At 45.1% G+C, this 115343-nt stretch carries 93 protein-coding genes (1 of these 93 cut by a window edge); 50 read left to right on the top strand and 43 right to left on the bottom strand.

Annotation, left to right across the window (positions count from 1 at the left end; all coding sequences use genetic code 11):
• On the top strand, positions 1 to 988 hold the 3' portion of the coding sequence (locus EHO57_RS17895) for an OmpP1/FadL family transporter (RefSeq protein ID WP_135642392.1). Its footprint begins 488 nt before the window's first position; the window shows 988 of its 1476 coding nt (coding positions 489–1476); its start codon lies beyond the left edge, outside the window; its stop codon occupies positions 986 to 988.
• A gap of 672 nt (positions 989 to 1660) precedes the next feature.
• Here EHO57_RS17895 and EHO57_RS17905 read toward each other — a convergent pair.
• Positions 1661 to 3655: a sensor histidine kinase gene (locus tag EHO57_RS17905; RefSeq protein ID WP_135642396.1), complete on the bottom strand. Its 1995-nt coding sequence runs from the start codon at positions 3653 to 3655 to the stop codon at positions 1661 to 1663.
• Positions 3656 to 3799: 144 nt separating this feature from the next.
• Between EHO57_RS17905 and EHO57_RS17910 the strand changes: the two genes are divergently transcribed.
• The gene (locus EHO57_RS17910; protein ID WP_135642398.1) at positions 3800 to 4606 is read left to right on the top strand and encodes an enoyl-CoA hydratase-related protein; all 807 of its coding nucleotides are present in this window, start codon (positions 3800 to 3802) and stop codon (positions 4604 to 4606) included.
• Positions 4607 to 4655: 49 nt separating this feature from the next.
• Here the strand turns inward: EHO57_RS17910 and EHO57_RS17915 are convergent, their stop codons facing one another.
• A complete protein-coding gene (locus tag EHO57_RS17915) occupies positions 4656 to 4940 on the bottom strand; it encodes a hypothetical protein (RefSeq protein WP_135642400.1) in 285 nt (94 codons plus the stop codon).
• Positions 4941 to 5110: 170 nt separating this feature from the next.
• Between EHO57_RS17915 and EHO57_RS17920 the strand changes: the two genes are divergently transcribed.
• Positions 5111 to 5386: a hypothetical protein gene (locus EHO57_RS17920; protein WP_135642402.1), complete on the top strand. Its 276-nt coding sequence runs from the start codon at positions 5111 to 5113 to the stop codon at positions 5384 to 5386.
• Between the two features lie 79 nt (positions 5387 to 5465).
• Here EHO57_RS17920 and EHO57_RS17925 read toward each other — a convergent pair whose 3' ends face one another.
• The 3 genes from EHO57_RS17925 to leuC all read right to left on the bottom strand — a co-directional run bounded on the left by EHO57_RS17925 (position 5466) and on the right by leuC (position 8542).
• The gene (locus EHO57_RS17925) at positions 5466 to 6389 is read right to left on the bottom strand and encodes a lysophospholipid acyltransferase family protein (protein WP_210409996.1); all 924 of its coding nucleotides are present in this window, start codon (positions 6387 to 6389) and stop codon (positions 5466 to 5468) included.
• Between the two features lie 123 nt (positions 6390 to 6512).
• On the bottom strand, positions 6513 to 7145 hold the full coding sequence (gene leuD, locus EHO57_RS17930; protein ID WP_135642406.1) for a 3-isopropylmalate dehydratase small subunit: 633 nt from the start codon (positions 7143 to 7145) through the stop codon (positions 6513 to 6515).
• On the bottom strand, positions 7142 to 8542 hold the full coding sequence (gene leuC / locus EHO57_RS17935) for a 3-isopropylmalate dehydratase large subunit (protein ID WP_135642408.1): 1401 nt from the start codon (positions 8540 to 8542) through the stop codon (positions 7142 to 7144). The genes leuD and leuC overlap by 4 nt, the downstream gene beginning before the upstream one ends.
• Positions 8543 to 8639: 97 nt before the next feature.
• Here leuC and EHO57_RS17940 point away from each other — a divergent pair, with 97 nt between their 5' ends.
• Positions 8640 to 9515 carry a LysR family transcriptional regulator gene (locus EHO57_RS17940; RefSeq protein WP_135642411.1) on the top strand — a complete coding sequence of 292 codons (876 nt, stop codon included), beginning with the start codon at positions 8640 to 8642 and terminating at the stop codon, positions 9513 to 9515.
• A gap of 96 nt (positions 9516 to 9611) precedes the next feature.
• Here EHO57_RS17940 and EHO57_RS17945 read toward each other — a convergent pair whose 3' ends face one another.
• From EHO57_RS17945 to EHO57_RS17955, 3 genes are all read right to left on the bottom strand, one after another.
• Entirely contained in the window at positions 9612 to 10613 is a 1002-nt protein-coding gene (locus tag EHO57_RS17945; RefSeq protein ID WP_135642413.1) for an alpha/beta hydrolase, read from the bottom strand.
• Between the two features lie 88 nt (positions 10614 to 10701).
• The gene (locus tag EHO57_RS17950) at positions 10702 to 11337 is read right to left on the bottom strand and encodes an NAD(P)-dependent oxidoreductase (protein WP_135642415.1); all 636 of its coding nucleotides are present in this window, start codon (positions 11335 to 11337) and stop codon (positions 10702 to 10704) included.
• A 96-nt stretch (positions 11338 to 11433) separates the two neighbouring features.
• Entirely contained in the window at positions 11434 to 11865 is a 432-nt protein-coding gene (locus tag EHO57_RS17955; RefSeq protein ID WP_135642417.1) for an Rrf2 family transcriptional regulator, read from the bottom strand.
• 187 nt (positions 11866 to 12052) lie between these two features.
• Between EHO57_RS17955 and EHO57_RS17960 the strand changes: the two genes are divergently transcribed.
• The 3 genes from EHO57_RS17960 to EHO57_RS17970 are packed head-to-tail and all read left to right on the top strand — an operon-like array spanning position 12053 to position 14371.
• Positions 12053 to 13537, top strand: a complete 1485-nt coding sequence (locus tag EHO57_RS17960; protein ID WP_135642419.1) for an NADase-type glycan-binding domain-containing protein — start codon at positions 12053 to 12055, stop codon at positions 13535 to 13537.
• Position 13538: 1 nt separating this feature from the next.
• Positions 13539 to 14126 (top strand): LIC11469 family lipoprotein adhesin Lsa20, encoded by a 588-nt coding sequence (lsa20, locus tag EHO57_RS17965; RefSeq protein ID WP_135642421.1) that lies wholly within the window; start codon positions 13539 to 13541, stop codon positions 14124 to 14126.
• 38 nt (positions 14127 to 14164) lie between these two features.
• Positions 14165 to 14371 (top strand): hypothetical protein, encoded by a 207-nt coding sequence (locus tag EHO57_RS17970; protein ID WP_246050788.1) that lies wholly within the window; start codon positions 14165 to 14167, stop codon positions 14369 to 14371.
• A gap of 51 nt (positions 14372 to 14422) precedes the next feature.
• Here EHO57_RS17970 and EHO57_RS17975 read toward each other — a convergent pair whose 3' ends face one another.
• The 5 genes from EHO57_RS17975 to EHO57_RS17995 form a co-directional block, all read right to left on the bottom strand.
• Complete coding sequence (locus EHO57_RS17975; RefSeq protein WP_135642423.1) at positions 14423 to 14986, bottom strand: MORN repeat-containing protein; 564 nt, start codon at positions 14984 to 14986, stop codon at positions 14423 to 14425.
• Between the two features lie 43 nt (positions 14987 to 15029).
• Positions 15030 to 16721, bottom strand: coding sequence for a glycosyl hydrolase family 67 (locus EHO57_RS17980; protein WP_135642425.1), 1692 nt, complete (start codon positions 16719 to 16721; stop codon positions 15030 to 15032).
• Between the two features lie 4 nt (positions 16722 to 16725).
• Positions 16726 to 17625, bottom strand: coding sequence for a DMT family transporter (locus tag EHO57_RS17985; RefSeq protein WP_246050789.1), 900 nt, complete (start codon positions 17623 to 17625; stop codon positions 16726 to 16728).
• A 121-nt stretch (positions 17626 to 17746) separates the two neighbouring features.
• Positions 17747 to 18814 carry a fatty acid desaturase gene (locus tag EHO57_RS17990; protein ID WP_135642427.1) on the bottom strand — a complete coding sequence of 356 codons (1068 nt, stop codon included), beginning with the start codon at positions 18812 to 18814 and terminating at the stop codon, positions 17747 to 17749.
• 145 nt (positions 18815 to 18959) lie between these two features.
• On the bottom strand, positions 18960 to 20111 hold the full coding sequence (locus tag EHO57_RS17995; protein WP_135642429.1) for a helix-turn-helix domain-containing protein: 1152 nt from the start codon (positions 20109 to 20111) through the stop codon (positions 18960 to 18962).
• A 457-nt stretch (positions 20112 to 20568) separates the two neighbouring features.
• Here EHO57_RS17995 and EHO57_RS18000 point away from each other — a divergent pair, with 457 nt between their 5' ends.
• The 7 genes from EHO57_RS18000 to EHO57_RS18030 all read left to right on the top strand — a co-directional run bounded on the left by EHO57_RS18000 (position 20569) and on the right by EHO57_RS18030 (position 34374).
• On the top strand, positions 20569 to 24138 hold the full coding sequence (locus EHO57_RS18000) for a hypothetical protein (protein ID WP_135642431.1): 3570 nt from the start codon (positions 20569 to 20571) through the stop codon (positions 24136 to 24138).
• Positions 24139 to 24143: 5 nt separating this feature from the next.
• Positions 24144 to 27902 carry an Ig-like domain-containing domain gene (locus tag EHO57_RS18005; RefSeq protein WP_135643307.1) on the top strand — a complete coding sequence of 1253 codons (3759 nt, stop codon included), beginning with the start codon at positions 24144 to 24146 and terminating at the stop codon, positions 27900 to 27902.
• A gap of 237 nt (positions 27903 to 28139) precedes the next feature.
• Positions 28140 to 29717 carry a BTAD domain-containing putative transcriptional regulator gene (locus EHO57_RS18010; RefSeq protein ID WP_135642433.1) on the top strand — a complete coding sequence of 526 codons (1578 nt, stop codon included), beginning with the start codon at positions 28140 to 28142 and terminating at the stop codon, positions 29715 to 29717.
• Positions 29718 to 29848: 131 nt separating this feature from the next.
• A complete protein-coding gene (locus tag EHO57_RS18015) occupies positions 29849 to 30850 on the top strand; it encodes a hypothetical protein (protein WP_135642435.1) in 1002 nt (333 codons plus the stop codon).
• 54 nt (positions 30851 to 30904) lie between these two features.
• Positions 30905 to 31924: a putative solute-binding protein gene (locus EHO57_RS18020; RefSeq protein WP_135642437.1), complete on the top strand. Its 1020-nt coding sequence runs from the start codon at positions 30905 to 30907 to the stop codon at positions 31922 to 31924.
• An 81-nt stretch (positions 31925 to 32005) separates the two neighbouring features.
• Positions 32006 to 33994, top strand: coding sequence for a TRAP transporter large permease subunit (locus EHO57_RS18025; protein ID WP_135642439.1), 1989 nt, complete (start codon positions 32006 to 32008; stop codon positions 33992 to 33994).
• A gap of 71 nt (positions 33995 to 34065) precedes the next feature.
• Positions 34066 to 34374: a DUF1272 domain-containing protein gene (locus EHO57_RS18030; protein WP_135642441.1), complete on the top strand. Its 309-nt coding sequence runs from the start codon at positions 34066 to 34068 to the stop codon at positions 34372 to 34374.
• A gap of 260 nt (positions 34375 to 34634) precedes the next feature.
• Here the strand turns inward: EHO57_RS18030 and EHO57_RS18035 are convergent, their stop codons facing one another.
• A complete protein-coding gene (locus tag EHO57_RS18035; protein ID WP_135642443.1) occupies positions 34635 to 36959 on the bottom strand; it encodes an inorganic phosphate transporter in 2325 nt (774 codons plus the stop codon).
• A 222-nt stretch (positions 36960 to 37181) separates the two neighbouring features.
• Here EHO57_RS18035 and EHO57_RS18040 point away from each other — a divergent pair, with 222 nt between their 5' ends.
• The 7 genes from EHO57_RS18040 to pgsW all read left to right on the top strand — a co-directional run bounded on the left by EHO57_RS18040 (position 37182) and on the right by pgsW (position 44162).
• A complete protein-coding gene (locus tag EHO57_RS18040; protein ID WP_135642445.1) occupies positions 37182 to 37541 on the top strand; it encodes an RNA recognition motif domain-containing protein in 360 nt (119 codons plus the stop codon).
• Positions 37542 to 37600: 59 nt separating this feature from the next.
• A complete protein-coding gene (locus EHO57_RS18045) occupies positions 37601 to 37945 on the top strand; it encodes an FKBP-type peptidyl-prolyl cis-trans isomerase (protein WP_246050802.1) in 345 nt (114 codons plus the stop codon).
• 221 nt (positions 37946 to 38166) lie between these two features.
• A complete protein-coding gene (locus EHO57_RS18050) occupies positions 38167 to 39699 on the top strand; it encodes a PAS domain-containing sensor histidine kinase (RefSeq protein ID WP_135642449.1) in 1533 nt (510 codons plus the stop codon).
• Positions 39700 to 39735: 36 nt separating this feature from the next.
• Positions 39736 to 41343, top strand: a complete 1608-nt coding sequence (locus EHO57_RS18055; protein WP_135642451.1) for a SpoIIE family protein phosphatase — start codon at positions 39736 to 39738, stop codon at positions 41341 to 41343.
• A gap of 40 nt (positions 41344 to 41383) precedes the next feature.
• Positions 41384 to 42577: a poly-gamma-glutamate synthase PgsB gene (gene pgsB, locus EHO57_RS18060; protein ID WP_135642453.1), complete on the top strand. Its 1194-nt coding sequence runs from the start codon at positions 41384 to 41386 to the stop codon at positions 42575 to 42577.
• Positions 42577 to 43053 carry a poly-gamma-glutamate biosynthesis protein PgsC gene (gene pgsC / locus EHO57_RS18065; RefSeq protein WP_135642455.1) on the top strand — a complete coding sequence of 159 codons (477 nt, stop codon included), beginning with the start codon at positions 42577 to 42579 and terminating at the stop codon, positions 43051 to 43053. The genes pgsB and pgsC overlap by 1 nt, the downstream gene beginning before the upstream one ends.
• 5 nt (positions 43054 to 43058) lie before the next feature.
• Entirely contained in the window at positions 43059 to 44162 is a 1104-nt protein-coding gene (gene pgsW / locus EHO57_RS18070; RefSeq protein ID WP_246050791.1) for a poly-gamma-glutamate system protein, read from the top strand.
• Here pgsW and EHO57_RS18075 read toward each other — a convergent pair.
• Genes EHO57_RS18075 through EHO57_RS18085 form a run of 3 tightly spaced genes read right to left on the bottom strand, consistent with a single transcriptional unit; the run spans position 44159 to position 46684 of the window.
• Complete coding sequence (locus tag EHO57_RS18075) at positions 44159 to 45142, bottom strand: alpha/beta fold hydrolase (protein ID WP_135642459.1); 984 nt, start codon at positions 45140 to 45142, stop codon at positions 44159 to 44161. The genes pgsW and EHO57_RS18075 overlap by 4 nt on opposite strands.
• A 10-nt stretch (positions 45143 to 45152) precedes the next feature.
• Positions 45153 to 45452 carry a hypothetical protein gene (locus tag EHO57_RS18080; RefSeq protein ID WP_135642461.1) on the bottom strand — a complete coding sequence of 100 codons (300 nt, stop codon included), beginning with the start codon at positions 45450 to 45452 and terminating at the stop codon, positions 45153 to 45155.
• Positions 45453 to 45454: 2 nt separating this feature from the next.
• Complete coding sequence (locus tag EHO57_RS18085; RefSeq protein ID WP_135642463.1) at positions 45455 to 46684, bottom strand: DUF445 domain-containing protein; 1230 nt, start codon at positions 46682 to 46684, stop codon at positions 45455 to 45457.
• A 174-nt stretch (positions 46685 to 46858) separates the two neighbouring features.
• Between EHO57_RS18085 and EHO57_RS18090 the strand changes: the two genes are divergently transcribed.
• The 5 genes from EHO57_RS18090 (at position 46859) to EHO57_RS18110 (ending at position 54195) form a co-directional block, all read left to right on the top strand.
• A complete protein-coding gene (locus tag EHO57_RS18090) occupies positions 46859 to 48523 on the top strand; it encodes a PAS domain S-box protein (protein ID WP_135642466.1) in 1665 nt (554 codons plus the stop codon).
• A 49-nt stretch (positions 48524 to 48572) separates the two neighbouring features.
• Positions 48573 to 49046, top strand: a complete 474-nt coding sequence (locus EHO57_RS18095; RefSeq protein WP_135642468.1) for a Crp/Fnr family transcriptional regulator — start codon at positions 48573 to 48575, stop codon at positions 49044 to 49046.
• A gap of 18 nt (positions 49047 to 49064) precedes the next feature.
• Complete coding sequence (locus tag EHO57_RS18100; RefSeq protein ID WP_135642470.1) at positions 49065 to 49982, top strand: alpha/beta fold hydrolase; 918 nt, start codon at positions 49065 to 49067, stop codon at positions 49980 to 49982.
• Positions 49983 to 50044: 62 nt separating this feature from the next.
• Positions 50045 to 52288, top strand: coding sequence for a PAS domain-containing sensor histidine kinase (locus EHO57_RS18105; RefSeq protein WP_135642472.1), 2244 nt, complete (start codon positions 50045 to 50047; stop codon positions 52286 to 52288).
• Positions 52289 to 52329: 41 nt separating this feature from the next.
• A complete protein-coding gene (locus EHO57_RS18110) occupies positions 52330 to 54195 on the top strand; it encodes an ABC-F family ATP-binding cassette domain-containing protein (RefSeq protein WP_135642474.1) in 1866 nt (621 codons plus the stop codon).
• A 52-nt stretch (positions 54196 to 54247) separates the two neighbouring features.
• On the opposite strand, the gene EHO57_RS18115 is transcribed toward EHO57_RS18110, so the two are convergent.
• From EHO57_RS18115 to EHO57_RS18135, 5 genes are all read right to left on the bottom strand, one after another.
• Complete coding sequence (locus EHO57_RS18115; protein ID WP_135642476.1) at positions 54248 to 56698, bottom strand: hypothetical protein; 2451 nt, start codon at positions 56696 to 56698, stop codon at positions 54248 to 54250.
• A 289-nt stretch (positions 56699 to 56987) separates the two neighbouring features.
• Positions 56988 to 60332, bottom strand: a complete 3345-nt coding sequence (locus EHO57_RS18120) for a choice-of-anchor D domain-containing protein (RefSeq protein ID WP_135642478.1) — start codon at positions 60330 to 60332, stop codon at positions 56988 to 56990.
• A 118-nt stretch (positions 60333 to 60450) separates the two neighbouring features.
• Positions 60451 to 61653: an LIC11435 family protein gene (locus EHO57_RS18125; RefSeq protein WP_135642480.1), complete on the bottom strand. Its 1203-nt coding sequence runs from the start codon at positions 61651 to 61653 to the stop codon at positions 60451 to 60453.
• The gene (locus EHO57_RS18130) at positions 61643 to 63760 is read right to left on the bottom strand and encodes a FecR domain-containing protein (protein ID WP_135642482.1); all 2118 of its coding nucleotides are present in this window, start codon (positions 63758 to 63760) and stop codon (positions 61643 to 61645) included. The genes EHO57_RS18125 and EHO57_RS18130 overlap by 11 nt, the downstream gene beginning before the upstream one ends.
• Positions 63744 to 66434 (bottom strand): adenylate/guanylate cyclase domain-containing protein, encoded by a 2691-nt coding sequence (locus tag EHO57_RS18135; RefSeq protein ID WP_135642484.1) that lies wholly within the window; start codon positions 66432 to 66434, stop codon positions 63744 to 63746. Before EHO57_RS18135 ends, EHO57_RS18130 begins: the two co-directional genes overlap by 17 nt.
• A 225-nt stretch (positions 66435 to 66659) precedes the next feature.
• Between EHO57_RS18135 and EHO57_RS18140 the strand changes: the two genes are divergently transcribed.
• The 4 genes from EHO57_RS18140 to EHO57_RS18155 all read left to right on the top strand — a co-directional run bounded on the left by EHO57_RS18140 (position 66660) and on the right by EHO57_RS18155 (position 70976).
• Positions 66660 to 67115 carry a peptidylprolyl isomerase gene (locus EHO57_RS18140; protein ID WP_135642487.1) on the top strand — a complete coding sequence of 152 codons (456 nt, stop codon included), beginning with the start codon at positions 66660 to 66662 and terminating at the stop codon, positions 67113 to 67115.
• A gap of 133 nt (positions 67116 to 67248) precedes the next feature.
• Positions 67249 to 69105 carry a PAS domain-containing sensor histidine kinase gene (locus EHO57_RS18145; RefSeq protein ID WP_135642489.1) on the top strand — a complete coding sequence of 619 codons (1857 nt, stop codon included), beginning with the start codon at positions 67249 to 67251 and terminating at the stop codon, positions 69103 to 69105.
• 3 nt (positions 69106 to 69108) lie between these two features.
• Entirely contained in the window at positions 69109 to 69552 is a 444-nt protein-coding gene (locus tag EHO57_RS18150) for a response regulator (RefSeq protein WP_135642491.1), read from the top strand.
• On the top strand, positions 69549 to 70976 hold the full coding sequence (locus tag EHO57_RS18155; RefSeq protein ID WP_135642493.1) for a histidine kinase dimerization/phosphoacceptor domain -containing protein: 1428 nt from the start codon (positions 69549 to 69551) through the stop codon (positions 70974 to 70976). Before EHO57_RS18150 ends, EHO57_RS18155 begins: the two co-directional genes overlap by 4 nt.
• Here the strand turns inward: EHO57_RS18155 and EHO57_RS18160 are convergent.
• Positions 70973 to 71443 carry a four-helix bundle copper-binding protein gene (locus EHO57_RS18160; protein ID WP_135642495.1) on the bottom strand — a complete coding sequence of 157 codons (471 nt, stop codon included), beginning with the start codon at positions 71441 to 71443 and terminating at the stop codon, positions 70973 to 70975. The two genes, EHO57_RS18155 and EHO57_RS18160, sit on opposite strands and share 4 nt — an antisense overlap.
• A gap of 229 nt (positions 71444 to 71672) precedes the next feature.
• On the opposite strand from EHO57_RS18160, the gene EHO57_RS18165 reads away from it, so the two are divergent.
• Positions 71673 to 72665 carry a diguanylate cyclase gene (locus EHO57_RS18165; RefSeq protein ID WP_210410007.1) on the top strand — a complete coding sequence of 331 codons (993 nt, stop codon included), beginning with the start codon at positions 71673 to 71675 and terminating at the stop codon, positions 72663 to 72665.
• Positions 72666 to 73132: 467 nt separating this feature from the next.
• Positions 73133 to 73504: a hypothetical protein gene (locus tag EHO57_RS18170; protein ID WP_135642499.1), complete on the top strand. Its 372-nt coding sequence runs from the start codon at positions 73133 to 73135 to the stop codon at positions 73502 to 73504.
• Here the strand turns inward: EHO57_RS18170 and EHO57_RS18175 are convergent, their stop codons facing one another.
• Positions 73505 to 74278, bottom strand: a complete 774-nt coding sequence (locus EHO57_RS18175; RefSeq protein ID WP_135642501.1) for an exodeoxyribonuclease III — start codon at positions 74276 to 74278, stop codon at positions 73505 to 73507.
• A gap of 71 nt (positions 74279 to 74349) precedes the next feature.
• Here EHO57_RS18175 and hisD point away from each other — a divergent pair, with 71 nt between their 5' ends.
• From hisD to hisF, 10 genes are read left to right on the top strand one after another with little or no spacing between them, the layout of a single operon-like run.
• Complete coding sequence (gene hisD / locus EHO57_RS18180; RefSeq protein WP_135642503.1) at positions 74350 to 75639, top strand: histidinol dehydrogenase; 1290 nt, start codon at positions 74350 to 74352, stop codon at positions 75637 to 75639.
• Entirely contained in the window at positions 75636 to 76487 is an 852-nt protein-coding gene (gene panC, locus EHO57_RS18185; RefSeq protein WP_135642505.1) for a pantoate--beta-alanine ligase, read from the top strand. The genes hisD and panC overlap by 4 nt, the downstream gene beginning before the upstream one ends.
• A 3-nt stretch (positions 76488 to 76490) precedes the next feature.
• Positions 76491 to 79928: a transcription-repair coupling factor gene (gene mfd / locus EHO57_RS18190; protein WP_135642506.1), complete on the top strand. Its 3438-nt coding sequence runs from the start codon at positions 76491 to 76493 to the stop codon at positions 79926 to 79928.
• A 48-nt stretch (positions 79929 to 79976) separates the two neighbouring features.
• Entirely contained in the window at positions 79977 to 80708 is a 732-nt protein-coding gene (locus EHO57_RS18195; protein ID WP_135642508.1) for a lipoprotein LipL31, read from the top strand.
• 20 nt (positions 80709 to 80728) lie between these two features.
• Positions 80729 to 81574: an undecaprenyl-diphosphate phosphatase gene (locus EHO57_RS18200; protein WP_135642510.1), complete on the top strand. Its 846-nt coding sequence runs from the start codon at positions 80729 to 80731 to the stop codon at positions 81572 to 81574.
• Between the two features lie 29 nt (positions 81575 to 81603).
• Positions 81604 to 84564 (top strand): LPS-assembly protein LptD, encoded by a 2961-nt coding sequence (locus EHO57_RS18205; RefSeq protein ID WP_135642512.1) that lies wholly within the window; start codon positions 81604 to 81606, stop codon positions 84562 to 84564.
• 1 nt (position 84565) lies between these two features.
• The gene (locus tag EHO57_RS18210) at positions 84566 to 85981 is read left to right on the top strand and encodes an undecaprenyl-phosphate glucose phosphotransferase (protein WP_135642515.1); all 1416 of its coding nucleotides are present in this window, start codon (positions 84566 to 84568) and stop codon (positions 85979 to 85981) included.
• 19 nt (positions 85982 to 86000) lie between these two features.
• A complete protein-coding gene (gene gatC / locus EHO57_RS18215) occupies positions 86001 to 86291 on the top strand; it encodes an Asp-tRNA(Asn)/Glu-tRNA(Gln) amidotransferase subunit GatC (protein ID WP_135642517.1) in 291 nt (96 codons plus the stop codon).
• Entirely contained in the window at positions 86288 to 87748 is a 1461-nt protein-coding gene (gene gatA, locus EHO57_RS18220; protein WP_135642520.1) for an Asp-tRNA(Asn)/Glu-tRNA(Gln) amidotransferase subunit GatA, read from the top strand. The genes gatC and gatA overlap by 4 nt, the downstream gene beginning before the upstream one ends.
• Complete coding sequence (gene hisF, locus EHO57_RS18225; RefSeq protein ID WP_135642522.1) at positions 87745 to 88512, top strand: imidazole glycerol phosphate synthase subunit HisF; 768 nt, start codon at positions 87745 to 87747, stop codon at positions 88510 to 88512. Before gatA ends, hisF begins: the two co-directional genes overlap by 4 nt.
• A gap of 12 nt (positions 88513 to 88524) precedes the next feature.
• On the opposite strand, the gene EHO57_RS18230 is transcribed toward hisF, so the two are convergent.
• From EHO57_RS18230 to folD, 5 genes are all read right to left on the bottom strand, one after another.
• Positions 88525 to 89691, bottom strand: a complete 1167-nt coding sequence (locus EHO57_RS18230) for a PGAP1-like alpha/beta domain-containing protein (RefSeq protein WP_135642524.1) — start codon at positions 89689 to 89691, stop codon at positions 88525 to 88527.
• A gap of 100 nt (positions 89692 to 89791) precedes the next feature.
• On the bottom strand, positions 89792 to 90532 hold the full coding sequence (gene rlmB, locus EHO57_RS18235) for a 23S rRNA (guanosine(2251)-2'-O)-methyltransferase RlmB (RefSeq protein ID WP_135642527.1): 741 nt from the start codon (positions 90530 to 90532) through the stop codon (positions 89792 to 89794).
• A complete protein-coding gene (gene cysS / locus EHO57_RS18240; protein ID WP_135642529.1) occupies positions 90529 to 91935 on the bottom strand; it encodes a cysteine--tRNA ligase in 1407 nt (468 codons plus the stop codon). The genes rlmB and cysS overlap by 4 nt, the downstream gene beginning before the upstream one ends.
• Positions 91932 to 92897 carry an acetylxylan esterase gene (locus tag EHO57_RS18245; RefSeq protein WP_135642531.1) on the bottom strand — a complete coding sequence of 322 codons (966 nt, stop codon included), beginning with the start codon at positions 92895 to 92897 and terminating at the stop codon, positions 91932 to 91934. Before EHO57_RS18245 ends, cysS begins: the two co-directional genes overlap by 4 nt.
• A 16-nt stretch (positions 92898 to 92913) precedes the next feature.
• A complete protein-coding gene (folD, locus tag EHO57_RS18250; protein ID WP_135642533.1) occupies positions 92914 to 93768 on the bottom strand; it encodes a bifunctional methylenetetrahydrofolate dehydrogenase/methenyltetrahydrofolate cyclohydrolase FolD in 855 nt (284 codons plus the stop codon).
• Positions 93769 to 93848: 80 nt separating this feature from the next.
• Between folD and asnS the strand changes: the two genes are divergently transcribed.
• Together asnS and EHO57_RS18260 are read left to right on the top strand one after the other, a co-directional pair.
• On the top strand, positions 93849 to 95156 hold the full coding sequence (gene asnS, locus EHO57_RS18255) for an asparagine--tRNA ligase (RefSeq protein ID WP_135642535.1): 1308 nt from the start codon (positions 93849 to 93851) through the stop codon (positions 95154 to 95156).
• Positions 95157 to 95225: 69 nt separating this feature from the next.
• Entirely contained in the window at positions 95226 to 96020 is a 795-nt protein-coding gene (locus tag EHO57_RS18260; RefSeq protein WP_135642537.1) for a tetratricopeptide repeat protein, read from the top strand.
• On the opposite strand, the gene EHO57_RS18265 is transcribed toward EHO57_RS18260, so the two are convergent.
• From EHO57_RS18265 to EHO57_RS18275, 3 genes are read right to left on the bottom strand one after another with little or no spacing between them, the layout of a single operon-like run.
• Positions 95989 to 96876, bottom strand: coding sequence for a hypothetical protein (locus EHO57_RS18265; RefSeq protein WP_135642539.1), 888 nt, complete (start codon positions 96874 to 96876; stop codon positions 95989 to 95991). The two genes, EHO57_RS18260 and EHO57_RS18265, sit on opposite strands and share 32 nt — an antisense overlap.
• Positions 96873 to 98885: an ATP-dependent DNA helicase gene (locus EHO57_RS18270; RefSeq protein ID WP_167882232.1), complete on the bottom strand. Its 2013-nt coding sequence runs from the start codon at positions 98883 to 98885 to the stop codon at positions 96873 to 96875. The genes EHO57_RS18265 and EHO57_RS18270 overlap by 4 nt, the downstream gene beginning before the upstream one ends.
• Positions 98878 to 100695, bottom strand: coding sequence for a sodium-dependent transporter (locus EHO57_RS18275; protein ID WP_135642541.1), 1818 nt, complete (start codon positions 100693 to 100695; stop codon positions 98878 to 98880). Before EHO57_RS18275 ends, EHO57_RS18270 begins: the two co-directional genes overlap by 8 nt.
• A 230-nt stretch (positions 100696 to 100925) precedes the next feature.
• Between EHO57_RS18275 and clpB the strand changes: the two genes are divergently transcribed.
• Positions 100926 to 103493 carry an ATP-dependent chaperone ClpB gene (gene clpB / locus EHO57_RS18280; protein ID WP_135642543.1) on the top strand — a complete coding sequence of 856 codons (2568 nt, stop codon included), beginning with the start codon at positions 100926 to 100928 and terminating at the stop codon, positions 103491 to 103493.
• Positions 103494 to 103595: 102 nt separating this feature from the next.
• Here clpB and EHO57_RS18285 read toward each other — a convergent pair whose 3' ends face one another.
• The 4 genes from EHO57_RS18285 to EHO57_RS18300 form a co-directional block, all read right to left on the bottom strand.
• The gene (locus tag EHO57_RS18285) at positions 103596 to 104003 is read right to left on the bottom strand and encodes a helix-turn-helix domain-containing protein (RefSeq protein WP_135643312.1); all 408 of its coding nucleotides are present in this window, start codon (positions 104001 to 104003) and stop codon (positions 103596 to 103598) included.
• Positions 104004 to 104316: 313 nt separating this feature from the next.
• Positions 104317 to 105849, bottom strand: a complete 1533-nt coding sequence (locus EHO57_RS18290; protein ID WP_135642546.1) for an LIC12015 family putative lipoprotein — start codon at positions 105847 to 105849, stop codon at positions 104317 to 104319.
• 41 nt (positions 105850 to 105890) lie between these two features.
• Positions 105891 to 106238, bottom strand: a complete 348-nt coding sequence (locus tag EHO57_RS18295) for a hypothetical protein (RefSeq protein ID WP_135642548.1) — start codon at positions 106236 to 106238, stop codon at positions 105891 to 105893.
• 17 nt (positions 106239 to 106255) lie between these two features.
• Positions 106256 to 106951 (bottom strand): hypothetical protein, encoded by a 696-nt coding sequence (locus EHO57_RS18300; protein WP_135642550.1) that lies wholly within the window; start codon positions 106949 to 106951, stop codon positions 106256 to 106258.
• A 45-nt stretch (positions 106952 to 106996) separates the two neighbouring features.
• Here EHO57_RS18300 and EHO57_RS18305 point away from each other — a divergent pair, with 45 nt between their 5' ends.
• Positions 106997 to 107347, top strand: a complete 351-nt coding sequence (locus EHO57_RS18305) for an STAS domain-containing protein (RefSeq protein ID WP_135642552.1) — start codon at positions 106997 to 106999, stop codon at positions 107345 to 107347.
• A gap of 21 nt (positions 107348 to 107368) precedes the next feature.
• Positions 107369 to 108121, top strand: a complete 753-nt coding sequence (locus EHO57_RS18310; RefSeq protein ID WP_135642554.1) for a diacylglycerol/polyprenol kinase family protein — start codon at positions 107369 to 107371, stop codon at positions 108119 to 108121.
• 7 nt (positions 108122 to 108128) lie between these two features.
• On the opposite strand, the gene lcpA is transcribed toward EHO57_RS18310, so the two are convergent.
• Genes lcpA through eno form a run of 7 tightly spaced genes read right to left on the bottom strand, consistent with a single transcriptional unit; the run spans position 108129 to position 112999 of the window.
• Positions 108129 to 108701, bottom strand: coding sequence for a complement regulator-acquiring protein LcpA (gene lcpA, locus EHO57_RS18315; RefSeq protein WP_135642556.1), 573 nt, complete (start codon positions 108699 to 108701; stop codon positions 108129 to 108131).
• Positions 108676 to 109221, bottom strand: coding sequence for a DUF4416 family protein (locus EHO57_RS18320; RefSeq protein WP_135642559.1), 546 nt, complete (start codon positions 109219 to 109221; stop codon positions 108676 to 108678). Before EHO57_RS18320 ends, lcpA begins: the two co-directional genes overlap by 26 nt.
• 26 nt (positions 109222 to 109247) lie before the next feature.
• Positions 109248 to 110249: a YheT family hydrolase gene (locus EHO57_RS18325; RefSeq protein WP_135643314.1), complete on the bottom strand. Its 1002-nt coding sequence runs from the start codon at positions 110247 to 110249 to the stop codon at positions 109248 to 109250.
• 1 nt (position 110250) lies between these two features.
• Complete coding sequence (locus EHO57_RS18330) at positions 110251 to 110610, bottom strand: hypothetical protein (RefSeq protein ID WP_135642561.1); 360 nt, start codon at positions 110608 to 110610, stop codon at positions 110251 to 110253.
• Positions 110611 to 110620: 10 nt separating this feature from the next.
• Complete coding sequence (locus EHO57_RS18335) at positions 110621 to 111226, bottom strand: ClpP family protease (protein WP_135589442.1); 606 nt, start codon at positions 111224 to 111226, stop codon at positions 110621 to 110623.
• A gap of 8 nt (positions 111227 to 111234) precedes the next feature.
• Entirely contained in the window at positions 111235 to 111696 is a 462-nt protein-coding gene (locus EHO57_RS18340) for a septum formation initiator family protein (RefSeq protein ID WP_210409998.1), read from the bottom strand.
• Between the two features lie 4 nt (positions 111697 to 111700).
• The gene (gene eno, locus EHO57_RS18345) at positions 111701 to 112999 is read right to left on the bottom strand and encodes a phosphopyruvate hydratase (RefSeq protein WP_135642563.1); all 1299 of its coding nucleotides are present in this window, start codon (positions 112997 to 112999) and stop codon (positions 111701 to 111703) included.
• 128 nt (positions 113000 to 113127) lie between these two features.
• On the opposite strand from eno, the gene EHO57_RS18350 reads away from it, so the two are divergent.
• From EHO57_RS18350 to EHO57_RS18360, 3 genes are all read left to right on the top strand, one after another.
• On the top strand, positions 113128 to 113808 hold the full coding sequence (locus EHO57_RS18350; RefSeq protein WP_135642566.1) for a DUF6989 domain-containing protein: 681 nt from the start codon (positions 113128 to 113130) through the stop codon (positions 113806 to 113808).
• An 11-nt stretch (positions 113809 to 113819) separates the two neighbouring features.
• Positions 113820 to 114800: a UDP-3-O-acyl-N-acetylglucosamine deacetylase gene (locus EHO57_RS18355; RefSeq protein WP_135642568.1), complete on the top strand. Its 981-nt coding sequence runs from the start codon at positions 113820 to 113822 to the stop codon at positions 114798 to 114800.
• A gap of 143 nt (positions 114801 to 114943) precedes the next feature.
• A complete protein-coding gene (locus EHO57_RS18360; protein ID WP_135642570.1) occupies positions 114944 to 115321 on the top strand; it encodes a TIGR04452 family lipoprotein in 378 nt (125 codons plus the stop codon).
• Positions 115322 to 115343 lie beyond the last annotated feature (22 nt).

Raw genomic sequence — 115343 nt, forward strand, 5'->3', positions numbered from 1 at the left:
CACCCGAAATACTCCCACTGGCCAAACCGTAAATCAATGGGCAGGCACAAATTTACCCGGACCGCTTGGAAATTCCAACCAACTCAAGGAATCCAATTCCAATACGTTTGCAGTGGTAAAGCTCGTGAACGGATTCTCGGTAAAATTAGGGGATCTCGCGTTGGGAGCAAGTGTAGAGGCAGTCTACGGTTCCCAAAAATTAAACCAGAAATATTACGATATTACCGGGAATATAGAGATCCCAGGACAAGGATATTATTACCAAAGCTCTAAGAACGCATTTGCGTTAGGCGGAATATTAGGAGCGAATTATACCTTCAGCGATTGGTTCCGATTGGGGTATGCGTATCAGGCTCATGTGGGGATTCCTTTGAACGGAGGATATAATGTAGGCGTCAATAATTCCAAGTACTATCACGAGACTGGAGTATCCTATACGTTCAATCTGCCTGAGAAACATACCCTTGGATTCGCCTTCGGTCCGGAGAATCTGAAATTCGCTTTGGATCTAGTGTATACGAATTACGGTTCTTATCTTAGGAAAGCAAATCAAACCCTGCAAGATCCATGGCTACCGACTCCTCTCGGAAACACAGGCTCTGCGGATGCACACTTGAATTTCAGGGACCAATGGGCCGCTATCCTCGGCATAGAATACAAGCCTAGTTCTTCTTGGGTACTTCGAACCGGATACGCGTATAATTCTCCGATGGTAAAAAGCAATGCGTTAGGCGGAACTACGGGTGGATTCTTCTCTCTTACCGATCTGGTCTCCGCAGGATTTAGTTACTTGTTCGACAAATGGAGCTTAGATCTTGCTCTTTCTTATAATATTCCGCGCAAAACGATAGAAGGTGGAAAGGGAACGGATTGGGATCTATCTCATTCGGTGGGAGTAGTGGGGAATGCGAATTTGACCGGTTATTCCTATAATTCCCAGGCGAGGATCCCTTCCTTCAATATAGGGGCTACTAGATCCTTCGATTAGGAAACTGGAAGGAAGCGCTAGGAATACTCCTAGCGCAGGACCTTACATAAGATCCTAAGATCGGGAAGTAAGTTTTTCTCCAGGGGAAAAGGTTACTTTCCGGTTTTCGTTTTTTCCAAGAGGCTTAGTAAACTAGGTTTTTCAACTGTTGGAATACTGAGCCTGAATGTGCCCTCAAATACAAGGCATAACCGCTTGTAGCCAAACTAATGGCAAGGGGTAGCATCCTGAAAAATGCGTTTTTCGCAAACGAGAATAGGATGAAAGCCGGAAAGACTCCCACGATCGGTATCGTTGATCCTATTAACAAGAAGGAGTAAAACAACCAGAAGGAAGGCATTTCTTGTTCTTTTGGCTGGCTACCACCTCTGAATTTCAGGGGCTTTTGCGGTTGTGCTCTTGGATGAGTCACGACAGTCATACTTGGCGATTTCATTCGGTACTTTTGGTCCGATTTATGCGTACTATCCATACCATTAGCTTACGCCTTTAGAGAAGAAGGAGCAAGACCCAAATTCCTTTTTAGAAAAAAAGAACACAAACCGATTCGATCCAAAAAATGAAATCGATCGGAATTAAAAGAAATCGAATGAAAAACGTTTTTAAGTCTAATTAAATAGGGAAGAATCTGAATTATGTTCGAGTATCTTTCGATAACGTGAGTTTTCGATTTCAGTCGATCCCGTTACTCGAAAACACTTTCGGTTTATATAATTCGATTATCATTTTTGTTCCCTTATTCAATTCGCTTTCGACGGAGATCCTTCCGTCCAAAGCTTCTATTTGGGACTTGGTCAAGAATAGTCCTACACCCTTTGCATCCGGATGTCTGTGAAACGTTTTATGAAGTCCAAAAAGTTTACTTTGGTATTTCTTCAGATCGATCCCGAGCCCATTGTCCTCTACAATCAAGTAGGCTTGCCCCTCTGAGATCTGTGACTGGATGTAGATCTTTGGAGTACGATCTGGGGATCTATATTTAATCGAATTGGATAGAAGATTTAGAAGGATACTTTCCATATAGACCTTATCATATTGCCATTCCTCCAAAGCGGAAAAATCGAAACGAACTTCCGCATGTGTCTCCAGGATCTGTCCTTCTAAGATCTTAAGGATCTTATCCAAAACGGATCGGAATTTGACAGTTTCGATCTTTCGATTATTGCCCTCTTGGATGCGAAGCACTTCTACGAGGCTATTTAATGTTTCTTGCAAGTAGTTTACGGAAACCTTGAATTTCCCCACCAAGGAAAGGATATCTTCCTGGGATTTGGATTCTTCTATCAATTCTACAAGTGAGATCAGATTGCTCGTCGGAGCTCTTAGGTTGTGAGAAGTGATATGCGCATAGTTTAGGAGCTGAGCATTTTTTCTGCTCAATTGTTCCGTGAGAGCTTCCAGTTGTCTTTTGGTCTCTTCTAATCTTTCCTGGTATTCCACCGATCCAGAAACATCGGTCCCTATTCCTAAGAATCCTGTGATCTCCGAGTTTTGTCCTCTCACTGCAGTCAGTACCAGATGCATCGGAAAGAGGGATCCGTCCTTTCTCTTGTATCTCCAGACTCTTGAGTCGTAAGTGCTTCTTTTAGCGATCTCGCTGTAGGTATCGAAACCCCTGATCTCTGTTCCAAGAGAGTTGGAGAGCTCCTTGCTTCTTTTTAAAGTGTCCTCTAAGTCATGAAGATATTCGGTGGTGTACTGTCCTACAATCTCTTCTGCCTTGTATCCGAATAGATTCTCGGCGCCCCTGCTGAACAGTTGGATCATCCCATTCGGATCCGTACGAATGATGGAAACATGAGTGGCGGAGTCCAAGATCTGTCTCATCTCATAATTGATCGCAAGTAGGGATTCCTCTGCCTTTTTCTTTTCCGTGATATCCTCTATTTGAGAAACGAAGTATAGGAATTTACCGAATTGGTCCCTTACGATAGACACGCTTAGATTGATCCAGATCGTCTCTCCGTTCTTATGGAAATATCTCTTTTCTATCTTATAGGAATCGATATCACCTTCGAGCATAGCCTGCACTCTATTCAGGTCCTTGGAGAGATCATCGGGATGTGTGATGTCCTGAAAGGTTTTGGTGAATAATTCCTCTTCGGTATAACCCAACATCTCACAGAGCTTACGATTTACCTTCAGCCATTTTCCTTTGTCGGAAACTAGTGCCATTCCGATCCCGCTATTCTCAAAGGCACCGATAAATGTTCGTTCGCTCTGTGAGAGGCTGTTCTCTATCTTCTTTCCCATTTCCTGAGCGGAACGAACGCGAGTGATGTCCTGGAATAAAAAGATCAGATTATATTCCTTGCGGGAAGGAATAGGTTTGATTCCCACCTTAAAGTAGAGAGGGGTTTTGCCCGGGACAGTGATCCTAAGTTCTTCCGTTCGGAAGAGGATCCCTTTCTTTGCTTCTTGGATTGCGTTTGCAAATTCAGATGCATGTTCCGGATCTATAACGGAGATGAGATCATGGAAAGAAGAGTTCTTTTCGTTCAATCCGATGCGTTCTATGAGTTCGGAAGGAGGGTGTATCTCCTCTTCTCCCTGTCTCCATTCCCAAGAGTAGATATCGAATAATTCGGAAACGAATTCCAAGGCTTTGGTTTCGTAAGAAAGAGAGGATAATTGTATATCGCCTAAGTTCTCATTTCGATCTTGCATGGTGTAAGAGGGAGAATATCCTTATTGGACGGGGAAAATCACTTGCGAATCGGCTTCCTTGAAGATTCTAACTTAGAAACCTGAGTGTCAAGAGGAAACAAAAAGTTCTTTCTGTATTCTATACTTGGGATTACATTCTTCCTCATGCCTAATTCTCCACTTTTGACGAAGATCCACGATGTTCCTGGTGGTCGCATCTTGCAGATCATTATGAATCGACCCGAAGTCCATAATGCAGTGAATAAGGAAATGGCGGATCTATTTCTGGAAACCTGGAAGAATTTCCGGGAGGATCCTTCCTTGACTGTTGCCGTTCTGCATGGAGCAGGAGATAAATCTTTTTCCGCGGGAGCAGATCTGACTGCTTTGGATCTACTCGCCGGTCTCTACACAAGCGATGTGGAGAAGAAGGATTACGCGAAGAAGGATCCTGGACCAATGGGAGGCACTCGGATCGTTCAAAAGAAGCCGGTGATCACTGTCTCTCATGGCTACACGTACGCGGGAGGTTTGGAATTGTTCTGTCACGGGCATATTCGCATTGCGGAACCCCAAGCGATCTTCTCCGTTGCTTGTAGAAGATGGGGAGTTCCTCTCGTTGATGGAGGAACAGTATATCTTCCCCGCTTGATCGGATGGGGAGGAGCCTTGCCTATGATCATCACCGGACAGAGGATCCGAGCCGAAAGGGCCTACCAATTAGGACTCGTTTGGGAAATGACGAAAAAAGGGAAGGGACTTGAAAGAGCCATGTCGTATGCTACCCAAATTTGCAGACAACCTAAGGATGCTATGCTTGCGGATCTTTCTTCCGTGATAGATGGTTGGGATCTGCCGGTATCGGAGGCTCTCGTTCTGGAGGCGGAGAATACTTATCCTGTGATGGATAGCCAAAGTACCAAGGACGGAGTGAAACGGTTTTTAGAAGGGGATCGTTTCTGGTTTCGTTGATACGAATAGCCTTTTAAAGGGTTATTCGTATCAAAAGTATATTCGATTTTTATAATCTCCAGTGAGAAGGTCTTCCTATATTATGATATCTTCCGGCGGGCACAAAGAACGGATTATGAGTTCTTGTCCCTCCCGAGGATTGATAACCGGGATATCCGCCATACTGTCTGTATCGGTTATTGTAATAACCTCCGTAATTATATCCGCAGTTGTAACATCCGGATCGATTGTATCCTCTATATCCGGAATCCATGCTCGCACAGTTCAGGTTGGCTAAAAACATCAGCCCAAAGAGTAGCGCCGTGTAGAAAACCTTACTAATTAGATCTTTCATGATCGGAACCTTCTTATCTATAAATTATGACCTAACCAAGGTTCCGTCCGGTTTCTGGAATTGTATCGTTTGTTCCTGCAACGGCTTAGCCTAACTTAAAACCATTGCTTATAAAAAAGAAAATGCTAGACCTATAGTTGAATCTTTTACGGCTGTTCGGAGAGGCTTTTATGCAAACCAAGAAAGTAATTCTAATTATCCTCGTAGCTCTATCTTCTTTGTGGACTTACAACTGTAACGCATATGATGATCTATACGGGAACGGAAAGAATAAGAACGATAAGAATAAGAAAGACGAATGTACCGGATCCGCATTGCTGTATGCAAGTTGCGCTCAGGCGAATCCGAGCACTGCAATGACAACTTGTTATCAAGAATATGTACTCGCTGCCGCATATTGTGGAGGTGGGGGCGCCTATGGAGGCGGTGGAGGAGGGGGATATTAGATTTTTCTTAAATTTCCTTTTGATTATTTGCCGACGAAGTCGTTTCGTCGGCTTTTCTTTTTAGAATAAGAAGCTTACCTCAGGAGTTGGAGTCGAGGATCGGCACCTTCCATTCTTTCAGATTCGTTAATACAAAATTCAAAAGAGTTTCCTGAGCTTTCCTCGAATCTTCCTTCGGATCGATCGCCTTGCCGAATTTCATGTGGATCGTATTCTTTCTGGAAAGAGTTCCTAGATCCTTCATCAATTTCCCATTTTGCCAAAAATCGGTTTTGATCGCGAATGGGACTACTTGCACTCCTGCTCTCGCAGCTAGCTTAACTGCAATTGAGTTGAATTCTGCCGGATTGAAGCTGATCGTTCTTGTGCTCTGCGGGAATACTACGATAGATACGCCTTTTTTTAAGAGCGCAACTCCTTCTTCCAATACTTTTACGAGATCTTCTCTAGGATTTTCCCTTCCTACTGCGATCGGATCCCTTGTCCTCATGATCGGACCGAAGAAATTCCCTTTAATTAAACTTTCCTTAACTACATAGGTCACTCTTCTGTGAGGAACGAGAAAATAAGGGAATACGAATGTTTCAAGAACGCTCATATGATTTCCCGCAAAGATTACGGGGCCCTTTGGGGAGATCACGTTCTCAATTCCTTCGATCTGGAATTTTCCTCCGCAACCTTCCATCAGTTCCAAGATACCACCGGATAATTCGATCCATCTTGGATCGAAGAAGGTCCCGGCCAGCGCATCCTTTCTTCCTCTTATGATCTGGCGGAAGTAACCGTATAAGAAAGTGAGATCGCTACCTAAAAGAAGTTTATCTAACAACCATCTTTTGCGATGGGGCGGAGTAAGATAACGTAGGGTTACTCCTTCTCTTAATTCTATCGGAGAACCTAATTCTTCTTTTGTGAGATCGTAGATGCCTGTTTTTAAGGCGGAGTCCGGAATTTTTACGGGAGGAGTTTTGATTTTATCGTGTATGGATTCGGTTAGGCTCACTCTTGCGTTCCTCTCCCCGGTCGGGGGAATCAGACGAACATCATAATTACCCCCGATTTCTTTTCCAGCGAATTAAAGAATTTTCATTCGATTGTAAACTTGAGAATTCACAGCCGCAAGGATTTATGCCTCCCAAGAAACCGATAGATATCGGTGTTCGGTAAAAAATCCGGATTCGAAGCTTCGGATCTTCTCTTCTTCCCTTAAGGTCAGGTCGATATCGTCCCAACCGTTTCGGATCCGATCCACAGATCCTTGCTCCAAGTAGAAGGAAAAGTTTTGCTCATCCGATCTTACTTGGAGAGTGTCCAGATCCACAGTAAGAGTCTTACCGGGATGTTTTTGGACTTCTTCCTGGATTTTTTTGATCTCTTCTTCCTTTAGTCGAACTAAAGCGATCCCGTTCTTTGCAGCGTTGATGGAAAAGATATCTGCAAAGGAAACGGATAGGATCGCACGGATCCCGAAATCGGCTAAGGCCCAAGGAGCGTGCTCTCTACTCGATCCGCATCCGAAGTTTTCTCCTACGATTAGAATGCTCGCGTTCTGAAAAGGCCCCTGGTTCAAAACGAATTCAGGATTTTGAATATTCCCTTCCACATCCTTGTATCTCCAATCGTGGAATAGATGTTTTCCAAAACCATTTCTTTCGATCTTTTTCATGAATTGTTTGGGAAGGATCTGGTCCGTATCGATATCCGCTCTAGGAATGGATGCGATCACTCCTTCGTGTATTGTCCAAGTTTTAGGGTTCATGCTAATTTCCTCACGTCCGTAAATTTGCCGAAGACCGCAGCGGCCACTGCCATCGTAGGACTAACTAAGTGAGTTCGTCCTCCGCGTCCTTGTCTTCCTTCGAAATTCCGATTGGATGTAGAAGCACATCTTTCTCCGGGAAGTAATACATCATCGTTCATTCCCAAGCAAAGAGAGCAGCCGGGTTCTCTCCACTCGAAGCCAGCTTCCAAAAAGATCTTATCCAATCCTTCCGATTCCGCCTGACGTTTTACCGCTCCCGAACCCGGGACTACGAGTGCTAGTACCTTAGGATGCACCTTTCTTCCTTTGGCGACTTCGGCTGCGGCTCTCAAGTCTTCTATTCTGGAATTGGTGCAAGAGCCTATGAATACCTTATCGATATGGATCTCGGAAAGAGGAGTTCCCGGTTTTAGATCCATATATTCTAACGCTCTCCATCCGGTTTCTTTTTTGATACTATCTTCGAATCTGTCCGGATCGGGAACGACCGAATCGATAGACAAACTTTGGGCCGGGTTCGTTCCCCAAGTTACCTGAGGTTCTATTTTAGAAATATCGAATTCGATTTCCTTGTCAAAAACGGCATCCGGATCGGAGAAGAATGTCTCCCAGTATTCTACTGCTTTCTGGAACTCTTCTCCTTTGGGACTTAGCCTTCTTCCTTTCAAATAATCGAATGTGATCCGGTCGGGAGCGATCAGTCCTGCTCTCGCACCGGCTTCAATGCTCATATTGCAAAGGGTCATTCTTCCTTCCATGGAAAGCGAACTGATCCAAGATCCTGAGTATTCCAAAACGTATCCCTGTCCTCCGGCAGTCCCTATCTTCGTAATGAGTGCCAAGACAACATCCTTAGCAGTGATCCCATAGGCAGGCTCTCCTATGAAACGGACTAGCATAGACCTTACTTTAGATTGTTTTAATGTTTGAGTGGCAAGTACATGCTCCACTTCACTTGTTCCTATCCCGAATGCCAATGTCCCGAAGGCGCCTTGGGTGGCTGTATGAGAATCCCCGCATACCAAGACGCCTCCGGGAACCGGAAAGCCAAGCTCCGGTCCAAGAACATGCACAATCCCTTGTTCCGGATCTTCCGGTCCGAATAAACGAAGACCGAATTGTTCACAGTTCTTTTCCATGGTCTCAATCTGCAATTTGGAGATCGGACCCGCGGCTCCCTTATCCTTTCTGTTCCGAGTGGAAACATTATGATCTACCACTCCGAAGGTAAGATCCGGTCTTCGGATCCTTCTTCCTTTCTCCCTTAAGCCGGCAAATGCCTGAGCGGAAGTCACCTCATGCAGGATATGTCTATCCACATAGAGAAGGTCCTCCTTCTCCGAACGGGAAACCTTTCGGCTCTCCCAGATCTTATCGTATAAAGTCTTGCCCATAAAAACCCCTTGTCAAATAGGCTAACAAAGATTTTAATATAATGCAAATAAATAGGATTAATATAATATATAACTAAAAGTTATAAGTAGGAATGCCATGGAATTCAGACAGATCCGTTATTTCTTGGAGATCTCGGAGGCAGGCACCTTCCAGAGGGCCGCTTCTCGATTGGGACTGACCCAGCCTGCCTTATCCAGGCAGATCTCTCTTTTGGAAACGGAACTTGGGGTCAGGGTCTTAGAGAGAGGGGGAAAGGGAGTTCGACTGACGCATGAGGGAGAGATCTTTTATCAATACTCCCAGCAAATGAAGGAACTCTGGGACAGAATGCAGGAAGACCTTTCGGGGGATAAGGAATTGAAGGGTCATTATTCTATTTCCGCAGGGGGAACCGTATCCGCTTGGATCCTTCCACCTATCTTGAAGGAGATCCTACAAAAAAGGCCCAAGCTTTCCCTTTCCGTGAGAGAAGGAGATGCCCAGGAAACCAAGGATGCTGTCCTAAAAGGAGAAGCGGACCTGGGAATCTTGACTGGACCGATCTCCGAGCCCGGATTGACTTCCTTAGAATTCTTGTCGGATAGGATCTTTCCTGTTGCTTCTAAGGATCATCCCATCTTCTCCAAAAAGAAGATCAGGGCCGAAGATCTATTCAAAGAGTCTTTCGTACTATTTCATCCTGCCTCCGCATTGAGAAAGGCAGTGGAAAAGAAGATCAAATCCTTTGCAAAGGAGATCCGGCCTAAGATCGGAATGGAGCTTAGGAGTGTAGAATCTGTGATCCGTTCTTTAGAAGAGGGACTTGGGATCGGCTTCTTGTCTGAATATTCGATCACACCCAAACTCAGGAAAATACAGCTCGAAGATTGGATCACTGAAAGAAAGTTCTATTTATGTTATAAGAAGAAGATCCGAAGCGGAGTATCCCTTCTTGCAGAAGAGATCTATTCGTATGGAAGAAAAGGAATATGACCCGCTAAAAGAGAATCGCTGGCGGTTTTTGTGGAATGAGAGAATTTCCTTCCGGCTTTAGACCGGAGGGAAATTCCTTGGTTGCTACAAGCGACTTTAACGGATCCCTGCCTTCTTTAAGAAGTCTAGAACCGTTGCTTCCACTTTTGGTTTATCTGAATGGACATGCGTAGAGGTAAGAACATGGCTTCCCTCTTCGATCGCGACTTTTGTGTTCAAGGGATTCGGATGTTCCCCGCCGATCTTGGAGAATGCGTCTAACATCGCGGTTACACTAGCAGTCTTGTCCTGGTGGTCCTTGTCCTTATAATAATATACTAATAGAGTAGGGCTGGTGATCTTTGGGAACGGATCTTGGGCGAGAACGAATTTGGTCGCCTCGCTTACGTTTTTAACTGCTGCCAGATACTGATCCTTGTACCAATACTCGTAATAATGCTCTCCTATCCCGTCGTCCGGTTTCTTGGGAGGGGATTTTCGGATCTTCCCTTGGATCGTTTCACCGAGTGCGGTCCCTCCTGGATAGAAGAAAAGCCTGCCAAGAGGAACAGAGAAATCGTAAAACGGGGAATATAGGACGAGAACCCTGACCTTATCCGGATACTTCGAAGCAAGATAGGTAGAGATCAACCCGCCCATACTGGTACCCATTAGAATAGTATGATTTCCTAATTTGTCCATCATCAGGAAGGTCTCTTCGGCCACTCTTAGATATTCTGTGAAAGGAGTGTCTCTATGATCCTCGTTATTTGTGCCATGGCCAGGAAGACGCAGATAATAGGTATTCGCCTTCAATTTGGAGGCGATCTGGTCCACAGTTGCTTCTCCTTCTGCGCGGGAAGCTCCGAAACCGTGAATGTAAAGGATTGCATTTTCCGTTTTACCCGGAGAGAAACGGATCAATTTCTCTTCGGAACCGACCCTTCCTTTCTTGGATTTGGTTTCTTCTAATTTTAACTTATAGAAGGAATTGAAGTCTTGGTTCAGGTCGATGCTGGAATGGAATTCGTATTTGGGAAAGGTAGCGTAATAGATACCTACGTAGAGAACTACGATCAGTCCGAGACCGATCCCAATTCTTTGTAATATTTTCTTCATCCGATATGCTCTCCAGTCGCTTCCGTTCTTAGAAAGAAGCGACCAAAAGACATTCTATTCCTTGCGAATTCTGCGCAAGGATTTTTGTTTAATAGGCGAGTGTGAATCTCTTTCCCAAATGTTTAGGATTCTCTACCTCGTTTAGCATCGCATCCGCGAAATCGTCCACAGAGATCTTGCTATTTCCTTCGGAGTCTTTGACAAGTTCTTCGGTTCCCAAACGGTATTTGCCTGCCTTCTCGCCCGGATAGATATAAGCTGCGGGGCTTAGGTAGGTCCAATGAGTAAACTTGGAATTGCGCATGAATTGGAGTGCGTTCCTATGAACGAGAGCAACTTCTTTGTATTCTTCCGGAAAGCTGGGAGCATCTACTAGATCCAGATTCGGAGCGACTTTCAAACTTCCCGCGCCTCCCACAAAATAGACTTTAGTATCACCGGCTGCATGAGTTCCTTCTAAGAGAGAAGAAATGATGGCAGGGACTTTAGATATCTCTTCTTTTCCTGGACCATGAGCACTGATCACCGCATCGGCTCCCTTGGCTAGCTCAGTTACGAATTTTGTATCCAGGATATCTCCGGATTTCTTCGTTAGATTCTTATCTTCTTGTGCAAGTTTGGAAATATTGCGAGAAACCGCGACCACCTCATGGCCTCTGGAAAGTGCGTCTGCCACGATCCTATGCCCGATCATCCCTGTTGCTCCGAATACTACGATTTTCATTCTATTCTCCCGAATGTTCTTAAGCCAGGCTTACTTGTAACATTTAAAATTACAAGTTAAATTTGAGAGAGGGAAACAAAGAATCCTTCTGAAATTCTAAGCTCTTTTCTTTTTATCCGAATCCAGATTGTACAAAACGTCGGACAGATTGAACTCTGCCAATTTGGCCTCTAGGGCAGATTGTGCCTCTTGGAAGATTCCTGTGAGTGCGGTCTGGATCTTCTTTCCCACGGGACATTTTGGGTTCGGTTTATCATGAATGGAGAAGAGGGGCCCTTCGGATTCCACCGCCTTGTAGATCTGGATGAGTCGGATCTCTTCGGGAGGCTTGGCTAATTTGGCCCCAGGGACACCTTGCTTGGATTGGATGAGGCCTGCTCTTTTTAGTTTCCCCATAAGACTTCTGACTACCACGGGATTCGTGCCTATGCTATCCGCCATGACCTGAGAAGAACTCGCTTCTTCTCCGTCCTTTTCGATCAAGGATAGAATATGGATGGCTATGGGGTATCTACTCGGGATAGACATTGGATCGTCCTATTCGTAAGCGTACTGCAATCTTTGGTTTCCGCCAATCATATTTTAAGACGGTCGGAAACCTAAATCTGGCTCAGGATCCGTAGCAAAAAATAAGTCAGGCCCCTTGTTTTTCGGTTTTCTCCGATCCAATGGAAAGTTATTTCTGCTCTTTGCTAATCGGTAGGGAGAAATACCTATGTTCAAAAATTATTTCCTTTTGGTGCTTTGCGCTTCGCTTCTATTCGAGTGCGGAAAGAAATTGCCTGTTTCCATGATCACCGCTACTTCCATGGAGAGCGGATTGCCTTTCGATATTTTGGACGGAAAGAGCTGGAGACCGGAAAAAGGAGCGAAATTCGTAAAACTGCATTTTTATCCGGACGAGACCTTCCAACTATCCAAGATAGAAGTTGAATCGTGTAACGGGGAATTTTCGGAACCAATCACCGCCTATATTAACTTTGATGAATATAGCCAGGACCTGGAAAAGGGTTCCACCGCTGCAGTCAAGTTCGAGACTCCTCGAAATACTAGATCCGTGACTTTTAATTTCCATAAGAACCAGGACATCTGCATCCAAAAGATCAATTTCTACGATGAGAAGGGTTCCAAGATGAGATGGAAGGGACCCAAGGTGGTGGAAGCAAGTGTGAAGGCTTCCGAAACCGCAAAGCCGAATCTTTCCTATGATGTGATGAATCTCTTCGATTCCAGATATGAGTATGCCTGGGCTTCGGACAAAAGAGGAAAGGGAGTTATATTAGATTTTTCTTTTAAAGAAAAACAGAAGATCACTTCAATCAAGATCTGGAACGGCTACCAAAGGTCCGATAGGCATTGCCAAACGAACGGAAGATTGAAGACAGCCACTCTTACCGGAGACGGAGGATATTCCGAAAAGATCGAAGTACAGGATATCTTAGGTCCTCAGACGATCCATCTTCCGAAGCCTTTCGAAGGAAATAATCTAAGACTGACCGTAGATTCCATTTACGAAGGAAAAGATTATAAGGGACTCGTGATCAGTGAGATCCGTTTCTCCGACGGGGAAGAATGGCTTCTTCCAAATCCTATGGAGCAAGTGCATAAGATCGCTAAACATAATTTCTTCCAGTTTACCGCCGCTGGTGTGACTAATGTTCTCAACTGGAGTTTTGTAGGAAGTGAATTCTACGGAAGTATACCGACTGCTGCGGCAAGCACGGAGCAGCCTCAAACAGGAGAAGCTACTCCTCCCGCTACTGAAGAGAATGCTACAAATCCCGAAGAAGCAAAACCGGAACTTCTTTCTTCGAATTGGACTCTGCGTTTGAGATCCGATGGAAGTCTTTTCTTCGAGGGAAATACTTCTTCAGCGGAAGCGGACGGAGACGGAAAGATCAATAAGACCTTCTTTGCATTAGGAAATTATGAAATTAAGGAAGCCAAGCCTGATGGGCTCAAGCTTAGGATCTTCGGACTCGTGAGAAAGATGAGTGCGAGAGAATATAACGAGGAATACTACGGAGGAGATTGCAATGGCTGCGGAAGGGACTGTAACCGAAGCGATGATCCGGAAAATGGGGAGAAGATCTTCCAAGAGACCATCCGTATCCGTAAATCCGGGGACAAGATCTATGTCCAAAATGAGAATCCTGGTAAAACCTTCGATTTCTCCACTCTAGAACTGATCCAAGAGTAAAATGATAGATCGAAAATCCCAGATCCTCTGTGGCCTGATCCTTTTCCTTCTTTTCAACTGCAAGAAGGAAGGTTCCCAGGAATCCTTCTCCTTGAATCTTGCGGGAAAGAAGGGAGGAGTTCCTGTACGCATCCAATGGCTGTACAAGGGACTTCCCGGTAAAATGGAGATCTATGAGCTGGCCTCTCAAAGGCCGGTCCGTCTTTGGGACACAAGTACTGCGGCAAGAATGGAAGAAGCGCCGGTCTCTTCTTCTATTCCCGATTCCAAACTTGTACTAAGCGCCGGTGAGACTAGAAGATTTGCTTTGGTGTATAAGAACGAAACCAAGGAAAAACTCTATTTCTTTGCTGCTCCTCATGCGGTGGATCCTCCCGAGTTTGGTTTTGGTTTTAAATTCAAATGCCTTTGCGTGAATCATCTATTCCAAGTGGAGCCGGGATCGGTTTGGTATAGGGTAGTGGAGATCCGTACCATGCCGAATTGGGCAAGTGAGGAATTCGATATCACTCATACCTTGGTACGAGTGGATCCGTCTCAGGCAAAGGAATGGGAGAGCCAAAGTGCGCATTCCCATTCGGATGAGTAATTCTATATTATAAAATTAGAATGAAATAGGAGAATAGTATGGCAAGAGATATGTCGAGGGACAGAAACCTTTTCAACTGTCAGGAGGATCATGAGGTCAATTACGTAGCCGGATTGTATCCCGATCATCAGAAGGTTCGTGAATTCTTAAAAGCGAAATGCGCTTCTAAGGAGATCTATCATTCTACTCATGAAAAAGTTTACGAGCTGATCCATAAGGAACTGGGATATCCGGTTCCTCATTGAGCTTAGATCCGATTCGCGGTCTTGTTTCGAGTAGTGGATTTTATTCGGAAATTATTTAGAACAGTAGACCGCTTTGTTTTGTAGAGAGCATTCGTCTTCCGAGCCGTCTGCTCGAGTGTATTTTCCAGGGTTGGAGTTCGAATTGTCCTTGAACTCTGCCTCTAAGGAACTTCCGTCCGAAAAGGTAACAGTTCCTGCGCCTTTCAATACTCCGCCTGAAAAGTTTCCTTGCAGCAAGGTCCCGTTGGAATAGGAGTATGTTCCGGATCCTTCTTTCTGGTCTGCTTGGAAGCTTCCTTCGAACTTATCCCCGTTCTTATATTCGAATTTTCCTCTTCCTTCCCGAAGGCCGTTCTTGAAACCACCAACGTATTTGTCTCCGGTGGAATAGGTATAGGTGCCATTTCCATTCTCACAATCTCCGGCCTCGCATCGGCCATCTTCCGATTCATCTCCCAAGTTCGCGGAGCGGGAAGAAGCGCTTGCTTCTGAGGAAGAGGAATTTCCGGAAGATGCGTCCGAACCGGAGGAATCCTTTGTATCCGAACTAGAGCAATCGAATATTAGAAAAATTGCGAAGAGAAGGATTAGAATGCGAAAGGTAAAACGGAACATGGGAAGGATTTTCCACTGTAAGGAAAGATCCGTCAATCCGATTTCAGCTGAGCAATTCCCGGATCGGCATTCCCTGGCTATTGATAAAATCGGGAAGTCTGTTTCGGATGCCCAAAAATACCAGATAATAGATCTTTCTGAGTATGGGATGGAATAGGATCCTATCTATGAAACGATACTTACTTCTCTTTCTTAAATACAGCCTGAAGAAGAGGCCAGCAATCCAGGATGGCCTCGATTTCGGTCGGGAGATCTGAAAACGAAAGGTCTTTGGATACTTCTTATGGAATTCCTTTGCGAGTCGTTTCGTTTCCAAGAATAAGGGAACGTCTTCTTGGTACAAAAGTTTTCTGCAATTCAAGATCAGTTTGAAAGTCTTGGTCTGGAATCTGGAATCGTAAGGAAGATCTAGCTTCTTAGAGATCCGTTTCATTTCCTCCAAAGAGGAATATGCCTCTTCTCCCAATCGTAAGGATTCGGAAGGAGTTGGATTCAATCTGGAATATACAGCGCGGAAAGGATCAGAGACAGTGATCCTGTCCCAAGTAATATGAAGAAGGGTAGGAATACGAACCCTATGCACATATAGGGTTTGCTTTGCGAAACAAGGATCGTAGAGTAGATCCTCTATTACTTGATCGCTCAATCTTAAAAATCGAATGAACTCGCTCAGATCCTTCTTTCCGTAGAATTTTTGAATACAATCTTCTACAGTCCAGTTCGGTTCCGTGAATAGTTTCAAGGAAACATAGGAATTCAATTCGTTCCAATAAGAAGAACCTTTTAAGAACGTAATATTCTTGAAGGAAGACCAGCCTCCCGTCTGTGTCCAAACGCTGATCCCAGCTAGATTCGCTTTTCCTAATAATTGGTCCCTATAATTCCCGTATTGCCAACCCACGAAACTAGGATATTCTCCGAAGCCTTCATATTCCCTTCTTGCCTGTAATTCCAAGAGTTTCGGTCTTTCATCCGCAAAGAAGAGTGGATTTAAAGCGAGATGACGGAAGAAGTCTCCTTCTCCGTATTTTAACGAAACGATGAGAGACTTGCTTTGGATGCCTTCGAACACTTTTTTATAGGTCTTCGGATTCCAGATCAGGTCCCCAATGCTATACGCGCCCAGGGTCCAGGTCCGAAATATTAAGGTTTTATTATGTTTTTCGAAGACCGGTAGGATCGTTTTTAGGAATTTGTTTGCTTGTTCGGGATCTTTTAGGAGGAGTTTACTTCTAAAATCGCCGGTCACATCCACTCCATCCGATTCACCTATCCTCAGGATGATGCCTGAGATCTCAGGAAAGGAAGTGAAAACATCGTCCAGTCCGCTTTCGAAGAGAGTAGTGATCTTTTCCAGTTCATTCCCGGTCGCCTTGGAGATGGATTCGTTTACGGAAAAGAAATCGCTCGTAAGAAAGATCTTTAGATCTTGGGAGACTGCGATCTTGAATAATTTCTTATATTTCTTCCTGTAAGATCTGATCTTTTCCGCAAGGTTTTGGGGATAGAAAGGATAATTTGCCAGATAACAAAACTCGTCCAAGCTGATCGCATTGAAACCTAATTTAGAAATTCGTTTCGTATATTTGGAAAAGGATTCCCGGACTCGTTTATGTTTCTTCCTGGAAGGAAGGGAGGATTTCTCCAGATGGGACAGAGGAGCCTTGGACCAGTTTTGGGATCTCTTAGAGGACTCTAAGAAGAAGGGAGCCGAACCGTCTACTAAGGTGAGCATGGGATTATTCCGTCTTTTTCTGGTAGCGTAATGTTTCTATACAGGCAGCAAGAAGAATGAACCCTCCTCCCAAGAACTCTTGTTGTCTAGGAACTTCTCCCAGAATAAGCCAAGCAAGGATTGCGGAATATACGGGCTGTACAGTAGAAAGGAGTCCTGCGGTCTTTACCTTCATTCGAAATACCGCTTTGATATAAAAGGTATGTCCGATCGCAGTTAAGAAGACTCCTAAGAGAAGGATCAGACTCCAGTCTCTTATCGTGGAAAACGTAGATTCGAAGAATAAGATCGGACTTAAGGAAAGGCAGGTGACTAACGTCTGATGGAACATGACCTGAGTAGAACCGTGATCTGAAAGATATTTCTTAGTGAGAAGGTTTCGGAATGCCATGCAAAGAGAAGAGACGAGTCCCAATATTACGGCGATCAAATATGAATCGTTTAGATCGAAACTAGGTACAAGGATCCACATCCCGAAGAAAACAAGAAGGGCCATTCCCAAATCCAAGAGCCTGACTCTGGAAGGAAAGAAGAGAGGCTCTAGTAAAACGGTCCATACAGGATGAGTGAACAGTGTCAAAACTGCGATCGCAATATTTCCGGTTTGCGCGGATGCAAAGAAGGTGACCCAATGCGCCGCTAGGACAAGGCCCAATCCGAAAGAGATCGCATTATCTTTCTTAGAAGGAAAGAAGAAGGGACGCTTACGAAGATATAGAAAGCCGCCTAGTAGAATAAATGCAAATAAGGTCCTTCCCCAGTTGATCATGGAAGGGGAGTAAGAAAGAAGTTGCGCGAAGAGAACGTTTCCGCTGATCAGGAGCTGAGAAAGCTGAAATTCGAGATAAGTTCTAAGTCGATTTTCCTGCATCGGCAGGTCCAGTTTAGAATCGGCATACGGCAAGAAAAGGAATTCCTAATATCTGATCTGGAAATTCAAGAGTTTGTAATAATCGAAAAAGAGAAGGATTTAGACGAAAAGATCTCTTTTTCGTCTAAATCCGGCAAAGATAGAGGTGGATCGTTTACGTGAGCAATGCTTCCTGATTTCCCAATCGATTGGCTCTAAAGATACTTCCGAAATCGTTGAATCGGATCCCATATCTCTTCATGGCTGGATGCACGAAGGGTGCAACTGCTTGGCGTAGATAAAAGGGTTGGTTCACGACGAAATGGTGGATGCCATGAGTGCTCCCGAAATTGAAACAGAACAGGTGCAGAGGAAATAAGAACCAACGATTCAATATTTGGGTTTGGTCGTGGAGTCCCTTCACATCTCCGTAATAATGCATATTCGAAGAAACGATCTGAATGCTAGTCTGACGGATCCAATTCGGGATCGTATAAACCACCGCAGCGATATTCAGAAAATGGCGAATAGAATCCAACCAAGCAGGAACTTCTACGGGTTTTCCTAAGAGTTCGTTCCCGATATAGAACAAATTAATAAATAAGAAATTGTACCAAAGATGATAGAAGATCACGAGATAAGGCCAACTGGATCGGGTGATCTCACTTCTCTTGAACTTAGGAGCCTCTCTTCTCAGAATATGAGCCTGGAATAAGAAGGACATATTTCCGTCTAGCATGGTAATGAATCTCTTCCAACCGAATTTCATTCCGTTTCCGATAAGACGCTCTTCGATATCCTCTCTATGACCGGAAACCTTATGATGAAGAGTGTGGATCATTCTTCTATACCAAGGACTGACAGTGTTTCCTCGGAAGATCCAAACGGTCCAGAACATGAGGTTTTGGATCCTGAGATTATCCTTATAGTACAGATTATGGATCAGGTCGTGCTCTATTTCGTGCAAGAGAGAAGCAAGAACTCCGTTTACAACGATGCAGGCCCATGCTGGTATGATGCCTGCGATGTATAGACCGGCGAAGAGGATCATTCCGGAAGCGGAACCCAGAGTGATTCCAAGACCCAAAGCGTCCTGGTGTTTTAAGAATCCGAATTTTTGGCGCAATTTCTTGTCGCGTAAGCGGATCCATTTCATGATCCGTTTACTCTTCTCTTTAGAAGAAAGTCTTTGGTAAAGTTTGGTTGGAACCTGACTCGTCTGTCTTTCTGCAATGGCGATCATCGGTTTCCTCCGTTTGTTTTCAGATACCATATCTTACGGAAGATTTCGGTATCCGTCGTCCCAATTGATCGAATGCCACCCGCTTACTTGTCTCATTCTATAAACATCTACTCTGGGACTCGAGGCGAGGTCGATCGGTTAGATATCAAACTGGTTCGCTGCCTCTGAATTGAGAAGGTGTCTTGCCTGTATGTTTTTGAAATGCCCTATGGAAGGAGGATTTGGTTGCAAATCCGACTGCGAACGCGATATCCAAGACAGAACGATCCGGTTCCTTTTGGAGAAGTTCACAAGCCTCTTTGATCCTATAATCGTTTACGAATGCGGAGAAGTTGATCCCGAGTTCCTGGTTGATCAACTCCGATACTTGGTGGGTAGAAAGTGCCAGCTCGTCGGCAAGATCAGCCAGACTTAGCTCCTCGTCCCGATAGAGTTTGTCTCTCTCCATGAGCTGTTTTAGATTTTCGCGAAGCGCGTTTCGGTCCACTCCGAGAAGAAGAGAACGTGTATATTTCTGTCTCGCAGCCTCGCTCACTTCTTGCAAGGTTTGGAAGAATGCGGGCCGTTTATGCCCGATCAGATAGGCGAGGCAAAGGCTGAGTCCCATCATGGCTGAGCAACCCAATAGGGAAAGAGGGGATTTAGAGGCTAAGAAGAAGGCTCCGAATGCCATGTTCGCGAAGGTGGCAATCACCATGAATAGAAGGATCCTTGCGGTCCATTCTTCTTGTAGGATCTCCCACCGGAATAGATCCCAGCTTCCCCAAATGATAAGCCAGATATAAAACCCGAGGTTAAGAAGAGGAAGCAGAAGAAGGATCTCCCCCTCATTCCAACCGGTCTGGGTCATGAAGAGAGTGATCTTATCCACCATATAAGAAACAGGAAGAATAGAGATCGCAGCTAAATACACGATCCAAACCAATATGGGCAAAACCAGATGCTTATTGGAAAGTCCTAAGAAACCGTTCTTGTCGGAGTCTTGGTCCTGGCTCACTCTGTGGATCCCAAATAAAATCGGTCCTGTAGAAGCGATGAGAGGCAACTCCGCCAGGGAAATCCTGGGAAATTCCCTGTATTCGCCAGAAACTAGGAGCAGAAAGCAAGCCTGCAATAAGCCCATTTGGAAGAAAAGAAGTGCTAGTAATCGGTTCAGGGAAGTCTTCTTCTCCATGACCAATTGCCCAAGGGACATTAGGATCCCCAGAGCCGCTCCGAACTGAGTGATCCCCCAGAAGATCAGGAACCAGGGGTTTGCGTTGTCGTAACTTTGACTCAGGAGTCCGGGATTGGGCATGGCAGGGAGATTTCAGGAGCAAAATCCCTCTGTCAAGAATTCCCTTGGGTGCTTCCTGGAGAAGAGAAAGGGAAATTTTCTGTAGTATCTTCGACAGCCAGTTCCCTCTCCCTTTCTGATAGAACAAAATCTAGAATAAATTATATATATCAAATGTTCCATAAAAAGATCTGGGTGATCTAAAATTCTATTCTAAAAATCAAAAGAGAAGATCTTAAAAAGATCCCTTTCGTCCCAGGTCCCAAAAGATAGATTGAGACTTTTTTGGGACCAGAGGAATCGTTGGATAACAATTGTTATCTTAAGAGTGACTCTCCGAGGGACCGGAACTTTTTTGGAACCTTCCCCGATTTTTTTCGTAATCCCTTAGAAATATAAGCCTGATATAAGAATACTTTATGTAGCGATCGCTATGCTGTGCCTACCTTCTGGAAACAGGGTGGGGCGAGCTAAAAAGATGATCAGAAAACAAATCTATATTCTATTGGCGTTTTGTTTGGCCTTGGGCTGCCAACCTCATGACGATAAAACTTCAGCGGATACGTTTTCGGATAATATCAATTACAATGGAGTTCGTTTATTTAATATCTTTGATGATTATCATTCCATAAAAGCCGGCTTCAATAGCCTGCAACCTATTTACTTCAACGATAGACTCGAGTCCTCTATGACTATTCCATATAGAGAGGATATCGTGGGCTTCTTAAGGGTCTCCGGAGACCTTCTACTAAAACCGCAAGCCCATGTTCGCCAGTCTTTGGTCCGAGTTCATTCTCTCTTGGATCGTGTGGATAACGCTCCCAACTCAGCATTCGATACTCTACAACCTTGGCTAGAAAGATTGAGAGTGTACGACAAACCTGTTTTAAGGAACCTTTCCCCCATCAGTCAGGACGCCTTAAAATATATGTATGCGACCTATTCCAAGGACGCGATGAAGACCAAGTTCGAGGAACTTTCTTCTATATTAAAAGATCCTGAAATTAAAGTACTGTTCACTGAGCTGGAAGACGTTTTAGACAAGGGGATCAACCAGAACTCGAATGCAAGAAATGCGATCAACGGTCTACTGCAGGGAATGGTGGACCCTAGTATGATCGCAGACAGAGTGATGAAGGAGAAGATCATACAACTCATCTCCGCCGTCGGAAAATCCTTCCGCCAAAGAGCAGGTTTCAGCGACGCTAAGTCTTCCGAGACTGTCTTAAAGAACCTGGTTGTTAATTTAGAAAAATATTATACGAATGGCGGAGAGATCTACTCGGATCCTGCCTTTGCGGATTATAGGGACGCTACTTATCCTACCGAGTTCGCTACCGTTCTTACGGAAGCTTTCCGTTATCTTCGACCGATGCTTGGAAGAGGAGGGAATTTCACTTCGGATCCGAATGTGATCCTCTCTCTGGAGATGGCTAAGAATTTTGCTAAGTTCGATTTTGCTTCCGCTGTGTCAGGCGTAGACTTCTCCTTAAGGGAATTGATCCGTTTGGATTCTTTGGGAAGAGACCGTGTAAACGATACAAGTAGTAGTCCGATCACCGCCTTAGAATCCCTTATGTTCATCCTGACCTTGTCGGATACCTACGGATTTCGTTGGGAGAATCCCGCGGACACTTCTATGATGAGACTGGAACCGAACGGCTCCGGGAACGGCGGTCCTATGACTGGTGGAGTTCTGACTGTAGGGGATAGTATTTATTCTCTTGGTTCGGCCATGACCGGAAGTCTTGGGATCAAGTCCTTCATGAGCCAAAGTTCTGCGGATGGGGCCGTTTTTAAGAATGCGGATCCAAGCACTCCTACTGCTCTTTCTATCGGGATCAATACTCCTACTCTTACTCTTTTAGAAGCTCCCGATCCGAGCATTATTCCTGCGGCAAGCGATCCTGTTTATACTAAGACGATTCCGTTTATTATGAAACTGATCCGCACCGTCCTTATCTCCGGAGGCGGCCCTTACTATAATAAGAATCGTACCGATTCGAACGGAAATATCTACACGATCGATGGGAAATTGTATAGGGATTCTAACGGAACAGACCTGATCTATCAGGATAGTTGGAACAGTTCCGAGTTCAGGATCAAGGTCTCTAATACTTCTAACGGAGCCTGCAATAGCACAAGCCTTTGTAAATGGGTAGGCCCTGGAGGAAGAGAGACAAACGCGAATTATGCGAATAACTCATTTACGCAAGTAGCTTCCGGCGCGAACGCTTCCGGTACTAAGGGTTGGAGCATTCCTGTTTGGGAGATCGCTAAGGACAATGCGGCGGAAAGAGCACTCAATTCCGACGAAGAAGTAATCTATAAGAATTTCCAATGGCTATTGCATGAGAAGAGAATGGTGGCCGTGATTCCACTCAGGGCTTCTTTAGGCTCCGGGGTTCCGTATAAGATGGCGGCTTACGTGACTCTGATCGCGAACGGTCTCACTGGTCTTATGAACGCGGTCCCTATTCTTCAGGACGGAAGCAATTGCACGGATAAGATCAATGGGATCTGGAGACTAAAGAATACATACTTAAAGCCCGGATGTGCTTCTTCTACCCAACCGAATTTCAGACAACCAGGGATCCCAGTTTTGCAAGAAAATTACTCCGATATTCCAGGGGACAGTATGTTCTATCTGGAAGCTTGGGATTACGGTACCTCGGGCAGTGGTTCTCTGACCTTCAATAGTTTGGGAGATGCATCCGTTTACAGTATCTTCTATCCTCCCACTTCTTCTTATGGTGTGATCCCTCAATCTATTGCTGCGAATTTTGGAGTCATGGAAAGACTTTCCTTTCTCACCGATAGCAAGGTGCTTCCTTCCGGAGCGAATGTATCTTATGGAGTCTCCGTAGAAGATGCTTGGGGTCAGAGAAACAAACTTCTTCCTTTGATCCTTTCTTTGGCTTGGACTTTGGACGACCAAGCAAGTGCTAGCTTGAACAAGAATCCATTCCAGATATTGACCGGTTTAAGTGCCGCTTTGACCAGACCGCTTCTGGCTCGGATCACGGATACGGAAACCGGTTCCGGAAATCGCCAGATCGACGTCGTGAAGATCATCAACTCGGATTCTGCGGTGAGAAGTAACTCTGCAGGTCCTGACGAGTATTATTTCCGTTATCTAGATCCTATCACTAACAAGCCTGTTCGTTCTCCTCTATCCATTCTCGCAGAGAATGATAGAAGATACCAAGACGGTCTGCTCAATCTAATGTCTCGCACGGATCTTCTTTCTACCTTTGTGCAAATGCTTGCAGAGATGGGAAAACCGGAAAGAGCGAGCGGTGCGCTTCTTACATTCCAATCCATTGCGGATCTACTGGGAGAAGTCAAACTCGCGAACGAAAGTCCAACCGCGATCCAATACAATTTAGAAGCATATCTGGGAGAAGTTCGGGATATGCTAGCTGTATTTCCGGATTCTCGCGTCTCAAATATCTACGATCCGGAATGGGACCGATTGGGAAACTGGGCCGTGCGTATCCGGGATTATTTCGACCCGAGTTCCGTTTATAGTCTGATCCCGACTATCGACTTCTCCATGGACATGATCATAGATAATGTCCCAACGACTGCACAGTTGTCTTCTATCCTGGATCTTTTAGGAAGCATCCTGAGAGATGGGAGCACGAATACTCAAGATTACTTAATTACGACTTTATTAAGTGTGGATACTGCCGATCTTGCCTCCGTTTCCGCTCCGAATGCGAGAAGCGTGGTAGGAGTTCTTATGGGGATCGTTAAGAGCGGGGAATTCTATTCCTATCTGGAAGCGGACATGAAGACTCCTTATTCCATTAAGGCGATCTTCAGCGATACTAAGAGACTCTTAATGTCGAAAATGATCCAGACAACGAAAGAAGATAATACTTCCTTAATATATACCGCAGGTGTGCTTATGGGGATATTTGCCGACCTAACGGAAACAGGTAAGAAGGAGTTTCCGGACGGTTTTGTTTTTTACGACAGGTTTAATAAAGATGAAAATTCGGACACCTACTGGGATAGGTTCGTCACGATTTTTACCCGGTGAGAATGATGAAGAGAAGTTTTTACAAAGAGATAAGTCGAGGATTGGAAATGAGTCAGAAATATAGAAAACCGTTTTCTTCGAATATCGGAGAGGGGAAACGCGAGGGAAATTCGATCAAGAGAGCCGCGGAGTTCTTTCTGCTTCTTCTTTTAACGTTCGGAGTCCTCGATTGTAAGGGGACCAAGGTGGGAGGATTCGATTTTTCAGATATCTTCGACCTTGGGTTTTTCTCCGGAGGAAAGATATTCGGCGTGGATCCCAATATCCAACCTCCTTATAACAGTGTGGACAACGATGTCGCTACCATTCCTACCGACTTCGGCTCTACCACTCCTCAGGCAATTCTCTATATAAACTCCTTGGACAACGTGGATCGATATAAGGAATTAGAAATCCGATTCTCCGAGCCTATGAACAAGTCTCTGACTGAGGCGAATTTCTCGATCACTGGAACATCCGGAAACCTGTCCGGTCCGACTCCGGGAGGAGAATTCTATTGGATGAGTAGCCAAAAGCTTCGGTTCAATCCTTATAGAGAATTGAAACCTGCGGAGACCTATACTCTTACGATCACTTCTGATGCTCCTACTTTGGGAGGAGTTCCTCTGCAGACCTATACGGTTTCTTTTCGCACTACTGCAGATTATAGCTTAACGAATAAGATCACCCAAGGAGGCCAGTATACTCTGAACGGAACGAACGATATCACCTTCGATCAATCGGCTGCTCTCCAACTTTCTTCCAGCTTCACGAATCCTGTGGCAGGCGAGAATTATATCCAGTCCATCGTATTGAAGAAGTTGAGTTCCACAAATTACGAGCAGATCTGCGCCTCTCCTCCTTGTTCTATGAGTGCCGCGATCGCCTTGAATTTAAGTACTTCTTCCATCGCTCCTACTGTCGGTGGGAATACTTATTATTACGAGATCCAGACAGCGAATGGAAAGATCTTCCGTAAATATTTCAGCTTTAATTATGGAAGGTTAGAAAACGCGGATAACGTTCTTCCTTATGTGGCAAACGGTGTGATGGACGAGGCGCAGATGCTTCCTTTCTTAGGAAAGGCCATCCAAAAGTATACGACTGGCGCATTTAAGATCCTGGATAGCACAGGAGTTCCACGTACATTCCAAGAATTCCTATTAGGAATGCCTGATTATCCTAAGAAGAAAATGTATGAGAACGGTGCTTGGACAATCGGAGAAGCTTGTATTAAGCCGGACGGTCTCATGTCTGGAAACAACAACCTAAGCACTTTTCAGAACTACCAATATATTTCCGTATTCGGTTCCAAGCCTGGAGCGGAAGGAAGAGGGTATTGCTACGTAAGACCTTCCCAATGCGGACCTACGGATAACGGAGGACCAAACGATAACGGTGCACCCTATGCACCGAATTCTTCTTGGAACTGGGCAGACTATAACGCGTGTCAGGCGGGAAACCAGGCCAAGTGCCAAGCGATCACTCATTGGGGAGACCCAAATTGGAGTCTTTGTCATTATCCAACTGTTGCAAAACAGTATGACGGATATACTTCCACAGTATTTGCTCCATTCGGTCGTCCGAAAGGAAAGATCAGCAGCATGTGCGACGACACTGTGGACATCAATAATGCAGTGAGTTGGATCGCTTGCTTTAAGACCTTCGGAGATGTTTCCGCGATCTCACCCGGGCCATTCTCCAAATACAGTGCCACTTTAAATATTACAGACCAAGGGATAGCAAACGGAAGTTCAGCAGTGAACATGGACGTGTATGTGACGGACATGAGACTTCCTTCCTTCGTAAAATGCGGGTCTACGAATTCTACTTACGGATGTTCCGCAGGAGTGGGAACTAAGTTAGGGAATGTGCAGGCGGATCTGAAAGTAAATCCGGGTGCGGGCGCGGTTGCGCCAGGACTCGGTCTGGATCTGAAATCACGTTATGTGGAAGTGGATCTTCTTGTGGTTTCCAGATTCGAAGATTGGTTCGGAACATTCATGGGGCCAGGGGCATTGCTCGTTTTTACTACGACGGCAAAGTTGAACTGGGATCCCGCGGTAGAAGGTGCATTGAACGGAAGCGGTTATGATTGGAATAATGTGCAATTGTCCAAGCCTCGCTTAGCAACTGCTCGCGCCAGAAATACTTTGAGCGTGACCTCCGATGGTCTCATCAATATGAATGTGAGGACACCTTTCGGGATCAACGATACGTACTTCCCGGATAATCCGAGCACTGCAGACATTCTTTCGAACACGAATAACTTCTTCGTTCTTCCTTGGTCCAACCCGAACCATTTGCCAATGGCGAATCTGTATCCGGGAGAAAATACTTCCGACTTCATGTGGACTTCTCCTATGACTTACTTGGGAGGAAGCGAGCAGTTCGGAGATGTGGTTTCCGCGATCGTAGGAAGCCAATCCATCCAAGACATGGCCGGCACCACTGTTCCTCTCGTAAAACAGATCATCACCCAGTACATGTTGAAGGATATTGTGACTCGTATCGCTCCGAATGTATTGAACTCCGTGATCTCCGATCTGAGAGATACAGGTGTTACCATTACCTTACCGGATTATCTTCCTGCGCCTTTAGGAAATTTCCCGCTCACAGTGAAGTTTAAACTGAATACGGATGCTACGATCAAGCATGACGGAACGAATAAGGGACTCGTGACTTCTTTGGATTTCGCGTTTACAAGTTCGTATAGCCCGGCAGCAGGACTCCGGACACAGTCCGGAAAGACAGGAATGGTAACGACCCGGGCTTGGACCGCAGCAAATCCTCCTCCTTCTGCATATCAGTTCAGCCAGTCCGCAGCGAATCCTGGATTCTTGATCTCTATGCATACGGATACCATCTCCCAAGCTGCCTTTCATCTTTGGAAGAGAAGGGGACTGGATATCGTTTTGAATAAGGCATTCATAGACGGAATGAATGCGTTTGCCGGAGCGGATCCGTTATTTGCTCTTACAACTTCCTTCTTAAAGGCCTCTCCTTTAGTAACCATCCTCGTGCCCGGAAGAAATAAACTGCAAGGATTGAATTCATCCAATCAGATCGCTCCTCCTGTAAAGTCTTACGATGATATAGACATGGTAATGTCTCCGATCATGGCTCCGAATGTGAAATTCAAGCCAATGACTTCTTCGGGAGTTCCTAAGATGAGACTCTTCTTTACGGAGATGCAATTGCAGATCGTAGCTAAGAAGCCTGCTTCTTGTGCAGGACTCACCGACGACGATCTTACCGATTGCCAAGCAGATACTAGAGCAAACGGATACCAACAAACATTGGGAACAGTCAGGATCAGCTTTGCAGCGGATGCGGACTTTAGGTTCAAGATGTTCTCGAATCCTACCAACAATCCGAATCTTGCCAACTTGAACGCGCTTCAAGTGATCTTGGATCCGAATAATAATTTGGATTACACTGTGGAAGTGTTGGAAGGATCCACGTATAATCCATTCGGATTGGATCCGGAAGGGATTAAATCCGTGATCTCTCCTTTGGTGACCACACTTGTGATCCCAATGGTGAATAGCATTATGAAAGAAATACCTATGCCGCCTACGATCACATTCCCTAAATTGAGAAACGCTGCTGCGACTTCCAGTCCGTTGAATCTCTCCACTGCGTGCGCTATCAGTGCGAAGAGTGATAAGGTCCAATTCTTTACCTTGAATACGCCTCAGGTATCGGATCCTTATCTATTGGGTGGAATGAGATTCGTAGGAGATGCATTGGTGGATCCTTCTTCATTGATCGTCTGCCCTTAAGACTCCTCGCTATTTCGAAAAACCTCGCTATCGAAATGACCGAAAGGGATTTTGCCCTTTCGGTATTTTTTTATTTCCTAACAATCGTTAGAACGTGCTTTACATACTTTTAAAATATGCAATATTACTGCTTCTCCTACTCGCAGATAAAAATAGTGAGCGAGTAGTCATAAATTTTATCTCTTTTTGATAAATAGGTTGCAGGAATCGGGATAAGATAGGAAACGAAAGGCGTATATGACGTACTACCAGCTCTCTTGCTACTTGGTCGTGACGGTTCTAGTCTACCGTACGTTTCATAATCTAGTATTATACTTTAAAAACAGGAAGCAATCGTACCTTCTTTACTTCGCTTTACTGCAGGTAACATACGGAGCGTATCTGTTCTGTTTTACTCAAACCATCAATGTAGAAAATCCTGAAAAGGCACTTGTATGGGAGAGAATGGAGAACGCGTTCGTTCCTATATTTGCCACTTGTATTGCATTATTCGTGAATAATTATAAGAGGATCTTCAGTAAAGACTTCATTCTTCTATTCGTATTCTTAAACCTACTTCTTGCAGTACTTCTTTTTCACGATCCGAATGCGTACACGATCAGTGTGTCGCATCCAAGGATCTTTCCTGCGCTTGGGATCGTGATCTATGAAACGGATCAACCGATCATTATGCAATACACCTACCTTTCCGGGATCTTGATGATCGTCTGGACCCTGATCAAGGTGACCACTCAGTTCTTAAAGAACCGTTTTCGGAATCGCTTCCTTCTCTATGGACTGATCCTTTTTTTTAGTAGCGTGATCGTGGATATCCTCGTTGCGAACGATATCCTTCCGATCCCGTATACGTCCCATTTTAGCTTTCTCGTCCTGATGTTCTCCGTGGATAGCTTCCTAACCGTGAATAAATCGGAGAGGGAGGTTCGTATCGAATTTAAGGAATCCGTCTCTAAATGGCTGAATAAGCCTGGAACTTCTCAATTTGCGAACCGGGAAAAAGAAGAGAGATCGGATCTAAGTGAGAAGGTGAATAAACCTTCTAAGGCCCAAAACTCCAAGAAGCTAAGAGTAAAAGTACTTGGTCCTTTGGAATTGGATCTGGATGGAAAGAAGATCTCGGCTGCGGAATATTCCAGTAAGAAGAAGCTCTTAAAACTGATCAAACTTCTCCTGGTGCGCTATGGCAAGGGGATCCACAAAGAGGAATTACTCGAGAACCTTTGGCCCGGTATGTCCGAGAAGAATGCTCTGAATAGTCTGCATGCTTTGCTTTTCCGGCTTCGCAAAATCTTAGGGAATCCGGAAGCGGTAGTATTTGCAGAAGATAGATTGTATTTTCATCCGGAGCTAGTAGAGGCCGATTTCGTCGAGTTCGAAAGGGAGTATGAGAAGGGAGGAAAACTTCTTCGCAATAAGAAAGAAGAAGAAGCGATCTCCGCTTATAGATCCGCTCAGGAATTGTACAAGGGTGACTTCTTTGAATTCGATCTATACTTCCCTGAATCGGAGCTCAAACGGGAATATTTAAGAAAGAACCTCATAGAGATCTATAAATGTCTCTGCGAGTTTGCGCAAAGATCGGGCGATGCTCCTTCCTTATTGTCGGATTCTGAAAGCTGGATCCGGTTGGACGATCTGGACGAAAGAGCTTGGAGATTTCATTTCGAATCCTTGCAACTATTGGATAGAAAGAACGAGGCATTGCGTAAATTCGAGGATATGAAGAAGATCCTGAAAAAGGAATTAGGCGTAGAGCCCGACCAAGAAACCGTTTCCTTGATCGAGAAAATCCGGGTCATCTCTCCTGTGAATTGAAATGGTTTTGGAAACGCCGCACTATAAAATAAAACGGTCATTAGATAAAAAATATTGGACGAGGGAATCGACTTCGGTAGCTTCTTCCAGAATCCCCCAAAATTCTAAGTAAAAAATAAGTTCCGACCAAAATGAATATACGAATCCTTTTATTTGTAACGATTGTTACAATAAGCCTAACGAACTGTTCTGTGGTGTATTGGGCTACCGGAAGAACCTTAAACTCTTATGCCCAAGATCATTTAGTCCCTCATTACCTTGCTTCCGATGATCTGGATGCGATATGCCAGGGGGGAACTGCACTCGGACCCTTGGTAGCTTCTTTCGAGAGAGCAGGTGCTTCCGTTGAATTGGCTACTATGGTGGCGCAAATGGGTGCCGGAGTATGTGCGGAAAGAAACGCGCAAGAAGCCGAATTGCTATATATAGGTGCGGTCCGAAAAGGAAGAGGGGATGAGGCTCTTGACAATCAGGCAAGACAGATCCGATTTCATGGGATTGCTGCCAAGAGATACGGGGATTCTTATCATCGCTTCTTACAACATTTCGGAGAATGGAAAGGGAAATGTCCTTCTATTAGTGAGGATGAGGAATTATATTTCTTAGTGGGCCTTTCCTCGGGACTATTGGCCATCCTTCACGATTTTGCTTCTCAGGGACATGCGGGAATTACAAGGGATGTACCTAGCGTAGTGGTGCAGGCATCCAAATGTTTGGACCCTAAGAAATGGTGGGGAACTCCTCTCGCTTTGGAAGCTGTAGTTTGGTTGTCCGTTCCTGGAGCGACTCCAGAGGGAAAGGATCCTTTCAAGCAAATGGAAGAGGCAGTGAAATTGGGGGATCAGCAGGGAGTGCGCTTGGCAAGAGCGTTCCAGATCCAAGCGGTAGCCGGAAAAGGTGACACCGAAAAAATGAAGAAACTTATATTAGAACATTCTAAATCTGTAATGCAGCATCCTCCTAAAAAGGAGTATCTCTTTTTGGAGGCATTTGCAGAGAACTTATCTAGACACGAGTCTGATAAGATCTGGATGAAAGAGAAGGGTCACAGAGGTCCGATCAATTTCTCCTCCTTCCCCGGCAATAAAAAGAAAAACACTAAAGAAGAAGACGATCTTTTAAAAGATCTTTGAGCAGGTTCTTGGATGGCAAATGAAAATATAAGAACCCTAAGGAGAAAAAAAGATATGAAGAGCTTTCTCAAAATAACGGCAATTATTCTGGTACTACTAGGAATTTCCGCCGGAAACCGCCCTATGCAGGCAGCGGAAACCGTGGATAGATCCATGTGCGTATTCGACCCATCCGGCGCTCACGGTGACGTGTATAAAGCCGCACAAAGATACCAAGCCCAAGCATTGAGCTGGGGAATCCGTTTGGATCTAAAGGCTTATACCGATGAGGTAGTTGCGAATTCGGATTTCAAAGCAGGCAAATGTCATCTAGCATTCTTGACTTCCTTAAGAGTAAGAGGTTATGTTCATGCTTCCGGTTCCCTGGAGGCAATCGGCGCACTTCCGAGCTACGACCTTCTTCATAAGACTATCGAGTTGCTTGCGAGCCCTCAGGCGAGAAAGTTGAATGTGGACGGGGACTATGAAACTGTCGCAATGTTCCCAGGTGGAGCTGTCTACCTTCTTTTGAGGGACAAGAACTTGAAAGATATCAAGGATTTGGCCGGAAGAAAGATTGCAACTTTGACCTACGACCAGGCTGCGACTACGATGGTGGACGTTGTGGGTGCTTCTATGGTTCCGGCTGAGATCGCAACCTTTGCGGGAATCTTCAATAACGGTAGGGCAGACGCTTGTTATTCTCCTGCAATCGGGATCAAGCCTCTGGAATTAATGAAAGGGATTTCTCCAAACGGAGGGATCGTTCGTTTTCCGATCGGACAATTGACCTTCCAGATCGTCGCTCGTCATAAGGATTTTGCGGACGGCTTTGGGAATTCTTCCAGAGCATGGGCCGCGACCCAATTCGACTCAATGCTTTCTTTGACCAAGAAGGCGGAGCAGGAGATCCCTGCCAAGTATTGGCTGGAAGTCCCGAAAGACCTACAGAAGAATTACTTCGAGAAATTTAGGGAAGTTAGGGTTAAGCTTAGGGACAAGAAGGTGTATCATCCTGCTATCCTTAAGTTGATGAAACGTGTTCGTTGCAACGCGGATAAAGAAGCCGCAGAATGCTCGGACAATCTTGAATAAATCCTAGAAACAAACAAATATAAGGTGGGAAATTCCTTCCCACCTGAATTCAATCAATCGCGAATCTAGAGGTTATTTCGTATGTGGAGAAAAGTCGTTTCCTGGGCGGTCCTATTCTTTCTTTTTGTTCCGCTTATTCAGAGTGGGAGTCAACTCATCCAAGCTAGACTATTAGGGCTTGGGGGAAGTATCTGGCCAAATTATGCCATGATCCGAAACGTATGCGTAGTCGATCCGAGTGCTGCTTCCGAAACAAAGGCAGAAGTAAGCGACGAGGACATGGCTGCTTTAGAAGGTCTTGGATTGGGAGAAGATACTTCTTCTAAGAACGCGGCTGCAAATTCCGCTCCGACTTCTACTCAGCTGGAACTTGCGCAACTGGCAACTAATTTAACTTGGACTCAGCTCGCATACTGCGGTGTGGAGAGAAGACTTTCCTGGCTGACCATATCGGCAATCGATTATATTCCGATGACAATGGTGGTGCTTCTACTTGTGGCGGGAACGGTTTCCACCACCAGAAGATACCATATCGCACTTAGGAATCCGGAAAACTCCATAGAGGAGAAGGTTACTGAGTTCAGTCAGATCCTGGCAAATACGATCGTTTTAGTCTCTTCCGCATTCATGTATCCATTGCAGAAAGGTGTGGAAGCGCAGATCCAGGTCTTATGGATATTGGGGCTCGCACTTCTTTCCGGATTAAATATTTATAATTTAAAGAATCCTGTTTTTAAATCCGGAGAAGGAAAACAGAATTCCAAGTTCTCTAATTCCTTGCTTTGTATTCCTTTGTATTGCTGGATGGCGATCGTATGCGGACTGTATTTCTTCTTGTATGAACATCATCCTGCAGGACTCGCAATCTATTTACAAAAGCTGACAGCTCACGCTACACTTTACATCCAGATCGGTTTGTATGTTTGGACAGGAATTCTTCTTAGGGATACTTCTTTAGGACGCAGATTCTTCGATCTTCTCAAACCATGGAATCTTCCTTCCGAGTTATTGGCAGTGATCATAGTGATCGTTGCCGCTCTTCCTACTGCATATAGCGGCGCTTCCGGGATCGTAGTCCTTGCTTTAGGAGCTACAATCTTCAAGGAATTAAGAAGGGCAGGTGCGACCCAAGAAAGAGCCCTGGCTGCTACTGCGATGTCGGGGAGCTTAGGAGTGGTCCTTCCTCCTTGCTTGCTTGTCGTGATCGTTGCTTCGTTGAACTTGGATGTGACCACGGACGAGCTATTCTACTGGGGTTGGAGAGTGTTTGCGGTTTCTTCTACCTTTTTCCTGATCGTGAGTTGGTTCACTCGGACCGAATCCTGGAAGATCCGACCTCAAACAGGAGCGCTTTCTCTCACTTATCAGGCGTTCAAATCGTTCGGGATCTATCTTTTTATCTCTATCGTGATCGTTCTTGCGATCGTTCTGGGACTTGGGACCCATTTTGATGAGCATACCGCACCGTACATTCTACCGATAGCGATGCTCGCTCTTCTTTCTATAGACTATAAGATCTCTAAGAAAGAGAAATTGCAAAGCGGAGGAGCTCCGGTCGAAGAAGTGCATCTTTCTCATACTTCGTACGATGCAGGTTCTCATTTGGGAGCGCTTCTTCTTCTCATGGGATTATCCGCTTGTATGGGAGGAGTTTTCGAGAGATCGGAAGTGATCAATCTGTTCCCTACTCATTTGGGATCTCCCTTCTCTGCGATGCTTATCCTGACATTTGCGTTAGTCATCATTGGAATGTTGATGGATCCGTATGGAGCTGTGATCTTGGTTTCGGTAACTCTGTATCCGATCGCCAAGGTGAACGGCATTCATCCTCTTAATTTCTGGATGACCGCGTTAGTTTCCTTCGAGTTAGGCTATCTTACTCCTCCGGTGGCATTGAATCATTTGCTCACCAAACATGTTGTGAGAGAACAGTTGGTGGAAGACCCAAGTTTGGAGTCCAAAGGTTTCTTCGCTCGCCATGAACATATTATCATCCCGATCATTGTTCTGAGCCTAACTCTTTTGATTACTGCATTTGGTCCGATCCTATACTCTAATTATTCAGGTTGATCCAGAATAAATAGAAAAGACTTCTATTTCCGATCCGGCTTGTAGAGCCTGGTTGGAAATAGGAGATCTTAATGTTAGAACTTCGTCCAAGCTGCGAACATTGCGATAAACCACTTCCTCCCGAATCACTAGAAGCTAAGATTTGTTCTTTCGAATGCACCTTCTGCGCGGAGTGTGTAGATACTCTCTTCGGAAATGTATGTCCGAATTGCGGTGGAGGTTTTGTGCCCAGGCCCATTCGACCTAAACGCACTTGGAAGGGAAAAGATAGTTTGGAATTTTATCCCGCTTCAACAGTAAAGAAGTATCGTCCCGTAAATTTAGAGGCGTATGCTTCTTTTGCGAAAGAGATCCGGAACTTAAGACCAGAAGAAAGATAAGAGGTCGAAATGTGCGTTCCGATTATGAGAGTTCCCACATGATTTCTCGGGAAAATTTCCACTCGTAAGATTCGTGAATTTGTGATATTGAGGGCAAGGGCCCTCCCACTGGGGACCCGCCTCCCCACCCGAGGAGGGTGGGGGCCACGCTGGATCAGGACCGAAACTGCATTTTGCTTCGTTATTCTCAGCAACCCTTTCGGGAATCTCGCTTCCTATGGGTCGCTCGATTGGGTGGGGGCCCACGCTGGATCCGGATCTTATTTTTTCCGTTTCTGTTTGTTCTTTCCCTTTTTCCCTTTGGGAAATTCTTGCTTGTGGCCGTTGCTTAGATTCGACTTGAGCAATTGTTTTTTCTTGGTTTCTACCCAAGGAAGCACCCAAAGCAATTCTTCTGCGAGGCCGAATAGATTTTCGTTAATATCGACTAACTCTTCGACGACCACGAAATAGGCGATACTGGATTTGAGTTTGCTTTCTCCCTTATGGATCCGTTTCATTTGGTTCTTATAGATACGGACCTTGATCGCCTCCAGTTCCTTGGTCCTCTTTCCGGACCTGGCCTTTTCTACAAGACCTGGCACCTTGTCCGCCTCGGAGAGAAATTCGAAAAGTTCTTCCGCCAATTTTCTCAGCTCTCTTAGATCCTCTTTTTCGTCCTTGGTCAGACCCGTTTGAAAGCGATCTATTTTTTCAGAAGAACTTCTGAGAATATTGGAAAGATTTTCCGCGATCCTGTCTATATATCCGAGTGCATTCGTGAACGGATGGATTGCCTGGTATTCGGATTCTTCGAAATGCTTGTCTACCAGACTTAAGAAGCCGGAGAAGGAATGCTCATAGTTCCGTTTTAGTTCTTTCAGGATCTTTGCTGCTTGATTGAAATCCTTCTTCTTACCGTTCATGTATCCGGAAGAAAGCGTATTCATTGCCTTCTTCGCTAATACCAGGTTCGCGAGTAGAGAAGATACGGATTTGGAGAGTGCCTTTTCCGGATGTTTACTCAGTATTACAAGTTTTTCTAATGTGTCTTCGTATTCTGCCTTTCTCTTCTTGTGCATTTGATTGAATGCGATCACTAAGAAGAAAGTAAATAGAAGAATGACCACTACTGCGGCAAACCCGAAGTAGAAGAAGGCTGTAGCTACGAGTCCTCCCATGATAGAAGCGACGATCGCAGTCATGAACCAGCCACCTACAACTGTCAATACTCCGCTTACCCGATTGACTGCATTCTCTTTCTGCCAAGCTCCATCCGCTAAGGAGGTTCCCATTGCGACCATAAAGGTTACGAATGTGGTGGAAAGAGGAAGTTTCTGGATCGTTCCAAATAGGATGAGTGCGGAAGCGATCAGGATATTTACGGAAGCTCTCAATAGATCGAATGCATCTGTCTTATGAAGGTGCATGAATTCCAGAGATTTGTTTTGTTTAAATCTTGATTCGATCCATTTTCGGATCACGGAAGGAAGAATGGCACGGATAGGTGCGTAGATTCCCAATGCGATCTGTACGAATACTCTAGCAGCGAGACTGGTCTGGTAGGCTTCCAAGGTCTCTCCCTGAGAACCTAAGCTTACTTCGGTGAGAGTGACTGTTTCCGCCTTTTTTGATTTAAAAAGAGCGATGATCATGACGACTGCCGCAAAGATCAGCAATCGATTGTCGGTCAAAACTTCTTTTCCGAGACCGGAGGCCATAGCATTTACATCTCCGCCTGCGGCCTTGATCAACTCGTGAGTCTGCAAACTTGCGATCGGGACTCCGATAAAGTTCACCAAGTCGTTACTCGCGAATGCCATCGCCAATGCGCCTGTTCCGAAAAGGACGACTAACTTTAATACATTCACTTTTGCGAAGATGAGACCTTGGAACAGAACGGAAAATCCCAAGAAGCTGAATAACAGGATCCTTTCGAAGTTTGTCTGTATCCAGGCTAGCGAATCCTTACTAACGACCGCAGACCCTTTCATGGCAGTGAGAAGAATGAAGAAGATCACCACGGTAATAGCGAGTCCGGAGAAGATCCCTCCGAACCATTTCATGGTCTTGTCCAAACGGAAACTGAATAGGAGTCGGAAGAAGAACATGAGCACTAAACCGGCGAAGAAGGCGAATATCACCGAGAGTGCGATCCCGAAGATGATCTTTAGGGCAGATTCCGCATTGATGATCTTAAACGCCTCGTTCAAGGTATCCGTTTTCAGGATTGCCAGGACCAAGGAGGCACCCAGAAGTTCGAATACCAAGGATACAGTGGTAGATGTGGGAAGACCGAGGGTATTATAGAGATCCAATAGGATGATATCCGAGATCATGACCGCAAGGAATAAGAACATCAACTCTGCCAGGGAGAAAAACTCCGGGTGAAAGATGCCTTTTCTGGCTACTTCCATCATTCCGTTGGAGCTCAAGGCCCCGAGAAGGATGCCCACGGCCGAGATTGTTAAGATGATCTTTCGGGAGGCCGCCCTGGAACCGACCGCGGAATTTGTAAAATTGACAGCGTCATTGGAAACACCGACGAGTAGGTCCATGACACCGAGAATGCCCATGATCCCTACGATAATTAAGAAATAATCCATAACCAATACCTGGAAAATTAAAGGAAAGAGCCGCTCAAGAGAGCGGTCCAGGGTATTATTTGAGAGATTGAGGCAGCCACAACCTAAATTTCCGTAAGTTTCTTTTTCAAAATTGAAACTTTGAAATGCGCTTTCGATTTCTCCCAGACCTAGAAGAATGGGTTCCAGCAGCTCCGACCGGCAAGGTGGAGGGCCATCGTCACGACAGAAATAGGAGGCGGTATGAAGATTTCAGTGGGCAATCTTCCTCAGGAATTGACGGAAGAAGATCTGGAAAAGCTATTTTCCAAATTCGGTAAGCCCGAGCATATTTCCATTAAGAAGGACAAACTCACCGGGCGCTCTCTCGGGTATGGTTCTTTGGAGATGGAAGACGCAGGTGCCAAGAAGGCCCTGGAAGCTCTGAACAAGCACGAGATTTCGGGCAAGGCGATCACGGTTGTGGACGCCGACGAATGGAAAAAAGAATTCGATAAGAAACAATCGGTCAAGGGTGGGCCTTCTCAGAACAAGGTTCAGGCCAGCCAAACCAAGGGCGGATTCTCCAGTTCCGTCAGACGTACGGGAGGTAGAGGAAAATGAATTTAAGAAAGACAATATTATCCAGCACAGTCGCTTTCGTAGTTCTATTGGCGGGAGGGATGCTTCTTGCACAGCCTTCTTCTAACGGTCTAGTCATCAAAGATGTGAAGAAGGGTACCGGGAAGGAAGCATTCAACGGATCCAATGTCACCGTTCATTACACTGGATGGTTGACCAACGGTAAGAAGTTTGATAGCTCCAAGGACAGAGGAGTTCCTTTTCACTTCGATCTAGGTGCCGGCCAAGTCATCAAAGGCTGGGACAAAGGAGTGCAGGGAATGAAGGAAGGAGGAGTCCGAAAACTCACGATTCCTCCCGAGCTTGGATACGGCGCGAACGGAGCAGGCTCCATTCCTCCGAATTCGACCCTGATCTTTGAAGTAGAATTGCTCAAAGTATACTGACATGTTTGTGTCAATCCTGTTGCTTTCGGATCATGCTTCCGAAGGTAACAGGGTTAAAATATCACGATTCCCTTACGAGTTCCTTCCTCACTAATCCAAAACATTTAGATTTTTCGTGCCAGCTTGAAAGCAGATCCGTATTTTTTTTTGGGTTTGTAATATTTTAGAAAGCCTGCTCTTCCCATTTACTATAGGCCAAAGGGATGAGGAGGGAATTCAAATTGAACCAAGAAAGCAATCTTCTTCTCCCTGATTCAGGAACCAGATCCTACGAATCCTTATTCGAATACCAGCCTTTGGCCGCGTTCTTAGTAGAGGCGGATGGCACGATCAGTCTCGTGAACCACCGTTTCGAACTTATCTCCGGAAAGAAGAAGGAAGAGATCCAGAACCGGATGAAATGGACCCAGTTCGCTCATCCCGACGATATAGAAAGTCTGATGGACGCTTTCTTAAATAATTTTCAGCAACAAGGGAAACCTCATTTATTCACCGCGAGGACAAGACTCTTTACGGGAAGCGGTTATCGTAAGGTCTTTATCAGGGCAAATCGTATCCCTACAGCAAATGAAACCATCCTAGTCCAATTGCAGGAATTAGATGAAGAAGGACTACTACGGGATTATTCATTGGAAGATTCCGACTATCGTTGGAGATCCTTCCTCATGGAAGGACTCGATATCGTAGTCATCTTGGACCTTGCAGGAAATATCCTATTTTTGAATAAGACATTCACCGGTGCGAGCGCAGAAGAAATCCAGGGAAAGAATCTATTTCATATCTTGAAACGTACGGATGCTCTAAAACTACAAGGGTTTATCTCCAAGGTCTTAGTCAGCGGAAAGGCGGAATCCATGGAGGAATGGAGTAGTTTCACCGGGAAAAGAAGCCATTACTATGTTCGGATCTCACCTGTGACCAAGCAGGGAGACATTAGCGCAATTTTACTTACCGTATCCGATACTACCAAACAAAAGGAATCCGATTCGGATCGCTTGAGAAGAATGGAATCCCAGAGACATCGCCAAAAACTGGAAGCTTTGGGAACTCTGGCAGCAGGAGTGGCTCACGAGATCAATAATCCTCTGACTGGGATCCTCAACTATGCAGAGCTTGTGAAAGGGCAGGTAGAAGAGAACGAAACTCTTCTGCGGAACATGGAAGTGATCATCAGAGAGAGCGAAAGGATCTCCGGTATTGTAAGAAGTCTATTAGGATTTGCTCATAAAGAAGAAGGTATCAAGGCACATGTGTCCACGGGAGAGATCATGTATTCCTCCATACAGTTACTTCTTCCTTTCCTGATCAAGGATGGGATCACTGTAGAAGGGGCTGAAGCCTTGATCGACGCTGAAGCGAACTTGGAAATCCCTCTTGTGATCGGAGAGCCTCAGAAATTAAAGCAGGTATTCTTGAATCTGATCACGAATGCCAGGGATTCCCTAAATGATAAGTATCCTTTCCCTTCCGAGAAGAAGAAGATCCGAGTCGAGCAAAGGCAGTTATTCCGAAACGAACTTCGTTATGTAGAAGTGACCGTAAAGGATTATGGGATCGGAATCCGGGAAGAGAATATAAATCGGATCTTCGATCCATTCTTCACAACCAAACCGACAACAGTTGGGACCGGGCTCGGTCTTTCCGTGAGTTACGACATAGTCAGGGAAATGAACGGAGACATGGAGGTAGAAAGTGAAGAAGAAGAGTACGCGATCTTCCGTGTAATCCTACCCGCCGCTGAAAAGATTTCTTGACCACTCATTCGGGCGAAAGATACTTAAGGTCTTCCTATGTCCGATACCGAAGAACAGTCTTCCGGGATCCGAGCTGCCTTTCGCTCTGCCTCTAGAAAAGATGTAATTCGGATCTTAGAAAGAATTACCGACGCCTTCCTTTCCCTGGACAGGGATTTGCGTATTCTATACGCTAATTTTGAGGCAGAAAAGCTTCTCGACATTATCCGAGAAAACCTGGTAGGCAAGAGGCTACCGGAAGTACTTCCTCAATTCAATTTCAGCAATCTTTTCCCGAACATGGTAGAAGCCATGCAAACCGGTCTTCCTAAGGATATGGAGATCCTAGATCCGACCGAGAAGATCTGGTATGAAGTACGCATTTTTCCTTCTCCGGAGGACATCGCAGTCTATCTCCGGGATGTAACTTCCAGAAAAGAAGGAGAAGTCAAGCTCAAGGAATCGGAAGAAAGACTTTCCGAGCTTGTTCGCACGTCTCTGGATCCTATTCTTTCCTTGAACGAACTTTTAGAAGTGAGCATGATCAATCCGGCTGCGGAAAGTTTGTTTGGCTATACTTCTTGGGAAGTTACCGGAAAACCTGTTTCCTTCTTCTTACCCGAAAGATACACATCGTTGCTTCCTTCGGTAATACGAAAGCTAGGGGAGGAACCGGAGAGAGGGGTTTTTGGTCCTTTCAAGGCAAAACGAAAGAATGGGACCGTACCTATCATAGAGGCTTCTGTTTCTAAAGTAAACACCTCTTCGGGAAGAGGATACACTTTGATTTTAAGGGATATCACGGAGAGGACCCTTACTCAGAAAAAACTGAGGGGCACCGTCGAAGAACTGAAGAAGGTAGACCGAGAAAGAGAGGATCTTTTGGAAAACCTAGAGGCGGAGGTTGAGGCAAGGTCTAACGAACTTGCTAAATTCTTTAGATTGATGAAGGAAGAGCTGAATCTTGCCAAACGAGTGCAGAACAGTTTACTTCCGCCTATCGATTATGCTCTTCCTGGAGTGCAAACTCATATCACGTATCTTCCTTTGATGGAAGTAGGTGGGGATTGGTACGATATCTTCGAGTCTCGTCCGGGCGTTCTTCGGATCATTCTTGCGGACGCGACCGGTCATGGAGTGCAGGCCGCTCTTGTGACCATGACCATCAAAGGAGTTTATGAACCTTTAAAGTATTTGGCGGATTCTCCCGTTGAGTTGATCCGAGGGATCAATACGGATTACTGTAGAAATTTCAAGAATCTGCAAATGTATTTCTCCTGTTTTATCTTGGATATTGATACCATAGATAGAAAGATCCGATTTGCCTCCGGAGGACATCCGGCTCTTCTTTGGAAATCCAAGGGAGAAGTAAAACTCTTGGAAAGAACAGGCTCTCTTTTAGGGCTCAACTCTAAAATGGAATATACGGAAGAAGAATACGAATACTCCCAGGGGGACAGCATTCTAATGCTTACGGATGGGATCTTTGAGGAATTCGATTCGGAGCAGAATCCTTTCGGTGAGGAAAGGATCGAAGCCATCTTCAAGGAAACTCGTCTAGGAGGAAGGGAATTACAAAATCAGATCGTTAAAGAAATGAGAGCTCACTTAGGCGGAAAAGAACCTCAAGATGATATTACTCTGATTTCTATTTCTCTCGTATAATCCTGTTGACTCATTGCTTCCTGCTTTCTAATTTCCAATTGTGTTCGAGATCCTTGTATTACTCTTTTTGTTTGCGGTCCTGATCTTATTCGGATCCATCGAATACTATTTCCATACAAAGAGAAGGGAAAGAATTCCTATTCGCATCCATGTGAACGGCACCAGAGGAAAAAGTTCCGTTACCCGACTGATCGCGGCGGGTTTGAGAGAAGGCGGACTCAAGGTTTTCGCAAAGACAACGGGAACTCTTCCTATATTTATTCTTCCCGACGGCTCCGAAAGAGATATTAGAAGATTCGGAGTGCCGAATATACTGGAACAGAAAGACGCGATAGAGGAGGCTTCTCTTCATTCTGCGGATGCGATCGTTCTGGAATGCATGGCGCTCATTCCTTTGAACCAAAAAGTCTCGGAAGAAAAGTTGATCTCTGCCACTCATGCAGTGATCACGAATATCAGAGAGGATCATTTAGAGATCATGGGTCCGTCTCTAGGAGACGTGGCCTTGGCAATTTCCGGATCTATTCCCAAGGGGCAGGTAGTATTCACTACGGAGAAAGAATTTCTGCCTCTTCTGCAAAAAGTCTCTACAAAGAAAAGGTCCAGGCTCATTTCCGTCTCGAAAGAAAAATACGATGCGAATAGATATATGCAAAATTTCGCATATTATGAACATTTTGAGAATGTGATCTTGGCGTTAGAGGTATGCGAGAGTTTGGGTGTGACTCCCGATATCGCGATCCGGGGAATGTGGGCCTCTCCTTTCGATCTTGGCGCGAGTTTCGCTTGTGAATTCTCCTTAGGAAAAGCGGAGATCCGATTCGTAAATGGGTTTGCGGCAAACGATCCGTATTCCGCTCAGCAGGTCTGGGATCTGGCAAATTCGGCATCTAAGGACATTGGCTTACGGATCGCGTTGGTCAATTGTAGAAAGGACAGGCCGGAGAGGTCGGAACAGATGGCAAAGGAGATCCTTTCCTGGAAGGAATTCCCGGCGGATCTTATACTATGTACGGGAGAGGGCACCTCTGTATTCGCGAACTCGGCGCGTAAGTTGGGATCCGGTCCGGATCGATTGGTCTTATTAGAAGATACAGATATCTCAAACGTCTTTCTGAAATTAGAAGAGTTGGTCTCTTCGAAAGCCTTGGTAGTCGGCCTCGGAAATATAGGCGGGCTTGGGATACAATTCGTCCAATCCTTACAAAAGAAAGAAGGCTTGGTCCAAGTATAATGGATTTATTAAGTATATCCATAGGGCTCGGTCTCGGGGTCAGCCTTTTCTTTTCCGAGTTTTTTGGGATTGCGGGAGGGTTAGTCGTCCCCGGATATTTTGCATTGCAATTGCAAAACCCGATCAGCATTCTACTCACTCTTCTTATAAGTCTACTCGTGTTCTGGTCCGGCAAGGTTCTTTCCGGTTTCACGATCCTGTATGGAAAAAGAAGGACTGCCATTCTGCTCCTACTTGGATTTATCTTGGATGCTGCTTGCAACGAATGGATCTTTCCTTTCTTATTCTCTTCGTTAAGATCCGACTTTCCGATCCTTTCTTCGGAAGCAAGAGCGATCGGTCATATCATTCCCGGGCTCATTGCTGTTTGGATGGATAGGCAAGGTTGTATAGAGACGATCGCTTCTCTACTCGGTGCTTCCGTCATCGTTCGTTTACTCCTGATCTTATTTTTGGGAAAGGAGTTAATTTCTTGAAGGGAATGTATTGGAGATCCTCTCCTCGTTCGGTAGGATATTATTTAGCCTTCGGGATCTTTTCCCTCTTTGTTTTGTATTTAGTAGAGACTTACAAAGAAGAAAAAACGCAATCGCATAGTGAGGAAAAATTAGAAGCCTCTCGGTTGGCTTTACGCGCATTCCAAGAAATTAAAAAGATCCAAGTGGAGAGAGGAAAAGAGATCCGCTCCGAATTCGATCCGTCAAATTCAGGTTTGATCGGTGAATTCTTTACCCCAGTCACAAGCAATTTAGGGGTACTGAGGGCAAAACAGATCTCTATGAATCCGAACTTTGCAGCCCTTATTCTGGAGGACCTCTTTCGTGGCGGAGTAAGACGAGGCGATACGATCGCTATCGCATTCTCCGGATCCTTTCCTGCCTTGAATATTTGCGTGTATTCTGCCGCCAAGGTATTGGATCTAAAAGTAGTCTCTATTTCTAGTCTTTCTTCTTCTCAATGGGGAGCGAACGATCCGGGACTTCTCTGGGCCGATATGGAGAGAGAATTAGAGAAACGGAATATTCTTCCATATAGATCGATCGCTCTTAGTTTGGGAGGAGTGGAGGATCGCGCTCTTGGGATCCCGAAGGAAGGAATAATGCTTTTGGAAAAGGCAGCTCTGAGGAATACCTTGCCCTTGGTCGTAAGTAATTCCTATTCCCAAAGTCTCGAAGAAAGAAGAAGACTATACGAGTCTGTTCTTCCGATCTCTCAATATAAGGCATATATCAATGTGGGAGGAGGAACCGTTTCCGTCGGAACCCAGTCCGGTTCGAGGGAATTTTCTCCCGGGTTGAATCTAAAACCTCCCGTTTCTTCGAGATCTAGAGACTCTGTGATGAGGGACTTTAGTGAAAAAGGGGTTCCTGTACTTCATTTAGTCAGTATAGAGACATTAGCGAGGGAAAACGGGTTTCCTACTTCTTTCTCGAAGATCCCTATGCCAGGGGAAGGAAAGATATTCAAGACCCTAGAGTATCATCTATGGTTAGTCTTGCTTGGTCTTGCCTCATTGCTGGTTATGCTCTACGTATTTTTTAGGACGGACTCTTTCTTAGAAGAGGACAAGGACCAATCCCTTTAGGATTTTAGAAAATTATAAATTTCAGCGTCTCTTACCGCATCTTCCAAGAGGACGCATTCGTAATGGTTCTTGTCCTTCAATTCTAGGACTTGCAGATCCTTGATCTTCTCTTTCATTTTTCGGATGGCAGAATTCGGGAGTAATTCGTCTCCCGGTTTGAAATTGGGTTTTAAGGCGCGGATGACTAATACTGGAAAATCCAGCGCCCAATATGGCATGACCCGATTCTCTCGAACGGATCGGATGAATTCGATCGGACTCTTTAGGAAACGCAATGCGATCCCGGAAAGGGTCATAGAACCTCCCATACTCTTCAATTCGGATTCGATCACAAATGGGGGAATGGAACAAAGCACTGGACCGAAAGGCCTAGTTTCTCCCTTTGGCATTAGAGAAGGACTGAGTGTTCCCGAAGATTCCAATTCGTACAATAAGAAATCCTGAATATTCTCGTTCCAAGCGGAAAGAATAGGGGACTTCTTAGCTTCCTCTAAATAGACTTCCTTGTTCGGGATATTTCTCCCGAGTCTGGCTAAGGAACTTTGGATCATGATCAGATTGGAGATCTTTCGTTTGACGGATAATTCTCCGCCACCGTCTACGAGGATCGCCTTGTCTATAAAGCCGGGATACTTTTCTGCAAGCCTAAGAGTGATCCAACTTCCCAAAGAATGAGAGAGAACGAAGATCTTTCCATACCCAAGAAAGTTCGCGAGTTCTTTCAGGTCCTGGGCATGTATCTTAGGGGAGTATTCCGTTTTAGGTTTATCCGACTTTCCTCTTCCTCTTAGATCGTAAGTAATTACTGTGATGCCTTTCTTAGAAAGACTCTTTGCGATCGGTTCGAAGTTTCGGAGATTTCCGGTCAGGCCATGAACACAGAAGAGGGGAATTTGGGATTTGCCTGGAAAGATCTGGTAAGCGATTCGGATCCCGGAAGGAAGTTCTGCGATTTTAGGATCCGAACCAATTTGTAACATTCGAAAAAGTTTAAGAGATCTCGGCTCCTAATCGTATTAAGACGCCTTCTAGATTTTTTTCCATTTCTTGCCTAAATGCAAGATGGAGTAAAGCAATCTTTTCTCTTTTTTTCGTGGCAAGAAAACCGCTTTCTTCTCTTTCTAATGTAAACCAGATGCGGGATTCGCCTAACCCGCTAAAGCGTATGCAGAAATCATCATCCTTCAGATCGAATTTTGTGATCCTTCCCAATTCCCCACCCGCAAGTGCGCGGGTGAGTTTGTGCAAGAAGGATTCGGGATCGGAACCCTGAACTCGAATTAGATCCATGATCAGACCGCAAGCATGTAGATGCCTTGGAATAGGCCTACGATCGCTCCCAGCACGGAACCGATCAGGATCAAAACATATTCATCTTCTTGGAAGGCGGATCTTAAGATAGGTTCGAATTCTTCCGGAGGGAGATCCTTCATTCTCTTGAACATATTGTTCTCTATGCTCATGGCTCTTCCCATATACGTCTCAAGTTTAGTGGAACTTCCTGCAAGTGAATCGCTTACTTTACGGATAACCTCTTTCTTGGTATTCTCGAAATCGGAATCTTCTCCTTTATTCTCCGCGTCCAACACCCCGCCTAGGTTCAAACGCTGTGCTGCCGATTCTGTTTCCGTTTGGATGGTCTCGACTAGGGTTCTTGCCGCTCTCTTGTATAAGATCTCTTCGAGCACGTTTCTTGCGGTCAACACTTGGGTTGCAAATACGTTGGAATATTTCTTGGAAACTTCTTCTTGTCTGGCTAAGAATAAGCCTCTGTATTTGATGGGCCCTAGTCTCTTTTCATAAAGCGGACGAAAGATCATGGTAAGCGCCACCCAGTTCGTGATATAACCTACGATGACACCTTGGATGGGAAGGGTCCACCAGATCGGAAGGTAGTTCCAGAGAATGGCTTGGAGAATTCCCAAGGCTCCTCCTAAGTACCAGCCACATCTTTCGATAAAGGTAAATTCCTTGGAGCCCACTTCTTGGAAGATGTCAACGATCCTTTTTACGTTCGGACCTGTGAGTTTACGTAATACAAGTGAGCGAAAATTGAAAACAGAGGATACGTTTTCCTTTACCTGGGTCATGATATTCTTTACCGTATGAGCGCATTTGTCTTGGACAGCCTTTACGATCTCTTCTCCATGACCGTTCTCCAAGTGCTTTCTTAGATCCGGATTGATATGATGCACGATCTCATGTGTGGCGGAAGGAATGAGTTCGTTCAATACAGGTTGGAACTCCGACTCCAATTGCTCCGGGTCCACCTTGGCAAAGAAATCCTCTACTTTGATCAATCGTTCGGTCATGATATTCACGGATTTTAGGGCCAGTTTCTGTGCCTTTTTCGGAACGATTCCCTGCCATCCCAAATAAGGAGGGATGCCTATGAATTCCAAGGGGTAGAAAGTCATCTTAAGGGCCACCACGTTCGTGAACCAACCCACGAATCCGTAGGTAAAGGGCATCATGATGATTCCGATGAATTCTTTGTTTTGACTTAAGAAGGATAGATCCATATTTTCGATTCCTGTAGCGTACGTTATAATGCTCGGTTCTAATGCAAAGTCCCGTTCGGTGGAATGCGCTGCAAGTTATTTTTCCCAATTTCCCGGAATCGAAGAGAAGGACCTGAAAAAAAGATTTTTTAGAGTCGAATGATATTTGGGAATTGGACTTTCTCCCGGATCTGTATGAACTCTTCTTTCTTTCCAAATTGGTGTATTTTGATGGACCCTTCCGGTTTGATCCAGAGGACGAATCTTCCTTTGGATTCCTGGGTCCAGATCCATATCTCTCATTTTTTAGAAGGAACTGAGAATATCCAAGGGGAGAAGGGTACGACCACTCTTCGCTGGCAACCGGGCAAGACTCCTAGATTCTTTTCAGGGAATATTACTCTTTCTGCAAGTTGGTCTGTCACTCATGGAATGGTTTGGCTGGAATTGGTTCCCCAGGAAGAAAATCCGGTTTCCCTCATAGAAAATTCGTATTGGAAGGAATTTCTGGCGAGCGATCTTCCTTTTAGGCAGATCTTTGAAACAAACCAAACCATCAAATGGATCATAGATCCGGATACCGGTGATATTCTTTATGTGAATAATGCTGCCTGTGTCTTTTACGGCTATACTAGAGATGAGCTCTTAAAATTAAAGATCACAGATATCAATACTCTGACTCGGGCGGAAATTTTCGAAGAGATGAAAAGTGCTGCGGCAGAGTCCAGACTGTATTTTCAGTTCAAGCATAGACTGAAGAACGGAGAGATCCGAAATATGGAAGTGTATAGCGGTCCTCTTCAGTTCGGCGGCAAACGGGTGTTATTCTCCATTCTATTCGATGTGACCCAGAGAGTTCTTGCTACTTCTCGCTTGCAGGCGAGCGAGAAGTTATATCGCTCCTTGGTAGAGAATGCTTCCGATTCCATCATCATCACGGATATGCAGACCAAGATCTCCGAAGTGAACCAAAGAATGACGGAGCTCCTAGGTTATACAAAGGAAGAACTACAATCCCTGACTCTCCAAAATATACTGGACGAAGAAAGTTGGGAAGAGACTCGAAAGAAGATCGGTTTCTTGGAGATCGGTAAACCTGCCATTTTAAGCAGAAGATTCAAAAGCAAGTCCGGAGATATTTTGGAGACGGAAGTAAACGCAGTTCGGATCGACGAGAATCGCTATATGGGAATTGTTCGGGATGTTACCGAGAGAAATTTGATGACCCGTTCTATGGAAAAATCCCTGAAAGAAAAAGAAGCGATGCTGCAAGAGATCCATCATAGGGTCAAAAACAATCTACAAGTGATCTCTAGTCTTTTGGGAATGCAATATGATAATACGGAAGATCCGAATCTGAAAAAGATCCTATTGGAATGCGAGAACCGGGTCAAGTCCATGGGATTCGTTCATGCAGAGCTATATCGTTCGGAGAATCTTGCGGCAGTGGATCTTGAAAATTATTTCGGTACTCTTGTCTCTAATCTGATCCGGGCCTATGGAGCCTCGCAAAGGGTGGAGCTTTGCCTAGATCTGAGTTCCTTAGAAGTGTCTCTAGAGAGAGCCATTCCTCTCGGATTGATCTTGAACGAGCTAGTCACGAATTCCCTCAAATATGCCTTCCCGAATGGAAGGACGGGCAAGATCCGGGTAAGTATTTTGCAAGAAGGTAGGTGCGTTCTATTCTCCTATTCGGATGACGGCATCGGGTTCGAAAGAGAGGATTGTGAAGGCCCGGATAGTATTGGAATGCAACTGATCGAGATCTTATCCATGCAACTCAAGGCAGGCTCGGAATTCACAACCAAAAACGGAGTGAAATTCAGTCTTAGAATTCCGGACCCAGTGCTTGGAAAGTAGCTTGATGGTTTTTTTCTAGGCGAGAGACTCGGTCTTTGGTAAGGAACACATGCAACACACTAAAGAAGAAATCCTACACCAGATCTATTTATTTTCCAACTTTACGATGGATGAGTTGGCTAAGATCGCGGAGCAAACCAAATATAAGGTTTTAGAACAAGGCGAGTCCGTTTACCAAGAGGGGAACGAGGCAAAGGCCTTTTACGTGGTCATGTACGGGACCTTAAAAATTCTGACCTCTACCGAAAAGGGCGACGATGTGAACGTGACCACGATTGCAACAGGCGATCATTTCGGAGAATTCCCTTTCTTGGACCAAGGAAAGAGAGCGGGGACTGTCGAGGCAATGGAAAGATGCGAACTTTTGGAGATCCCGTTCGAACATCTGCAAAAGCTACTAGATAGCGATGCCGGTCTTGCTCTTAAATTCTATAAGGGCATCACAACGTATCTAGTGAAAAGAATGAGACTCTTGACCCACGACTTGGCGTATGCAAGAGAATTAAAGAAACGTTATTCATAAGAAGCATTTCAGAAGAATATGAAAAATAGAATTTTAATCGGCACTTTACTTTCCTTAACGATCCTATTCGGATCCGTTACCTGTACTTCGACCCTTGTAAAATCGGGGATCGCTTACGAGAGATGGAAATCCGACCTGGACAAGAAGGAACTCCAAATCGCTCCTTGGCATTGGGTTTACTTAGAAGGGGGAGAAGGCGCCGAAAAGATCCTATTAGTTCATGGATTCGGTGCGGACAAAGACAATTGGACCCGTTTTGCAAAATGGCTTACTCCGAAATATACTGTAGTCGCGGTGGATCTTCCCGGTTTTGGTGAGAACGATAGACTCCCCGATCAGGACTACAATATCATGGCTCAGGTAAAACGATTGGATGAGTTTGCCACTAAGCTTGGCTGGACCAAATTCCATATCGTGGGAAACTCCATGGGTGGAGCGATCTCCGGAGTGTATGCTGCCACTTATCCTGAGAAAGTGATCAGTTTGGGTTTGTTCGCTCCTTCCGGCGTGAATAGCCCCGAAAAGAGTGAACTCGCAAAGAACTTAGAAAAGGGAAAGAATAATCTGGTCACTAATAGTCCGGAAGAGTTCCAGGAAATGATAAATTTCGTTTTCGTAAAGCCACCTTCCATTCCTTCTTTTCTAGTTTCGTATTTCTCGGATAAAGCGATTGCGAACGCTGGATTCAATAAACTTATCTTCCAGCAGATCCGCAAGGGGGACTTTCCCCTTCAGGAAAGAATGAATAAGATCAAGGCAAAGACCCTGATCCTTTGGGGAGACACTGACAGAGTGCTTAGCGTTTCCGGAGCAGGCGTATTAGAAAAAGGAATATTAGGATCTAAGAAAGTAATCTTAAAGGATATGGGCCATGCCCCTATGCTCGAAAGACCGGAAGAAGTCGCAAACGTCTACCTGGAGTTCCTGAAAAAATAAGATCCTGAATTCGACGGAAGGGATTTGCCTTCCTGTAGAATGGATTCGTTCCCGGAGTAGTGATGGCGCTAGCCAAATTGATCAATTGGTTTAAGGATCGGAGTCTCCGGAAAAAAATAGAAAGAGAGATACGCGTACTCACACCGGTAGTTTCTAACGATTATATCTATCGTCTTGAAGTATCCGAAGAGGGTAAGTTGGAACTTACCTGGGTAAACGATGCATTTTTATCCTTTGCCAAGATGAGATCCGAGGATCTCATACTTCTTAGGAACGCAAGGGATCTAAGTAAATTCCATCCTGACGATCATGCGCTTGTAGACGAACGCATTAAGTTTTTATTAACTGGCCTTTCTAGAGTGGACGAATACAGGGTTTACGGTCCGGAAGGAGAGATCCTTTGGCTACGGGATCATGGTCGTCCTATTTGGGATCAGGTTTTGGGGAGAGTGACCCAGATCTACGGTTCCGTTCAGGATATCACGGAGAGAAAGAAGAACGAGATCATCCTAAAGGACCAACTCTCCTATATTAGTATTTTATTAGATAGTACCGAGGATTGGGTAATTCGAATCAATCCCTCCGGAAAAATACAATATGTGAACTCTTCCGGTCGCACGGAGATAGAGAAGCAATTCGGGATCGAATTGAAACAGGAAGATAAGATCCTTTCCTATATCTCCGAAGACCATCGAGAGATCTTCTTGGCACAATTGAATAAGGCCTTTTCGGGAGAAAAGGTCAAATGGCATTTCAGCAGATTATTCCCCACAACATCCAATTCGGAATTGGAAGCTTCCTTTGCTCCTCTATTGAGAGAAGGTACCATCAAGGAAGTGGTTTTGTTCTTAAAGGACATCACCCTTAGGACCGTTTGGGAGACTGCACTCTTAGCAAGCGAAGAGAAATACAGAAGGCTTGTAGAAGTATCTCCGGATGGGATCGGACTCCATGCGGATGGAAAAGTCCTATATATCAATGAGGCCGGACTCAAGATGCTCGGTTATAATTCTCTCGAAGAAGTAGAAGGAATGCAGATCACGGACTTCATCCATCCTGATTCCAGGCAGGTAGTGAGTGAAAGAGTCTTGAGAGCCATGCTCAGGTCGGAACCATTGGAACCGATCGAAGAGAAGTTCGTCCGAAAAGACGGTTCCGAATTTCCGGTAGAAGTGTCTGCAGTGGCTTTTGACCAGAGAGGAAAGAAATTCATGCAGGTAATCGTTCGGGATATTACCGAAAGAAAAAAAGCCGACGAAGAGCTTGCAGAACTCAGAAGAAAGATCCTACAGACAAACGATCGCTTGCAAGCGATCATAGAAGGTGTGAAGGATTCCATCTGTGCAGTCGACATGGACCTGCGGATCATCTCTTGCAATACTGCGTTCGAATTATTGGTCTGGAGATTGTACGGAAGAAGAATGACCGTAGGCAATCGCATTTACGATATGGCCATGGATAATTCTGAGGAGATGGAAACCATTATCCGGAACTGGAGTAGAGCCCTCACCGGAGAGGTCTTCAAAATAGAGAGAAAGATCTCCGGTCTGATCAGTGATAACGTATTAGAGATCAATTATAGTTCCATTCGGGATGAAAGCCATAATATGATCGGTGCTACCCAGATCATCCGAGATGTAACGGAGCGATATCATTATGAGGAAACACTTCGCAAATCGCTAGAGGAAAAAGAAGTGATGCTAAAGGAGATCCATCATAGGGTAAAGAACAACCTGCAAGTGGTTTCTAGCCTCTTAAGTCTGCAAACCGATTTCACGGATGATCCAAAGTTAGTTTCCATCCTGAAAGAATGTGAGAGGCGAATACAGTCCATGGCTCTCGTTCATAAGGAGCTGTATCAAAACGATACGATTGCAGACGCGGACTTTACCGAGTATTTGAATAATTTGCTCGTTGCGCTCGTGCAATCTTTCGGTGCAAACCGTAAGGTGGAATATTCCATAGAATCCCAAGATATCCGACTGAATTTGGACTTTGCTATTCCTCTGGCTTTGGTCTTTAACGAATTGGTTTCCAATTCCTTAAAGTATGCTTTCCCAGGAGAAAAGAGAGGTCGGATCTTTATAGGACTGAACAAATCTCCCGAAGGTATTTCTATTCTTGTTGGAGACGATGGGGTCGGATTGCCTAAGAATTTCAATGTTCGGAATTCGGACGGACTAGGGCTGCAACTTGTGGGAATGCTACTGGATAAGCTAAAGGCAAAATGGGAATTGGTCCCTGTAGAGATCGGTACCCGCTATAGCATCCAAGTACCTCTTTCCAAAAAGAATTCCTCTTTCTAAAATCCTTGCCTCTCTTCCAGGATCGAAAAGCCTGGAGGGGAATGAATCTCATATCCGTAGACCGAGTCTCCAAAGCAATCGGCGAAAAGCAATTATTCAGTAATCTTAGCTTCGGGATAGACGAAGGGGAGAAGACGGGTCTACTCGGGATCAACGGCTCCGGAAAATCCACTTTGCTTAGGATCTTACTCGGAATAGAAGAACCGGATAGCGGTAAAGTAGTTCGAAACAGAGAGCTGAAGATCTCCTTCTTATCCCAGTTCCCAGAGTTTGATCCGGAAAAAACGGTATTAGAACATATACTCTCCGGCTCCGGTCCATTGCTCGAAACAGTTAGACGTTACGAGAAGGCATGCGTCCTCTTAGAAACAGGAGGAGAAAACGCAGAGAAGGAATACCACGAGGCAATGGAAGAAATGGATTCCAAACAGGCGTGGGAGCTGGAATCCAAACTCAAAAATATATTAAGAGAACTGAATATACCGGATGTGACCCGAAAAATGGGAGAACTCTCTGGGGGAATGGTCAAGAAAGTCGCGCTTGCTCAAGCACTTACGGAAGAATCCAATCTTCTTGTATTGGACGAGCCTACCAACCATCTTGATATAGATGCGATCCTTTGGTTGCAGGAGTTCCTACAAAGCACGGATCGGGCAGTTTTACTCGTAACCCACGACCGATATTTCTTAGAGGAGATCGCCAATCGTATCCTGGAAATAGATCGAGGAAACTTTCGGATCTTTCCCGGGAATTACGACCTTTATTTGGAGAAGAAGGTAGAGATGCAGGCTATCGAAGAAAAGGAAGAGGCCAAGAGAAAATCCTTTTTGCGAACAGAGCTGGAATGGTTAAAGAGACAGCCTAAAGCGAGAGGAACCAAGCAAAAGGCGAGAACAGACAGGGTCATTGAGGTCTTAGACAGAAAGAAAGCAGGAAAAGATATCGTTTTGGATATCTCCGTTTCCGGACGAAGACTCGGCGGAAAAGTATTAGAATTAAAGAATATTAAGAAAGCGTACACTAACACTCCTCTCGTAGGGGGATTTTCCTATATTTTCAAGAGCAAGGAGAGGATAGGGATCGTAGGATCGAACGGGACCGGAAAGACAACTCTTCTGAATATGATCACTGGAAGGGAAAAGCCGGACTCAGGAGACGTTTCTACAGGTCTGAATACAAGCTTTGGATACTTCGATCAGATGGGCAGGGATCTTCCTAAGGATAAGAAGGTCCTAGACTATGTAAAAGAAGAGATCGCTCCCACCATAAAGATGAGCGACGGCAGTACCTGGTCCGCTTCGCAGTTCTTAGAGCGATTTTTGTTTCCTTCTCAATTACAACAGACTAAGATCGAAAGACTCTCCGGGGGAGAAAAGAAGAGATTGTATTTGGTCCTTCTTCTTATGAAGAACCCGAACTTCCTGGTCTTGGATGAGCCCACGAACGATCTGGACATTCCTACACTTTCCGTGCTCGAAGAATTCTTAGATGATTTTCCAGGTGTGGTTCTCGTGGTTTCTCACGATCGATACTTTATGGATAGGGTAGTGGACTATCTATTCATCTTCCAGGGAGAAGGAAGGATAGAACGTTTTCCAGGAAACTATTCCGAGTATTTGGAATATAGGGAATATGAGGAGAAGGAAACGAAGACTCCTTCTGCGAGATCTGTAGAAAAGCAGACGGATCCAACGAAGAAGAAAGGCCTAGGATACCAGGATAAAAGAAGACTGGAAGCCTTAGAAAAGGAAATCGCTTCTTTGGAAACCGAAGAAAAGGATCTAGTGGAAAAATTGCAATCCAGCGATCCGGAGCTTGCAAGAAAGTCAGGAGAAAGACTCACACAATTACAAGAAGAACTTCTTCTGAAAGTAAAAGAATGGGAAGATCTCGCCTCCAAAGAATAGGTCCCTATAAAGATCCTTTCCGACGTGAGATATTTAGAATATTCGAATTCCGTTATTGGCAGTTTGCGTCTATTTCGTAAACGCCAATAGAGATCGAATCTGCTCCGGAAGGAGTCAGAGAATACGAAGTAGTCGTTCTTGTATGCAGATCGAAATCAGTGATAAAGAAAGGAACTAAGAAGGTCGGAATATACGAGGATATATTCTTTCCACCATACATAGAGGTACAAGGTGTGTTGGCAGCGCTTGGGGTTCCCGTAGTAGAGTTAAATCTCCAGATATCCGAGATCTGAGCGACCCCACTGATCGATTTGAACATCGGGTTGTCCCCGTAATTATTCGCATAGGTTCCAATTCCGGCAGAGTTAATCGGTCCTACTGGTGTCTGAACCAATAGAACATTGATACAGCCCGCAGCAAGTACAGAACCGCAGAAAGTATATTGGGTCGCCCCAACGAGGATCGGAATTCCTACGTTGAAATTATTCCCGAGCACATTCGTAGAAGTGGAAGGAGAGTTCTGGAAATAGATACCGGCTCTATTTCCTAAAGAGGTCCTGCCGAAGATCTGGTTATTGAAGATATTATAGATGTTTCCGCCAGAGGCCAAAGAATAAATCCCGGTAGCGTCTCCTAATGTGGCTGCGCTAGAATTTCCCACGAAGATATCGTTATTGAAGATATAGACCGAACCAATACTGGAAGTAGATGCCACCGTGATCCCGTTCGATTTAGTAGGAGTCAGTCCGGTGAGAATATATTGATACGGATTGATCTTGTTATTGGCTATGCCAACCACGGAGCCGCTTGCGATATTATCCATTTGGACCCCGGTGCTATAGCCTCCAGTGGTCGTAACAAGACTATCCAGTATATTATATAAAAGGAATGTAGCATTTGCGTCATCCAGATGGACCGCCGCGGACACAGAAGCGCCGGAATCCCCTCGGATCCAGTTGCCTATGAGGACCACATTCTTAGAAGAACGTACCACTACACCGGTCCTTTCTCCTGCGGTAGCACTAGCAGAGCCTTCATAACCGTAGATAAAATTATCCGAGATACGGATCTGTCCCGAGTTGAATGCAGCCCCATCTACAAGGATACCTGTCGCATAACTTGCGGTAGGATGGATCTGAATCCGCAAATTACTTACCGTTAAGCTAATGGAAGCAGGATTTAAGAGTGCAGTCGTAATATTGATCGGACTACAAAGGGCAGTGTAGGAGGTCCCACAGGAAGTAGTCTGATCCTGAAGAATAGTAGGATACGTAGAGAGATCCGGTCCTGCTCCAGTGAATCCGCTCGGAAAACCTCCCACTAAGGAAGTCTTAGAGTCTAATTGCAATTGGCTAGTGATCGGATAGATCCCTTGCGCTATATAAACCGAACAAGAAGCCGTACTTCCGCAGGCAGCGATCCCTGCTTGGATGGTCTGACAAACATTCGTGGTCCCATCCGTACAGTTATTCGCATCGTTTCCGCTAGAAATGTCCACATAACGTATGTTTCCTGTGGCAGTGAACTCGTAATAGATCGGATTTCCTCCGTTGATAGGCTGCCCATTCGAAGTACATCCCTGCAATTGGACCACACTGTCGCCTCCGGGGCCCCAAAGAGTGGTAGCATCCGGAATGAGCACGATCATATTATCGTTCGGAGCGCTTGGGTAAGAGATCGTAGGTTGGGGACTCAGGCTGATCACATCCTGTCTAGTGGAAGATCCGGTTGCCAAATAGGAACATCCGGAGAGAGCTCCATGATAGGAAAGGTTGATCGCAATCTTATCCGTTCCACCTACCAGATTAGAAGAAGGAAGGACACTTAATACACTGACACAATCTACCTTAACGGTAATATTCCCCGTCATTGAGCCTGTACCATCCGCATTCGGGAAGAAGCAAGTATGCCCAGTCGGAACGGAAGCAATCGTGATCGTATATGTGGAAGTATCTCCTATCTGGGTGGGGAAAGTCTTAGCGGTGGTAGTGTCCGAAGTAATGCTAAGGGAATCCGACAAGCTTTGCAGAACGAGAGGAGAAGAAGACGCGATCGAAGGATCCAAGCCGAATACCTGGACGGATAGATCATGAAATACCAGACCACAAGTAACATAGATCGTAGTCAGAGGGTATTTAATCGGGCCGTTCGGATTGCTAATTATGCAATCCAACTGGGGAGAGACTGTCGGAACTGTTACATGAACTCCATACGTAGAACCAAGCTTGATCAAAGTAGGGAATTGCATTGTGCCATCCCCGGTAAAAGAAAGATGCTCGCCTAGATCATTGTAAACATCCAAGGTCCCACCGCTTGTCCAACCGTTCACTTCTACGTTTACTGGACCGGGAGCAGTATATGCGTTATAGCTGGGTTGGAAGGTCAGGAATTCTAGCACGCTTCCGTTATGAGGACCGGAGTAACAACCGGCCAGAAATAGAAGGGCGGAACCGCAAAGAAGAGTGCGGTAGAAATTCCGTATTTGAAGCTTCGCTCCTGCCATTCTCATTTCCCTATTAATAATGAAACAATTTCAGATGCACCAAATTGCATCCTTAATTCGAATATTCCCCTTGGAAGGGAAGTATCGCTTTAATCTTTCTAAAACAAAATTTGTATCCTGTCTTGTTTGCAAGAAGGAAACAAGAGTATATCCTTATTACTATAGGGATATACTAATTATGTCAATTTTATGCAATGCAATGAACTCTAATGAACAGTTGATTCACTTTACGATCCAAATCGCTCTCTGTTTATCAACAGTTCCTGCTCAAACAGGGACATTTGACTTTTCAATAGCAAGCAGATGCTTGAAATTTCTTCAATATCCAATCGTTGTCGTTATTGGTATTTTGGGAGCCGGCATTCAACGAAGTCCCCGCAAAGTAGAGAAATCCGGAAGGATGATATAATAGTCGTAAACCGTAATCGTTGAAACCATTATCGAAAACTTTATTCCAATTTGCAGTATCTTCTAAGCCTGTTGATAAATATTTTTTTATGAATATATCCGTGTTATTAGTCCCTCCAGATAAATTTGGAGTTGCCCCAGTTATAAATAGACTTCCACTCGAATCTAATACAATGTTGGCTCCTATATAGTAGTTGCTAAATCTCTTATTCCATCCTACTAAATCTTCCATACCATTTGGATTAAATTTTTTTATCCACATGTTAGAGCCGCTATTACTGGAAATGAGATTAAAGGCTACCCCAGATACATAGATGTTGTCTGATTTATCAGATTTTATACTCATTGCCGTTTCGCCAGGAAGATTTCCCGGATTCGGGCTAGTAAATATCTTATTCCAGCTGGCTGTATCTTCTATACCTGCCAAAGAAAATTTCTTAATCCACCAATCTGAGCCACTATTAGCCGAGACGAGGTTTGTTCCATAACCTGCAATATAAATATTTCCGGATGAATCAATTGTAGATCCGAAAGGTTTTGCATCGCTTCCTCCGTCGTAAATTTTATTCCAGTTCGTTACATCCTCCGTGCCTGCGGAATTGAATTTCTTAATCCACCAATCAGTTCCGCTTGTTGTAGAAACAAGGTTTGTCCCCATGCCGATTACATATAGATTGCCAGAGGAGTCTACTATTGCTTCTATTGCATTGGCATTCTTTCCTCCATCAAATTTTTTGTTCCAGTTTGTAGTGACTTCCGTACCTGCGGAATTGAATTTCTTAATCCACCAATCAGTTCCACTTGTTGTAGAAACAAGATTTGTTGCGTACCCTACGACATAAATATTATCTGAACTGTCTATTGCGATGGCTTGCGCAGCTGCAGCTATCCCCCCATCAATCTTTTTATTCCAGTTTGTAATAACTTCTGTGCCTGCGGAATTGAATTTCTTAATCCACCAATCAGTTCCACTCGTTGTAGAAACAAGGTTTGTTCCATATCCTACAACATATATATTTCCTGAACCGTCGAAGGCAGTTCCTCCTACTGAATCATCACCTGAGTTCCCGTCGATTTTCTTATTCCAGCCTACTAAATCTTCAACCCCATCTCCAGAACAAACAGATAACGCCTCTAAGTTTAATCGGAAGTAGGGAGTATTCGGATCGTTACAAAGGATTGTTAATTCTCCGGTCTTGATGCCAGGGCTAGTCGGTGAAAAACGAATATTAAAATTAGAAGATTGGCCAGGTAATACAGGAAAAATGGGCTGCGTAAATTGGAACTGATCAGCGTTGGCTCCATAAATTTGCACGGCTTGCGCTCCTAAAAATTGCAAGTTAGCTGCCCCTAAATTTTCAACTGTAAATGCTACACTTGATCCTTGCGTATTTTGAAGTACTGAATTAAATGTATATTTTCCATCGAAGGTTTGGCTTTGGACACCTATCTTTAAATTGAAAGTTGGTGAAGTAGGAGTATTTGCAGGTAATGGAATCGCAGAAAATGGCGATGATTCTAAAGATTCATACCCTGTAGGTGGTCCGGGCGGCCCGGAATTTGTAGAAGTTAAAACGTAATTGTAGGTTGTGCCGTCTGTTAGCGATGAGTGGATGTAAGGAGAAGTTACATTACTTACTTTGATCCCATTCAGCTTTGATGGAATGCTTCCGTCAGTTGTATAATATAAATTATATGAATTTGCTCCGACTACAGTATCCCAGGTGATCGTTATAGAACTTATACCAGGAACGGCGAAAATTCCAGTTGTCGGCGGATTTACTGAAGTGACTACAACGTTTATTGTTTTCGATTTGCTACCTAGTGTGGCCGAAATCGTTCCGCTTCCGTTTCCTCCTGCCGTGTTCAAAATTCCCGAGGTTGAACTTGTAAAACTTCCAATTAAACCTGTATTTGACCAGTTCGGTAAAACTAAAATTTGATTTCCATATGCGTCTTTTCCAACTGCATCAAAAGAATAATTATAATTTGGGCTGATTCCAAGTACGTTATTAATAGGGAGTGAGTTTTCATCGAGAATTTCAATGCTCGATACCTCTCCATTTTTAACAGTAATTGAAGTGTTAGTTGTGAAAATACCTACGGTAGTCGTTAGAACACCAACTCCTGTCTTTTGTGCATCAAAGAGTATTCCATTACTGCCGGCGGAATTCAAATTGCCTACTCCGTTTGATATTGAGTAGCTTTCAGCTATGATGTTAGTAATGTTTGTTGCACCTGGACAAATTGTACCAGCTGTTCCAGCTAGTGTGATAAGTTTCTGAAATCCGGAGGAAATCGTGAAATTTGCCGGGTTCGAAACGGAACATATGCTTGTTGTCGGTGTGCGAATTAAAGGCGCTCTGATCCTGATTCCGCCGAGATTATCTGTTGCGGTAATGTAAAAATCAATTCCGGCTGTAGTGACGAAATTTGATGGAATTAAAGCTGCATATCGATTTAGCACAGGGGGAACGGCATTTTCAATTTGCATAGGGACACTGTTATATGTAGGTGATCCAACTATTCTGTAGTAGAGAGTCACATCTACAATTGCTCCATCTGCGTCGGGATCTGTAATTACTGATCGAACATATAATGGCGATCCAGCTCTTGTTGTCGCTGCACCACATGCTGGTAAACATGAAGGAGCCCCGACCGCAGGAAGGGTATTTGTAGGTTTTTCTGCCTGAGCTGCTACAATATATATACTAAAGTGTTCCAATGAGGCACTAATTGTCTTTTTCTGCTTATCGATTTTCCCACCTATTGGCACATATTCTTCTAATTCATTATCATAATAATAAATCATTAGGTTATCTTCAGTTATATTATTTTCGGTTAGTAATTCTCGATCATATTTGAAAGTAAGTATTGGAAGCTGATTAAAATTAAATTCAGTCCCATGAGGAGAAAATTCATAAGCAATACCTGCTGGAATAAGGTTCGGGTCCGTAACAAGAGGAATTTCTTTAAGGAGTTTTCCAGAAATTTCAATTTTTGAGTTAGTGGCTCCAACAGGGATCACTAAGCTCATATTATGCGAGGATAATATTCCTCCTGATGTCGGATTATAGTTAATATTTATCTGAGCTTGGTTGATGAGTAGGCTGAATAAACTGTAATTTAATGAGAAAGGAAGAACGCTTTGTTTCTTCGATATGAATGGCAAATTACATTGTAATAGTAATATATAAATAGCCACAATTGATAAAAACTTTCTCATGATTCAACTTCCAGCTTTTTTGATAATTTGGAAGATGCTTGAGCATTCGTCTAACGTCAATGGATTTTTGGCAAAAGATGGTCGAAATTAGGCATATATATCAATTTCGAGATATTACTTACCAGGCGAATTGAACGCCCACTTCCATTCTCTGGAATAGGTTTGGGGAATTTCCCAAGGAATAGGAATTGATCTGGCCTTGGTCCTTGAGGTTGCGAATGACTGGAGATACGGTCACAGGACCCGGAGCACCTTCTACCTTGACTTCCTTATTTCCTGCAAAGAATCCAGCGTCCATCAAGTTCAAAAGATAGAAGAATCCAAGAACTCCGATCCCCACTTCCAACTGGCTGTATTCTGCGACTGCGGCAGAATACTTAGGAGCGATCTGCGTATAATTATAAAAGGCGAGATCGAATAAGGCCGGGTTCCCTGTGTGAATGAATGCGTAGTTGTATAAGACGTTATTCTGTCTTGCTGCAGCGAGTGCATGGCTTGCGCTTAAATAAGAATTTCCTTCGCTTGCGACATAGGCTCCGGCTCCCAATAGAAGAGCGGGGAATAAGAAGGTCCTAAAATTGGATTTGTTTTGGTAATACTGCCCCCAACCAGGAATGATCGCCGATCTGGCTACAGCTCCATAATCGAATCGGAACGGTGCCCCAGAAGATACGGATTCTTTTTGCTGTCCTTTCGCTTCTAATGCGGCAAGATCGCTTTCAGTCTCCGCTACGAATAGATAGTTCTCTTTTTCCGTGACCTTGTTCCTCGGATTTTCCACTCGAACGGAAACCGCTCCTTCCGGAGGTCTTTTCTTATCGAGCGTGACCAATATGGTCTCGGAATTCTTTACCTCCATCGATTTGATAGAGACTTCCGATCCTTTAGAATCTTTTAATATAACTTTAGTGGCATCCGTAAAATGCCTTCCCTTGATCTCAAAAGTATCAGGTAGATCCTTGTTTAAGAATTTGTTTTTTTCCGCACTGAGGATCTCCGGTTTTTGGGAAAGAATCACTTCGAAAGGGATCCAGGCGGAGAATACGGAAACCCTTCCGTAACGGTTCAATACTCCGATCCTATGCTCATACGTTCCCGGAGGAAGTTCCAATTGGATCAAGGTGGTATTCGTTTTTTCCCGAGTGATCTTTCCTCTGGAATCTTTGATCTCCACCATATAACCGCCCGCATCCGGGATCGGTCTCCATTCCAATTTGACTCCTTCTTCTTTGGAGTAAATAGGGAAGGATATGAGAAGGAATACTCCTAAAACAAACCAGGAGGGAAGGAAAGGAAGAGAATGTTTGCTTTTATTCAACATAGAATTCCTTAGGAGTCAATATCTCCGGAGCCTTCAGAGTAGCAGAGATTACCACATCAAAATCCCTGGAAAGAGGTAAGGTTGTCCTAAGCGCACCGGAACTATCCCGGTATTTTGCGCTAAGCTTCCATTGGTATTTTCCCTCTTTCAACTTGTACAACTCTCGGAAGTCGTAAGATTCTCCTTTTATTTCCTTTTTAAATACCGTTTTCCAAGCTTTTTTGTCGGATTCTAAAAGTTCAAGTATATAGGCTTCCGCCTTTCCTTCAGTTTCCCAATAAAAGGCCAGACTTTCCTTCTCATCCAAGTCTACCTTATCCCTATCCCTTGGGTATAGTGGTGTAACAAAAGGTGCGGAATCCGAGGTCTTGAAGCTGGAAACCGGACTCACCACCAGAACTTCTCCTTCCGGAGAGAGAAGGGAGACTTTCCAATAGAAATCTCCCGGACTAGGAAGAGTCACCGAACTCACTCCGGATCGGATTGTAGTATCTACGACCTTGGAATTGAAATTTGCATCCTTAGAGACTTCCAATTTATAATTTCCGGTAGGATCCGGTCTATCCCAGCGGAATGCCAATTTGCCATCTACAGGATGACCCAGCTCGGAACCTTCTTTCGGGAATGCCAAGCGGATCGGAAGCAAAGGTTTTAGAACGAAGCGATTGATAGAAGAAGAGATCTCTCCTTCGGTTTGGAACACCGCTTTCACTCTCCAGAAATAAGTGCCTTCCTTCCAATCATATTCAGGTTTCATAAAATTGGAATTTGTGGATTTGGAGAATACTATATTCTTAAAGTCCGGATCATTCGCGATCTCTAAGGAATAGGATTTGAATTCCTTACTCGCGCTCCAACTGAAGAAGGAACCTGTCTTGAAGATCCGAATTCCGATCTCTTCTCCTAAGAGAGGTTTCAGTAATTTAGGAGGCTCCGCCTGTGCCGACTTTCTCACGGAGAAGGAGACGGAGTCCGAACTCAGCTCGGTAAATCCTTCTCGGTCCGAGAACATTTTGACGCGCGCAAAGAATTGACCTTCCGACTTAGGTTCCCATTTGGAGAATCCTGCGGAAGAATCGTTGGAATATGCAATTTGTTTAAAATTAGCATCCTCTGCCACTTCCAACTTATATTTCGCGGAAGGGTCGGCAGTGATCCATTGAAAACGTACTAGAGGAGCCGAACCAGTTGAATAAGAGAATACTTCCTTGGCAGAAGGGGAGACCAGTTTCGGTTTAGACCAAGAGAGTAGTTTGAAATTCTTGGAGGCACTGTATTCTTCTTTTCCGGACTGAGGATTTTTACCAACCACTCTCCAATAGTAAGAACCGTTGGATAGAACGAGACTCGCAGCAGTTCCCACTGAATTCGCCTTCTTCAATCCGGTCCTAAAGCCGGAGTCCTTAGCGACTTCTAATCTATAATTCCTAACACCTTCGGCAGGTTTCCACTCGAAGCGGACCTGAGTGGTTTCCGTTTTCAAAGGAAGAGAAGTCTTGTCGGCAGGCGAAGTGGTCTCCAAGTTCAACACATGGACTTCTATTTTTCCACCGTTCAGATCGGCGGATTGGTTTTTACCCACCACATTCTCGCCCGAAGCGGAAACGATCTTGGCTTCTCCCTTCTTTACTTCTAAGTTCAAGCCTTTGTTCTCGTCCTTGGAGAGTTTCAGATCCGAATTCCCGAGCGCGATCTTTGTGTCCCCGGAACTGATCTGCAATTTACCTGCACCGCCACCGGTTGCGGAGAGTGATCCGGATACGAAGCTGATCTTATCCGTATCTTCCACAAGGATCATGCTTCTTTCGTCCAAGCGGATCTCTGCGGAATTATCTCCATCAGTAAAGAGTAATACTGCTTCTGCACCTTCTTCTGTGCGAATAGTATCTCTGTAGCGGATCGGATCGGATTCGTCCAATTCCTCCCAAACCACTTCAGAATCAAGTTTTCGTAATATTTTAAGCTGCTTGGATTTGAGTTCGCCTACGATCTTATTGTTCCCAGTTTTCGGGCCTGCGTTGGCGTATAGATAGAGAAGCCCCGAGAAGAAAAATAAAAGTACGACCAGTGCTGTGACGACGTATCGGCCGTCAGTCAAGTATTTCATACTTCAGTTCCTCTTCTGCATCTCCTGTTTTTGGTTTTTTCTTGGATTCGTATTCTATTCCCAGACGTTTTCTGAGATCGTTAATGTCCACTGGGCGATCCGGATCGTCCTTTCTTCCGAGGACTGCGTAGATCTGTTGCGGATCTTCCTTTCCCTTTACCTTGATGGCTTGCATTTTCTCAACGGCGAAAATGTCCCTCACTCTATCATACAGATCCTGAGTGATGAGTACGTCCGTGCCGAATGGTTTGTTCAATGCTTCGACCCGAGAGGCGAGGTTCACTGCGTCTCCGATCACGGTATATTCCAATCTTTCTTCGGAACCGATCTGTCCTGCGATCACAGGACCGAAATTCAGACCGCAACCGATCCGAATGATTGGCTTCTTGTCTCCGCCTCTTCCTTGGTTGAATCGTAAAAGAGCCTTTCTCATAAGAAGAGCACCATTCACCGCATTCTCCGCATCCTGATCGGAACTACGGACCGCTCCCCAGGTTGCCATGATCGCGTCCCCGATGAATTTATCCACGATCCCGTGAGTCTCGTTCACGCATTGGACCATCTCGGTCATATATTCATTTAAGAATTCGACTACTTCTTCCGGTTGTAGCTTTTCAGAGATAGCGGTAAAAGAACGAATATCGGAGAAGAAGATGGCGCACATCTTTCTTTCTCCTCCCAGAGTCAGCTCCTTGTTCAGGACCATCTCCGCGATCTCTTTGTTCACGAATCTTCCGAGAGCGTCTTTTACCTTCTCCCTTTCTTCCAGACCCTTGCCCATGTTCACGAAGTAATCCGTAAGAACACCGATCTCATCTCTGGTAGTGGAGCGAATTCCGATCCTGAAATTTCCTTTTGCGATCTCAATGGTAGCGCTTAGGAGTTTCAAGATAGGGATGGTGATATTTCTTGCTAAGAAGAATACGATGATAAGCGCAACGCAGAGCGCGATCGCCATGATGAGAAGGTTCTTGGTCTGGATGCGATAGACCATCTCGAATACCTTCTCTTCCGGAACACTAACGATAACTCCCGCTCCGCCAAAACCTAGCTTCTGGTAAGAACCGTAATATTTGGTCTTTGTGCTGTCTTCGTATCTTGTCTGTTGGCTATCCTCTCTCACGGAAGAAAGCATGGTCTCGAAAATAGGGAGATCCGCCCAATTCGTTTGGGCCGCGAGAAGCTGAAGATCGTGGTGAGCGATCAGATCCCCATCTCCGTTGATCAGGAAAGGAACGTTAATATCCTGTTTTTGGAATACGGATAGGAGTCTTTCCGAACGCAGAATATAGATCAAGATCGAATTGCTAGAGGCGTCATAAACAGAAATGGAGAAGGCCGGTTCTTTGAAATTCGGAGTGAGATTGTCTATCCTTCCGCCGGATTGTATCGATTTGATGAGAGAGGATTCTTTCTGTTCGATAGCGGAGTCCAACTCATTTCGATTAGAAGAGATCCCTTCCAAATAAGAATCGTTGTATAGAACCACTTTCTTCTTTAGCTTTTGGCCCTGAGCGGAATAGATCCCCGCTAAAAGAAAGTCAGGTTCGTTCCTAAAGAATAGATCCGCATACGCGCCAGGACCCTTAGGATCCAGGAGTTTTTCCGTTAGGGTCTTGCCCTTGTCCCGGATATCCTTTAGGTCGGACTTCACCTTGATCCCTAATATATTTACTAAAGAGAAGTTCGTTTCTAAAACCCGGACCTCATAGTTCTTCTTGAACTCGCTAGACGCATACAAGATCACAGTTGAAACTGTTAAGGTAAGAAGAAGGGAGATCACTCCCATCAATTTCAGCTGTAACGGGAATTTGGCGCTTGTACGAAGAGCTTCTTCGGAAGACTTTGGTGCTTCCTTCTTCGGTTCTTGTTTTTGGGTTTTCTCTTTTTCTACTTTAGGAGAAGGTAATGCTTCCGCAGAAGATCCCGTCGGAGTAGGGGCGCTCGAGGCAGTCTCCGCTTCGTTCGAAGGCTTTTCACCTGAAAATACTGTATCGAATGAAATGACCGGCTTTGTTTCGAGTGTCCGAAACTCGTCCGACTTTTCCTTGATCTTAGGAAGTTTCTTCTTCCCATTTCCGTCCTTTCCGTTCCCGTTTTGAAAGACGCCTAACTCGATGCCGGAAACTGCCAGTGGAAGCTCCTTTAGAAAAACGGAAAATTCCCCGCGGGTGCTATCTGGGATCTCTTTCGGCGCCTTCTTCCTAGAAGCGTAGGCTTTGAATTCACCGAGCAGGGTTTCTTCGGAACCTCCTGCAAGACTCGGGAACCAAGCGGACAATTCTCCTGTGGCAATATGCGGATAAGAGGCCAAGACCATTTTGGAAAGAAGCACTTCCCATCTTTCCGATAACTCAGGCGGGATTAGGAATAGAACGTTAGACTTTGCTGTCGCAGAAATTAATTTCCAAGAAGAGAAGAAGACGGACTCATTCGTCTCGGGACCCGGTGGGATCTCGAGTGCGAATAATTTCCATTCTCCCGCATGCAAAGATTCTTCGAGCTCGGTGACAAGCGAGGAACCTTTTTCGGAGAATACGCAGACGACAGTCTTGATCCCTTTCTCCGCCCACGAGCTGAGTTGGGCTGCCCCTTGGATCCGATCCGTAGCAGGGATCCAAAATGCGACCGCACCGTTCGGTCCAAAGGGAATGTATTTTGTGGATGATGGCATTTGCTATATTATCCCGGATTTTGGTCTGGAACGAAAATTTCCCTAAAGGAAATGGAAAAAAAACGCCCGTCGAACGGAAAGTAGATTCCGAGATTCCTCTGTTAAATTATCGGTATAATTGCCTTCCAAATTGAAAACAAGTCTAGGAAAGAGTTTCTCGGATCAATTGTCAGATTTAGTTGATCCTTTAAACGACTGAAGGATTTTGGATGTTAGAGGAAAACTATGGCAGTTGCAAAGTTCAAAACCAATCGTGGGGAATTCTCCGTTTTATTGGAGGATGAGAAAGCCCCGATTACCGCCGGCAATTTTATCCAATTAGCTCAAAAAGGCTTTTATAATGGCCTGATCTTTCATAGGATCATCGCCAATTTCATGATCCAGGGCGGTTGCCCGAATGGAACCGGGATGGGTGGCCCAGGATACAAGATCCAAGACGAGTTCCATCCGGATCTGAAGAATAAGAAATTCACGATCTCCATGGCAAATGCCGGACCAAACACCGGAGGATCCCAGTTTTTCATCAATGTACGGGACAATCTCTATCTGGACAATAGACATGCGGTTTTTGGTCATGTTTCCGAGGGAGAAGACATAGTTCAGGCAATCTCTGAAACAGGCACTGGACCAGGAGATAGACCCCTCCAACCTGTGGTGATCGAGACCATAGAGATCGTATAATGGATCCCTTAGGGGATCATTTTGCGAGTATGTGGAAAATCATGTTGAAAAACTTGAAATATGCTTGAAAATATCCTATTTTCGCCATAATTAAGAGTTCCTTCCGGGATCGAGGTTCCGGTGGGGATTCTATATGGAATCACTCTCCAAAACATTAGGCTACTCCGACACTTCGGTATTTGCTAAGTCTCTCTTAGATTATATCCTCTTCAATTCACCTATTATACTCTTTTCCGCGGACCGAGAAGGGTTGATCAACTATGTTTCCGGCAAGTCCTTGGATGCCTTGGGCCTAGATCCGAGCACTATGAAGGGTACAAACTTCGTAGACTACGCTTGGACGGCGGAGGTCTCCGAGCCGGATGGCAGTCTTCGCAGCTTGGGTCCCGCAGAAGTTTTGGAGCTCGTTCTGGTAGGAAAAGAGATCAGCTCCGAAATAGAATTTGGGGAAAGATTCTTTTCGATCCGAATTTCTCCTTCTAGATCGATAGAGGGGGAGATCAGCGGGATCGTAGGCGTTGCAATAGATGTCACCGACAGAAAAGAAGCCCAGGATTCATTAGAAAAACGTACTATAGATTTCAAGACCGTGATCGGAAACCTTCCCGTAGTGGTCTTCTCCATTTCTACCGAAGGAAAGATCTTGTTATCGGAAGGAAATGGGCTGAAACGATTGGGATTGGAACCGAAGGATATTGCCGGTAAAACCGTTTATGAAAGAGCGGAATCCCGTCCCGAAGTGATAGATGCTTTTAACAAGGCCCTACAAGGAGAAGAAAGCATATATCATAGTAAGATAAACGGTCTTTATATAGAAACCAGGATGTATCCTCGCTTTGGAAAGAAGAGGAAGGTAGAAGAGATACTCGGGATCATGTACGATATTTCGGATCGGCTCGAATATGAGGCTATGATCCGATTCAATCTTGCCGTAATCTCTCAGGTAAACGATGCGATCATTGCCTTGGATGCGGACCAAAGAATCACATACTATAATAAATACGCCGCAAAACTCTATGAAGTGGGAGAGAGTGATTGTCTAGGCAAACATTACACCTCGATGTTCAAAGAGGATTGGATCTCAGACGAGAATTACAGGGCCGCCATGAAGGATTGGGAAACGATCGGCGCTTCCAAGAGAGAACTCATTCATACTTTAAGTTCCGGAAAGAAGATCTCCATCGAAAGTAATTTTAAGAAGATCATTCCGGACGGTTTTGTCTCACCAGGGTTGATCATGGTGAATCGAGATATCACCGAGAAGAAAGAAACGAACGAATCTTTGGAAGCGGCCTTAAGAGGACTTGAAAAAACGAATAAGGAATTGGAACAGTTCGCTTATATCGCTTCCCATGATCTCCAAGAACCTTTGCGGACAATCGCTAGCTACTTACAGCTCTTGGAGAGAAAATTCGAGAAAGATATCAAACCGGAGATGAAGGAATTCATTCGGGTTTCCGTCGATGCAGCAAAAAGACAACAGGTATTGATCGAGAGCCTTTTAAGTTATTCTAGAGTAGGCTCCGCTTCCGTTAAGAAAACTAGGATCGATCCGGAAGAGATCTTAGAAGAAGTAGAAAGAGATCTTGGTTCCGTGATCCGAGAGACTCGGACCAGACTGATCTTTGAAGGACCATTTCCGAATATATATGCCGATCCGGAGCAGATCCATCGTTTATTCAGTAATCTTATTTCGAATGCGATCAAGTTCCGTTCTCCCAAGAGGACACCTCTGATCGAAGTGAGTGTGAAAGAAGTCCAGGGCGCTTTGGAATTCTGCGTGTCCGATAATGGGATCGGAATGGATGCGAAATACTTCGATCGTATTTTTATAATATTTCAAAAGCTGCATGCAAATTCGGAATATCCTGGGACAGGGATAGGTTTGTCTATATGCAAGAAAATAGTGGAGAATCATGGGGGTAAGATCTGGGTTCGGTCCCTGCTCGGAAGCGGTTCCGAATTCTTCTTTACCTTGCCTGAGGTTTAATGCATGAGTTCGTCTAAAAAAAAATACTTTGATATTCTTCTGGTGGAAGACAATCCCGCGGATGTGAGGCTTACGATGGAAGCTTTAGAAGAATTAGAAGAAGAGAAGAGATTGTTCGTCGCAAAAGACGGAGAAGAAGCCATAGATTTCGTAAAGGGAGAAGGGGACTTCGTAGGAGCCTGTCGTCCCGATCTTATCCTTTTGGACCTGAACTTACCTAAGAAAAACGGCCTGGAGGTCTTGGAGGAATTGAAGTCCGATCCGGAGTACAAAAGGATCCCCGTGGTGGTCTTGACTACATCCGGCGCGGAACGGGATATAATGGCAACCTTCAATTTGCACGCGAACTCATATATACAAAAGCCGGTGGAATACGATAATTTTTTGGAGGCAATGGCGACTCTAAGGATCTATTGGTTCCAAACTTCCAGGCTACCTCCCAAATGAGAACAAGAGTCGTCTCCACCCAGATGAAACAGATTCTAGTTGTCGAAGACAACCCAGATGATTCCAGGCTCTTCGAGTTGTATCTTATGGAAGCGGATCCGTATGGGATCCGTCTGAGATATTCCGTGACTGTTGAGGCAGCAATGGAACTATTAGAGGATCATTCCGAAGAGATAGATTGTATTCTTTTGGATCTGTCCCTGCCGGACAGTTTTGGTCTTCATGGATTTGAAACGATCAGTCGGGCATATCCTAAGATCCCGATCGTGATCTGCTCCGGAACGGAAGATGAGAATCTTGCGACAGAGGCCTTGAAGGCCGGTGGTCAGGATTATCTGATCAAGGGAAAGTTCGATTCTCTTCTTCTGTTCCGGTCCATACGTTATGCGATCGAAAGACATGAGATGCTCGCAAAGTTAGAGAAGCAATCCTATCATATCCGAGAAAGCGAAGAAAGATATAGGTTGATCTTCGAGCATAATCCCCATCCGGTGCTTCTCTACGATATAGCATCCGAAGGGATCCTGGACCTGAACCAAGAAGCGGAGAGAGTCTATGGTTATGATCGGAGAGAGTTCCAAAGTTTACAATTTCATAATCTATTTGCGAACCAGAGCGCGGAAGGAAGCGATGTTCTTCCTATCTTGAAATACGGAAAGAATTCCCCGGAAACCCATGTGCATAAGAGAAAGGACGGTACTCCTCTTCTGATGGAGATTACATCCTATCGTTTTCAATTGCAGGGAAAAGAGATCGTGCTCGCGATCCTAGTCGACATGACTAAATGGAAACAGTCGGAAGAATCCCTTCTTCAGTCCTTGAGAGAAAAGGAAGCACTACTGCAGGAGATCCATCATAGGGTCAAAAACAATCTACAGATCATGGCTAGTCTTTTGAACTTGCAGGCAAATTACGCCAAGAACAAGGAAGTGACCCGAGAGCTAAAGGATACGGAAAGTAGGATCTATTCGATGTCTCTCGTTCATAATGAACTCTATAATTCTAAAAATCTCTCAGAGGTAGGTCTGGGTTCGTATGTCGATAAGCTCTTGGATAATCTATGGAATGTATACGGTACCGGCTCAAAGGTTCACAGAGCAGTGGAAGTTGGAGAACTCAGCCTTGCCGTGGAGAAGGCATTACCGATCGGAATGATGGTGAATGAGATCGCGACCAATTCGATCAAATATGCGTATGGGGATCGAAAGAACGGGGAATTCTACATTAAGGCAGATTATGAGAACGGTGTCTTTCGAATGGAAGTGGGGGATAATGGGGCAGGAATCCCGGACTATGCGGAGATTGAATCCAAGGAAACCCTTGGCTTTCAACTGATCCGGATCCTGTCCAAACAATTGAAGGCCAAGCTGGATATCCAAACCTCCGCACAGGGAACTAAGTTTACCGTGGAATTCCCACTTTAGGCCGCGAGGAGTTTTTTGAACTCGGAAATACAGGTCTTGCAAGCCTCGGCGCAGTCCTTGCACTCTTGGTGATGGTCAGCGTGTTTATCGCATTGGGTCGCACATCGCTCACAGGACTCGATGCAAAGAGAAGCTAATTTCTTGGTAGCCTGCGACTGCAGAGAAGAAAGGGTCACGAACGCTTCGCAGAGCGCTATGGTTTCTTCGACGCTTCGCAAGCAATCCGCCATTTCGGTGTGACCTTCTGAAAGAGCGTCCACGCACATATTGATACAGATCTTTCCCTTGAGAATGCATTGAGTAGATGCCTCTGCTGCGGAACCTACCGGCATTGCATTTGATTTCTTCATTTTTTTAGAATGCTTTTTGGAAGAATGATCCTCTCCGAATACGGAAGAACTCGCAAGTGCCGCGATAGTTGCCCCGCCTAGGCCAAGGATTTGTTTTCTTGAAAATGTTTGTTCCAAAGTATCCCCCTTCGAACCGTTCTAAATTACAGGTAGGAATGCTTTTCGTCGCCTAAAAACACTTCTGCGAAGAAAAAAAAACGGCTTTCTTTCCAAAACTTTTCCTATAGCTTAGTAAAATTCTTTTCTTAAAAGTAATAAGAAATTGAATCTTCCGTCGGATGAAGAAATAGCGAAGATGTTTGGGCCAAATAAAGACACAGGCAAAACTGTTTCTCCGCACGCAGAAATAGATAGGATCCTCATCTTAGATGACGCTCCCGAAAACTGCCTCTTGGTGGAGAGGATCTTAAAGAAGGCAGGCTACGGGGATGTAATTTCCACTCAGGATCCGAACACGGCCTTGGAATGGTTGGGGTTAAACGGAGATCCTAAGAATAAGAAAGAAATCTCCCTACTTCTTTTGGACATTCTTCTTCCCGGCGGGATGAACGGCCTGGATATCCTGAAGACAATGAGCTCCAAGGAAGAGTTCGCAGATCTACCAGTAATTATCATCACTGCAATCCATGACGCGCAGACTCTGGAATCCGCATTCGAGATCGGCGCTATCGACTATGTAACCAAGCCCTTCGATGCAAACGAACTAAGAGCGAGAGTTCGGTCCGCTCTCAGACTTCGCCATGAGATGCTGCAAAGAAAGCAAAGAGAAAAGGACCTAGAAGAGATCACGGATAAACTCTCCGAAGCATACCAAGCTCTCTTAAGAGTCTCCAGAACGGATGGACTCTCCGGGATCTGGAATAGGCGCTTCTTTGACGAGATCCTAGAAGTGGAATGGAAACGGTCCTGCCGAGGCGGAAAGCCGATCTCTCTTCTTCTCCTGGATATAGATTTCTTTAAGAAATACAACGATACGTATGGTCACCAGGCCGGGGACGATTGTATCCGAAAGGTGGCAGGGGTCCTAAAGGATACCGCCAGAAGAGCGGGTGACTTTCCGGCAAGATACGGCGGAGAGGAATTTGCAGTCATTCTTCCGGAAACAGATGCGGAGAAGGCGGCATTAGTTGCGGAGAATATTCGAAGCAAGGTCCAAGAATTGAAATTGGTCCATGAGGCCTCTCAAACTTCTCCTTTTGTTTCTGTCAGTATCGGTATCTCGACTCGGACTCCCGGAAAGGGAGAAAAGGATTCTCAGATCTTTTTGAAAGAAGCGGATACCGCTTTGTATAAAGCGAAAGAAACAGGACGAAATCAGGTCGCTCTGTATTCAAAGTAAGACTCCTTCTAATTTGTAGTATCTTCGACAGCGCAAAAGAGTGCTTGGGACCTTTCTGGACCCGAATATAAACAATCCATAACTTGGAAGTTTTTTAAGAAAGCAATGGAAAGACTAGGATGTCTCTTGGGTCTTATCTACAGAACGATTCAGAAAGGTGGGTATGATAGGAGGGAATACATATCGAAAGATCATGGTTCTTTCTCTCATACTCACTGAACGTCTACAAAACGTTGCATCGACAAGTCAATGTTAGGTGGAAACCATCCTTTTTATAACTTCTTTTTCCGCTCAAGATCATTTGCAGGATAGCCGCTTCTTCCTCTAAAAGCTTCCGATAGAGTGTTCGCTTTATTCCCGGGATTCCCGAAAAAGTATTCACAAACCCCTCATTTTTTTCTAAAAAGTTGAAATTTGTTTGCGTTGCACTAAGTCTTATTTGTTAATTAACGATAGAGAAATATAGAATGGCTATTTTGGATAAAATCGTACAGGAGTTCAAGAATCGATTCTTTGAAACGGTAAAGCTTCCCGTGCAAGTTCATTCTTCGTCCGGGGACTTTCCTGCTACTTGGGAGGGGATTGAAGGTACAGCTTTAAGCTTTACCTTGGATCGTTTTCATCCTGACCCGGCGGAAGGTACGAATGCTGTGATCGAGATCAAAGTCCCTTTTTGGAAAGACCCGCTCTTATTTTCAGGGAAACTCTTGGACAAGAAGGTGGTTCGTTCCAAATCTCCGGAGAGGATCACGGACACCGTACTCGTATTCGAATCGGAACTTTCCGATTTTCTAAAGAAGAACCTTCCTAAGATCGATCTCACTCTTCCTAAGAAATGATCATTTCTTAGGAAGGTCTAGTTCTAAGATCATGGCCGCGTGGTCGGAGAGGATTGGGTCCTTTCTCACTGTCAGGCTTTTCAGTTTGCTTTTCAGCTCCGGAGTCACGAAGAAATAATCGATCCTCCATCCCTTGTTTTTTCCCCTTGCCCCAGCTCGGAACGTCCACCAAGTATATTCTTGTTTGTCGGGATACAATTCCCTAAAACTATCCAGCCATCCTGTGGACAGGAATTTAGTGACCCAGGCTCTTTCTTCCGGGAGAAATCCGCTACTCTTTGCGTTCCCTTTAGGATCATGTATATCTCGTTCCGTGTGAGCGATGTTTACGTCTCCGCATAGGATCAGATTCGGATACTTCTTCTTTAATTTAGTGGCAAGCTTGAGGAATTCGTCTAAAAATCTCATCTTGGCGGCCTGTCTCACATCTCCTGTAGTTCCGGAGGGAAAGTAAACCGTCCATATCGCGTACGAATCGAACTCGGCAAGAACGCTTCTTCCTTCCTTATCGAATTCATCTACTCCGATCCCATAGGTGATCTTCTTGGGCTCTTTCTTGGTCCAGAGACTGACGCCGGAGTAACCCTTCTTTTCTGCGGAATGAAAATAGGCCTTGTAGCCCAAGCTCTCCCATTGCTCCGAAGAGAGTTGGTCCGGTTGCGCCTTGGTCTCTTGGAAACATACGAAGTCCGGTTTTTCGGAAGTCAGTATATCCCCGAGTCCTTTTTCCCAGGAAGATCGAATCCCGTTACAGTTGAGGCAAAAAACTTTCATGGTCCTTGTCCTTAGAAGAGAACCCAGGATTTTCGGGATGCGAAGTCCGGGCAAAGAAAAAATATGTCCGTATGGGCATTCGGATCCGAGAAGTAGACGCCGGTTTTTCCTTAGAGTCTATCCTACAGAGGGCTAAGCAAGACCTGAACGATACTCTTTCTTTGGTCCGGCCGATCCTGGAAGAGGTGAGGACCAGAGGAGACGAGGCGGTCCGGGACTTCACTCTTAAATTCGACAAATTAGAACCTTCTTCTTTCTATCATCCTGTTCCGGACTGGAAGGGGACTGCGGATCCTGAACTGGTTGCCGCCCTGGAAAAGGCAAAGGAAAATATCAGCATCTTTCACAAGGCCCAGATGCCTTCCGACTTGGATGTGCAAGTCTCCGGAAATTCCCTCGGCATACGTTATACTCCCATTGAATCGGTGACCGTGTATGCTCCCGGTGGTAAGGCATTGTATCCTTCTACCATTCTAATGGGAGTAATTCCTGCAAAGATCGCAGGTGTGAAACATATCCAGATCGTAACCCCTCCTCAGAAAGAAGGGATCCCGGACGGTCTATTCGCTGCGGCAAAGATCGCAGGTGCGGATGCGATCGTGACTGCGGGAGGAGCCCAAGGGATCGCCGCGGCTTCTTATGGAACGAAGAGTATTCCCCGCTCCGAATTTGTGATCGGTCCCGGGAATAAATTCGTGACTGCCGCCAAGATACTCTTAAGCGGCCAAGGTGTGATCGGTATAGATAGTCCTGCCGGTCCGAGCGAAGTGCTTGTGATCGCAGACGATTCTGCGAACCCGAATTGGGTGGCGGCGGATCTTCTTTCCCAAGCGGAGCACGGCGAGGATTCTGCTGCGATACTCTGTACGGATTCCATGGGATTTGCGAAGAAGGTCGCAGCCGAGATCGACCTGGCTCTGAAGGAAAGGCCTAAGAGAGCGGATATCAAAAAGGCTTCGATAGAGAACGAGAGTTGGATATTAGTTTTTCCTAATTTAGATTCTTGCGTTGATTTTTCGAACTTATATGCACCCGAGCACCTGGAGATCCAGACCAAGAATTACAAGGAATTATTCCGGAAGATCAAGCATGCAGGTTCCGTATTTTTGGGACCATATTCTCCTGTGGCAATGGGAGATTATATCAGCGGCACAAACCATATTCTTCCAACTGCGGGAGGAAGTAGGATCTTTTCTTCCTTAGGGGTCATGACCTTCTTGAAACGGGTCACCTACCAGGAAGTAACCCGGGATTCTCTCGAGAAATTATATCCTTACGTAAAAGTATTATCCGAATTCGAAGGCTTGGATGAAGAGCATGGGAATTCCGTCAAGGTACGCCTTCCTAAGAGGGAAGTATGATCCATTCTTCCGAGCCGAAAGAGATCACGGAAGCGGTCCTTGCTTGGAAGTCCAAGGGGCTGAAGGTGGGATTTGTTCCTACCATGGGCTTCTTGCATGAGGGGCATGCGGATCTTTTTCGTAGATCTGCTTCCGAGAACGACAAAACTGTAGTTTCCATTTTCGTAAATCCAGCTCAATTCAACGATCCGGAAGACTACGCTAAGTATCCGGTAAATACGGAAGGCGATTTACGAATTTGTAAAGAAGCTGGAGCGGATCTTGTCTATCTTCCTGCAAAGGATACCATGTATCCAGGCGGGATCCCTTCCGTCGAGTTGCGAGTTCCTCATCTCATGCAGAATCTGGATGCCACCACTCGTCCCGGTCACTTTGAAGGAGTGCTTCTGGTCTTATCCCGTTTTTTCCATACCATTCCCGCGGATCGCTCTTACTTCGGAAAGAAGGATTATCAACAGTTCTTGGTCGTTCGTGATTTCGTAAAGGCGCTCGGATTTCCTATGGAGATCGTCGGAGTGGATACGGTCCGTTCCGAGCAAGGACTGGCTTTGAGTTCCAGGAACGCTCGTTTGAGTCCTAAGGAGAAGGAAGAGGCCTTGCTTTTGCATCGGGCCCTTCGTCTGGGGGAGAACCTCATCCGCCAAGGCGAAAAGGATCCTGTCGAAGTGCTGAATGTCATGAAGGATGTCTTGGACTCTTCTTCTTTGATACAGATCGATTATCTGGAAGTCCTGGATGCGAATACATTAGAAGAATTGCATATACTGAAAGGAGAGATCCTTTTGGCGGTGGCGGCCTTTCTGGGCCAGGTCCGACTGATCGATAATCTTACCGTAAGGGTTTCCTAATCCATGGCTAAGTCTTCTTCCGTTCCTTCTGATTGGAAAAAGCCTCTGGAAGATCTTTTGTCCTCGGTCCAACCGGGGGTTAGGATCTCTTCCGTTCCGAGTTCTGTACATTCTCTTTTGGCAGCGAGTATTTTTAAGACTCGAAAATCCTCTTCTATCGTAATTGCTCCTACAAGTACGGAGGCGGAGTTCCTATACAGGGAAGCGTTGAGCTATCTAGATTCGGATTCTATCTGTTATCTGCCGGGCCAGGAAGTCTTGCCATACGAATACATGCGTTATCCGCAAGAGATGAAGAGAGAAAGGATCAAGGCTCTCGCTCGTATTCTCTCCGGCGAAAAGGCCTTGGTATTCACTTCTGTTTCCGGTTTTCTGAAGACCTTGCCCGAGGCTTCCGCGTTAAAAGGAAGATCTCTTTTGATCAAGATAGACCAAGAGATCCAGCCGGAAAACTTAATGAGAGAACTCATTCGTCTGGGATACCATCGCGTGGATATGTGCCAGGCCTTCGGTGAATTCAGTTTGAAGGGAGGGATCTTGGATGTGTTTTCTTCCTTCTCCTCGGACCCAGTTCGGATAGATTTCTTTGGGGATGAGATAGAATCCATTCGTACCTTCGATCCGGAAACCCAGAGATCTTCCGATTCTCTGCAAGAGGCGCTTCTTTTGCCTGCGGATGAATTCGTTCTCACCGAAGAGCAGAAGGAAAAATATAGGGAATTGATCGCAAAAGCGGACACTTCTTTGCATTTGCCTGAGATCCCGGACGGTTCCGGAGGAACATATTACGAGGAATTGATCCCGATGATCCGGGAGAATCGTGGTATTTTATCTTTTTTTAATACGAAACCCTTGCTTATTTTTCCGGATCCGAACGGGGTCAAGGAAAGGACTTCTCATTTACAAAGGGAATATTCCTCGCTCTACGAAAAAAGAAGCACCGAGATCCTATGCGCATCCCCTGCTCATCTTTTGAGCGAGGGAGATGAATTGAGCGCCTTGGAAAAAGTGCAAGGAGTGAGTTTTACTCAACTTCCTCCGAGTAAGGACGAGGATCTGATCTGCCCGATCAAAGAGGCTCCGGGCTTCAAGGGAAAGATCCGAGAAGTACGAGAAAAAATCGGAGAATTAAAGTTGGAAGAAGGCTGGAGAGTGATCCTTACTTCCTCCTTCGAGGCACAGACCCAGAGACTTCTGGGGCTATTCGGATCCGAAGGAATTCGTTTATTAAACCCGGAGGCGACGGAACCGGAACCGATCTCCATTCCTCCAAGATCAGGAGATGACGTATACCTCGCAGTCTCCGAGATACGGAATGGGTTTCTTTGGGAGGAAGAGAAACTTCTTCTTTTATCCGAGAATGACGTATTCGGCAGGGAATACAAACGTAAGACTAGATTCAAAAAACAGAATAGTAAGGCCATCCAAAGTTTCTTGGATCTGAAGGAAGGGGACTTCGTGGTTCACGTAAACCATGGGGTCGGAAAATTCCTGAAGATCGAAAGAGTGAACGCAGGCGGAAAGGAAAGGGATTTCCTAAAATTAGAATACCATGGAGCGGATACTCTATTCGTTCCCTTGGATCAGATCTCCCTTGTCCAAAGATTCGTAGGTGGAACAGAAAGACCGAGACTGGATAGTCTTGGAAAGAGCACTTGGAAGAAGACAAAGGATAGGGTCCAAAAGGCGGTCGAGGGACTGGCAGAAGATCTGGTTCGGATGTATTCCAATCGGATCAAGTTACAGGGATATTCTTTTCCTCCGGATACGATCTACCAAGAAGAGTTCGAGGCCGAGTTTGAATACGAGGAAACTCCGGATCAGATCGAGGCGATCGAAGCGGTCAAGAAGGACTTAGAATCCCCTAAGCCTATGGATCGATTGGTATGCGGGGACGTCGGCTATGGAAAGACGGAGGTTGCGATCCGTGCCGCATTCAAGGTGGCGATGGCAGGTAAGCAGATCCTTATGCTTGCTCCCACTACGATCCTTGCATTACAACATTATAATAATATGAGAAAGAGGTTCGAGAATTACCCGATCAGTGTGGAGCTTGTTTCTCGTCTTCGGACTCCCGGCGAGACCAGGGATGTCCTGAAAAGATTCGCTTCCGGGAAAGTGGATATGGTGATTGGGACCCACGCTGTGCTAGCTAACTCGGTCCAGCCCAAGAACCTGGGACTTCTCATCATAGACGAAGAGCAAAGATTCGGGGTGAACCATAAGGAATCCATTAAGAAGATAAAGAATCTGGTGGATGTGCTGACCCTTACCGCGACCCCGATCCCTAGGACTTTGCATATGGCATTGACCGGGATCCGAGAACTTTCCATTATCGCGACCCCTCCTAAGAACAGACAAAGCGTAGAAACATACGTGATCGAAGAGGACGAAGAGGTTCTTCGAGAGGCCATTCGGAACGAACTCGCAAGAGAAGGCCAGGTCTTCTATCTTTATAATCGTGTGGAATCGATTGAGCAAGAAACCAAGAGATTAAACGAAATCGTTCCGGAAGCTTCTATTGGGGTGCTGCATGGACAAATGACGGAAGAAGAGATCGAAGAGACCCTTGTGGACTTCTATGCACGTAAGTTCGATATTTTAGTCACTACTACCATTATAGAATCAGGGATCGATATCCCGAATGTGAATACTCTGATCGTCAAGAGAGCCGATCTATTCGGACTTTCCCAGCTTTATCAGATCCGAGGAAGAGTGGGCCGAAGCGATCGAAAGGCATTTGCGTATCTTCTTCTCCCGAAAGACAGAGTGGTAACGGAAGATGCGGAGAAGCGTTTGAATACCATCTATGAATACCAAGAACTCGGTTCCGGATTCAAAGTGGCCATGCGAGATCTAGAGATCAGAGGAGCGGGAAATCTTTTGGGCAAGGAACAGTCCGGGGATATCATGGAGGTCGGATTCGATCTCTATGTGCAGATGCTGGAAGAAGCGATCGCACGCATCAAGGGAGAGGATGTGAAGATAGAGGTCCGCACTGCGATCAATCTGGATTCCAACTTCTTCATTCCGGAAACCTATATTTCGGATACAAGACAAAAGATCGAATTCTATAAACGATTCGAAGGTGCGAGAGACTTGGACGAGATAGAGGAAGTCACTCGGGAAATGACGGATCGTTTCGGCGAACCTCCCGAAGAGGCCAAGACATTTCTCATGTTGGAGAAGATCCGCACTCTTGCTTCCGTCCTTGGCTTCGAATCCGTATCCGAACTAGGAGAGGAGATCCGTTTAAAATTAGGTTCCCATTTTTTAGGGAGCTATGAGAAAATTGTGAACTTGATCTCCGCAAGAATGGGGCTCACCATGAATCCTAGAGAACCGAATGTGCTTCTGTACATTCCGGGCAAAGCCAATCTAAAAGACAAACTTTCGCAATTAGTGTACTTATTAACGGAAATGCAGCCTGACAAAAAGTAATAGACGCCAGGGCAGGCGGTACTACTTTTTGCATAGGAATTCCTCTAAATGAAACGGCTATCTGTATCTTTAATTGTAATATTTTCAATCGTTGCGTATGCGAACTGTGGGGACGGAACCCCTGTCATCGAATCCATTGATGGCAATAAGGTGACTACCGCAAGCTTCGAAGCTGCATACGATACCGCTCTTGATACCCTGAGCCGCACTCAAAACATCGAAAAGAAAAATATCATCAAGTTCTTAACCGAAAGCGAAGACAAAGTTCCTCAAAGCTTTTTAGTTCTAAGAAACGAATTCAAGAAGAGAAGATTCTTTGAGAACTATCGCCAGATGTTGGTGATCAAGGCTGCCGCAGATAAAAGCGGTTTCAGCAAGAGAGCAGATATTAAGGAAATCTTAAAGTTCCAAGAGATGCAGTTGATCTCTAACATGTACATCACCGAACAGATCGAATCTAGGATCAAGATCACTGAACAAGAGTTAGAAGCTGGTTGTAAGGAGCTGAGAGCGAAATACAAACAAGCAGAGTCTCTTACTATCGAGCAATGCTATGATGCAGTTCGCGCTCAGATCAAGGGTGAAAAATCCAAGACTGTATACCAATCCGTTATCGACAGGATCAAAGAAGGCGTTTCTATCAAGCATAACGATAAGTTCGACCTGGAAAAATACCTAGACCAAGAATTCACTTTCCCAGATTCTAAGAAGGGAGAAGCAGCTCCGGCTTCCGCGGCGACTCCTGCTCCGGCGGCTACGCCAGCAACGGAAACCAAGTAAGCTAAATTTAACTTACCGAATTGAATTCATATCTAAACGCTTTTTTCCGTAGCATTTTAGAATCGCTCACGGAATTTCTACCGGTGTCCTCCACGGGACACCTTTTCCTCTTCTCCTCTTTCTTCCCGTTTGTGGAAGGAGAGGAATTCGACGATCTATTCGATATATTCATCCAAAGTGGTGCGATCCTATCTGTCCTGATCTTATATAGGGATAAATTCTTCCTACAAGGAAGGTCCGCTCTTTCTTATCTTCGCAAAAAAGAAGCTGAAAAGGAAGGCTTTCTGTTCTTAGCCCAGGTTACAGTCGGCTTTCTTCCCATCATGGTCGCAGGCTTTGCATTTAGGGGATTTCTGGATAAGATCAAGGGAAGAGAGGATATTCTCGCAATTCTAGGTTGGGCCTGGCTTGTAGGAGGAGTCTTCATTCTTCTTTCTGAATATTGGTTTCAAAGAAATTCAAAGGAGAAGGGTGAGAACCCGATCCGTTTGAAGGACGCTGCGATCATTGGGATCTTCCAATGCTTGGCATTGATCCCCGGTATTTCCCGTTCTGGAGCTACCATTGTAACTGCAAGATTTCTAGGAAAGGACGCAAAGAATTCAGCCGAGTTTTCCTTTTTCGTAGCGGTGCCTGTTTTGTTTCTGGCAAGCACCTATAAATTGTACAAACACAGAAACGTTTTGGACGGAGACAATTTGCCTATTTTGATCCTTGGATTTGTGGCTTCCTTTCTACTCTGCTTCCTGGTAATAAAATGGTTCCTGAAGTATTTGCAGGCTCATACATTTTCCGGATTCGGCTGGTATCGCATTCTATTGGGAATTGCGGTGCTATCCTTCTATAAATTAGTAATGCAGGACTGACCCGACACAATAGTCTGGCTTAGATCGGAATGCGCCCCTGGATCCGAAATTGTTTAATCCTCCTTTTTCTGCCGGGCCTTGCTTGGGCCCAGCAGACGGGCGACCCAGGCCCTCGTACTTCCGGGGTTCCGGAAGCAAGCGCGACCGAAGACGATACCCAAAGATCCGTAGTAAAGACTAGAAACCGATTGCTCGGAAGATCCATCGAGATCTTAACCGAGAGGGAGGTGGACGAGCAGCTGGAAAACCTAGGTCTTTCCAGAGAAGGCTCCATTTATACCAGACGCAAACGACTCAAAGCCGCTCTCGGGGAAAAAGAGGACAATAAACCCGACTTCTCCGCGTTAGCCGAAAGCAATAAGAAGGAACTCCCCATGGTGATCGAGAACGCCGCGGAAGGAGAACTCATGAGAGTGGACAAGACCAAGGGTGGAGTTCTCGTTTTGCGGGGAAGGGTCCGACTGAAACTTCGCACCGGAGCCTTGGAGGCGGAGACGATCTCCGTGGATTCGGATCGGCAGGAGATCTATGCGGAAGGCGGGATCAAATTCGAGGACGGAAGAGCGAGAGTCACCGGGGACAAATTCATCTACGATTATAAACTGGATAAAGGAGTGGTCTATAATACCAAAGGGACCATGTCTCCGGCTTACTTTGTAGGAGAAAAGTTCAAGAAGCTAGATGATAAGCGTTACATGCTCGAAATGGGCTATTTCACTTCTTGTAACGCAGAGAAGCCTCACTATTCCTTCAAAGTGGACAAGGTTACGATCTATGACGATAAGACGATCATAGGATCGAATGTGCGCTTTCAAGTCGGAGGCACCACCGTCTTCTGGCTTCCGTTCTTCTATAATAATAATTTAGGCAATGGTTGGAACACTCAGATGGGTAAGAATAATACCCAAGGTTTGTTCATGCAGAACTCCTTCCAGTGGTCCGTATTGCCTGGGAATTCCTGGGCTCCGATGGGCTATAAGTTCCGGGCGGACTTCTATGAAATGACCGGTCAGGCGTTTCAAACGGAAATGTGGAGACAGAGCCCGAACTTAAATTATCAGATCGATTTAGGATACGCCAACCATAAAGCCTATCAGATCGTTCCGGGGTACCAGAACAGATTTGCGAATTACGGACTGGGCACCACCGGGGTCACGAACGAAATCGATAAGGGAGACTATTACGGGACCAATATCCCGAATGTCGGAGTGGACAAGGATCCTTGGTGGAAGGGTAGGATCTTCTTAAATTCCAAAACCAATAACACCGAAAAGGACGTTACCCGGAATATCTCTATTCAATACGAGAATTATACGAATCGATTGTTCGAATATGAGTATGGGAATAGATATCAACCCAATAACAGTTTGCAGTCATTGTATACCTACAGGGACGTTCGATTCGGTTATGTTCGAAACACTCTAGAATGGAAGGCGGATTATACGGAGAACAGGGGAGATCTCTCGGTGAACGTGAACATGAAGAGAAATATGATCTTCTACAACCTGAGCCCTCTTTCGAAGTCCGGTTATTTTCCTACTGTGGACGTTCTTCCTTCCACTACGATCAAGAATAGTTCCGAGGTAGCGAGACTTCCTTATTTTGAGACACCTGTCTATTGGGATTCCTATTTAACGAATACCCTGTTGAGATTCTATGGGGTCCCCGTTCAGGAAAAGTTGAAGATCCCTACACTTGATGGGAGTTACGACGATCCAACCGGAGCCTATCGGGAAAATCTATTGAGAACGCAATCCTTCTTACAGGGAGAAACAGGGTTTCGTACTTCTATGAACTTTGGAAGTTATATCTCCTTGGCTCCTGCGGTATATTATGGAGCAAAGAAACAATCGGCTCAGTTGCCTGCCGGAACCGCTTCTTCCAGCACGGTGAATACGAACTTTACTTCTTTGGAAAGAAGTCTTGCTCGGGATAGTTATCAGTATTTCAGAACGAATACGAACCTGAGAGTAGGAGCTCCTATCCTATTCTTTAACGCTACCTATCGTAAGTTGGAAGCGGAGAAGCCCGAATTGCAGGATCCCATCCTGATGAAGAACAGGCAGCATGAGGTGGAGCTTTCCTTGGAGAGTTACGCTCTGGAGAATTTCGAGATCTCACTTCGTACCATCCGAGATCTTCGGAATTTCTCGGATCAGTATCAACCCCAACCTACGAATAAGGAGCGTTGGTACTATACTGTATTCAGATTTGCTGGTTATATAGACTTCTTAGAAGGATTCAGCAAACGCAAACGAAGCCTCTTAGAAAGAAAGAGAAGCTTTTATTCAGGGATCTTCTTCAATAACGACTTCGTATACCATACTCCCCTTGGCAGACCTCTTTCGAATAACCTGACCGTTTCCTATAAGATGGGAGGATTCCGTCTTCCTTTCTTAAGATATATTAGAGAGTTGGAAATGGGCGGGACCTGGTATCATATATATTATGCTTCTATGGTGGATAATTACCGGGTATATGCGAAGGCGAGCATTGATATCACAAGAGAGCTTGGCTTCGAAGCGGAGATAGATTCCAGAGTGACGGAGCCATGGAGATATACCAACCAAACGGATAATTATTACTACCAAAGATATATCCTGAACCAGGATCCTACGGCTCCGTTCACTTCCATGAACATGACCTCCGCTAATTTTGGACAGGACTTGATCAATGGAACCGGGATCAATGGAACTCAGGCTCGTCAGAATACTGCATTGAATATCAATCGTGTCATGGGGACTATAAAGTATAATTTACATACCATGAACTTCCGTTTAGGATTAAGTAGCGACTTGAGATCCGTTCCTGGAGGAACCACAGGTGCGAGCCAGGTTACCTTTTACGACCAGTCCGTCTTCTTCTCTATATCTCTTACGGATTTCAGTCTGGGCCAGGAAGATTCCTCTCAGTTGACGAGAATGCGTTTGTATAGATTCAAAAAGCGTCCGCTAAAAGCCGGTTATGTGGAGGGAGTGGAATCTCAATAATATGCTAAAAGAAAGAAGCCAAACCTTCAAATTACTATTCGTGATCCTGGATCTGATCTTCTCTTTGGGAAGTTGCTTATTTGCATTCTTACTCAGATTCTATGTAGGAGATCCTACAGGAGTGGATCGCTCTTATGTGGACCCCGTCAGCTATTTCGTCTTGGCTTCGGTCCTTTCCGTATCTCAGGTTATCGTATTCTTATTCATAGATCTCTATCATCCCAGAAGAGGACTTTCCTTTGCGGACGAATTCCTGGTCATCATAGGTGGGGTGTTCTTAAACCTATTCTCCGTTCTCTCCCTTTTGTTCTTCTTTCGGGGAGACTTCGGAAGTGAGAGATTCTCCCGTTCCTTTATCCTGGTCTTTGCTGCTACCAATATCTTCTCCATCAGTGTGCTGCATTTGTTCACAAGACAGATACTGCGTTACTTGAGAAGCAAGGGATACAATCTGAGAAGGGTCCTTGTGATCGGGGTAAGGGAAACTGCGAGCCGTTTTGCCGACTCCGTCCAAAGACATCAGATCTACGGATACGAGATCGTAGGATATGTGAGTTCCGCGCTTCCCAAGCCGATCCGCAAGGACATGAAGGTGGTAGGAAAGACTTCTAAGATAGAAAAGGTCCTTTTGGAAGTGAAACCGGATCTGGTCGTCTATGCATTGAACAATGCGGAAGGCGATCATCTGCAAGAAGTTTTGGACGCCTGCGATACGGAAGGGATCGATCTGAAAGTCATTCCGGGCTTCCAAGAATTCATCAAAGCAAAGGGAAGAGTGGACGAGATGGACGGTCTTCCTGTCATCTCCATTCGAAATATTCCTGTTCGTCTGGGTTACAATCGGGCGATCAAGAGAAGCTTTGATATTCTATTCTCTTTCAGTTTTATTCTGATCTTCTCTCCTATCTTCCTGATCATTGCCGCGCTTATCAAGTTAACCTCCAGAGGTCCTGTCTTTTATTACCAAGAAAGAGTGGGCTTGGACAATAAGAGCTTCAAGATGATCAAGTTTAGGAGCATGGTCGTGCAAGAAAGGTCAAAGTCAGAGACCACTTGGACGATCCAGAACGACCCGAGAGTAACTCCGATCGGTAAGATACTACGAAAGACCTCCCTTGACGAAATACCTCAGTTTTTTAATGTGCTTTTAGGGGACATGTCCGTTGTGGGTCCTAGGCCGGAAAGACCTCATTTCGTTGAGAAGTTCAAGAGCGATCATAGGCATTATATGAGAAGGCATGCGGTCAAGGCCGGTATTACGGGACTTGCCCAGGTCAAAGGACTGAGAGGGGACACCTCTATCGACGAAAGGATAGCCGCGGATATCTATTATATAGAAAATTGGTCTCTCTGGCTGGATATTAAGATCATCCTGCTTACGCCTTTCAAAGGCGTCATGGATAAGAACGCATATTAAAGGAGAAGGAGAAGGAACCGTGAATCTGAACGAAGAATCCCTCCAAAAAATAGCTGAGCTGTCCAGGCTCAAAATCGATCCGAAAGATATCCAAGCGTTTCTTTCCGATTTCAATAAAGTACTGAATTACGTGGATACGATCACTGAGTTGGATGTGAGTTCCGTTTCCGACGAGGACTTATATACGAACGAAGGAAATTCCGTAAGAGCGGATCAGGTTGCGGAAGGACTAAGTCGTTCTCAAATTGAATCCTTCGCTCCCAGCTTTCAAAACGGATATTTTGTGGTTCCTAAGGTGATTGAAACATGAGCGATCTCTGGAAATTGACTTATTCCCAAATTAAGAAAGGATTAAATGCAGGAGAGTTTACTCCAAGCGAACTTGCAACTTCCTTGATCTCTCGCATTGAAGCGGAAGATTTTAAGATCAAGGCATTCCTTTCATTCGAAAAAGAGAATGTGCTAAAGGCTGCAGCGGAGAGCACGGAGAGAAGAAGATCAGGAAAACCTCTTTCCGAATTCGACGGGATCCCGATCGGGATCAAAGATAATATCTGTATAGAAGGTACGATCACCAGCTGCGCTTCCAAAATACTGGAAAACTATCATTCTCCGTTTCACGCGACTGCCATTGAGAAATTATTAGCGAAAGGATTCGTTCTCATTCCGAGAGCGAACATGGATGAGTTTGCAATGGGTTCCTCCACGGAGAACTCCGCTTATCAGATCACAAAGAATCCGTTCGATACGGCTCGGATCCCGGGAGGATCTTCCGGGGGATCGGCTGCTGCTGTGGCAGCTTCCTTCGTTCCGGTCGCACTCGGTTCGGATACGGGAGGCTCCGTTAGACAGCCTGCTTCTCTTTGTGGGATATACGGATTGAAGCCGAGCTACGGTACTGTTTCTCGTTACGGATTGGTAGCCTATGCTTCCAGTTTGGATCAGATCGGGCCTTTGTCCAAGGATATTGACGGAGTAGTGGATGTGTATTCCATTATCTCAGGAAAGGATCCAAAGGATGCTACCTCTAAGAACCTGACAGCCTTCGATCCTGCAAAGGCAAAACCTGTAGCATTAGAAGGCTTGCGGATCGGAAAAATGAAGATGAGTGCCGAGATCGATCCGGATGTGGCCAAGGCATACGAGTCATTATTAAGCGACTTGGAATCTAAGGGAGCAAAACTAGTAGAGCTGGATTTCTCCCTTCTTTCCAATTCTATCCCTATCTATTATATAATCGCTACTGCGGAATGTTCTTCGAACCTTTCTCGTTTTGATGGGATCCGTTTCGGTGCAAGAAAGGACCCAAGCGGTAAATTAGAAGATCTTTATGTGGCAAGTCGCAGCGAAGGATTCGGAAAAGAAGTACAGAGAAGGATCCTTCTCGGAACCTTCTCCTTGTCTGCGGGATATTACGATGCATATTATGGAAGGGCGCAGAAGGCAAGAGTTCTTATTAAAAGGGAATATGAAGGTTATTTCTCGAAGGTAGATCTGATCCTGCAACCGACTTCCCCTACGACCGCGTTTAAGGTGGGAGAGAAGACTTCGGATCCGATCCAAATGTACAAGGCAGATATACTGACTACTTCTGTGAATCTTGCGGGAGTTCCTGCCATGTCTTTGCCGATAGGAACGGATTCGAAGGGACTGCCGATCGGATTGCAAGTGACCGCTCCTCTTTTTCATGAGGAGAAGATCTTCGGTTTCGCTAAGACCATCCAAGATTGGTCTTCAAAAGTCAAACTGCCTGAACAGATCCAATGAGTGAACTAGCCGTAAGGATCATTCCCTGCCTGGACATCAAAGATGGAAGGGTAGTCAAAGGGGTCAATTTCGTAAACCTAGTGGACGCCGGTGATCCGGTAGAGTCTGCGGTCGCTTACGAACAGAATCTTGCGGATGAATTATGTTTTTTGGATATAACCGCTTCCAGCGATAAGAGGGATATTCTCATCCACTTAGTAGAAGCGGTAGCGGAAAGGATCTTTATTCCGTTCACAGTGGGCGGAGGTTTAAGGAATCTGGAGGACGTAAAAGCCGTCTTGGAAAAAGGGGCCGACAAGGTTTCCATCAATACTGCAGCGTTCCAGAATCCGGACCTTCTTCGTGCTGCCGCAGAGATCTATGGTTCCCAATGCATCGTTTGTGCGGTGGATGTGAAATTCCATACGGAACGCAAACGCCATGAGATATTCCTGCATGGGGGAAGGACGGAAACCGGTAGGGAGGCATTGGACTGGGCCCAAGAAGCGCAATCCAAGGGAGCAGGAGAGATCCTATTGACCTCTATGGACCGGGACGGGACCAAGAAAGGTTTCGATATACAACTCCTAAAATCATTTTCTTCTAATTTAGAAATTCCTATTATAGCGAGCGGCGGAGCTGGAAATCCCGAGCATATGGTAGAAGCCATATTGAGAGGGAAAGCCGACGCAGTTCTTGCGGCATCTATCTTTCACTTTGGGGAATTCACCATTAGAGAAACCAAAGAGAATATGAGAGAGATGGGAATCAAGGTTAGGCTTTAAGTTCTGAACCGATCAAAGCCCAAATATGTAATTGAATACGCTGTCGAAGTGAGTGGAAACCGGACTTGGATGGCTTCCAGTTGCATCTCTAAATGACATCTGAGAGTGATCCATGTCGCTTACGGTTGCATTTGCAGAATTATTTGTTAAGTGTCCATTCATTAATGCTGACTTCCAAGGAACAATCCCATCCGAATCAGGAAAGGGCGGAGTACCACCGCTCGATAATACTAAGCAACCGCTTTGATAAATAACATCATGCGTCCCGTCGCTACAATCTCCACTCGAAGAAATATCTCCTGCATACGCAGTCGTTTGTGCATCCTTTGAATGATTCGCAATCAATCCCTCTAAGAATGGATTAAATGCTTGGTCCAGCCCATCGGTTATAGCTGGGAGGATAGGATTAACACCAGAGGAAAGTCCGTTTGTATATGCCAAATTCTTTCCTCCTGGGGTATTGGTCATGAATTTGATAATCGTGCCGATAGAACTTAAATTTCCTGTATATTGAGGAGAAGAAAAAGGAGAGCCATAATAAGGAGTGCCTAAGCTGACTATATGATCGATCACATCGTTTGTATTGTTTGGATGTAGGATCGCTGACCTGGATACTAGTCCACCCATCGAGTGAGCGACCACGATTACCTTATCCGAAGCTGCAAAATACTTGTTTAGGGTATCGATAAACCTTCTGCCATTAAATTCGATGTAGTCAGAGGTACGATATGTGAAAACGTAAATCTCGAAATTGTTATAAATAATCGAACTGTAATTCGAAGGAGTTCGAGAGGTAGTAAACGCTAAAGCTTGGTTCCAAGTGGAAAGGATATTGGAGATCTTCTTATTGAAATCTGTCGGAGGGTCCGTTTGCTTTTCCGTAAAATCCCAGCCATGGATGAAAACGATCTTTGTCTTGGTATTATCCCTTTGGAAAAACGGATCTTGGAAATACAATGTGGAAAGATCGTTTACGGTGAGTGGGGTAATCACCGTAGAGAACTTATACATGGCATGGTTCAGTTCCGCATAATAGGAAGAAGTTAGGTAATCCCGTATCTTGTCCGAAAGGGATTCATTGCTCGGAGGTTTGAGCCTATCCTCTAGATTCCCACAATAGGTCAGGGAAAAGAAAGAAATGAGTAGAAGGACGGATCGGAAAGAGAAAAATTCTTTCATCCTTAAAATCTCTCCTTTTGCCCCTAAATTCGCAAGCTAGAATTGAGAAAGAAGAAAGTTACAATTCAGTATTTAGAAATAAATTGATGAGTAAACGACACTATGGTCGGTTTTTCAATCTGTCTAAAACGATGCCTGTAGCCACAGTTACGTTCAAAGAGGAAATATGTCCATGCAATGGGATGCGGAGAGTAAAATCCGATTTTTCCATCAGGATCCGTTTGAGTCCTTCTCCTTCGTTTCCCATGAGAATGACAAGTTCTTCCCAAGCAGGGACCTTGGACCAATCTTCTTCTCCTCGGTCCGAAGTGGAGACTACCCAAAAATTCCGTTTTTGCAGTTTTTCTAATATTTGCACTAAGTTCCCGACGCGGAATACGTTTAAATAGGCCAGCGCGCCGGAGGCTACCTTTTCCACTACGGGAGTGATCCCGGAAGAATCCCTCTCCGGAATCAGCACCGTCTCCACTCCGAAACATTCTGCAGTCCTAAGAATATTTCCGAGATTACCCGGATCTTGGATCCGATCCAAAACAAGAATGGGACCTTTGCAGGTTTCCAAATGTTCGTCGAAGGATCTCTTATCTCCGGTATGAAGAAGGATCCGAGACGCAAGGACTCCTTGGTGATTGACTCCAGGCAGCATTCGATCTAATTTTCCGGGAGAAGCCTCTTGGATCTTGATCTTGCTACCGATCTCGCTCAGTATATCTTGTAGTTCTTTCTTTGCACCGGAAGTCAGCCAAAGTTCCTGGAAGGGAAGTTCGGATCCTTGCTCCAGATATCTTTCCAGTATCTCTCGAATATTTCTTCTTCCGTAGATATAATCGGAACGGCTCATTTTCTTTTCCAGCGAAGACCTTCTTTCGTGTCTTCCAAAATGATCCCTAACTCGTTCAATTTATCTCTGAGCCTATCGGCTTTTGCGAAGTCCTTATTCTTTCTGGCTTCCTGTCTTTGGCGGACTATTTCGTCTATTTCGGAATCCAAGGTTTCTTGTTTCCATTCGAAAGAAAGAACTCCTAAGATAGAATCTATCTTTCTGAATAGTTCCAGTTTCTTAGAAAGCTCCGGTCCTGAGATGGAACCGCCATCCAGGACATGGTTCGTTTCTTTGACTGTCTCGAATACCAACGCCAGGAATTTAGAGATATTCAGATCGTCTGCCAGGGAATCGAGAAATCCATCCCATTCAGGAGTTTGAATATTTGAGTTTTCTAATATGATTCCCGGCTTAGAGCTCTCCTCCAGGAGACGGTTCACGCAATTTTGGATACGGGAAACGGATTGTTCCGCTTCTTCCAATCGTTCCTTGGTGAAATTCAATTTGGATCTATAATGAGCGGCAAGGAGTAGAAAGCGTATATGTCGGACATCGGCACCTTCTTTTACCAAGTCCCTAAGAGTGAAGAAATTTCCCTTGGACTTGGCCATCTTCTCTCCATTTACAAGAAGATGTTCCGAGTGAAGCCAGTATTTGACAAAGCTTTCATTCGGATAAGCGCCTTCGCTTTGTGCGATCTCATTCTCATGGTGAGGGAAGGTAAGGTCCACACCTCCGGTATGGATATCCACTCCCGAACCGTATACGTCTCGGATCATGGCGGAGCATTCCAAATGCCAGCCAGGTCTTCCGGAGCCTATATCCGTTTCCCAAGAAGGCTCGCCTTCTTGTTTCGGGAATTTCCAAAGCACGAAGTCCCTTACGTCGTCCTTTTCATACTCGTCGGTATCGTAGCGGGTTCCCGTTTTCATTCCGCTCACATCTATCTTGGAGAGTTTTCCGTATCCCTTGAACTTGGAAATGGAATAGTAGAGACTTCCGTCCTTCTCATAAACAAGGTCCCTGGACTTTAGATGTTTTATGATCTCGACCATAGCGGGAATGGAATCGGTTGCTCTCGGATAATGTTCTAATTTTTGAATATTCAAAGATGCTAAATCTTCTTGAAAGGATTGGATCCAAGGTTTTGTGAATTCTTGGATGGATTTGCCTGAGGCAATCGATTCACGGATGATCTTATCGTCTATATCCGTGATATTCATGGTCATGTCCGGTTTATAGCCGAATGCAATCAGCGACCTGCGAAGCAGATCCACGAATAAAAAGGCTCTTAAATTCCCTAAATGAGCGAAATTGTAAACGGTCGGTCCGCAGGAATAAACTCTTACTCTGTCTGAAAACTCAGGAGAGAAGACCTCTTTGTTTCCTGTGAGAGAATTATGAAAACGGACTTCTCTCATTCCGGAAACAGGATCTCTTTCGAGAATTCCAGGTTTGCCTGATTTTGCTTATCCCCTGCGATACCTGCCTCATTCCCTTCCGTAGGATACACTTGCATTCTCTTATCGCAGACCAAATGATTGAATAGGGCGAACACGGATTTAGGATGAGAGACCTTATCTTCCATTCCCACAGACACCAGAGTAGGGATCTTGATCTTCTTGGAGAAGTTCAGTGTATCAAAATAAGACAGGTTCTTTTTGATCTGGGATTTTTTGGATTTTCCGTTTGCGATCTGATCTGCTATTTCCTTGGACCAACTCGTTCCTAACTTGAGTTGGTTATCGTCTATATGGCAAAAATTAGGAGTTTCTAATATAAGAGCCTTGACTCTAGGAGAATTTGCCGCTCCGAAAAGAGCCATGGCGGCTCCCAAGCCCTTGCCCGCAAGGATGATCCTGTCTCCGTCGATTCCGTCGGTAAGACGTAGGAATTCGATTGTACGGATCACATCCAGATAATTCGACTTTAAGAAGAAGGATTCCTTCGCTTCCAAGCCTTTGCGGAAATATCCTGGAGTCCAGTCCGGATCCGGAAGTTCGCCTTCCTTCAAAACTGGACGAATGAGCTGGGTTCCATGCCCTCTCAGATCCAGGATCAGCTGAGCAATCCCGGCTTCTGTAAGTCCCTTGATGATCTGAGGTCTGTCTTTCGCGTAGTCGTGAAAATAAACGAGAACAGGAAGATCTCCTCTTTTTCGAGGAATGACCAAACTACCGGTTAAGGTTGCGTTGCCATAAGATTGGAAAGAAATATCGTAGATGGTTTCTTTAAGAATGGTTCCTTTTAGGAGTGCCTTGGTTTGGTTCTTTACCGGAAACCCTTTGAGTTCTCGGATCGCTTCCGCCCAAAAATCATCTAGATCGGCAGGGGGTGCAAACGGAGGATAGGTCTGGAAGCACTCGTCGAAACTGATAGCCATCAGAGATACATCGTTTTCATTTCAGCGGGGGTGTAAAGTGATCTTTTGCGGAATACAATGTCTGCAAGAGTAGCACGGAAATGGTCATAGGTCCTACACCCCCTGGAACAGGAGTATAATAGGAGGATTTCTCCCAAGCCTTGGAGATCTCGATATCTCCCAGATTTCCGGGATTATAACCGGCGTCTAACAGGACTGCACCGGGCTTGATCCAATCCGCTTTCACAAATTCCGGTTTTCCAACGGCACCTACGATGATATCCGCCTGAGAAATGATCTCAGGCAGATTCTTGGTCTTAGAATGACATAGGGTAACTGTCGCATTCATCTCGGTAAGGAGCATTGCCATTGGCTTTCCTAAAATAGGAGAACGACCGACCACTACCGCATTTTTTCCTTCCGGGTTGATCCCGTATTCTTTCATGAGAAGGACCATTCCGTACGGAGTGCAGGGAAGATAGGTTTCCACTCCCATGGAAAGTTTTCCGAAAGAAAGTGTAGTAACTCCGTCCACATCCTTCTTCAGATCGATCCGATCGAATGCGGCTCTCTCATCTATTTGGGGAGGGCAAGGGTGTTGGAGTAAGATTCCGTGGATCTCTGGATCTGCGTTCAAACGATCTATGACCGAAAGTAATTCCTCAGTCGTAGTGGTTTGAGGAAGAACGATTTTCTCCGAGCCCATTCCCACAGCATGACAGGACTTTACCTTCATACTCACATAGGTTTCGGAGGCTGGATCCGTTCCCACGAGGATAGTGGCTAACTTGGGAGCCTTTTTGCCGGAAGCGACAAGAGCCTTGATCTCTTCGGCGATCGTGTCCTTGATCTTTTGAGAGAGTTTTTTTCCATCCAGTAGAATCGCAGTCATGGGTTCAGGATTTCCCCTTGGGCCTCGATGTCATCCGAAAATAATCCTTTTCAGTCGGGACAAACGCTTAAAATAGGATCATGTCCGAAACGAAGACCATCGATCTAAACGAACTTTCCAAACATGTAAACGAAACAGTCAGGATCCAAGGATGGGTTCACGGTCTCAGGGGTTCCAACGCCAGACAGTTTTTAAGTTTGAGAAGTTCCGGAAAGATCATCCAGGTCTTGGCCGAGAAAGAGATCCTGGGAGAAGATCCATTTACAGAGATCAAACATCTCAAGCAAGAGACTTCATTGGAAGTGATCGGTAAACTTGTAGAGAACGAAAAGTCTCCTATCGGTTTCGAACTCATCCTTTCTTCTTATAAGAAGGTTGGTGAATCGGAGAATTATCCGATCACTCCTAAGGAACATGGGATCGATTTCTTGTTATCCCAAAGACATCTTTGGCTGCGTTCCAGTAAGCAACTTGCGATCATCAAGATCAGAAGCGAATTGTCTTATCATATCCGCAAATATTTCCATGAGAATAAGTTCACTCTCATCGACACTCCTATACTCACCGGTTCCATCGGAGAGTCCGCAGGTACACTTTTTTCCACAGAATATTTCGATTTGGGAAATGCTTACTTGGCGCAAACAGGACAGCTATACTTAGAGACAGCGATCTTTGCGCATAGCAAGGTATATTGCTACGGGCCGACCTTTCGCGCGGAGAAGAGTAAAACAAGACGACACCTCACCGAATTCTGGATGGTAGAAGCGGAATCCGCATACGTATCACATGCAGAAAATTTAAAATTGCAGGAAGATTTCGTAAAGACTGTTATCCGAGAGACCGTGGCTTCTTGCCGAGCTGAATTAAAAGTCTTGGAACGCGATCCTTCTCCTCTTCTGGAGTATCTTTCCAAGCCGTTTGCGATCGTAGACTATAAGGATGCCTTAGACTATCTTAGATCCGCTGGAGAAGATATAGTCTGGGGAGACGATATCAATTCCGAAAGAGAGCAAATGCTCTGCCAAAAATATGGCGGGCCGGTATTCATCCAGAAATATCCGAGAGAGGCAAAGGCCTTCTATATGAAGGTCAATCCGGAAGATCCAAAAACCGTACTCAATGCGGACCTGATCGCTCCGGACGGGGTGGGGGAGATTATAGGCGGATCGGAACGAGAAGAAAACTACGAGACCATTATCAAACGACTGGAAGAAGAAAAACTCCCCGTTGAGTCCTACGAATGGTATCTGGAACTACGTAAATACGGTTCTGTGCCTCATTCCGGGTTTGGGCTCGGAACGGAAAGATTGGTGGCCTGGATCTGCGGATTGCAACATGTTCGGGAATGCATTCCTTTCCCGAGGATGATGGAAAGGCTGTATCCGTAATATATTCCCCCATAAAAAAATCTAGGGAAAATCTACGCCTGACCGATACCAGAAAGTAGAGGTATCATAATGGCTAAAAGTTCCGCCCTTTCCGCACAGCTTTCTTTAGAAGAATCCGCTTGGGAACTCTTCGAGACGGGAGCCTATGAAGAGGTCGCCCATCTTGCGGAAGAGAATCCGAAGAATGTGTTCTTAAATCATTTAAGAGCAGTAGGGATCTTCGAGACAGAAGCCGGTACCGCGAACAATTTCCTTTTGGAAGGAAAGACAGTGCTTACTCCTCTTGTAGGCGCTTACTTGCACAGAACCAAAGGAAATACAAAAGAAGCCGCATTATTATTCCATGAATATTTCAAGGCATCTTCGAGCCCTGTTTCTTATTCCATCTTAAAGTCAGGCATCAAGACCTGCGAAGAGATCGGCGCATACAAGGCATGTTCCGATCTGATCCAAAGATACAAGGTATTATTCAACGACGGATACTTCTGTCGTTTGGAATTCTTTTCCAATTACCACCTTCGAAAATTTGAAGAGGCGCTGAAGACTTTCAAAGAGAATTCGGATCAACTTAAAGAAGATAGAGATGTGCTTGCCGCACTCGGATTATGCTTTGTTCATATTGGCAAATTCGACGAAGCAGTGAATATTCTGGAAAAACTTCCCGGAGCGGGAGAGATACCTACCTACGAAGAGAAAGTAACAGAGTATTCTGATAAGATCAAAGAGATCCCGAAATACGAAGCTAGAAGAAAGCAGTTGAACAAGCAGGAACTACTGGATCTTGGATACGCGTATCTCTTCTCCGAATCTTACAAAAAAGCGGAAGAAGTATTTACTTCTCTGGTCGAGCAAGAAGAACAATAACCCTTCCTTTCAAGAGAGCTTCCCTGGATTTCGGGGAAGCCAGGATCTTCTCCGCATCCTCATTGGAGATAACGAGGTCCGCACCTAATTTGCCAGACATACCCAAAGCAGTAGTGAATAATGGTTTTACTCCTGCTACTTCTTCTCTCATTGCTTCTTTCGGTTTAGAAAAATAACGAATGTATCCGTAATTCACGATCGAACTCTTTTTCACGAAGAAGGGAGAGTAGATCCCGATGCCGTCCTCGTCTCGGATCTCGGAAAAGAGTGCGGGCTCCACATTCAGATGTCTTGCATCTACTATTAATCCGGTATACGCATCCGCAGGATTTTGGATCGGATAGCTCTCCGGGAATTGTTCTGAGGCATAAGGTAGAGTAATATGAGTTAGGATCCCTTTCTTTCCTTTCAAAGGAAGAATGCCCGTCGCGATCAACTTATTTCCTACGAAGCGGGATTGCAATTCGATCGGATCCTTTTCATAGATCTCTTGGAATATCTCGCGAAACGGTTCGTCTGCCGCGATCTTTTCCCGTAAGAGGAGATTCGAATCCAATTTCAGATTCTCCATTCCCCTATAGAGATATTTCTTGATCTCTTCTCTTGCCGATTCCTTGGCCATAGTGCGGGCTTCAGTCAGGTTCTTGGCTGTGCCTTCCTTATTGAAATCAGGATCGTCCGGATGAAAGGAGATCTTGGGTAATTTGATCTCTACAGTCTTACGGATCTCTCCCGCCTTCCAATCCACGACAGTCTCCGTCTTATCCTTGGATTCCCATGCAAGAAGGGAAATTCCCAAGAACAGAGTGCCGATCAGAAGAATGTACTTCGCGATCTTTATGTTAGAAGGTCTCATACAGCGGCTCCCGACTCGTATTTTGGAAGTTTAGAATATTCTAATTTAAGCTGGCTCCAATCGGAGACTCGTTTCGCAGGGGGAAGGGCTGCTATGAGATCCTTTCCATAGGACTTGGTCCAAATCCTGGAATCCAATAGGCTTACGATCCCAGTATCTCTTTCGGAACGGATCAATCTTCCGAAACCCTGCTTTAATACGGTAGTGGCATAAGGAAGTTGCAGATCGCGGAAAGGATTTCCTCCCTTCTCCTTAAGCTTTTCACTCCTGGCTTCTAATACAGGATCGTTCGGCGGTTGGAAGGGAAGTTTAGTCAGGATCACGGATCTGAGTTTATCCCCTCGGATATCCACACCTTGCCAGAACGTGGAAACGCCGAAAAGAACCGCACTGTCTTCCGCTAGGAACCTATTCTTTGCGGCTTCAGGACCCAGTTCCAATTGAGAGAAGATCGGAAGATCCGTTTGGGGTCGGACCATCTCTAAGATCTCATTCAAGGATTTATTTGAAGTGAATAATACGAAGGTCCCGCCTTGGGTGAGTTCTATGAGCTTTATAATATATCTTGCAAGATCTGCCGCGTTTCTCTCTGCGGATTCGGTCGCATCCTTCACGTCTTTTGGAAGAAAGAGAAGTGCATTCTTCTCATATGGAAAAGGAGAAGGGACTAGTCTCGACTTAGCAGGAAGATTCCCGATCCGGTCGCTGAAGTAGTTCAGGTTTCCTTGGTTTGTCGCCAAGGTCGCCGAGGTAAATACGATGCTCTCCGTTCTTGGTTCCAGGATCTCTCTTAAGATCGTTTCCGATTCTAAGGGTTGGGTGAGAAGTTTCGGGAACATCTCTCTTGTCTTTTGGTTAGGAGGATCCGCCCAATACACTCTCTCTCCGGAATCCATGGTCCGGAACAGATGCAATCCTTCCGCAACCTGACCGATCCGACCCGCAGACATTTCGATCTCGAGAGCGATCTCCTTTTCTTCCAGATCGTCACTATCCTTGGAGTATTTCTTAAGTTCTAGAAGAAGGGACTCTTGCAAGGAATCCAAAACCGATTCCAGATCTCCTCCATCCATCTTTAAAGGTCTTCGGATCCTTTGAGAGCCGTAGAAATTCAAAGGAAGTTCGCCGAGTAATTTATTAAAACAAACTAGGAGCCTTTCGCTCGCCTGACTTGCAAGATCGTTGATCTTACTTGAATTGAGTCTCGCACCTAACCCGGATTTCTTCTGAGAATTCCAAACCCCTTGCAGTAGCTTTTGGATCTCTATAGAAGAGAGTTCGATCCGGAATGCAGAACCGAGCACTTCCGGAAAATTATGCGCTTCATCTACGATGATCTTTCTGAACTCAGGCAGGATATTGAAATCGGAGGCGATATGGGCCGCGAGCAAATGATGGTTTACGATCAGTAGATTGGACTTTTGCCATTTAGCTCTTTCTAAGAAGTAAAAAGAATGAGAAAAGTTCGGACAGCTTCTTCCTAAACAGGAATCCGCTTCCCTGGTTACCTTTGCCCAAAAATCGGGAGAAGCAAATCCGTCATATTCCTGTCTTCTGCCGGACTCGGAAGAAGAGACCCAGTCCTTGAAAGAATTGAGATGATCCATCATTTCCGGGCCAAAGGTCCCTTGCGTAAGAACATTACTCAGCTTTCTTTTGCAAACATAGTTGGAAGCGCCCATCGCGATCTCTGCTCTGACTTCTTGGCCCAGGATCTGAGAGACTAACGGAATGTCCTTCTTGATAAGCTGGTCTTGCAGAGCCTTGGTTTCTGTGGAGATGATGACTGTTTCTTCTCCTTCTAATGCGCTGACTGCCGCCGGGATCAGATAGGCCAATGATTTTCCTACACCCGTTCCCGCTTCTACGATCAAATGGTTGGAATCGGCAAACGCGCGTTCAACGCTATTTGCCATTTGGATCTGGCCTGGCCTAGATTCGAATTCAGGCCAAAGCTTAGAGAGTTTTCGGAATTGTTCTTCGACGGGGCCCAAAGCGACCTCAGGCATTCCTTGTTTGGAATAATTTCACGATACAGAATAAGGAGAGAAGGGTAACGAGTCCGAGAGATCCCCACATGATGATCGCGCCATCTAGGCTCAATGATCCGTCTGTGATGAAAGCTAAACCTAATTTTAGCGGTTTCTCGGAATAAGGGAAGAAGGTCATGGCAATCCCCAATAAGAGTATAAAGCCGCCCAAGAACAAGGGAAGTATTTTGTTCTTGCTCTTGTCTTTTTCGGCCACTGCTTCTTCTTTTCCTCTTAGGCTCAAATGAACAAGTCCATATACCACGCAGAAGATCGCGATGATAGCAAGGAATACATAGCGGGAGATCAAGGCTTGAAAGGTAGCTTCTTCTGCAGTAGTCCCTGTTGGTGCATGTGCTACCATCCAGTCCACGCTCATCTTGTTGATATACGATCCCAGGTTTTGATACAGGAACATACCGAATACAATGAGTAGGAATGCAGGGGTCACATATTGGATCACCCACCAGAAGAATCGCGGAAGCCGAGTATGAGAGCCTCTGTCTCCTTCTTCCAATCCTTTCTTGGCTCCGATCACCCAGCCAAAGATCAAGATTTGCAAGGTTGCTAGAATATAGATGAGAACAGTTCCTACCCAGAAATCTGCCTGATCGAGTGCCGTGAAATTCTTATTGAAGTAGAGGATCGGAAAGGAAAGTAAGAATGTGATGATGAACAGATATAGACTGGAGGTCTGTCTCTTGAGATGAAAGGCTTCTTCTAAGAATACCGTTACCGGTTGGAGCATGGTAACCGAAGAAGTCAATGCGGCTAAGAATAGGACCAAATACCAGAGCGCCCCGAAGACTTGTCCTCCGGGCATGAGCGCGAATACGGAAGGAAGCGCTATGAATCCCATCCCGAATGTACCAAAGGAAGTCACGGAAACTCCTAAGAACAAGAACGCGACAGGGATCGTGATCATTCCTCCGAAGGCGACTTCTACGAATTCGTTCAAGGATGCGGCAGAAAGAGAAGAAAGGATCACGTCGTTTTCTTTCTTCAAATAGCTGGAGAATACGAGTGCGATCCCGAATCCGGCAGACAAGGTAAAGAAGATCTGGCCTGCAGCGGAGATCCAAACCTTTGCTTCTCCCAAAGAGGACCAATCCGGATTCCACATCTTTGCGAGTCCGGACTCGATTCCGTCCAAGGTAAGAACTCGAACCAATACCACAGAAGAGCAAACAAGCATCAAAGGAACTGCGATCTTAGCAAATACTTCGATCCCCTTGGAAAGCCCTCGATAGACCAGGATGAAGTTCATTAGAAAACAAGCAAGTGTTGCGTAGAATATCTTTCCACGAACTGCCGCACCATTCTCTCTCGCCCCAACCACAGTCTCGAAATGGTCGGATGCTTTTGCGATCAGACTGGCTTGGTCAGTATAGCCCGCGCCCAGATTGATCTGGCCGGTAAAGAAATCGAAAGCATACGCAAGACACCAGGCTTCCACGAAAACGTAATATACATAAATGAGAAGTGGGATCGTAACTCCGATGGTTCCCATGAGTCTAAGAGGAGTACCGGAAAGAAAGGAACGGAATAGGTTCGGAAAACTATGCCCTTGTTCTCCCCCCATTCTTCCCATCACCCATTCGGTGATGCAGACTGGGATCCCTACTAGGATGAAACTGATGATATAGGGGAGAAGGAAGGCTCCTCCTCCGTTCTGAACGGCCTGGCCTGGAAATCGCAAGAAATTTCCAAGACCTATGGCTCCGGATGCGACTGTGAGTATGAGTCCTGTACGAGATTTCCAACTTTCCTTTGGGGCGTGATCCGACATTAACGTTCCGTAACCGGGGATTTCGGGCTGGCAACCAGTCCGACGGGGAGTGGAACTATAATCCCATTGGAACAACTCCTATTGTCAAAACGAATTCCCTTTTAAGATTGGAAAAAGATGGGACATAAGAAATTGAAAATTGTCTCTGACTTTCTGGCAGAAATTGGGAAACTTTTTGTCTGTTCCCAGTCTAATAGGCAAATCCGGAATTTGGGACTCCAGAGAATAAAATGAAACTAGATAAGATCACATTAAAGTTAAACGAAGCGCTTTCGAACGCTCAGTCTTCCTACGACAAGAACCCGGAAGTACAAGAGGAACATGTAGTTGCTAAGATCCTGGAACAAGCGGATGGATTTGCTCCTCCTTTGTTTGCTAAGCTAGGATTGAATTTGCCCGAGTTCCTACGCAAGACCGAAGAAGCCATCTTAAAACTACCAAGGGTAGAAGGCGGAGTGGAAAGGAATTTCTCCCGAGCAGTGATTGCACTCTTGCAGAACGCAGACAAGGTCCGCGCAGAGCTAAAGGATGAATACCTTTCTACGGATCACGTTTTATTAGCATTCTTGAAAGCGGGAGTTTCCGGTCTTCGCCAGGAATTCCAAAGACTCGGATTAGATTATTCAAAATTACTAAAAGCTGTATTAGAACTGAGGAAAGGACAACCGATCATGGACGATACTCCAGAAAACAAAGCGGATGCTTTAAAGAAATATGCCAAGAACCTGAACGAACTCGCAAAGCAGGGCAAATTGGATCCTGTGATCGGTCGAGACGAAGAGATACGCAGGACCATACAGGTTCTTACAAGACGCACTAAGAACAACCCTGTCCTGATCGGTGAGCCCGGTGTGGGAAAGACAGCGATCGTTGAGGGTCTTGCAGGCAAGATCATCCAAGGAGAGGTCCCTGAAGGGATCAAGACCAAGACGATCTATGCCTTGGATCTGGGTGCGATGATCGCAGGAGCCAAGTACAGAGGGGAATTCGAGGAAAGATTGAAAGCCACTCTGGACGAGGTCAAGCATAGCGACGGGAATATCATCCTATTCATAGACGAGATCCATACACTCGTAGGAGCGGGAGCACAAGAAGGAGCCATGGATGCTTCTAATATGCTCAAGCCGATGCTTGCTCGCGGGGAATTACGCTGTATAGGTGCAACGACTCTTAAAGAATACCAGAAGTATATCGAAAAGGACGCTGCCTTAGAGAGAAGGTTCCAACAGGTCTATGTAAAAGAACCGAGTGTAGAAGAGACTGTTACCATCCTAAGAGGACTTAAGGACAGATACGAATTGCATCATGGGATCAAGATCCTGGATTCAGCCATCGTGGCCGCAGCTACATTATCGAATCGTTATATAGCCGATCGCTTCCTGCCGGATAAGGCGGTGGATCTAATAGATGAAGCCAGTTCCAAGATGAGGATCGAAATGGATTCCATGCCGGAAGAGCTGGACCGTTTGAGTAAGAAGATCCAATCCTTGAAGATCGAAAGAGAGGCTCTCAAGAGAGAAACAGATACCGCATCCAAACAAAGGGTGGAGAATATCGTAAAAGAGCTTTCCGAGCAAGAAGAGACATTTAGGAACCTAAAGGCTCGCTGGGATCTCGAAAAATCCAAGATCTCCAAGATCAAGGATATCAAGGAAGAAACGGATAGATACAAACTTCTGGAGGCTGAAGCGGAGAGAAGGGGAGAGATCAACCGGGTTGCAGAGATCCGTTACGGAAAACTGGTAGAGCTTTCTAAGGAAATGGAGAAGGCAAACTCGGAATTGAAGAAGATCTCCGGGAACGGCAGGCTTCTAAAAGAAGAAGTCGATGAGGAAGATATCGCAAATATAGTCTCTCGTTGGACCGGGATCCCTGTATCCAAAATGCTTCAGGGAGAAAAAGCAAAACTCCTGAAGATGGAAGACTCTTTGATGAGTAAGGTGATCGGACAGGACCATGCTTTGGAATTATTGTCCGAAGCGATCCGAAGATCGAGAGCGGGGATCGCCGATCCGAACAGACCGATCGGGACCTTCTTATTCTTAGGACCGACTGGAGTGGGCAAGACGGAAACTGCAAAGGCACTCTCGGAGTTCTTGTTCGACGATGTGAACGCGATGCTCCGTATCGATATGAGCGAATATATGGAAGCACATTCCGTCTCTCGTTTGATCGGTGCTCCTCCGGGCTATATAGGACACGACGAGGGTGGACAGTTGACCGAAGCAGTGCGACGTAGACCTTATTCTGTGATCCTATTCGACGAGGTGGAGAAGGCGCATCCGGAAGTGTTCAATATCTTCTTACAGATCCTGGACGAAGGAAGACTAACGGATAGCAAAGGAAGGAATGTAGACTTTAAGAATACGGTCATCATTCTGACCTCGAATCTAGGATCGGATATCTTAAGCTCCACGGAATATAACCAGGAAGAGAAGGAAAGAATGGTTGATCAACGCTTGAAGAAGCATTTCAAACCTGAGTTCCTGAACCGACTGGACGAGGTGATCCTATTCAAATCCGTAGACGAGAGCATGATCTCCAGAATTGCGGAACTTCAGCTGGAAGCAATGGCGAAGAAGGCAAAAGAGAACGGTCTTCTGATCTCTTATACACCAGCGTTAAAGCAATTCGTGATCCGAGCAGGTTACGATCCGGAATACGGCGCGAGACCTCTGAAACGACTCATCCAAAGAGAAATTGGAAATGCGCTTAGCAATTTCATACTCAAAGGAGAGTTCCAAGAAGGACAGAAGGTTAGTCTGGATTATTCCGGCGGAAAGGTGACCATAAAATAAAACAAAAAAACCCCGGTGATGAACCGGGGTTTTCATCTTATAGCACATAAAGGGAAAAGAATGTGCAAGATAACGCACGGGGGAGATTCCCCCGTTTTTGGATTAGAATTCTACTTTGTGTAGAAACAATTCCTCTTTTTTCATTTTTAAGACCTTAGAGGCCATGCTCTTAAATTCTTCTGGGGGTTCCAGTAGACCCAATTCCACCTTAGAGAGGAATGGAGTGGAGACCTTCAGTTTCTTTGCCATATCGTATTGCTTGATCCCCAATTCTCTGCGTTTTGCCCAGAGTTTGTTGGTAAGTCCTTGGCTGAATTCAGGGTAAACCTCTTCTACCGGACTATCGTTAAACAGCTTATCGAGTGTGGTTTTCAAATATTTCGCACAAGCTTGTCTGAATTTCTCAGTGGGTGCTTGGCTTCCCGTTTCGATCTTGGAAAGGTAGCTAGGGGATACGCCCAAAGCCCTTGCCATATCGTATTGCTTGATACCTCGTTTTTTGCGAAGCATGTAGATGTGGTTGTTCATCCTTTTCCCCTTTTTTACCGTTATATTAAGCACTAACTTTGCCTCAAGAATAAATTTCCACCCAGAGTGTAACGCATATTAGGATACAAATTTTTTCCAAAAACAGGCTTATACTAAAAGGGAAGAGGGTAAGAATCAAGCATTTGCATAGGGCGAATGCAAAAAATGGTCGTTATGCTATAATACTTTAGAACGAAATCGGGTAGGTAGAACGAGGTTTAGGAATAAGTAATTTGGGCTATATGCAATAAGAATACCTGAAACGAGTGGGTCTCAGGTATTCTTAAGTAATAGCTTAGATCTTACCTGGCTTTAATCTTTCGGAATCCAATATGAATTGATAATCCGACTTTAGTTTCATCGTAAAATCGCGAACCAGGCTTTGTTTCTTGGTTCTGATCAGATCGTCTTTGATCCTTTCTCTTACTTCTCCGTAAGGAAGAGGGATCCTGTCTTGAGGATTTGCAGGATTAGGCTTCGCATAAGAGAACATTTTGGCAGCCTCATACTGTGCCTTCATCTCGTCTTCGGTTACGGATACATCGTTCGGAAGTACTTTCTTGAAAACTAATGGTTGAACGATATAGAGTTTCATTAACTCGAATTCCTCTTCGAACTCTTTAGAGGCCAAGGCCTTTTTCAGTTCCGGAGAATGATCAGCGATCTTGAACCAAATGTATTGTTGTTTAAAAAATTGTAATACACTTGCCTTATCGTCCAGCTTGGAAGCGTCCAGGCCACTGAGAGCAGCGAGTTGTTTTAACTCTGCAACCACATCCTTGAATTTTACAGTCTCACCTGTTTTAGGGTTAGTAAGAAGAATGGATTCGGGAGTGAATGTGCCTAGATTCTCTTGGGTTACTAGAGCTCTTTCGTATCCGGAGTTCTTGATGATATCTGCCTCGGCTTCGGATACCGCATTGTATAAGAATCTCTTCTTCATATAATCCTCGTAGCGAGGAGCGATATCGTCTACTTTTAGATCTGCATAATATCGTTTTGCGTCAGCCTTCGCTTGCTCGGACAGTCCTGGAGTGTTTGTATAATCGGTCGCGATCGCTTTCAATTTTCCTAATTCTTTTGCAAAGAATTTGGTCAATCTTGCAGCATAAATTGTCTCTACTTGCTCCACTCTAAGAACTAGGAATTTCTTAGCTCGAGGAGTTTTAGGATCCGCGTTCGGAGTAGGATCTTGTAGCTCTCTAAGGATCCAGGTCCCTTTCTTATCCGCTGCTTCTTGGGTGATCGCAGAATTTGGATCCGTTCCGCAATTCAAGCATTGAGGCTCTAAAAGTCCGCCAACCGCTCTACGGGAAGTCTCGTCCGTATTCTCTGTCACGAACTTAGCGATCTCTTTTTTGGAAGAAAGCTTTTGCACATTTGCAAGAATAGTTTCCGCTCTTTGCAGACTTGCTGCTTCATCTTTTGGATCTGGAGAAGATACCAGGATCACTCTGGCAAAAGCGAATTTAAGTTGGCCTTCTCTTTCCAACTTCTCCGCTAAATTCTTTTGTAAGAAGGAAGCAGCCATTTGAGGCTTAGAGTATTTTAGAAAAACGCCAAGTTCTTGGTCGGAAACAAGTTTGTTGTCTGTGTTATAAACGTTGATCAACTTGAATAGACCCAGGGTTTCTAAGAGTTGGTTTTGCTCTTCTAAGGTAGGATGGCCCGATTCTTGTTTACGGCCACCTGTGTTCAATTTGAAGAAGTTTCTGAGTTCCTTTCTGGTAACTGTGCCTCCTTTGAAGGAAGCGAGGACGTCGGAGTCCATCGAACATTGGGTCAATGCGAAGGAAAGTAGGGAGAGTACGAGTATCTTTTTGTTCATGCTGTTTTAATTTCCGGCTTATTCCAAGAGGATTGGATAAACTAGTATTTATGTATGGTCTTTCGGGCAGGTTGCTGCTTCTTACCTTGGATTTCAACGGATATTTCGCGAGTTAAGCGTTTTTCGTTGTCTTGGTACAAACCTTCTGCGGCTCTGGCACCGGAAGGATTGCTTGCAGCGTTCCAATTGTTCGGAGTTTCCTTAGTTTGTAAGGAAAGCATCTCTTTTCTCTGAGAAGAAAGCTTATCCATTTCGGTTCCTATGGATTCCCTTAAAGATTCCGAATAGTCTCTGTCAGATGCTATCCTCTCTTTGATCTTTCCGAGTTCGGTTAGATCTCTATCTATTTCTTCCGTTTTGCGTAATAGATGAGCTACTTTGATTTTCATGGGATCGGTCCGAATGATTAGGCTTCTCTTCCTGATTCTAAGCCCCAGGTCCCTTCTTGCAAGTAGGAAAAATAAAGGCCAAGACCTAAGACAACGAACTCCTTTCCAGGATGAGATAAGGATATAAGAAGGAAGAAGGTGAAATATAAGAATTTGCTCAAGAATTCCGTGGAACCTTTTCTAAGCACCCAGACCATTCCCAAAGAAAGCAAAGCAACCTTGACGAGAGAAGGTTCCGAGGCAAGATCGTAAGGTCCCGAAAAGATCCAGAAGGAAGCGGCTATATTCGCAAAGAGTAAAATTCCGTAACGAAATTGTTTTGGAACGGATGGCAATAGCTCCAAGGAAAGAAGGGGAATTAGAAAGGGGGAATATTCCCTTCTCGCAAAGGAAAGCATACAAGCGATTGCAAGAAGAAGTGTGGCCAATACTTCCTTGAATGCGGGTAGCCTCGCTCCTAGAAAGGATAATCCTCCTCCCCAGATCATTCCCGCCAAGCTAATGCAGATGATATCTAAGATCTCTTCCGGAGAAGATCCGTCCCAGAGAGAGAGCACACAAATACAAGCAGGCAAGAGCAGAAAACCGAGTCGACTTCTTGGCGAATGGAATTGAGAAAGCGCCAAGGTGATACATAGGACCAGGGCGCCTGAGAATGGAAAGCCATACGCCTTGAAAAATAGGAATGTTGAAGTGAAGAATAGAAAAACCATTTGTATCTATTTGGAAATCCCCGTATCCTGGCGAATCGGAATGATATGATCCTAAACGAGATAATCATCTCTACGGAAAAGATAGACAACGTTCAAGTTCTGAAATTACAGGGTTCTATCAACTCCTTTACTGAGAAAAAATTCAAGGATGCTCTTTCTGTCGCAGTCCGCCAAGGACCGGTGATCATGGACATGGAGGATGTGCATCTAGTGTCTTCCACGGGGGTCCAAGCCCTAAAAGAAGTGAGCCAGACAAGTTTCACAAGCAAGAATAAACTCGTACTAGTAAACATTTCCAAGGCGGTGATCAATGTTTTTAAGATGGCGGGTTTAAACGGCTTTTTTCTAATTGCTAACGACGAAGAAGCTGCCTTGAAGATAGCCTCGAAGCGCTGAAAATCTAACTGGATACTACGAATGAAATCTGAAAAATCATCCTTTAATTACTTCAGAAAAGCCTGGCATCTATTAGGTTTGATCGTTCCCATCTGTTACTATTTCGATGTATTCGAAGGTGCCTTCGGTCTAGTGTATGCCACCCGCGCGATCATCACTCTTATCCTATTAGCCTGCTTGACCATGCTTGTTCTTTTGGAGTATTCCAGATTTAAGATAGCTGCGATCCAGAATCTGTTTGTACGGATCGCAGGACCACTCTTGAAGGAAGAAGAGAAGTATAGGATCAACGGGACCTTTCCTTATTTCCTTTCCATTACGTTCGTAGTGCTTTTCTTTCCGCCCGATATCACGATTCTTTCTTTATTATTCTTGGTGATCGGGGATCCAAGTGCGGCCTGGGTTGGCACTCATTTCGGAAAGAACCGCTTCTCGAATGGAAAGTCCAAAGAAGGAATTGTGGCTTTCATTCTTTCTTCCGCTTTAGTCGGTTTATGGTTTGTTTATATAGTTCAGTCAAACCCGCAGGATTTCGGGATCTATCATTTCGGGGACGGAACCTTCTCGCAGAATCTTCTTTTGATCTTGCCGGCTGTTGTAGCTGCTGCGGTGACTGAATTGTACAGCGGGACTTATTGGAACGGGGTTGTGGATGACAATCTGCTCATACCGGTCGTCTCGGGAGTGGTCTTAGGTTTACTCGCTATTTTTATTCTACAATTGGATCCAAGTTCTATTTTCTTGGACCCTTCGCAAATATTCAAAACGATTTAATTAGGATTTACTTATCCGCAGGGAGAACATGATACACGAAATCGATCCTGGTTTTCGTGGATCCGCTGAAACCCTTTGCCGACCAAGTAAACTCCAGATCCGTAGGAAAAAGGGAAGTCTCGTACGGGTATTGGCCTAAACGATTTTCTACCTTCTGCTTTTCTTTGACCATGCTTCCTAGATAATTAAAGGAACCGATCCAGTCTTCTCCCATCTCGAAGCCTTCCATCTTGCCTCGAACTCCGGAGAATTCATACATAGCAAAATAGGTTTCCTTAATATTCTTTCTTTCTTCGGGACTCATCTTGCGGTTCATTCTAAGGATAAAACCCGGAGTTTCCCGAGCGTGAAAGTAGAGATAATTTCCCAGATCTTCCCAGGTTTGGGGCTTCTTAGCGTTCGGGATATCTACGGAATACTTTTTGTTCAGAACGGTTGGTTCCTTGCAGGCTCCGTCCCGAGTAAAATAATCGCAGAGTTCTACCTTGCTTACGGATAAGACCGTAGGTTCGCAAGCGAACGTTACGGACAGAGAGAGAAAGAAGATGGTTTGCTTAGCGTTTTTCCAAAGAGGTAACATAAGATTCTCGTAAATTAGTAAAAAAGTATATAACTTCGGACATCTTGAAGAACTCAGGGGCATATGGCTGGGGGATCCATTTTTGTCCCTGGAATGTATAGATGATCTCTGCGAATACCCCATGGAACAGATACACTCTATGCAGATCTTCTTCCAGAGAGCCGAGCACAAGATTATATGGAGTGAGATAACCCGGAAAGATCCGAACGGATTCGTCTGATTTGCGAAGCGCAGTTTGGAATTTGCTGCATTCGGTTTGCAGACTTGGCAGTTCTTCTCTGGAAATCCTTCTCTTTAAGGAAAGGATTCGAGTGAATCTTCCTAAGGGAGAATCCAAAAAGTTCTCAAATTGGTGGTTCCATTTAGGAAGAGGTTTGGATTCATACAGGGTTTGGGAGAAGGAAGCTTCGGCCTTTTCCTTTAATCTATAATATACCTCTTCGTTTTCGTAAGAAACGATCAGAAAGAAAGAAGCGGGCAGGGGTTTTCTTTGTTTGGGAGAGGAAGGTTTAGGATTCACTTTCGATCTGCAGAGTTAGCAGCAAACTATAATCTTGAATCGAAATAATCCAGCAGAATTTTAGTCAGCCAAAGTCCGTCCGGAAGTTCCGGACTGGATTTCGTCACGAATCCCACATGGCCTCCCTTCTCGGTCAGAATGGTTTTCAGGTTAGGCAACTTCTTCCATTGGATGGAATTCCACTCGAATAAAGGAACCACCGGATCGTCTTCCGCATGGATGAGTATCCCTGGATGACGGATAAAAGGAATAAAGCTAATACAGGAATTCGCCTTATAATATTCCATGGCGCTATGATATCCGAAGGAAGGAGCGGTGATCATATCGTCGAAGTCGAAAAAGGTCTTAACCTTCTTGGAATCCTCGATCTGTTTGGGAGTCAGTTTTACGACCCCGTCTTTTATCTTCTTCTTAAAGCTACCTATGAAATGATTTCTGTAGAATCTACCGGCAATCGAGTCTATGAACACGCAGTTCTTTGCCAGATCCAGAGGAGGAGATACCGCGGAGAAGGCGAGTGCCTTATGGTCTCTGGACTCCCCAAAAAACTTCAGGATGAGGTTTGCAGATAAGGAAAATCCGGAAACGAATATCTTTCTACTCAAGGATTCATACATGAAATCCAAAACGTCCTGCACGTCTTCCGATTGGCCTGCGTAGTAGGACTTTTTTGAAAAACCTCTGCCTCTTCCGCAATTTCGGAGATTCATTCGGATCACACCATATCCGCGTTCCAGCGCAGAAGTGGCAAGAGATACCAGATAAGAGCTTTCCGAGTCTCCTTCCATTCCGTGTATCATTAAAATATAATGTCCGTTCGCTGGAGGAGAGCTTTTTCGATAGGAAGAAAGAGGAGGATTATGCTCTAACCACAAAGCATCTCCCGATCCGTCGGAAACATTCAGTAGGATATCTTCGTGATAATAAGAAGTCCTTAATGGATTCTCAGGAGGAAAAAGAGTGCTATAGATCGTTTGCGCATGCTTTCCTGAAACGAATCTTTTCGGACGAAAATGAGGGGACTCCATATTACCGTATTTCATTTTCTTTAAAGAACTCTTTCCAGTCTTCGGCTTGTTCGGCGTTCAGAAGGGAATTCTTATCCAAATACTTTTTAAATTTCTTTAAGAAGTCTTTCGCCTTGGATCGGATCCTGGAATCGTCCGGGAACATGTCCTCTAAATAGAAGTTCAGGAATTCGTCTAACTCGAATCCGGTTAGATCGGAAACTTGGATCTTCTTTTCTTTTTCTTCTTCCGGATTTTCGAATAGAAGTCCTGAGAATTCGAGGAGTAGGGTGGATATCTCTTGGTCGGACTCTTTCACTCCTCCCTGAAAGGTTTCCAGAAAGGAGCGAATGGTTTCTTCGAGAGAAGAGTGTGAGGCCAAGGTCGAAACCTTAGTTGCTAGGCTTCGGGAATTCTATCTTGGTTGCGAGAGAATCTACGATCCCGTATTTGATCGCCTCATCCGCATCCATATAATAGTCTCTGTCCGTATCCTCTTCCAATTTTTCCACAGGGTGCCCGCAGGCTTCCGCAAGGATCTGGTTGAGTCTGGCTCTGGTCTTGAGGATCTCTTCGGCTTGGATCTTAAGATCGGTTGCAGGAGCTACGATCTGTCCTCCAATACTAGGTTGGTGGATCATTACCTTGCCGTTTGGCCAAATGGTTCTCTTTCCTTTCACACCCGCAGCGAGTAGGACCGAACCCATGGAAGCAGCAAGTCCCATGCATACCGTGTGCACAGGAGAAGAGATCATTTTCATTGTATCATAGATGGTAAGACCGGAAGTAACGACACCACCGGGACTATTGATATAGAAGGTGATCTCTTTTCCTGGATCGGCCATTTCCAAGTATAATAATTTACCTACGATGTCTTTTGCGGATTCATCTGTGACCGCTCCCCAGAGGAAGATCTTACGATGGTCGATGAACTTTTTTGAAATTTTGCTACCAGCGAGTTCTTCAATGACTTCGCTGATTTTTTCTGTCTCGGACATTCTGGCTCCTAAGCACTGCGTTGTTCCAGTTTCTTCCTCCGTAATTTCCTGAAAACTCCAATAAATACGAAAGCTACAAAGGAAACGTAAAAAAAGCGAAGCAACTGGATGGGAGGGACGGGAAGATCCCGATCCGCTCTCAAAGCTATTAGACGGGACGCAAGTACCGGACGGTTCTCCGTTTTAGGTTCCGGCTCCCTGAATTTGATGATTTGAGCGTTCTCTGAAAGAAGATAGTATTTGCGGGCTTCCTTCTCCAAGGCGACCTTATCGTCCCGGAGAAGTTTCTGTCTTTCTTCTAATTGTCTGTTCTCATACTCCAATCTCTCCACATCTAAGCGTAGACTGGAAAGACTGGTCTCTAGGCTGGATCTCACAACAAGCCCTGACTCTCCAAGTACGGTGAAGTAAAACATTCCCGATAAGAAGAGTAAAAGTAGGAAGAGTCTGTTTGCGAGATTCATGCCCATAGAGTTAAAGATTATAGAATGTATTTCTCCCTTTGTAAACCGCAGAAGAACCTAATTCTTCCTCGATCCTTAAAAGTTCGTTGTATTTCGCAATCCTGTCGGTTCTAGAAAGAGAGCCAGTTTTGATCTGACCCGCGTTCGTCCCGACTGCGATATGGGAAATAGTCACGTCCTCAGTTTCTCCCGATCTATGGCTGATCACATTCGTATATTTGGCTTTTTTAGCCATATCGATGGACGCCAAAGTCTCAGAGAGACTTCCGATCTGATTCACTTTGATCAGGATCGAATTTCCGACCCCGGATGAGATCCCTTGGGAGAGCTTCTCAATATTCGTAACGAATAGATCGTCTCCTACCAGCTGGATGCGTTTCCCTAATTTCTCACTCAGGAGTTTCCAGCCGTCCCAGTCGTTCTCGTCCAGACCGTCTTCAATAGTAATGATCGGATACTTTGAGACTAGATTTGAATAGTATTCTACTAATTCGGCGCTCGTGAATTCTTTATTTCCTTCTCCGCCCAGAACGTATTTCTTCTTGGATTTATCGAAGAATTCGGAAGAAGCTGCGTCTAGCCCGAGTAATACGTCTTTTTCAGGCTTATAGCCCGCTTTCTCGATGGCTTGTAGGATGACTTCCAATCCTTCTACGTTGCTGGAAAGGTCAGGGGCAAAGCCTCCTTCGTCTCCGACCGCAGTATTGAGCTTTTTGGATTTTAGGACTGCTTTTAGGGAATGGAATACTTCCGCTCCGATACGAAGAGCTTCCTTGAAATTCGGAGCTCCTACAGGAAGGATCATGAATTCCTGAAAATCCACGTTATTGTCCGCGTGAGCTCCTCCGTTGATGATATTCATCATTGGGACAGGGAGTTCTTTCGCGAAATTCCCACCAATATAACGATAGAGGGGAAGTTTCGTATGAGCCGCAGCTGCCTTTGCGGTGGCAAGAGAAGTTCCCAGGATGGCATTTGCTCCTAGCTTGGATTTGTTCTTGGTCCCATCCTTGTCCAGCATCAGGAAGTCGATGCGGTTTTGGTCGAGAGCGTCTTCCCCAATGAGTAGTTCTTTGATCTTGACGTTTACGTGGTCGACAGCTTTGAGAACTCCCTTACCTAAATAACGGGATTTGTCTCCATCTCTCAATTCAACTGCTTCATATTCTCCGGTGGAAGCTCCGGAAGGAACTGCGGCTCTACCGAAGGAGCCGTCTTCGAGTTGAACATCCACTTCTACAGTAGGGTTTCCACGCGAATCCATGATTTCGCGGGCGCGGATCGCCGAGATTTTGGAAGATTTGGACATGTTGTTTCCTATGATACCTATCTCTTATAGATTTTTCCTGAAATCCTTTTGTTACGGGGAAATAAATCAAGCGGGAAAAGGACCAAAAAACGATTGCCGCTCGCAGGTTTGCGTATAGAAATCCCCCAATGAAAACGACCGAGAAGCACTCCATTTTATTTCATCTAGCCTTTGCAATACTATGTATCATAGTGTTGGCCCTTCCTATCCCGGCCTCCAGCGGTTGGAGACTGTTCTTTCTCGTACTCGTTTATAATATTTCCCTGCCTATTATCGCTCAGGTTGCGGAGCACGATCGATGGATGGATATCTTTCTATTCTCGTTTCCTTTAAGTATCCTGCAAGTCGTTCCGGATTGGTTCCTTTCCAAGGTGCTCGGCATTTTAGTATTTCCTCCGGACGGATTCTTCAAGATCGGAACGGTCTCCGCATACATGGCGGGACTTTGGACCATTCCATTCTTCTTAATTATATATTCTGCAACCCGATTTACGAAACGTTATCCGGAAGCCCATCCGATCGCAAAGTATGGAGTAGCGGGAGGAGTGGCACTTTTATTATTCGGTTTCTCGGAAGAAGTTTCCGTGTTCATTCCCATTTGGTATGCTCAGAACGTTTCTATGATAGGGCATATTGCCATCTACGTTTTAGTCCCTGAATTCTTACTTGGGATATTTGCGACCTTTGCCTATTTTCATACAGAACGAAAGCCTTTGCGTTCTAAGCTGCTTTGGGCTGGAACCACGATGCTCGTGTATTTAGGATCTCTTTCCTTTAGTTATCTCTTTATTGAAGGGGTTTGGAAATAAGGGAAGAAAGCATGCAGGTCCTCACGAGTCCTTCTCAGATCCTAGACTTAAAACAGAGTAGAAATCCGAAGATATTATCCCTTCCTGATTCGTTCCGAAAGGAAACCGGGATCGATAAGGATTCTTCTTATACACTCCAGAAAGGATTTACCGTCGAAGGGAAGGCCACTTTCGAGAATAAGCCGAGCCAGGTCTCTATTTCCCCCAAACAAAACGGAAAATCCACTTTTTCTTGGAATGGGAAAAGTTACGATCTGGACCCTGGAAAATGTATAAAAGGAAATCATAATATACAATTAGGGGAAGTCAAGGTGATCGAACATCCCCTGGCATGGATGTTGGCCTTCGGATTGTATGCAGATTTTTCCTTGGAGGAGGCGAGTCTTCCTACATTCGATTATTGCGATCGAGTCTATATGGAAGGCGCAAAAGATAATCTGAAAGAGATCGGAAAGAGAAACCCGATCTCGGTATCTTCTCCTTTTGCCCTGGTTTGGGAAAAGGGATATTGTATTATAGAACCCTCTGAAGATAACAAATTCATGATAGATCATCAGGTCGCTTATCCGGGAGAAACGATCGGGAACTCCAGGATAGAAATGGAATTTAATTCGGAAGTCTTTTCTTTCTTCGGAGATGCCCGCACAACTGCTTTTCGGACCAAGAAGGATGCGGAGAATTTTTACCAGATAGGTCTTGCCGGAGGTTTAAAGGATTATCCATTCACTCTGGAAAATGTTCTTTTGTTAGATGAGGATAAGATTTATAATCCCAGAGAGAAATTTGTGCATGAAGGTTATAATTACGAATTTCTTTGTCACGAGATCATAGACATCGTTTCCTGGCTTCGTTTTGCAGAAGAAGAATACGAAGGAAGATTCGTCGGAAGAATGACGACTTTTCTTTTCGACCACCATAAGCAGATCGATATAGCTCAGTTTGTTTGTGATCGAGAAGGCTTGCAAAAGAACGGGATCCAAGTCGTACGTTAGATCTATAGAGGAAGAGCAGGCTCTAACTTCTTCTTCTAAAAAACCTTGGAAATAAATTTTGGAACCTAAAACTAGTTGTAAATTGAAGAGTTTTCCCGAAAATTCCAAATAACGAAGTATTACATTTCAAAAGAGGTTTGAAAATGCGGGTAAAAATCCTAGCAATCGTGTCGTTTCTCTTTATTCTTTCTAATTGCGTTGTAGCCAATCAAACAGGATTCACGGACCGTTATAAGGGAAGTGTGGCCAAGAGCAAGATCCAGGAAGCGGCCACTACTGGAGCAGCTTTGTATGCGGTTGCGGCTTCGGATGCAAGTGGAGCGACTTATATCAATAATATCCTTCTCCCACCTATTTTGGCAAATTTCAGCCCTACGGAATATTACAATAAATCGGATGTGGACTCTTGTGCAGAGGAGATCAAGAATTTCGCAGCTTTGGGGGTTCGCCCAGTAGTTACGGTTCTTTTTGGCCAGTGCACGAATATCCAACCGGATGGTCTAGTCACTCAAAAGATCTAAGATCTCTTCTAACATAGCTAAA

It is taken from the genome of Leptospira langatensis (genome assembly GCF_004770615.1).
Classification (GTDB): Bacteria; Spirochaetota; Leptospiria; order Leptospirales; family Leptospiraceae; genus Leptospira_B; species Leptospira_B langatensis.

What these genes read in the sequence shown, in the direction of transcription:
- EHO57_RS18230 (WP_135642524.1), bottom strand. Translation starts at nt 89,691, where the DNA reads ATGAAAGAATTTTTCTCTTTCCGATCCGTCCTTCTACTCATTTCTTTC.
- EHO57_RS18010 (WP_135642433.1), top strand. Translation starts at nt 28,140, where the DNA reads ATGACGTACTACCAGCTCTCTTGCTACTTGGTCGTGACGGTTCTAGTC.
- EHO57_RS18055 (WP_135642451.1), top strand. Translation starts at nt 39,736, where the DNA reads ATGTCCGATACCGAAGAACAGTCTTCCGGGATCCGAGCTGCCTTTCGC.
- EHO57_RS18000 (WP_135642431.1), top strand. Translation starts at nt 20,569, where the DNA reads ATGATCAGAAAACAAATCTATATTCTATTGGCGTTTTGTTTGGCCTTG.
- EHO57_RS18115 (WP_135642476.1), bottom strand. Translation starts at nt 56,698, where the DNA reads ATGGCAGGAGCGAAGCTTCAAATACGGAATTTCTACCGCACTCTTCTT.
- EHO57_RS18205 (WP_135642512.1), top strand. Translation starts at nt 81,604, where the DNA reads ATGCGCCCCTGGATCCGAAATTGTTTAATCCTCCTTTTTCTGCCGGGC.
- EHO57_RS18110 (WP_135642474.1), top strand. Translation starts at nt 52,330, where the DNA reads ATGAATCTCATATCCGTAGACCGAGTCTCCAAAGCAATCGGCGAAAAG.
- EHO57_RS17950 (WP_135642415.1), bottom strand. Translation starts at nt 11,337, where the DNA reads ATGAAAATCGTAGTATTCGGAGCAACAGGGATGATCGGGCATAGGATC.
- EHO57_RS18195 (WP_135642508.1), top strand. Translation starts at nt 79,977, where the DNA reads ATGAAACGGCTATCTGTATCTTTAATTGTAATATTTTCAATCGTTGCG.
- EHO57_RS18210 (WP_135642515.1), top strand. Translation starts at nt 84,566, where the DNA reads ATGCTAAAAGAAAGAAGCCAAACCTTCAAATTACTATTCGTGATCCTG.
- EHO57_RS18140 (WP_135642487.1), top strand. Translation starts at nt 66,660, where the DNA reads ATGGCAGTTGCAAAGTTCAAAACCAATCGTGGGGAATTCTCCGTTTTA.
- EHO57_RS17955 (WP_135642417.1), bottom strand. Translation starts at nt 11,865, where the DNA reads ATGTCTATCCCGAGTAGATACCCCATAGCCATCCATATTCTATCCTTG.
- EHO57_RS18305 (WP_135642552.1), top strand. Translation starts at nt 106,997, where the DNA reads ATGATCCTAAACGAGATAATCATCTCTACGGAAAAGATAGACAACGTT.
- hisF (WP_135642522.1), top strand. Translation starts at nt 87,745, where the DNA reads ATGAGTGAACTAGCCGTAAGGATCATTCCCTGCCTGGACATCAAAGAT.
- EHO57_RS18075 (WP_135642459.1), bottom strand. Translation starts at nt 45,142, where the DNA reads ATGTTACAAATTGGTTCGGATCCTAAAATCGCAGAACTTCCTTCCGGG.
- folD (WP_135642533.1), bottom strand. Translation starts at nt 93,768, where the DNA reads ATGACTGCGATTCTACTGGATGGAAAAAAACTCTCTCAAAAGATCAAG.
- EHO57_RS18020 (WP_135642437.1), top strand. Translation starts at nt 30,905, where the DNA reads ATGAAGAGCTTTCTCAAAATAACGGCAATTATTCTGGTACTACTAGGA.
- EHO57_RS18300 (WP_135642550.1), bottom strand. Translation starts at nt 106,951, where the DNA reads ATGGTTTTTCTATTCTTCACTTCAACATTCCTATTTTTCAAGGCGTAT.
- EHO57_RS18265 (WP_135642539.1), bottom strand. Translation starts at nt 96,876, where the DNA reads ATGAGACCTTCTAACATAAAGATCGCGAAGTACATTCTTCTGATCGGC.
- EHO57_RS17980 (WP_135642425.1), bottom strand. Translation starts at nt 16,721, where the DNA reads ATGCTCACCTTAGTAGACGGTTCGGCTCCCTTCTTCTTAGAGTCCTCT.
- EHO57_RS17945 (WP_135642413.1), bottom strand. Translation starts at nt 10,613, where the DNA reads ATGAAGAAAATATTACAAAGAATTGGGATCGGTCTCGGACTGATCGTA.
- EHO57_RS17910 (WP_135642398.1), top strand. Translation starts at nt 3,800, where the DNA reads ATGCCTAATTCTCCACTTTTGACGAAGATCCACGATGTTCCTGGTGGT.
- EHO57_RS18125 (WP_135642480.1), bottom strand. Translation starts at nt 61,653, where the DNA reads ATGTTGAATAAAAGCAAACATTCTCTTCCTTTCCTTCCCTCCTGGTTT.
- EHO57_RS18285 (WP_135643312.1), bottom strand. Translation starts at nt 104,003, where the DNA reads ATGCTTCGCAAAAAACGAGGTATCAAGCAATACGATATGGCAAGGGCT.
- EHO57_RS18325 (WP_135643314.1), bottom strand. Translation starts at nt 110,249, where the DNA reads ATGGAGTCCCCTCATTTTCGTCCGAAAAGATTCGTTTCAGGAAAGCAT.
- EHO57_RS18150 (WP_135642491.1), top strand. Translation starts at nt 69,109, where the DNA reads ATGAGTTCGTCTAAAAAAAAATACTTTGATATTCTTCTGGTGGAAGAC.
- EHO57_RS18275 (WP_135642541.1), bottom strand. Translation starts at nt 100,695, where the DNA reads ATGTCGGATCACGCCCCAAAGGAAAGTTGGAAATCTCGTACAGGACTC.
- lcpA (WP_135642556.1), bottom strand. Translation starts at nt 108,701, where the DNA reads ATGTTACCTCTTTGGAAAAACGCTAAGCAAACCATCTTCTTTCTCTCT.
- EHO57_RS18175 (WP_135642501.1), bottom strand. Translation starts at nt 74,278, where the DNA reads ATGAAAGTTTTTTGCCTCAACTGTAACGGGATTCGATCTTCCTGGGAA.
- gatA (WP_135642520.1), top strand. Translation starts at nt 86,288, where the DNA reads ATGAGCGATCTCTGGAAATTGACTTATTCCCAAATTAAGAAAGGATTA.
- EHO57_RS18260 (WP_135642537.1), top strand. Translation starts at nt 95,226, where the DNA reads ATGGCTAAAAGTTCCGCCCTTTCCGCACAGCTTTCTTTAGAAGAATCC.
- pgsC (WP_135642455.1), top strand. Translation starts at nt 42,577, where the DNA reads ATGGATTTATTAAGTATATCCATAGGGCTCGGTCTCGGGGTCAGCCTT.
- EHO57_RS18135 (WP_135642484.1), bottom strand. Translation starts at nt 66,434, where the DNA reads ATGCCATCATCCACAAAATACATTCCCTTTGGACCGAACGGTGCGGTC.
- EHO57_RS18100 (WP_135642470.1), top strand. Translation starts at nt 49,065, where the DNA reads ATGAAAAATAGAATTTTAATCGGCACTTTACTTTCCTTAACGATCCTA.
- cysS (WP_135642529.1), bottom strand. Translation starts at nt 91,935, where the DNA reads ATGAGAGAAGTCCGTTTTCATAATTCTCTCACAGGAAACAAAGAGGTC.
- EHO57_RS18290 (WP_135642546.1), bottom strand. Translation starts at nt 105,849, where the DNA reads ATGAACAAAAAGATACTCGTACTCTCCCTACTTTCCTTCGCATTGACC.
- EHO57_RS17975 (WP_135642423.1), bottom strand. Translation starts at nt 14,986, where the DNA reads ATGTTCCGTTTTACCTTTCGCATTCTAATCCTTCTCTTCGCAATTTTT.
- EHO57_RS18170 (WP_135642499.1), top strand. Translation starts at nt 73,133, where the DNA reads ATGGCTATTTTGGATAAAATCGTACAGGAGTTCAAGAATCGATTCTTT.
- EHO57_RS18045 (WP_246050802.1), top strand. Translation starts at nt 37,601, where the DNA reads ATGCTTCTTGCACAGCCTTCTTCTAACGGTCTAGTCATCAAAGATGTG.
- EHO57_RS18130 (WP_135642482.1), bottom strand. Translation starts at nt 63,760, where the DNA reads ATGAAATACTTGACTGACGGCCGATACGTCGTCACAGCACTGGTCGTA.
- EHO57_RS18245 (WP_135642531.1), bottom strand. Translation starts at nt 92,897, where the DNA reads ATGGCTATCAGTTTCGACGAGTGCTTCCAGACCTATCCTCCGTTTGCA.
- EHO57_RS17920 (WP_135642402.1), top strand. Translation starts at nt 5,111, where the DNA reads ATGCAAACCAAGAAAGTAATTCTAATTATCCTCGTAGCTCTATCTTCT.
- EHO57_RS18350 (WP_135642566.1), top strand. Translation starts at nt 113,128, where the DNA reads ATGAAAACGACCGAGAAGCACTCCATTTTATTTCATCTAGCCTTTGCA.
- leuD (WP_135642406.1), bottom strand. Translation starts at nt 7,145, where the DNA reads ATGAACCCTAAAACTTGGACAATACACGAAGGAGTGATCGCATCCATT.
- EHO57_RS17960 (WP_135642419.1), top strand. Translation starts at nt 12,053, where the DNA reads ATGTTCAAAAATTATTTCCTTTTGGTGCTTTGCGCTTCGCTTCTATTC.
- EHO57_RS18085 (WP_135642463.1), bottom strand. Translation starts at nt 46,684, where the DNA reads ATGGATCTATCCTTCTTAAGTCAAAACAAAGAATTCATCGGAATCATC.
- EHO57_RS18015 (WP_135642435.1), top strand. Translation starts at nt 29,849, where the DNA reads ATGAATATACGAATCCTTTTATTTGTAACGATTGTTACAATAAGCCTA.
- EHO57_RS18145 (WP_135642489.1), top strand. Translation starts at nt 67,249, where the DNA reads ATGGAATCACTCTCCAAAACATTAGGCTACTCCGACACTTCGGTATTT.
- clpB (WP_135642543.1), top strand. Translation starts at nt 100,926, where the DNA reads ATGAAACTAGATAAGATCACATTAAAGTTAAACGAAGCGCTTTCGAAC.
- EHO57_RS18270 (WP_167882232.1), bottom strand. Translation starts at nt 98,885, where the DNA reads ATGCCTGAGGTCGCTTTGGGCCCCGTCGAAGAACAATTCCGAAAACTC.
- EHO57_RS18030 (WP_135642441.1), top strand. Translation starts at nt 34,066, where the DNA reads ATGTTAGAACTTCGTCCAAGCTGCGAACATTGCGATAAACCACTTCCT.
- EHO57_RS18080 (WP_135642461.1), bottom strand. Translation starts at nt 45,452, where the DNA reads ATGGATCTAATTCGAGTTCAGGGTTCCGATCCCGAATCCTTCTTGCAC.
- asnS (WP_135642535.1), top strand. Translation starts at nt 93,849, where the DNA reads ATGTCCGAAACGAAGACCATCGATCTAAACGAACTTTCCAAACATGTA.
- hisD (WP_135642503.1), top strand. Translation starts at nt 74,350, where the DNA reads ATGGGCATTCGGATCCGAGAAGTAGACGCCGGTTTTTCCTTAGAGTCT.
- panC (WP_135642505.1), top strand. Translation starts at nt 75,636, where the DNA reads ATGATCCATTCTTCCGAGCCGAAAGAGATCACGGAAGCGGTCCTTGCT.
- rlmB (WP_135642527.1), bottom strand. Translation starts at nt 90,532, where the DNA reads ATGAGCCGTTCCGATTATATCTACGGAAGAAGAAATATTCGAGAGATA.
- EHO57_RS17905 (WP_135642396.1), bottom strand. Translation starts at nt 3,655, where the DNA reads ATGCAAGATCGAAATGAGAACTTAGGCGATATACAATTATCCTCTCTT.
- EHO57_RS17915 (WP_135642400.1), bottom strand. Translation starts at nt 4,940, where the DNA reads ATGAAAGATCTAATTAGTAAGGTTTTCTACACGGCGCTACTCTTTGGG.
- EHO57_RS18335 (WP_135589442.1), bottom strand. Translation starts at nt 111,226, where the DNA reads ATGTCCGAGACAGAAAAAATCAGCGAAGTCATTGAAGAACTCGCTGGT.
- EHO57_RS18040 (WP_135642445.1), top strand. Translation starts at nt 37,182, where the DNA reads ATGAAGATTTCAGTGGGCAATCTTCCTCAGGAATTGACGGAAGAAGAT.
- EHO57_RS18105 (WP_135642472.1), top strand. Translation starts at nt 50,045, where the DNA reads ATGGCGCTAGCCAAATTGATCAATTGGTTTAAGGATCGGAGTCTCCGG.
- EHO57_RS17940 (WP_135642411.1), top strand. Translation starts at nt 8,640, where the DNA reads ATGGAATTCAGACAGATCCGTTATTTCTTGGAGATCTCGGAGGCAGGC.
- EHO57_RS18355 (WP_135642568.1), top strand. Translation starts at nt 113,820, where the DNA reads ATGCAGGTCCTCACGAGTCCTTCTCAGATCCTAGACTTAAAACAGAGT.
- EHO57_RS18035 (WP_135642443.1), bottom strand. Translation starts at nt 36,959, where the DNA reads ATGGATTATTTCTTAATTATCGTAGGGATCATGGGCATTCTCGGTGTC.
- pgsW (WP_246050791.1), top strand. Translation starts at nt 43,059, where the DNA reads ATGTATTGGAGATCCTCTCCTCGTTCGGTAGGATATTATTTAGCCTTC.
- leuC (WP_135642408.1), bottom strand. Translation starts at nt 8,542, where the DNA reads ATGGGCAAGACTTTATACGATAAGATCTGGGAGAGCCGAAAGGTTTCC.
- EHO57_RS18155 (WP_135642493.1), top strand. Translation starts at nt 69,549, where the DNA reads ATGAGAACAAGAGTCGTCTCCACCCAGATGAAACAGATTCTAGTTGTC.
- EHO57_RS18340 (WP_210409998.1), bottom strand. Translation starts at nt 111,696, where the DNA reads ATGGGCATGAATCTCGCAAACAGACTCTTCCTACTTTTACTCTTCTTA.
- EHO57_RS18295 (WP_135642548.1), bottom strand. Translation starts at nt 106,238, where the DNA reads ATGAAAATCAAAGTAGCTCATCTATTACGCAAAACGGAAGAAATAGAT.
- EHO57_RS18025 (WP_135642439.1), top strand. Translation starts at nt 32,006, where the DNA reads ATGTGGAGAAAAGTCGTTTCCTGGGCGGTCCTATTCTTTCTTTTTGTT.
- EHO57_RS17970 (WP_246050788.1), top strand. Translation starts at nt 14,165, where the DNA reads ATGGCAAGAGATATGTCGAGGGACAGAAACCTTTTCAACTGTCAGGAG.
- EHO57_RS17990 (WP_135642427.1), bottom strand. Translation starts at nt 18,814, where the DNA reads ATGATCGCCATTGCAGAAAGACAGACGAGTCAGGTTCCAACCAAACTT.
- EHO57_RS18360 (WP_135642570.1), top strand. Translation starts at nt 114,944, where the DNA reads ATGCGGGTAAAAATCCTAGCAATCGTGTCGTTTCTCTTTATTCTTTCT.
- EHO57_RS18310 (WP_135642554.1), top strand. Translation starts at nt 107,369, where the DNA reads ATGAAATCTGAAAAATCATCCTTTAATTACTTCAGAAAAGCCTGGCAT.
- EHO57_RS18120 (WP_135642478.1), bottom strand. Translation starts at nt 60,332, where the DNA reads ATGAGAAAGTTTTTATCAATTGTGGCTATTTATATATTACTATTACAA.
- lsa20 (WP_135642421.1), top strand. Translation starts at nt 13,539, where the DNA reads ATGATAGATCGAAAATCCCAGATCCTCTGTGGCCTGATCCTTTTCCTT.
- EHO57_RS18095 (WP_135642468.1), top strand. Translation starts at nt 48,573, where the DNA reads ATGCAACACACTAAAGAAGAAATCCTACACCAGATCTATTTATTTTCC.
- EHO57_RS18090 (WP_135642466.1), top strand. Translation starts at nt 46,859, where the DNA reads ATGAACTCTTCTTTCTTTCCAAATTGGTGTATTTTGATGGACCCTTCC.
- EHO57_RS18005 (WP_135643307.1), top strand. Translation starts at nt 24,144, where the DNA reads ATGAAGAGAAGTTTTTACAAAGAGATAAGTCGAGGATTGGAAATGAGT.
- EHO57_RS17995 (WP_135642429.1), bottom strand. Translation starts at nt 20,111, where the DNA reads ATGCCCAATCCCGGACTCCTGAGTCAAAGTTACGACAACGCAAACCCC.
- mfd (WP_135642506.1), top strand. Translation starts at nt 76,491, where the DNA reads ATGGCTAAGTCTTCTTCCGTTCCTTCTGATTGGAAAAAGCCTCTGGAA.
- eno (WP_135642563.1), bottom strand. Translation starts at nt 112,999, where the DNA reads ATGTCCAAATCTTCCAAAATCTCGGCGATCCGCGCCCGCGAAATCATG.